The 115343-nt window shown below is 56.3% G+C and carries 105 protein-coding genes and 2 pseudogenes (2 of these 107 running past the window's edge); 45 read left to right on the top strand and 62 right to left on the bottom strand.

Going from position 1 to position 115343, the window contains the following annotated elements:
- Both fumA and fumC read left to right on the top strand, forming a co-directional pair.
- Positions 1-1161 carry the 3' portion of a class I fumarate hydratase FumA gene (gene fumA / locus IM303_RS02790; protein ID WP_049119886.1) on the top strand. 486 nt of this gene lie to the left of the window's left edge, so 1161 of the gene's 1647 nt are visible here — the last part of the coding sequence; its start codon lies off the left edge, out of view; it ends in the stop codon at positions 1159-1161.
- A gap of 137 nt (positions 1162-1298) precedes the next feature.
- Complete coding sequence (fumC, locus tag IM303_RS02795) at positions 1299-2693, top strand: class II fumarate hydratase (protein ID WP_193052099.1); 1395 nt, start codon at positions 1299-1301, stop codon at positions 2691-2693.
- Here fumC and tus read toward each other — a convergent pair whose 3' ends face one another.
- The 3 genes from tus to IM303_RS02810 form a co-directional block, all read right to left on the bottom strand.
- Complete coding sequence (tus, locus tag IM303_RS02800; protein WP_193359558.1) at positions 2694-3623, bottom strand: DNA replication terminus site-binding protein; 930 nt, start codon at positions 3621-3623, stop codon at positions 2694-2696.
- A gap of 73 nt (positions 3624-3696) precedes the next feature.
- Entirely contained in the window at positions 3697-4995 is a 1299-nt protein-coding gene (gene rstB, locus IM303_RS02805) for a two-component system sensor histidine kinase RstB (RefSeq protein WP_048999470.1), read from the bottom strand.
- 29 nt (positions 4996-5024) lie between these two features.
- Positions 5025-5315, bottom strand: a complete 291-nt coding sequence (locus IM303_RS02810) for a tyrosine-type recombinase/integrase (RefSeq protein ID WP_323307217.1) — start codon at positions 5313-5315, stop codon at positions 5025-5027.
- Between IM303_RS02810 and IM303_RS22145 the strand changes: the two are divergent.
- Positions 5309-5485: pseudogene (locus IM303_RS22145) on the top strand (KilA-N domain-containing protein); the annotation flags it as partial. The gene IM303_RS02810 and the pseudogene IM303_RS22145 overlap by 7 nt on opposite strands.
- 42 nt (positions 5486-5527) lie before the next feature.
- On the opposite strand, the gene IM303_RS02815 reads toward IM303_RS22145, so the two are convergent.
- A complete protein-coding gene (locus IM303_RS02815) occupies positions 5528-5914 on the bottom strand; it encodes a hypothetical protein (protein WP_045261479.1) in 387 nt (128 codons plus the stop codon).
- A gap of 576 nt (positions 5915-6490) precedes the next feature.
- The gene (locus tag IM303_RS02820) at positions 6491-7132 is read right to left on the bottom strand and encodes an HD domain-containing protein (RefSeq protein ID WP_048999474.1); all 642 of its coding nucleotides are present in this window, start codon (positions 7130-7132) and stop codon (positions 6491-6493) included.
- Positions 7133-7249: 117 nt separating this feature from the next.
- Here IM303_RS02820 and IM303_RS02825 point away from each other — a divergent pair, with 117 nt between their 5' ends.
- Positions 7250-8212, top strand: coding sequence for a GlxA family transcriptional regulator (locus IM303_RS02825; RefSeq protein WP_193359559.1), 963 nt, complete (start codon positions 7250-7252; stop codon positions 8210-8212).
- 158 nt (positions 8213-8370) lie between these two features.
- On the opposite strand, the gene IM303_RS02830 is transcribed toward IM303_RS02825, so the two are convergent.
- Both IM303_RS02830 and rstA read right to left on the bottom strand, forming a co-directional pair.
- The gene (locus tag IM303_RS02830; protein ID WP_048999468.1) at positions 8371-8631 is read right to left on the bottom strand and encodes a hypothetical protein; all 261 of its coding nucleotides are present in this window, start codon (positions 8629-8631) and stop codon (positions 8371-8373) included.
- Positions 8632-8875: 244 nt separating this feature from the next.
- A complete protein-coding gene (gene rstA / locus IM303_RS02835; protein WP_048999473.1) occupies positions 8876-9592 on the bottom strand; it encodes a two-component system response regulator RstA in 717 nt (238 codons plus the stop codon).
- A 128-nt stretch (positions 9593-9720) separates the two neighbouring features.
- On the opposite strand from rstA, the gene IM303_RS02840 reads away from it, so the two are divergent.
- A complete protein-coding gene (locus IM303_RS02840) occupies positions 9721-10056 on the top strand; it encodes a GlpM family protein (protein WP_014883596.1) in 336 nt (111 codons plus the stop codon).
- On the opposite strand, the gene folM is transcribed toward IM303_RS02840, so the two are convergent.
- The 3 genes from folM to ydgH all read right to left on the bottom strand — a co-directional run bounded on the left by folM (position 10053) and on the right by ydgH (position 13326).
- On the bottom strand, positions 10053-10775 hold the full coding sequence (gene folM, locus IM303_RS02845) for a dihydromonapterin reductase (RefSeq protein WP_028012939.1): 723 nt from the start codon (positions 10773-10775) through the stop codon (positions 10053-10055). The genes IM303_RS02840 and folM overlap by 4 nt on opposite strands.
- A gap of 39 nt (positions 10776-10814) precedes the next feature.
- A complete protein-coding gene (locus IM303_RS02850) occupies positions 10815-12197 on the bottom strand; it encodes an amino acid permease (RefSeq protein WP_048999467.1) in 1383 nt (460 codons plus the stop codon).
- A gap of 184 nt (positions 12198-12381) precedes the next feature.
- Complete coding sequence (gene ydgH / locus IM303_RS02855) at positions 12382-13326, bottom strand: DUF1471 family protein YdgH (RefSeq protein WP_028012941.1); 945 nt, start codon at positions 13324-13326, stop codon at positions 12382-12384.
- A gap of 535 nt (positions 13327-13861) precedes the next feature.
- Between ydgH and pntA the strand changes: the two genes are divergently transcribed.
- From pntA to IM303_RS02870, 3 genes are all read left to right on the top strand, one after another.
- A complete protein-coding gene (gene pntA / locus IM303_RS02860) occupies positions 13862-15391 on the top strand; it encodes a Re/Si-specific NAD(P)(+) transhydrogenase subunit alpha (protein WP_193359560.1) in 1530 nt (509 codons plus the stop codon).
- Between the two features lie 10 nt (positions 15392-15401).
- Positions 15402-16790 carry a Re/Si-specific NAD(P)(+) transhydrogenase subunit beta gene (pntB, locus tag IM303_RS02865; RefSeq protein WP_013096868.1) on the top strand — a complete coding sequence of 463 codons (1389 nt, stop codon included), beginning with the start codon at positions 15402-15404 and terminating at the stop codon, positions 16788-16790.
- Positions 16791-16896: 106 nt separating this feature from the next.
- Entirely contained in the window at positions 16897-18006 is a 1110-nt protein-coding gene (locus IM303_RS02870) for a mechanosensitive ion channel family protein (RefSeq protein ID WP_048999465.1), read from the top strand.
- A gap of 40 nt (positions 18007-18046) precedes the next feature.
- On the opposite strand, the gene uspE is transcribed toward IM303_RS02870, so the two are convergent.
- From uspE to IM303_RS02905, 7 genes are all read right to left on the bottom strand, one after another.
- On the bottom strand, positions 18047-18997 hold the full coding sequence (gene uspE, locus IM303_RS02875; RefSeq protein WP_028012944.1) for a universal stress protein UspE: 951 nt from the start codon (positions 18995-18997) through the stop codon (positions 18047-18049).
- A gap of 109 nt (positions 18998-19106) precedes the next feature.
- Positions 19107-19259, bottom strand: coding sequence for a hypothetical protein (locus tag IM303_RS02880; protein ID WP_223824746.1), 153 nt, complete (start codon positions 19257-19259; stop codon positions 19107-19109).
- A 176-nt stretch (positions 19260-19435) separates the two neighbouring features.
- Entirely contained in the window at positions 19436-20188 is a 753-nt protein-coding gene (gene fnr / locus IM303_RS02885; protein WP_006174991.1) for a fumarate/nitrate reduction transcriptional regulator Fnr, read from the bottom strand.
- A 183-nt stretch (positions 20189-20371) separates the two neighbouring features.
- Positions 20372-20887: a methylated-DNA--[protein]-cysteine S-methyltransferase gene (ogt, locus tag IM303_RS02890; RefSeq protein WP_028012946.1), complete on the bottom strand. Its 516-nt coding sequence runs from the start codon at positions 20885-20887 to the stop codon at positions 20372-20374.
- Positions 20888-20897: 10 nt separating this feature from the next.
- Complete coding sequence (gene abgT, locus IM303_RS02895; RefSeq protein ID WP_193359561.1) at positions 20898-22424, bottom strand: p-aminobenzoyl-glutamate transporter; 1527 nt, start codon at positions 22422-22424, stop codon at positions 20898-20900.
- 41 nt (positions 22425-22465) lie between these two features.
- Positions 22466-23911, bottom strand: coding sequence for a M20 family metallopeptidase (locus IM303_RS02900; protein ID WP_048999463.1), 1446 nt, complete (start codon positions 23909-23911; stop codon positions 22466-22468).
- Complete coding sequence (locus IM303_RS02905) at positions 23911-25221, bottom strand: M20 family metallo-hydrolase (protein ID WP_048999462.1); 1311 nt, start codon at positions 25219-25221, stop codon at positions 23911-23913. The genes IM303_RS02900 and IM303_RS02905 overlap by 1 nt, the downstream gene beginning before the upstream one ends.
- Before the next feature lie 175 nt (positions 25222-25396).
- Here IM303_RS02905 and IM303_RS02910 point away from each other — a divergent pair, with 175 nt between their 5' ends.
- Together IM303_RS02910 and smrA are read left to right on the top strand one after the other, a co-directional pair.
- On the top strand, positions 25397-26308 hold the full coding sequence (locus tag IM303_RS02910) for a LysR family transcriptional regulator (RefSeq protein ID WP_045261470.1): 912 nt from the start codon (positions 25397-25399) through the stop codon (positions 26306-26308).
- Between the two features lie 355 nt (positions 26309-26663).
- Positions 26664-27227, top strand: coding sequence for a DNA endonuclease SmrA (gene smrA, locus IM303_RS02915; protein ID WP_048999461.1), 564 nt, complete (start codon positions 26664-26666; stop codon positions 27225-27227).
- Between the two features lie 27 nt (positions 27228-27254).
- Here smrA and IM303_RS02920 read toward each other — a convergent pair whose 3' ends face one another.
- Complete coding sequence (locus IM303_RS02920; protein ID WP_193359562.1) at positions 27255-28916, bottom strand: methyl-accepting chemotaxis protein; 1662 nt, start codon at positions 28914-28916, stop codon at positions 27255-27257.
- 143 nt (positions 28917-29059) lie between these two features.
- Between IM303_RS02920 and IM303_RS02925 the strand changes: the two genes are divergently transcribed.
- On the top strand, positions 29060-29926 hold the full coding sequence (locus tag IM303_RS02925) for an aldo/keto reductase family oxidoreductase (RefSeq protein WP_193359563.1): 867 nt from the start codon (positions 29060-29062) through the stop codon (positions 29924-29926).
- A 46-nt stretch (positions 29927-29972) separates the two neighbouring features.
- Here IM303_RS02925 and IM303_RS02930 read toward each other — a convergent pair whose 3' ends face one another.
- A complete protein-coding gene (locus IM303_RS02930) occupies positions 29973-30173 on the bottom strand; it encodes a hypothetical protein (protein WP_028012954.1) in 201 nt (66 codons plus the stop codon).
- Between the two features lie 309 nt (positions 30174-30482).
- On the opposite strand from IM303_RS02930, the gene umuD reads away from it, so the two are divergent.
- Together umuD and umuC are read left to right on the top strand one after the other, a co-directional pair.
- The gene (gene umuD, locus IM303_RS02935) at positions 30483-30917 is read left to right on the top strand and encodes a translesion error-prone DNA polymerase V autoproteolytic subunit (RefSeq protein ID WP_028012955.1); all 435 of its coding nucleotides are present in this window, start codon (positions 30483-30485) and stop codon (positions 30915-30917) included.
- Positions 30901-32163, top strand: coding sequence for a translesion error-prone DNA polymerase V subunit UmuC (umuC, locus tag IM303_RS02940; protein WP_028012956.1), 1263 nt, complete (start codon positions 30901-30903; stop codon positions 32161-32163). Before umuD ends, umuC begins: the two co-directional genes overlap by 17 nt.
- 83 nt (positions 32164-32246) lie before the next feature.
- Here the strand turns inward: umuC and IM303_RS02945 are convergent, their stop codons facing one another.
- Complete coding sequence (locus IM303_RS02945) at positions 32247-33227, bottom strand: nitronate monooxygenase family protein (RefSeq protein WP_048999459.1); 981 nt, start codon at positions 33225-33227, stop codon at positions 32247-32249.
- Between the two features lie 136 nt (positions 33228-33363).
- On the opposite strand from IM303_RS02945, the gene IM303_RS02950 reads away from it, so the two are divergent.
- Positions 33364-34248 (top strand): LysR family transcriptional regulator, encoded by an 885-nt coding sequence (locus IM303_RS02950; protein WP_045261464.1) that lies wholly within the window; start codon positions 33364-33366, stop codon positions 34246-34248.
- Here the strand turns inward: IM303_RS02950 and IM303_RS22355 are convergent.
- The 5 genes and pseudogenes from IM303_RS22355 to IM303_RS02970 form a co-directional block, all read right to left on the bottom strand.
- Positions 34182-34364: pseudogene (locus IM303_RS22355) on the bottom strand (hypothetical protein); the annotation flags it as partial. The gene IM303_RS02950 and the pseudogene IM303_RS22355 sit on opposite strands and share 67 nt — an antisense overlap.
- 73 nt (positions 34365-34437) lie before the next feature.
- Positions 34438-37515 (bottom strand): efflux RND transporter permease subunit, encoded by a 3078-nt coding sequence (locus IM303_RS02955; protein ID WP_048999458.1) that lies wholly within the window; start codon positions 37513-37515, stop codon positions 34438-34440.
- A complete protein-coding gene (locus IM303_RS02960) occupies positions 37512-38660 on the bottom strand; it encodes an efflux RND transporter periplasmic adaptor subunit (RefSeq protein ID WP_048999457.1) in 1149 nt (382 codons plus the stop codon). The genes IM303_RS02955 and IM303_RS02960 overlap by 4 nt, the downstream gene beginning before the upstream one ends.
- A gap of 78 nt (positions 38661-38738) precedes the next feature.
- Positions 38739-39935, bottom strand: a complete 1197-nt coding sequence (locus IM303_RS02965) for a cell wall metabolism sensor histidine kinase WalK (RefSeq protein ID WP_047368442.1) — start codon at positions 39933-39935, stop codon at positions 38739-38741.
- Positions 39932-40627, bottom strand: a complete 696-nt coding sequence (locus IM303_RS02970) for a response regulator (protein ID WP_028012960.1) — start codon at positions 40625-40627, stop codon at positions 39932-39934. The genes IM303_RS02965 and IM303_RS02970 overlap by 4 nt, the downstream gene beginning before the upstream one ends.
- A 150-nt stretch (positions 40628-40777) precedes the next feature.
- Here IM303_RS02970 and IM303_RS02975 point away from each other — a divergent pair, with 150 nt between their 5' ends.
- Complete coding sequence (locus tag IM303_RS02975) at positions 40778-41536, top strand: MipA/OmpV family protein (protein WP_193359564.1); 759 nt, start codon at positions 40778-40780, stop codon at positions 41534-41536.
- Between the two features lie 28 nt (positions 41537-41564).
- Here the strand turns inward: IM303_RS02975 and yajD are convergent, their stop codons facing one another.
- Positions 41565-41912, bottom strand: a complete 348-nt coding sequence (yajD, locus tag IM303_RS02980; protein WP_003857471.1) for an HNH nuclease YajD — start codon at positions 41910-41912, stop codon at positions 41565-41567.
- A 177-nt stretch (positions 41913-42089) separates the two neighbouring features.
- Between yajD and IM303_RS02985 the strand changes: the two genes are divergently transcribed.
- Together IM303_RS02985 and IM303_RS02990 are read left to right on the top strand one after the other, a co-directional pair.
- The gene (locus IM303_RS02985) at positions 42090-43115 is read left to right on the top strand and encodes an LLM class flavin-dependent oxidoreductase (protein ID WP_041910262.1); all 1026 of its coding nucleotides are present in this window, start codon (positions 42090-42092) and stop codon (positions 43113-43115) included.
- Positions 43116-43143: 28 nt separating this feature from the next.
- A complete protein-coding gene (locus IM303_RS02990) occupies positions 43144-44091 on the top strand; it encodes a zinc-dependent alcohol dehydrogenase family protein (protein WP_048999456.1) in 948 nt (315 codons plus the stop codon).
- A gap of 3 nt (positions 44092-44094) precedes the next feature.
- Here IM303_RS02990 and IM303_RS02995 read toward each other — a convergent pair whose 3' ends face one another.
- A complete protein-coding gene (locus tag IM303_RS02995; protein WP_041910260.1) occupies positions 44095-45129 on the bottom strand; it encodes an AI-2E family transporter in 1035 nt (344 codons plus the stop codon).
- 422 nt (positions 45130-45551) lie between these two features.
- Here IM303_RS02995 and mdtJ point away from each other — a divergent pair, with 422 nt between their 5' ends.
- Positions 45552-45914: a multidrug/spermidine efflux SMR transporter subunit MdtJ gene (mdtJ, locus tag IM303_RS03000; protein WP_028012965.1), complete on the top strand. Its 363-nt coding sequence runs from the start codon at positions 45552-45554 to the stop codon at positions 45912-45914.
- On the top strand, positions 45901-46230 hold the full coding sequence (mdtI, locus tag IM303_RS03005; protein WP_028012966.1) for a multidrug/spermidine efflux SMR transporter subunit MdtI: 330 nt from the start codon (positions 45901-45903) through the stop codon (positions 46228-46230). Before mdtJ ends, mdtI begins: the two co-directional genes overlap by 14 nt.
- Before the next feature lie 38 nt (positions 46231-46268).
- Here mdtI and IM303_RS03010 read toward each other — a convergent pair whose 3' ends face one another.
- The 9 genes from IM303_RS03010 to puuD all read right to left on the bottom strand — a co-directional run bounded on the left by IM303_RS03010 (position 46269) and on the right by puuD (position 55103).
- Positions 46269-47090 (bottom strand): serine protease, encoded by an 822-nt coding sequence (locus IM303_RS03010; protein ID WP_028012967.1) that lies wholly within the window; start codon positions 47088-47090, stop codon positions 46269-46271.
- Between the two features lie 102 nt (positions 47091-47192).
- A complete protein-coding gene (locus IM303_RS22360; RefSeq protein WP_023617729.1) occupies positions 47193-47276 on the bottom strand; it encodes a hypothetical protein in 84 nt (27 codons plus the stop codon).
- Between the two features lie 93 nt (positions 47277-47369).
- Positions 47370-47744: an acid resistance repetitive basic protein Asr gene (asr, locus tag IM303_RS03015; protein ID WP_032642591.1), complete on the bottom strand. Its 375-nt coding sequence runs from the start codon at positions 47742-47744 to the stop codon at positions 47370-47372.
- A 148-nt stretch (positions 47745-47892) separates the two neighbouring features.
- Entirely contained in the window at positions 47893-49380 is a 1488-nt protein-coding gene (locus tag IM303_RS03020; RefSeq protein ID WP_048999455.1) for a carboxypeptidase M32, read from the bottom strand.
- Positions 49381-49530: 150 nt separating this feature from the next.
- Complete coding sequence (gene puuE / locus IM303_RS03025) at positions 49531-50802, bottom strand: 4-aminobutyrate transaminase (RefSeq protein ID WP_048999454.1); 1272 nt, start codon at positions 50800-50802, stop codon at positions 49531-49533.
- A 25-nt stretch (positions 50803-50827) separates the two neighbouring features.
- Positions 50828-52108, bottom strand: coding sequence for an FAD-binding oxidoreductase (locus IM303_RS03030; protein WP_048999453.1), 1281 nt, complete (start codon positions 52106-52108; stop codon positions 50828-50830).
- Positions 52105-53598, bottom strand: a complete 1494-nt coding sequence (puuC, locus tag IM303_RS03035; RefSeq protein WP_048999452.1) for an aldehyde dehydrogenase PuuC — start codon at positions 53596-53598, stop codon at positions 52105-52107. The genes IM303_RS03030 and puuC overlap by 4 nt, the downstream gene beginning before the upstream one ends.
- A 157-nt stretch (positions 53599-53755) precedes the next feature.
- Positions 53756-54313, bottom strand: coding sequence for an HTH-type transcriptional regulator PuuR (gene puuR / locus IM303_RS03040; RefSeq protein WP_013096835.1), 558 nt, complete (start codon positions 54311-54313; stop codon positions 53756-53758).
- A 25-nt stretch (positions 54314-54338) separates the two neighbouring features.
- Positions 54339-55103 carry a gamma-glutamyl-gamma-aminobutyrate hydrolase gene (puuD, locus tag IM303_RS03045; RefSeq protein ID WP_028012974.1) on the bottom strand — a complete coding sequence of 255 codons (765 nt, stop codon included), beginning with the start codon at positions 55101-55103 and terminating at the stop codon, positions 54339-54341.
- Between the two features lie 214 nt (positions 55104-55317).
- Here puuD and IM303_RS03050 point away from each other — a divergent pair, with 214 nt between their 5' ends.
- Both IM303_RS03050 and IM303_RS03055 read left to right on the top strand, forming a co-directional pair.
- Complete coding sequence (locus IM303_RS03050; protein WP_048999451.1) at positions 55318-56736, top strand: glutamine synthetase family protein; 1419 nt, start codon at positions 55318-55320, stop codon at positions 56734-56736.
- A 356-nt stretch (positions 56737-57092) separates the two neighbouring features.
- The gene (locus IM303_RS03055) at positions 57093-58484 is read left to right on the top strand and encodes an APC family permease (RefSeq protein WP_063942554.1); all 1392 of its coding nucleotides are present in this window, start codon (positions 57093-57095) and stop codon (positions 58482-58484) included.
- A gap of 64 nt (positions 58485-58548) precedes the next feature.
- Here the strand turns inward: IM303_RS03055 and IM303_RS03060 are convergent, their stop codons facing one another.
- Complete coding sequence (locus IM303_RS03060; protein WP_192971000.1) at positions 58549-59802, bottom strand: MFS transporter; 1254 nt, start codon at positions 59800-59802, stop codon at positions 58549-58551.
- Positions 59803-59923: 121 nt separating this feature from the next.
- On the opposite strand from IM303_RS03060, the gene IM303_RS03065 reads away from it, so the two are divergent.
- The 3 genes from IM303_RS03065 (at position 59924) to bioD (ending at position 62996) form a co-directional block, all read left to right on the top strand.
- A complete protein-coding gene (locus IM303_RS03065) occupies positions 59924-60820 on the top strand; it encodes a LysR family transcriptional regulator (RefSeq protein ID WP_028012978.1) in 897 nt (298 codons plus the stop codon).
- A gap of 129 nt (positions 60821-60949) precedes the next feature.
- Positions 60950-62170 carry a sugar metabolism global transcriptional regulator Mlc gene (mlc, locus tag IM303_RS03070; protein WP_048999448.1) on the top strand — a complete coding sequence of 407 codons (1221 nt, stop codon included), beginning with the start codon at positions 60950-60952 and terminating at the stop codon, positions 62168-62170.
- 130 nt (positions 62171-62300) lie between these two features.
- A complete protein-coding gene (gene bioD / locus IM303_RS03075) occupies positions 62301-62996 on the top strand; it encodes a dethiobiotin synthase (RefSeq protein ID WP_028012980.1) in 696 nt (231 codons plus the stop codon).
- Here the strand turns inward: bioD and clcB are convergent.
- From clcB to IM303_RS03110, 7 genes are all read right to left on the bottom strand, one after another.
- Positions 62931-64241 (bottom strand): voltage-gated ClC-type chloride channel ClcB, encoded by a 1311-nt coding sequence (gene clcB / locus IM303_RS03080; protein ID WP_065420200.1) that lies wholly within the window; start codon positions 64239-64241, stop codon positions 62931-62933. The two genes, bioD and clcB, sit on opposite strands and share 66 nt — an antisense overlap.
- 102 nt (positions 64242-64343) lie before the next feature.
- The gene (gene osmV / locus IM303_RS03085; RefSeq protein ID WP_048999446.1) at positions 64344-65492 is read right to left on the bottom strand and encodes an osmoprotectant ABC transporter ATP-binding protein OsmV; all 1149 of its coding nucleotides are present in this window, start codon (positions 65490-65492) and stop codon (positions 64344-64346) included.
- Positions 65492-66139, bottom strand: a complete 648-nt coding sequence (gene osmW / locus IM303_RS03090) for an osmoprotectant ABC transporter permease OsmW (RefSeq protein WP_028012983.1) — start codon at positions 66137-66139, stop codon at positions 65492-65494. The genes osmV and osmW overlap by 1 nt, the downstream gene beginning before the upstream one ends.
- Before the next feature lie 8 nt (positions 66140-66147).
- Positions 66148-67047: an osmoprotectant ABC transporter substrate-binding protein OsmX gene (gene osmX / locus IM303_RS03095; protein ID WP_041910236.1), complete on the bottom strand. Its 900-nt coding sequence runs from the start codon at positions 67045-67047 to the stop codon at positions 66148-66150.
- A gap of 18 nt (positions 67048-67065) precedes the next feature.
- Entirely contained in the window at positions 67066-67776 is a 711-nt protein-coding gene (gene osmY / locus IM303_RS03100; protein ID WP_048999445.1) for an osmoprotectant ABC transporter permease OsmY, read from the bottom strand.
- Positions 67777-68053: 277 nt separating this feature from the next.
- The gene (locus IM303_RS03105) at positions 68054-68791 is read right to left on the bottom strand and encodes a YoaK family protein (RefSeq protein WP_041912015.1); all 738 of its coding nucleotides are present in this window, start codon (positions 68789-68791) and stop codon (positions 68054-68056) included.
- Positions 68792-68946: 155 nt separating this feature from the next.
- A complete protein-coding gene (locus tag IM303_RS03110) occupies positions 68947-69570 on the bottom strand; it encodes a glutathione S-transferase family protein (protein ID WP_028012987.1) in 624 nt (207 codons plus the stop codon).
- Positions 69571-69821: 251 nt separating this feature from the next.
- Between IM303_RS03110 and catA the strand changes: the two genes are divergently transcribed.
- Entirely contained in the window at positions 69822-70487 is a 666-nt protein-coding gene (gene catA, locus IM303_RS03115) for a type A chloramphenicol O-acetyltransferase (RefSeq protein ID WP_048999444.1), read from the top strand.
- A gap of 64 nt (positions 70488-70551) precedes the next feature.
- Here catA and IM303_RS03120 read toward each other — a convergent pair whose 3' ends face one another.
- Positions 70552-70842 (bottom strand): YebG family protein, encoded by a 291-nt coding sequence (locus IM303_RS03120; RefSeq protein ID WP_028012989.1) that lies wholly within the window; start codon positions 70840-70842, stop codon positions 70552-70554.
- A 69-nt stretch (positions 70843-70911) separates the two neighbouring features.
- Entirely contained in the window at positions 70912-71265 is a 354-nt protein-coding gene (locus IM303_RS03125; protein ID WP_028012990.1) for a helix-turn-helix domain-containing protein, read from the bottom strand.
- A 333-nt stretch (positions 71266-71598) separates the two neighbouring features.
- Here IM303_RS03125 and IM303_RS03130 point away from each other — a divergent pair, with 333 nt between their 5' ends.
- Both IM303_RS03130 and oqxB read left to right on the top strand, forming a co-directional pair.
- Positions 71599-72774 (top strand): efflux RND transporter periplasmic adaptor subunit, encoded by a 1176-nt coding sequence (locus tag IM303_RS03130; protein WP_045261449.1) that lies wholly within the window; start codon positions 71599-71601, stop codon positions 72772-72774.
- Positions 72775-72798: 24 nt separating this feature from the next.
- Positions 72799-75951 carry a multidrug efflux RND transporter permease subunit OqxB gene (oqxB, locus tag IM303_RS03135; RefSeq protein ID WP_028012992.1) on the top strand — a complete coding sequence of 1051 codons (3153 nt, stop codon included), beginning with the start codon at positions 72799-72801 and terminating at the stop codon, positions 75949-75951.
- Between the two features lie 59 nt (positions 75952-76010).
- Here the strand turns inward: oqxB and IM303_RS03140 are convergent, their stop codons facing one another.
- The 3 genes from IM303_RS03140 to IM303_RS03150 all read right to left on the bottom strand — a co-directional run bounded on the left by IM303_RS03140 (position 76011) and on the right by IM303_RS03150 (position 78693).
- Positions 76011-76490, bottom strand: coding sequence for an Rrf2 family transcriptional regulator (locus tag IM303_RS03140; protein ID WP_028012993.1), 480 nt, complete (start codon positions 76488-76490; stop codon positions 76011-76013).
- Between the two features lie 137 nt (positions 76491-76627).
- Positions 76628-78016 carry a HAMP domain-containing sensor histidine kinase gene (locus tag IM303_RS03145; protein ID WP_193359565.1) on the bottom strand — a complete coding sequence of 463 codons (1389 nt, stop codon included), beginning with the start codon at positions 78014-78016 and terminating at the stop codon, positions 76628-76630.
- Positions 78016-78693 (bottom strand): response regulator, encoded by a 678-nt coding sequence (locus IM303_RS03150; protein ID WP_028012995.1) that lies wholly within the window; start codon positions 78691-78693, stop codon positions 78016-78018. Before IM303_RS03150 ends, IM303_RS03145 begins: the two co-directional genes overlap by 1 nt.
- 203 nt (positions 78694-78896) lie before the next feature.
- Here IM303_RS03150 and IM303_RS03155 point away from each other — a divergent pair, with 203 nt between their 5' ends.
- A complete protein-coding gene (locus tag IM303_RS03155) occupies positions 78897-79733 on the top strand; it encodes a MipA/OmpV family protein (RefSeq protein WP_193359566.1) in 837 nt (278 codons plus the stop codon).
- 233 nt (positions 79734-79966) lie between these two features.
- Positions 79967-81697 carry a SulP family inorganic anion transporter gene (locus IM303_RS03160; RefSeq protein WP_193359567.1) on the top strand — a complete coding sequence of 577 codons (1731 nt, stop codon included), beginning with the start codon at positions 79967-79969 and terminating at the stop codon, positions 81695-81697.
- Between the two features lie 35 nt (positions 81698-81732).
- Here IM303_RS03160 and dmsD read toward each other — a convergent pair whose 3' ends face one another.
- From dmsD to IM303_RS03175, 3 genes are all read right to left on the bottom strand, one after another.
- Complete coding sequence (dmsD, locus tag IM303_RS03165) at positions 81733-82347, bottom strand: Tat proofreading chaperone DmsD (protein ID WP_028012998.1); 615 nt, start codon at positions 82345-82347, stop codon at positions 81733-81735.
- 92 nt (positions 82348-82439) lie between these two features.
- Positions 82440-84878, bottom strand: a complete 2439-nt coding sequence (gene ynfE, locus IM303_RS03170; protein ID WP_193359568.1) for a selenate/tellurate reductase subunit YnfE — start codon at positions 84876-84878, stop codon at positions 82440-82442.
- Positions 84879-85009: 131 nt separating this feature from the next.
- Positions 85010-85303 carry a DUF1161 domain-containing protein gene (locus IM303_RS03175; protein ID WP_028013000.1) on the bottom strand — a complete coding sequence of 98 codons (294 nt, stop codon included), beginning with the start codon at positions 85301-85303 and terminating at the stop codon, positions 85010-85012.
- Positions 85304-85372: 69 nt separating this feature from the next.
- Here IM303_RS03175 and IM303_RS03180 point away from each other — a divergent pair, with 69 nt between their 5' ends.
- On the top strand, positions 85373-86119 hold the full coding sequence (locus IM303_RS03180; RefSeq protein ID WP_032644870.1) for a YnfC family lipoprotein: 747 nt from the start codon (positions 85373-85375) through the stop codon (positions 86117-86119).
- A 17-nt stretch (positions 86120-86136) separates the two neighbouring features.
- Here the strand turns inward: IM303_RS03180 and speG are convergent, their stop codons facing one another.
- Both speG and IM303_RS03190 read right to left on the bottom strand, forming a co-directional pair.
- Positions 86137-86697 carry a spermidine N1-acetyltransferase gene (gene speG, locus IM303_RS03185; RefSeq protein ID WP_041910220.1) on the bottom strand — a complete coding sequence of 187 codons (561 nt, stop codon included), beginning with the start codon at positions 86695-86697 and terminating at the stop codon, positions 86137-86139.
- On the bottom strand, positions 86697-87035 hold the full coding sequence (locus IM303_RS03190) for a DUF1283 family protein (protein ID WP_008502414.1): 339 nt from the start codon (positions 87033-87035) through the stop codon (positions 86697-86699). The genes speG and IM303_RS03190 overlap by 1 nt, the downstream gene beginning before the upstream one ends.
- 152 nt (positions 87036-87187) lie before the next feature.
- Between IM303_RS03190 and IM303_RS03195 the strand changes: the two genes are divergently transcribed.
- The 5 genes from IM303_RS03195 (at position 87188) to IM303_RS03215 (ending at position 93000) form a co-directional block, all read left to right on the top strand.
- On the top strand, positions 87188-87514 hold the full coding sequence (locus tag IM303_RS03195; protein ID WP_025757996.1) for a YnfA family protein: 327 nt from the start codon (positions 87188-87190) through the stop codon (positions 87512-87514).
- A 112-nt stretch (positions 87515-87626) separates the two neighbouring features.
- Positions 87627-88841 (top strand): D-mannonate dehydratase ManD, encoded by a 1215-nt coding sequence (gene manD, locus IM303_RS03200; RefSeq protein WP_028013004.1) that lies wholly within the window; start codon positions 87627-87629, stop codon positions 88839-88841.
- Positions 88842-88855: 14 nt separating this feature from the next.
- Positions 88856-89875 carry a Zn-dependent oxidoreductase gene (locus IM303_RS03205; protein WP_193359569.1) on the top strand — a complete coding sequence of 340 codons (1020 nt, stop codon included), beginning with the start codon at positions 88856-88858 and terminating at the stop codon, positions 89873-89875.
- 72 nt (positions 89876-89947) lie between these two features.
- Positions 89948-91315 carry an MFS transporter gene (locus tag IM303_RS03210; RefSeq protein ID WP_028013006.1) on the top strand — a complete coding sequence of 456 codons (1368 nt, stop codon included), beginning with the start codon at positions 89948-89950 and terminating at the stop codon, positions 91313-91315.
- Between the two features lie 221 nt (positions 91316-91536).
- Positions 91537-93000, top strand: coding sequence for a mannitol dehydrogenase family protein (locus tag IM303_RS03215; RefSeq protein WP_193359570.1), 1464 nt, complete (start codon positions 91537-91539; stop codon positions 92998-93000).
- Positions 93001-93043: 43 nt separating this feature from the next.
- Here the strand turns inward: IM303_RS03215 and ydfZ are convergent, their stop codons facing one another.
- A complete protein-coding gene (ydfZ, locus tag IM303_RS03220) occupies positions 93044-93247 on the bottom strand; it encodes a putative selenium delivery protein YdfZ (protein WP_028013008.1) in 204 nt (67 codons plus the stop codon).
- Between the two features lie 288 nt (positions 93248-93535).
- Between ydfZ and IM303_RS03225 the strand changes: the two genes are divergently transcribed.
- Positions 93536-93967 carry a universal stress protein gene (locus tag IM303_RS03225; RefSeq protein WP_059356996.1) on the top strand — a complete coding sequence of 144 codons (432 nt, stop codon included), beginning with the start codon at positions 93536-93538 and terminating at the stop codon, positions 93965-93967.
- A 33-nt stretch (positions 93968-94000) separates the two neighbouring features.
- Here IM303_RS03225 and IM303_RS03230 read toward each other — a convergent pair whose 3' ends face one another.
- Positions 94001-94687 (bottom strand): GntR family transcriptional regulator, encoded by a 687-nt coding sequence (locus tag IM303_RS03230; protein ID WP_193359571.1) that lies wholly within the window; start codon positions 94685-94687, stop codon positions 94001-94003.
- Between the two features lie 91 nt (positions 94688-94778).
- The gene (gene ydfG, locus IM303_RS03235; RefSeq protein ID WP_193359572.1) at positions 94779-95525 is read right to left on the bottom strand and encodes a bifunctional NADP-dependent 3-hydroxy acid dehydrogenase/3-hydroxypropionate dehydrogenase YdfG; all 747 of its coding nucleotides are present in this window, start codon (positions 95523-95525) and stop codon (positions 94779-94781) included.
- 142 nt (positions 95526-95667) lie between these two features.
- Between ydfG and dcp the strand changes: the two genes are divergently transcribed.
- The 3 genes from dcp (at position 95668) to IM303_RS03250 (ending at position 101289) form a co-directional block, all read left to right on the top strand.
- Positions 95668-97701, top strand: a complete 2034-nt coding sequence (gene dcp, locus IM303_RS03240) for a peptidyl-dipeptidase Dcp (protein ID WP_193359573.1) — start codon at positions 95668-95670, stop codon at positions 97699-97701.
- Positions 97702-98110: 409 nt separating this feature from the next.
- Complete coding sequence (locus IM303_RS03245) at positions 98111-99658, top strand: methyl-accepting chemotaxis protein (RefSeq protein WP_193359574.1); 1548 nt, start codon at positions 98111-98113, stop codon at positions 99656-99658.
- Positions 99659-100083: 425 nt separating this feature from the next.
- Positions 100084-101289, top strand: coding sequence for an MFS transporter (locus IM303_RS03250; protein WP_193359575.1), 1206 nt, complete (start codon positions 100084-100086; stop codon positions 101287-101289).
- A gap of 18 nt (positions 101290-101307) precedes the next feature.
- On the opposite strand, the gene IM303_RS03255 is transcribed toward IM303_RS03250, so the two are convergent.
- Positions 101308-102297, bottom strand: a complete 990-nt coding sequence (locus IM303_RS03255; protein ID WP_193359576.1) for a 2-hydroxyacid dehydrogenase — start codon at positions 102295-102297, stop codon at positions 101308-101310.
- Positions 102298-102619: 322 nt separating this feature from the next.
- On the opposite strand from IM303_RS03255, the gene IM303_RS03260 reads away from it, so the two are divergent.
- From IM303_RS03260 to IM303_RS03280, 5 genes are all read left to right on the top strand, one after another.
- Positions 102620-103375, top strand: a complete 756-nt coding sequence (locus tag IM303_RS03260) for a DUF4225 domain-containing protein (RefSeq protein ID WP_193359577.1) — start codon at positions 102620-102622, stop codon at positions 103373-103375.
- Between the two features lie 2 nt (positions 103376-103377).
- The gene (locus IM303_RS03265; protein WP_045261433.1) at positions 103378-103701 is read left to right on the top strand and encodes a hypothetical protein; all 324 of its coding nucleotides are present in this window, start codon (positions 103378-103380) and stop codon (positions 103699-103701) included.
- 215 nt (positions 103702-103916) lie between these two features.
- A complete protein-coding gene (locus IM303_RS03270; protein ID WP_193359578.1) occupies positions 103917-106556 on the top strand; it encodes a YdbH family protein in 2640 nt (879 codons plus the stop codon).
- Complete coding sequence (locus IM303_RS03275; protein WP_028013019.1) at positions 106553-106738, top strand: YnbE family lipoprotein; 186 nt, start codon at positions 106553-106555, stop codon at positions 106736-106738. The genes IM303_RS03270 and IM303_RS03275 overlap by 4 nt, the downstream gene beginning before the upstream one ends.
- Positions 106739-106745: 7 nt before the next feature.
- Positions 106746-107063 carry a YdbL family protein gene (locus tag IM303_RS03280; RefSeq protein WP_028013020.1) on the top strand — a complete coding sequence of 106 codons (318 nt, stop codon included), beginning with the start codon at positions 106746-106748 and terminating at the stop codon, positions 107061-107063.
- Here IM303_RS03280 and feaR read toward each other — a convergent pair whose 3' ends face one another.
- Entirely contained in the window at positions 107064-107972 is a 909-nt protein-coding gene (feaR, locus tag IM303_RS03285) for a transcriptional regulator FeaR (protein WP_047368759.1), read from the bottom strand.
- Positions 107973-108213: 241 nt separating this feature from the next.
- On the opposite strand from feaR, the gene IM303_RS03290 reads away from it, so the two are divergent.
- A complete protein-coding gene (locus IM303_RS03290; protein WP_193359579.1) occupies positions 108214-109713 on the top strand; it encodes an aldehyde dehydrogenase family protein in 1500 nt (499 codons plus the stop codon).
- A 40-nt stretch (positions 109714-109753) separates the two neighbouring features.
- Here the strand turns inward: IM303_RS03290 and IM303_RS03295 are convergent, their stop codons facing one another.
- From IM303_RS03295 to paaZ, 3 genes are all read right to left on the bottom strand, one after another.
- Complete coding sequence (locus IM303_RS03295; RefSeq protein ID WP_028013023.1) at positions 109754-110860, bottom strand: GGDEF domain-containing protein; 1107 nt, start codon at positions 110858-110860, stop codon at positions 109754-109756.
- Between the two features lie 118 nt (positions 110861-110978).
- Positions 110979-113252 carry a primary-amine oxidase gene (gene tynA / locus IM303_RS03300; protein ID WP_192971015.1) on the bottom strand — a complete coding sequence of 758 codons (2274 nt, stop codon included), beginning with the start codon at positions 113250-113252 and terminating at the stop codon, positions 110979-110981.
- Positions 113253-113455: 203 nt separating this feature from the next.
- On the bottom strand, positions 113456-115343 hold the 3' portion of the coding sequence (gene paaZ, locus IM303_RS03305; RefSeq protein ID WP_192971016.1) for a phenylacetic acid degradation bifunctional protein PaaZ. 155 nt of this gene lie beyond the right edge of the window; the window shows 1888 of its 2043 coding nt (coding positions 156-2043); its start codon lies off the right edge, out of view; the stop codon is at positions 113456-113458.

Consider the following 115343-nt stretch of genomic DNA (forward strand, 5'->3'; position numbering starts at 1 on the left):
AACCTGCCTGCACAGATTGACCTCTACAGCGTCGACGGTGACGAGTACAAATTCCTCTGCATCGCCAAAGGCGGCGGTTCAGCCAACAAAACCTATCTCTACCAGGAAACCAAAGCGCTGCTCACTCCGGGCAAGCTGAAAAATTACCTGGTTGAGAAGATGCGTACCCTCGGCACCGCGGCGTGCCCGCCGTACCATATCGCCTTCGTGATTGGCGGAACCTCGGCTGAAAGCACGCTGAAAACCGTCAAGCTGGCCTCAACCAAATACTACGACGGACTGCCTACTGAAGGTAACGAGCACGGTCAGGCGTTCCGCGACGTGCAGCTTGAGCAGGAGCTGCTGGAAGAGGCGCGTAATCTGGGACTCGGGGCGCAGTTTGGCGGTAAGTACTTCGCCCACGACGTGCGCGTGATCCGTCTTCCGCGCCACGGTGCCTCCTGTCCGGTCGGGATGGGCGTCTCCTGCTCTGCGGATCGCAACATCAAGGCCAAGATCAACCGCGAAGGCGTGTGGATCGAAAAGCTGGAAAATAACCCGGGCAAATACATCCCGGAAGCGCTGCGTAAAGCGGGTGAGGGGGAAGCGGTTCGCGTTGACCTGAACCGTCCGATGAAAGAGATTCTGGCGCAGCTTTCTCAGTATCCGGTCTCGACCCGTCTCTCCCTGAACGGCACGATCATCGTGGGCCGCGACATTGCGCACGCGAAGCTGAAAGAGCGTCTGGACAACGGCGAAGGGCTGCCGCAGTACATTAAAGATCACCCGATCTACTACGCGGGGCCGGCGAAAACGCCTGAAGGCTATGCCTCCGGCTCGTTAGGCCCAACCACGGCAGGGCGTATGGACTCGTACGTTGATCAGCTGCAGGCCAACGGCGGCAGCATGATCATGCTGGCGAAAGGCAACCGCAGCCAGCAGGTGACGGACGCGTGCCACAAGCACGGCGGCTTCTACCTCGGCAGCATCGGCGGCCCGGCGGCGGTTCTGGCGCAGGGCAGCATCAAGAGCCTGGAGTGCGTGGAATACCCGGAGCTGGGTATGGAAGCGATCTGGAAAATCGAAGTGGAAGACTTCCCGGCGTTTATCCTGGTGGATGACAAAGGCAACGACTTCTTCAAGCAGATCCAGTCGTCCCAGTGTTCGGCGTGCGTGAAGTAAATTGAAAAAAACGGGTGGCGCCGCCGCCACCCGACATCAAAAAGAGCGCACAAAGCGCCATACCGTTTCTCAGAAGTCATCAATACTTATCCCTTAAGCATGTGAGCAATCCCTCTTTTGTTATCAAGGAGAAAGTAATGACCACGGTACGCCATGAGAAAGACTCGATGGGCGCCATCGACGTCCCGGCCGACAAGCTATGGGGCGCGCAAACCCAGCGTTCGCTGGAGCACTTCCGTATTTCGACCGAAAAAATGCCCGTCTCGCTGATTCAGGCGCTGGCGCTGACCAAACGCGCCGCCGCGAAAGTGAACCAGGATTTGGGCCTGTTGGACAACGATAAAGCCACCGCCATTATCAACGCCGCAGACGAAGTGCTGGCGGGAAAGTATCCTGACGAATTTCCCCTTGCTATCTGGCAGACCGGTTCCGGTACCCAGAGCAACATGAACATGAACGAAGTGCTGGCGAACCGGGCGAGCGAGCTGCTGGGCGGCGTGCGCGGCATGGAACGTAAGGTCCACCCGAACGATGACGTCAACAAAAGCCAGAGCTCTAACGACGTCTTCCCGACGGCGATGCACGTGGCGGCGGTAATCGCCATTCGCGAGCAGCTTATCCCGCAGCTCAACGTGCTCAAATCCACGCTTAACGAGAAAGCGCAGGCCTTCCGCGACATCGTCAAGATTGGCCGTACGCACCTGCAGGACGCCACGCCTTTGACGCTCGGCCAGGAGATTTCCGGCTGGGTGGCGATGCTGGAACACAACCTGAAGCATATCGAGAACAGCCTGCCGCACCTGGCGGAGCTGGCGCTCGGTGGGACGGCGGTCGGTACCGGGTTAAACACCCATCCAGAATACGCGGTGCGCGTGGCGGAGGAGCTTGCTGCCATCACCGGACAGCCGTTCGTCACGGCACCCAATAAGTTCGAAGCGCTGGCGACCTGCGATGCGCTGGTCCACACCCACGGCGCGCTGAAGGGGCTGGCGGCCTCGCTGATGAAAATTGCTAACGATGTGCGCTGGCTGGCCTCGGGCCCGCGCTGCGGCATCGGTGAAATCAGCATCCCGGAAAACGAGCCGGGCAGCTCCATCATGCCGGGTAAAGTGAACCCGACCCAGTGCGAAGCCATGACCATGCTCTGCTGCCAGGTGATGGGCAACGACGTGGCCGTCAACATGGGCGGTGCGTCCGGCAACTTCGAGCTGAACGTCTATCGCCCGATGGTGATCCACAACGTGCTGCAATCTGTTCGTCTGCTGGCGGACGGGATGGAGAGCTTTAACGAGCATTGCGCGGTGGGGATTGAGCCCAATCGCGAACGCATCAGCCAACTGCTCAATGAATCTCTGATGCTGGTCACCGCGCTCAATACCCATATTGGCTACGACAAGGCCGCCGAGATCGCCAAAAAAGCGCATAAAGAGGGGCTGACGCTGAAAGCCTCCGCCCTGGCGCTGGGCTATCTCACGGAGGCGGAGTTTGACGCCTGGGTTCGCCCGGAAGCGATGGTCGGTAGCCTGAAATAATCATCCCGCCACGTACAGGTGCAGCCGAGGAATAATCAGCTTTAGCGGCTGCGCCTGAGGTCTGTAACGGTGCTGAACATTGTCAGCATCGTAATTCAGCAGTTCCCCGATATCGGGTACCACCGCGCCCTGATCGGCATCGTAAAGCGCAATCAGCGGCGTCGGGCAGGCATACTGCACCTGCTTTTGCTGACCGGAATACCAGACGCGAGCGATAGGCTGCACCTTCACCGGGCGCTTTATCTTCAGGCGCGCATCCACCGGCAGCGAGGCGATGCTGTGGTACTCCTGCTCCAGGCGCTCAATCCACTGCTCCCGCGACCACGGCGCGACGGTGCGCGGCGTCTTCAGGCTTTTTTCCAGCTGGGCCAGAATCTCATCCCGGGTGAAGTTTTTAATGATGTGCTTATTCGCCCAGCCGAAGCGCAGCGTAGCGGGGTGACGCAGTACCGTCAGCGTCCGATAGGCATTCAGGGTAATCAGCCCCGGAAGCTGGCGGTGCACCCACTCAAATCGCGCGACAGGGGCGAGGCCGGACTCTTCGGTGATGATCTTTTCAAAGGCCGCTTTCAGGGTGTTGATATGCGCAATCTGGCTTTCCAGCGCTTCGCGCGATGTCGCATCGGTTTGCAGGCAGATGACCCCCGGCAGGCGCACGGCGGCCTTGCTGCTGCGGTTTTCTGACTGCTGCTGGATAAACAGGCGACGATAGTGTTTTAGCGCCAGCTCAAGGGCCGCGCTGCCGATGTGCTGTTCGACCTCGATGGTGTCCAGCGGATCGTGCTCGGCTCCCTTAGCCACATCCGGCAGGGTAAAGACGCGCGCGGCCAGCAGGCGACAGGCCTGCAAACGCTCGGTCAGGTTCAGGAGTTCGTGTTCTATTTCCCGAAACGTGCCGTTAAGCCGTTCGATGAGATCGTAGTTCGCCATAAACACTCTCATTAGTTACAACATACTTATCATATAGCACAGCACGCCGGGTCAGGCCAGCGTGCGGTTGAGGTCAGGCAGGGACGGGAAGGGCGATGTTATGGTACACCGGCCAGCTAAAGCAGAAGCGCGCGCCGCCGAGCTCGCTCTCCTCGCAATGCACCGTGCCGCCCATCGCCTGCGCGATAGAGTAGACAATCGCCAGCCCCAGGCCGCATCCGCCGGTGGCGCGATCGCGGCTGGGATCGAGGCGGACAAACGGTTCAAACACGGTCTCTCGCGCTTCCGGGGCAATTCCCGGTCCGTCGTCCTCCACCGTCAGGCTGGCCCGGTTGCCCTGCAAATCCAGGCCAATCTGGAGCGTACTTTCGCTGTAGCGCATGGCGTTGTTCATCAGGTTGTCCAGCACGCGCTCCATCAGGCGCATATCGAGCGCGCCGTAGTCACCCGGCGTGACGCGCGTCAACAGCGTGCGCTGCGGGTTTACGCTCTGAACGTCATCAATGTGGGTTTGCAGCCAGGCGGGCAGATCCGGCGTGGTGAGGTTCAGCTCGTTTTGCGGGCGGTCGAGACGCGCGTAGGTCAGCAGCTCCTCAATCAGCGCTTCAAGCTGGCCAATGTCGCGGTTAAGCGCCTGATTCTCTGCCTCGGTCAGATTCTCGCTCATCTCCAGACGGTAGCGCAGGCGAACCAGCGGCGTGCGCAGCTCGTGCGCAATTCCGTCGATCAGCTGCTTCTTGCTGGCGATCAGGGCGTTGATGTTATCGGCCATCTGGTTAAAGGCCACGCCCAGACGCTCAAAGCTGGAACCGCTGTCGAAATGAATGCGTTCGGTAAAATGCCCCTCACCAAAACGCTGCGCGGCGGATTCCAGCTTCAGCATGTCCTGCCAGTGGGGCCGCATCCAGATAAAGACCGGAAATGCGAGCGAAATGGCGATAAAGGCCATCAGCGCCATGTCCAGCAGGCGCATCTGGTGCAGATAATAGAGATAGGGCACCGGCCCGACGGCCAGCACGTAATGGCTGCGCGGAATACGCTGAATAAACGTGTATTTCTCATCCAGCGCGACGATGTCCCCGTCGCGCAGACGCTGCATGGCGGGCGGATCCAGCTCAAAATCTTTCAACGGCTCAATGCGTAAATCGAATGACAGATTAAGATCCAGCTCTTTCAGGGTTTTCGCCCAGTCGTGTGGCGGGATCTCTCTCAGCTCGCTGCGCATCAAATAGAGCGAGCTTTTCATCAGATCGTCCAGCGACTGCCGGCCCGCACGTTCGGCGGTGAATTTATAAACCAGGCCGACCAGCATGGTCATCACCAGGAAGCAGACAAACAGTAAAAGATAAAACTGCACAAACAGCTTTTTCATTAAATATCACCGGGACATCAAGTAATTAACTACTTTGTTTTTACCTTAAGGGGCACTATAGGGGCATTTGCATATCCGCCAAAGCGCTGATTCAAAAATGGTACCTGATCGCTATCGAGAACATTTATCCACGCAGAGTATACATGGAAGACCATCTCTGCATTCTCATCACCCATCTGATTCGCTATAAAAGCAGGATTAGCACCTGCCGACAACATCCAGCACGCGTATGTATGACGCAGTTGATAGGGGCGTCTGCGGCGAATGCCCGATCGTTTTATCGTTCGGTAGGCCTGTCTTCTCTTTGAGTTTTGAAGCAATTTCTCGGCTGAACAAGCTTGATCATATTATTAATACCGAAACGAAAGAGGTTAGTCATTGCGCCAGCAAAATGGCCCGGTGGGAAGCTGGTGGTAGGAAACAATTTCTTCGTGTGGCTCGTGAGTGGATGATGAGCGAAGTTCAGATTTATTTGTCAGGCTTCAAATAAGTATTCACAGAGAGCCACTTTCACAACGGCTCCCAGATAAAATTACTTCCTGTAAAGGTCGCCTTGACCGGACCTTGCTCTTCCCCAGATTTCATCATCTGAGAGTGTAGTTTCTATGAGTTCAATCGGTGCGCCATTGTCATTAATCATGGCAACAAAGAAACCGTCAATGGGCTCATAGGGACCAAGAATTACTTCTTCATCTTCGATAGCTCTTAGCAGGTTGTCCACTTTGAAGGCGACGTGAGGCACAGTTTTTATCAGATTGTGGAGTGGAGAACTATCTTTAAATCTATGCCACTGCACACGAAACTGGCCTGGGTTATCAACTGTATACATCCCGGCTTTTTCGCTGTATGCACCTTCAAAAACGCCATCCTGTAACGGGATGCCGAAGTGATGAAAGGTATACTTTACATTTGATTTCATTCTTATCTCGCTAACTAATTAATGACAATGTAATTGAGCATAGGATGTAACTACTGTGGGCAATGTACTAAATATAAACAACTAAAGAATACCATACATGAAATTCTTCCAACACGAGCGCATTTGTAAGTGGATTTAAAAGGGATATCCCTACAGCGGAAAAATCATCTGCTATTCCCTTGAGTGGATAAATAGACGTTCATGGCTTACATCGACAGATGCATTAAACCTGTAAGGGAATCGATTTAACTGCTGGTAATTTTGAAATGATCAATCTGATGCGAGCGTTTGTTCTGAAGGTGTTGAATTTTTTACAAACTTATGCAATTCGCCGCTGATGCCGAAATTCTTAGCAAGTTGTACTTAAGCTGCGAAATCTAGATTTATATCTTCCCCGAATCCGGAGAAAAACTCTTTGGTACCGGATGGATAAGACGCAATGCGATGCAATGTGGCTTCACTGGCATACTGTCAGTTGACCGGAAGGAGACTTTCGCACTATTACTCTTATCCGAACATCCCCATGACTGAATAGTACCTGATGCCCCCATCAGGTACTATTCAGTCTGTCCGTTATCAGCCTTGCCAGCGAGACTGTCGGATAATGCTGCAGAAATTCATAGGCTTGAAGAGTGTGTCCTTGTCTGCAAGTACATCCGCTTTTACGTTACCAAATGTCGTGTGCGGCTTGTGTTTGATGCCGTCATAAAAGGCCTGAATAATGTCCTCCTTAAAATGCGGTGTACGTGGGAAACGCTGGGTAACTGCGCTGATTTCTTCCTGTGAGAATACTTCAAAATCAATTCCCAGCACGTCCATTTCTACTCCTGCCGTAAGTAGCGCTATTTCCGGTGCCATGAATTCCGGAATACCCGGCGTGGTGTGGAGGGCAATTGCTGTCCAGACCTTATCAATATCCTGAGTTCCGATGCCATATCTTTCCAGAAACTTCCGTGCTTCGTTTGCACCATCTACTTCAAAACGTTTATCGCAGCTACAGTATTCGCGAGTCAGGCCAATGTCATGGAACATACATCCAATGTACAAAAGCTCAGCATCGGCTTTAACCTCTCTTTTCTGACCGGCCAGAGCCGCCCATTGGTAAACGCGGCTTGAATGGTTAAAAAGCAGATCGGATTCCGTGTCACGAATGAACTCGGTGGCTTCACGGGCCATTTTGCTGTCCGGGATACTGATATCTTCGGTTGTGCGAATCATGAAATACTCCTCTTCTCTGTTGTAGGTATACAGCATAAGGTTTACCTTGAATGTCCCAAAATGTATTTTAAAGACTTTATGGGACATAGAGATGATTCAGGACTCCGGAGACTTAAAATGAGTCATAACGTTTTTATTCTGGCGGTGCCAGGCGTTCAGATGCTTGATGTCTGTGGCCCCATAGATGTGTTTGCTGAGGCTAACCGGGTTCTTAAGCGCAGCTTTTACTCGCTGCGCGTTGTTTCGGTTACCGATCCTGTGATTCGGTCTTCGTCAGGCGTAAAGATAACGGCAGATGTAACCCTGTCAGACTGCGGTGGGCTTACGGCAGATACATTCCTTGTTGCCGGCGCGCCGTATATTGCTTATTACCAGCCGGACCCCCGTGTGCTGGATGGAATTAACGCACTCTGCGAGTCAAGCAAGCGGTTTGGTTCAGTTTGTACGGGGGCATTACTCCTGGCGCTCACCGGAAAGCTAAATGGAAAAAGAGTGACCACGCATTGGGCATGTGCGAAAACCCTTTCCGCCAGGCATCCCCAAATAATCGTAGAGGCAGATGCGTTGTATGTTGACGATGGGCGAGTGAGAACGGCGGCGGGCGTTACTTCAGGCCTGGATTTGGCACTGCGACTTGTTGAAGAAGATCTCGGTAGGGAGGTTGCGGCAGAAGTCGCCGATCAAATGGTCATGTTTTTCCGGCGTCCAGTTAACCAGTCTCACTTTATGAGGAGCAATACGCTTTCGCTTGATGGCCGTACAGCTCTTCAGGAACTCCAGAGATGGGCAATCGCGAATATTAAAGACGTGACAACGGTTGCTGTGATGGCAGAGCATATTAACTTCAGCCAGAGGCACCTTACGCGGATATTTCGGCAGGAAATTGGCCTTACCCCGGCGCAGTGGCTCGAACGCGAGCGCGTATCTAGAGCAAAAGTACTGATTGAAAAGGAAAAAATGCCAGCGAAGAAACTTGCCGTTGAATGTGGCTTTTCTGGGCCGGATGTTATGAGGCGAGTATTTTATCGCCTGACAGGAATAACACCTAATGATTACCAGAAAATGACGAGCCGTGAATAGCTTTGCGAACGGGAGAGAAGCTATAGCCTTTCCAGTAAATTGCAGATTTTCTGCACACTAAACTGCACAAACAGCTTTTTCATTGGATCTCGCCGAAAAAACGCTATGTGCAGAATATACATGAAAACCTTTCGGTTTTTTCACGACTGTCGAGCGTGTTATATGGCTTTCGCGCTGTTTTTTACCTTGGCGATGAGTTTTTCGGTCACGGCCAGGCCTTCCGCAATGTGCGTATCAATCACATCCGCCCCGTATTCGCTGATGAGATCCAGCAGTATTTCGTAATACTGGATGAGTTCCAGCAGGTCAAAGAGCGCTTTTTGATCGGTGCGTGAGGGGGAGGTGTGGTTAAGGGTTGCCTGATTAACAATCCACTCAAGATTGGTTTTTATCGCTTCTACCTGATCGTAGCTATACATAATTCATGGGCTTAAATCCTCATTTCAAGATTTCTGGGAGCGATGTCGTGAAAGCTTCACGGCGAAAATGAGTAAAACGATCGCAAGAGCGGGATGAGCTGAAGAAAGGAGAGTCGAGAAGCTAATTATGGAATAGTTTGCGTGCTTAGCAAGTTAAATGTTGCGCAAACGTAAAAATAAATGCGCGAAAGGAGGGCGTTTTCGCGCAATGCCTTCAATTCGCGCAGATTATCTTATCCGACGATCAGGTTTCCCAGGCGTGTGGGGCAAACAGATAACCCTTGTTACGCACGGTTTTAATGCGGTAGGGCTCGGTGGCGTTATCCTGTAGTTTTTTGCGTAATCGCGAAATCGCCACGTCAACGCTGCGATCCATACCGTCATAGCTCACGCCACGGAGGTTTTTCAGAAGCGCGTCGCGGTCCATGATTTGCCCGGCATGCGTGGCCAGCTCCCACAACAGGTCAAAGTCTGCGGTAGAAAGGGCGATAAGCTCGCCGGAAAGCAGGACCTGGCGGTTAACCGGGTCAATAGACAGCGTACCGAAGCGCAACGCTTTGTGCGGCGTCAGGGACGGCGCGGACGCTTCGCGTTCGATGCTGGCGTGCTGGCGCAAATGCAGGCGCAGGCGGGCCAGCAGGACGGCAGGCGGTGTGGTTTTCAGAATGTAATCATTGGCGCCCATCTCCAGCGACAGAATATGGTTCATATCGCTGTCCAGTGAGGTCAGCAGAACGATAGGACCGTCCCAGCGGGCGCGCAGGTCCCGGCAGAGCGTCATGCCGTCTTTGCCTGGCAGCATGATGTCCAGCAGCACTAAATCCGGGTTTTCACGGACGACCACCTCTTCGGCACGATCGCCGCGAGGCTCAACAATGACGTCCATATCATGTTTACCCAGATAGGCGGCGATCAATTGCCCGACTTCGGGTTCGTCTTCAACATATACAATCTTATTCATACAGCGTCTGTTTTCGTGAAAAAAGCCAAAATACACCGCGGAACCTTAACCTTCCATTAATCTTTCAAAATTAACGCCGCTTCCGTTATTCTGACGTTTCTTGTTATTTGATTGTTATAGGAAAAAATATGGGGCTGGTGATCAAAGCCGCGCTGGGGGCGCTGGTGGTATTACTGATTGGCATTCTGGCAAAAACCAAAAACTACTATATTGCCGGGCTGATCCCGCTGTTCCCGACCTTTGCGCTGATTGCCCACTATATTGTGGCCTCTGAGCGGGGTACGGAAGCGCTACGCACGACCATTGTGTTTGGCATGTGGTCAATCATACCGTACTTTCTCTACCTGCTTTCCCTGTGGTATTTCACCGGTTTTCTGCGGCTCCCCCTGGCGCTGGGCGGGGCAGTGGTCTGCTGGGGGCTCAGCGCCTGGGTGTTAATCTTCTTCTGGAGCCGCTTTCACTAGCGCAGCGGGCGGCCGCCGTCCACGGCAAAGGTTCTGCCGGTGACGTAGCAGCTGGTGAGCAGGTAATCCACCAGGTCGATCACCTCTTTCTCACCGGGCGCTATTTTCATGAGCGACTTATTCAGCGCCTGCTGGCGGTATTCCGCATCATCGTGTTCGTTAAACAAAATCATCGCCGGGGCGATGGCGTTCACCTTCACCTCAGGCGCGAGCTTGCGGGCAAAGGAGCGCGTCATGTTATCCAGCGCGGCTTTGCTGGCCGCGTAGGCGATATGCTTGTCGCTGCCGCGCTCCACCACATAATCGGTAAAGTGAATAATGTCGCCCGCCGCATGCCCGTGGCCGCGCAGCAGATCCTGCAGCGCGTGGTTAAGCAGATAAGGGGCGTTAACGTGGATCTGCAGCATGGCGGAGAGCGTATCGCTGAGGGACGTGCCGGGCTTCTCGGCACACCATGCGCTGGCATTATGGATCACGGCACGCAACCCCGTCGCGGTGGATTTAACCTGTTCTGCAAAGGCCAGAATGCCTTCGTCGGTGGAAAAATCAGCCTGAATGCAGACCGCTCCGGCTTTGCGCAGCCCCTCAATCGACGGGTATTCCGTACGGTAGCTGACAATGACCGGATGCCGAAGGTTGAGAAAGTGATGGGCGAGGGCGAGGCCGATACGGCGGCCTCCACCGGTGATCAGTATTGGGCGAAGCGGTGCATTTCCCATCGTATTCTCCTTTACAGTTCAACAATGGGAAAGACAGTGCTATCCCATTAACATCCAGGTTGCCGGTACGGCAGCAACCAGTAACAGCCCGATTAAGGCCATTTCACGGCGTTTCAGCGCGTTCTCCAGCTGATGCGTGCGGCGGGCATAGACAAACACCAGCAGACCCGGCGCATACAGCACAACCGACAGCAGCAGATGCATCGGCCCGGAAGCATACAACAACCACAGGCCGTAAATACAGGCCCCTACGCCCACAACATAGTGCACCGGACGCGTGGCGATTTTTAACAAATACGCACCCACTAAGAAATAGGGTACCAGAATCATCTCCGAGGCGATGGTCAGCAGGGTGTTATAGTCTGAACCTGTGAGCCAGATCAGCACCAGACAGACCTGAACGCTGATGTTGGTCAGCCAGAGTGAGGCTGATGGTGCATTATTTTGGTTTTGACGGGCAAACAGGCGGGGAAACGCCTTGTGCGTCGCGGCCAGGAACGGTACTTCAGCCGCCATGATGGTCCAGCTCAGATAAGCGCCGCAGACGGAGACGATCAGTCCTGCGGCAATCACCACATCGCCCCACGGGCCGAGCATTTTCACCATCAGTCCTGCCATGGACGGGTTACGCATTTCGGCCAGTTCAGGACGCGCCACCACGCCCAGCGACAGCAGGGTCACCAGCAGATACACGCCCAGCGCCGCCAGGACGGCCAGCAGCGTGGCGCGGCCCACATCGCGCTTATTACGCGCGCGGGCAGAAACCACGACGGCACCCTCAACGCCGATAAATACCCACAGGGTAATCAGCATCGTGTTTTTCACCTGCTCCCAGACCGGAACGCCCAGCGCAATGCCGCTGAAATCAAGCGAAAACACGTCGAGACGGAACGCAATGAAGGCCAGCACGATAAACAGGCCAAGCGGCACCAGCTTCGCCAGCGTCGCCACCAGGTTGATGCTAGCGGCGGTCTGGACACCGCGCAAAATCAGCCAGTGAACAATCCACAGCAGCACCGAGGCGCCGACGATAGACTGCCAGGTATTACCGTCGCCAAACAGGCGCAGCTCAGGGGTATCGGTAAAGAAACTGAGCGCCGAGAAGACAATTACCAGATAAGAGACGTTGGCGATGACCGCGCACAGCCAGTAGCCCCAGGCGGAACAGAAGCCGATCAGCTCGCCGAAACCTTCACGTGCATAGGTGAAAATGCCGCCGTCCAGATCCGGGCGAATGCGCGTCAGCAACAGCATGGCAAACGCCAGCAGCAATATCCCGACACCGGTAATGCCCCAGCCAATGAGCAGGGCGGCAGGGCTTGCGACGGCCGCCATGTTCTGCGGTAAACTGAATACGCCCGCGCCCAGCATTGAGCTCAATACAAGTGCAGTTAAAGCACTCAGGCCAAGTTTCTTTTCCATTGGCTTCCTGTTATGAAAAGTCCCAATCCAGAATAATTATTTCGCTAAGGCGCATAAAAATGGTGGATCACACTAAGGCGCGGGATTTTACGGAGTGTAACGAAAGCATGCAATGATGTGTGGCAGATTTTCAAAAAAAGTAACAAAAAAGGCGGCATTGCGCCGCCTTTCATCAACGGTTTTGTTACTTGTACAGATCGGCGCTGATGGTCACGTTGTTACCACGTTCCTGCCACTGGCGGGTGATGTGGTAATACTTCGCCCCTTTCTTCGCCGCACGCTTCGCGACCTGATAAGAGACTTCCGTCATATTGCCGTAGTTGCCGGTAAACTTGATGCTGTCGAACGGCACCATCTGCGCGGCAGTGGCTTTGTTCAGCTCTTCAATTTTGGTGCCGTCCGGCAGCGTCACGGAGTAACGGCCACCTTTCGTGGACTGCGTTTCAAAGAAACGGCCCACTTCAGCGCTTGGCGCCGCAGAGGTCGCTACGCCCGGAATTTCAACTTTCTTCGCTTCTTCGCCGCCTTTGGCTATCGCCGCGCGACCCGCTTCAGAATCCGCAGGGATGGCATCCGGGCTCTGCAGAACGCGTTTTTTCGCATCTTCTTTGTAGATGAATGCGGTAATGCGCTGGTTGCCGCCCTGGTTAGCATCCACCTGACGCACGATATAGAAAGAGTAGGCACCTTTCTCTTTCGCGGCTTTGGTGATGGCATCGTTCACTTCTGGCTGGCTGCGATAGAAGCCCTGAACGGTAACGGTGTCGTAAGGTTCCAGCTCAATGGCCTGGTCTTTTGGCAGCTCAACGATACCGTTGATCACGCGGTTTTTCGGCGCGTCAGCCTTTGGTGCATTATCTTTATACAGCGCAATGGTCACGCGCTGATTACCGCTGTTGCCGTAATCGGACTGGTCAACTACGTAAAAGGAGGCCGCCCCGTTTTTATCCGCGGCTTTTGATGCGGCGGCGACGGCATCGCCAATAGAATTGTAACGACCCACAATGACCGTATGGTCAAAAGGTTTTAACGCTGCCGCTTGCTCTGGCGTTAACTCTGTTGCGGCATTCGCAGACAGGGCGGTCGCACAGAGAAGTGCGGACGCCAGGAGTGTGTTCTTAAGCTTCATAAAAATAATCCTTCGCCTTGCGCAAACCATGTACTGGTATTGTTGTTAATTTGAGACGGCCCCGATTATGGCATTTAAAACCCGTCGCTGTCTGCGCCATTTTTCACTGCCTGTGCTCACTCAATTACCGAATTCGATAACATTTAGTGATATGTTGAAAAAACAGGCGTTTGACAAGCAAAACTGATAAAGCATATGACTTTTACAAGTTAATTTAATGTTAATAACTTGTTCTCTTATGGCGCTATATCATGTTTTTACCGCTTCGCTTGCGCGATTTATCGGTTCTGGCGATGAATTTAAGGTAAATATCACTGTCAGTGACGCCGATCGCTTATTTTTCACAGATAAAGTAAGAAATAGTGTTTTCTGGCGGTAGATCACAAGCGCTATTTTCAGTAGGTTATAGACAGTTTGTTACTGTTTTATTTTGCGGGGTTACTCATTTCTCGTCGCTATCATGCTGGCGAAAATTGATACAAACCGCGGGCATTTATCGACAAACCATCATCAAAAACCGATGGAAGGGAAAACTATGCGTATTGGGGTACCAAAAGAACGGTTAGCCAATGAAACCCGCGTAGCGGCAACACCGAAAACGGTGGAGCAACTGCTTAAGCTGGGTTTTACCGTCGCGGTTGAAAGCGGCGCAGGCAAGCTGGCGAGTTTCGATGACGAAGCCTTTATTCAGGCTGGCGCGGAAGTGGTAGACGGTGCTGAAGTCTGGCAGTCGCCCGTGATTCTGAAGGTCAACGCGCCGGAAGAGAGTGAGATTGCGCTGCTGAATCCAGGCACCACGCTGGTGAGCTTCGTCTGGCCTGCACAAAATCCTGAACTGATGGAGAAGCTGGCGGCCCGTGGCGTGACCGTGATGGCGATGGACTCCGTGCCGCGTATTTCGCGCGCGCAGTCGCTGGATGCGCTGAGCTCCATGGCAAACATTGCCGGCTACCGCGCCATTGTTGAAGCCGCTCACGAATTTGGACGCTTCTTTACCGGCCAGATCACCGCGGCGGGGAAAGTCCCACCGGCGAAAGTGATGGTGATTGGCGCGGGCGTGGCGGGTCTTGCCGCAATCGGTGCGGCAAACAGCCTGGGCGCTATCGTGCGCGCGTTCGACACCCGTCCCGAAGTGAAGGAACAGGTCCAGAGCATGGGGGCCGAATTCCTTGAGCTGGACTTTAAGGAAGAAGCGGGCAGCGGTGATGGTTACGCGAAGGTGATGTCCGAAGCCTTTATCAAAGCCGAAATGGAACTCTTCGCCGCGCAGGCGAAAGACGTCGACATTATTGTTACCACCGCGCTTATTCCGGGTAAACCGGCGCCGAAGCTGATCACCCGTGAGATGGTCGACTCCATGAAGCCGGGCAGCGTGATTGTCGACCTGGCGGCGCAAAACGGCGGTAACTGCGAGTATACCGTTGCCAATCAGGTGACCACGACCGCGAACGGCGTGAAGGTGATCGGCTATACCGACCTGCCTGGCCGCCTGCCAACCCAGTCGTCTCAGCTGTACGGCACCAACCTCGTTAACCTGCTGAAGCTGCTCTGCAAAGAGAAAGACGGCAGCATCACCGTCGATTTTGACGATGTGGTGGTGCGCGGCGTCACCGTCGTTCGCGAAGGTGAAATTACCTGGCCTGCGCCGCCTATTCAGGTTTCAGCCCAGCCCCAGGCTGCGCCGAAAGCGGCACCCGAGCCAAAAGAACCGGCTAAACCGGCTTCTCCGTGGCGCAAATACGCCATCATGGCGCTGGTCATTATTCTGTTCGGCTGGCTGGCTGACGTCGCGCCGAAAGAGTTCCTCGGCCACTTTACCGTCTTCGCACTCTCGTGCGTTGTGGGTTACTACGTGGTGTGGAACGTCTCCCATGCGCTGCATACGCCGCTGATGTCGGTGACCAACGCTATCTCCGGGATCATCGTGGTAGGGGCGTTGCTGCAGATTGGACACGGCGGCTGGATCAGCTTCCTGAGCTTTATCGCGGTGCTGATCGCCAGTATCAATATTTTCGGTGGTTTCACCGTGACTCAGCGCATGCTGAAAATGTTTCGTAAAGGCTAAGGGGTAGCATATGTCTGGAGGATTAGTGACAGCCGCATACATTGTTGCTGCAATCCTGTTTATTTTCAGTCTGGCGGGGCTTTCCAAACACGAAACGTCTCAGCAGGGAAATAACTTTGGTATCGCCGGGATGGCGATTGCGCTGATTGCCACCATCTTCGGGCCGGATACCGGCAACGTGGCGTGGATCCTGGTGGCGATGATCATCGGCGGCGCGATTGGTATTCGCCTGGCGAAGCGCGTGGAAATGACCGAGATGCCGGAGCTGGTGGCGATTCTGCACAGCTTCGTGGGCCTGGCGGCGGTGCTGGTGGGCTTCAACAGCTACCTGTATCACGAACCGGGCATGGAGCCGATTCTGGTCAACATTCATCTGACCGAAGTGTTCCTCGGTATCTTCATCGGTGCAGTAACCTTCACCGGTTCTATCGTGGCGTTCGGCAAGCTGCGCGGTAAGATCTCTTCTAAACCGCTGATGCTGCCTAACCGTCACAAGCTGAACCTGGCGGCGCTGGTGGTGTCGTTTGTGCTCCTGGTGGTCTTCGTGCGTACCGAAAGCGTGGGCCTGCAGGTACTGGCGTTGCTGGTGATGACCATCATCGCGCTGGCGTTTGGCTGGCATCTGGTGGCGTCCATCGGCGGTGCGGATATGCCGGTGGTTGTCTCGATGCTGAACTCCTACTCCGGTTGGGCAGCGGCGGCTGCGGGCTTTATGCTGAGCAACGACCTGCTGATCGTCACCGGTGCGCTGGTCGGTTCTTCCGGTGCCATTCTGTCTTACATCATGTGTAAGGCGATGAACCGTTCGTTCATCAGCGTTATCGCCGGTGGCTTCGGTTCTGACGGTTCTTCTACCGGTTCTGACGAAGAAGTGGGTGAACACCGTGAGATCAGCGCGGAAGACACCGCGGAAATGCTGAAAAACTCGCATTCTGTGATCATCACCCCAGGCTACGGTATGGCGGTGGCGCAGGCGCAGTATCCGGTGGCGGAAATCACCGAGAAGCTGCGCGCGCGCGGTATCAAAGTTCGCTTTGGTATTCACCCGGTGGCCGGACGTCTGCCGGGCCACATGAACGTACTGCTGGCGGAAGCGAAGGTGCCATACGACATCGTGCTGGAGATGGATGAGATCAACGATGATTTCGCCGACACCGACACCGTGCTGGTTATTGGTGCTAACGACACCGTTAACCCGGCGGCACAGGACGATCCGCGTAGCCCAATCGCCGGGATGCCGGTTCTGGAAGTGTGGAAGGCGCAGAACGTCATTGTCTTCAAACGCTCGATGAACACCGGCTATGCTGGTGTGCAGAACCCGCTGTTCTTCAAAGAGAATACCCATATGCTGTTTGGCGACGCCAAAGCCAGCGTGGATGCGATTCTGAAAGCGCTGTAATTCGCTTTCTCCTGACAAACCGCCCTTCGGGGCGGTTTTCCTATTTCTGCGGCCAGCGTTTCTCCTCTGTCTATACTTTACCCTTTGTGTAATACGAGGAGGTGTAATGCAATTTCTGTCCCGCTTCGACATCATCGCGCTGATGATGACGCCGGCATTCTGGATAGGCGCCGCCACGGTTGTCTTTGTGACGCTGCTGGTGTACTGGCTGCTAACGCGCCTGATCGCGTTCGTTAAGAAAGGGATCACCACCTGGGGCGACAAGCACCCGACCACCAACCGGATGCGTTTTATCCTGACCGATATGCTTAACCGCACCAGCCGCTTCCTGCTGTTTGTGGTGGCGCTGCTCTTCAGCCTGCGTTTCGTTAACTTGCCGGATCATCTCTTTGGTACCGTGAGCCACGCCTGGTTCCTGGTTTTCGCCATCCAGGTGGCGCTGTGGATGGATCAGGGGGTGGTGTCGTGGCTTCGTCACGTCATGCTGGCGCCCGGAAGCCATAAAAACCCGGTCACGCTGGTGATCACGGGGCTTATTCTCCGTGCCATCGTCTGGTCAGTGATGCTGCTGTCTATCCTTGCTAACGCGGGCGTCAACATCACTGCTCTGGTTGCCAGCCTTGGGGTAGGGGGTATTGCCATCGCCCTCGCCGTACAAACGATCCTCAGCGACGTGTTTGCCTCGCTCTCTATCGGCTTTGATAAGCCGTTTGAAATTGGCGATTTTGTGGTGTTCAACGACGTGGCGGGGACGGTAGAGCACATTGGCCTGAAAACGACCCGTATCCGCAGCCTGAGCGGGGAGCAGATCGTCTGCGGTAACGCCATTTTGCTTCAGCAGACGCTTCACAACTACAAACGCATGCAGACGCGTCGCATCGTCTTTACCTTTGGCGTCGCCAGCGACACGCCGCCCGATAAGTTGCGCTACGTGGGGGATATGGTCAGGCAGATCATTACCGATGTCGGCGAGACAAAATTCGATCGTGCCCATTTTCTGGGATTTGACCGCGACCGCCTGACGTTTGAAGTCGTCCATATCGTTAATACCGCGGATTACAACAAATACATGGACATCCAGCAGGAGATCAATATCCGTATTCTTGAAGGGCTGAACGCCCAGGAGATTAAGCTGGCGCTGCCCAGCATGGTATTGCACGCGCCGTGGATGCAGGATGAGTCAGGTGAACAGCCGAAGCCGGTAATGGAGAGTTGATGAGAAAAGCCCGCCGGAGCGGCGGGCTTTGATGTTTACGTTAATCGTCTTCCGGGTCGTCCAGCTCAATCGGCGTCTGATACTCATCCGGCTTGATGACCAGCAGGTCGCAGCGCAGATGGTCGATCACCTGTTCGGCGGTATTGCCGAGGAAGGCAGCAGAGATACCGGTCCGGCCAATGGTGCCCAGCACCACAATCCCGGCCTGCAGATGTTCGGCTAAATCCGGGATCACCTCTTCAGGCAGCCCTTTTTCCACGTGCGTCATGTTCTCGTCAATGCTGAACTTCTGGCGCAGCGCTTTCATCGCCAGCAGGTGCTGACCGCGGATCGCGTCGTTATAGACGCTAGGGTCAAATTCCGGCAGCTCAATGGCGATATTGATCGGGGTAACCGGATAGGCGCCCACCAGATGCACTTCGGTATGGTTAACCTGATCGGCAAGCTGGATGGTCTCCTTCACCAGCTTCTCGTTGAGCGAATTGTGATAATCCTCTTCGCTCGCGAGATTCACCGCCACAACGGCTTTCCCGCCTTCAGGCCACGGCTGGTCTTTCACCATCCAGACCGGGCAAGGGCATTTACGCAACAGATGCCAGTCGGTCGGAGTGAAGATTACGGACTCCAGCTTGTCGTGCTGGTGCGCCATCTTCAGCAGCAGGTCGTGCCCACCGGCAACCACTTCCTGGATAATGGCCTCAAAAGGTCGGTTATGCCAGACCACTTTAATATCAATAGGCACTCCCGCTTCCAGGTAATACTTCGCCTGTTCACGGATCCACGCGGTACGCTGGCTGATGACGCCCTGACGCATAGCGGTGCGCTCGTCAGGCGACAGAAGGGTGGTCATCTCATACGAGAAGTCATAGATCGGCAAAAACGCTTTGATTTTGCCACCAATCCGTTGATGTAAATACACAGCACGTCGTAATGCCGGCTGATCGTCCTGATTCGGATCGATAGCTACCAGCATGTTTTGATACTTGGCCATACAGGTCTCCTTACTACTGTCACCACAGTCTGTAATTAAAAGAGTAACCTATATATCCTGAATGAAACAGAGGGGAGCTTTTGCCAGATCAATAATTCATGAAAATTTATCAAAGGAAAAGCACGGTGGATGTCACCGCGATAAACGCAATGAACAGCAGCACCATCACCGCTATCGCAAAGGTCGTGGAATCCTGAACGTAGGTTTTTTCCTCCCCCTTCATCGGACCGACAAGCATGATCCAGATGAATATAAAGGTCACTGAGGCGATCACGACTGAAACGAAAAACAAACTTTCTCTCAATTCATAACCTCAACGACAACCTTTCAGGCGCTGTGTGGGGACGTGCTACGGTGAAAATGTCTTAAAGCGGAAGCGATGATACCAGACCAATAAATCACGTGAATTTATCAGTCTGGTTATCAACAGGCGGAGAGTTACGCCACGTTGCGGGCGTGTCCGGCAAGAACGGCCAGCGCTTCGCCGTTTTCGATAGTGATGTATTTACCCTTAACGGCCAGCATTCCGCTCTTCTGGAAACGACCCAGCAGACGGCTGATGGTCTCAACGGTCAGGCCCAGGTAGTTACCGATATCGCCACGGGTCATGGTCAGACGGAACTCACGCGGCGAGAAACCGCGCTCGGCGAAGCGGCGGGAGAGGTTGTAGATAAACGCGGCCAGGCGCTCTTCTGCATTCTTTTTGGAAAGCAGCAGAATCATGTCCTGATCGCCTTTGATCTCACCGCTCATCAGACGCATCATCTGCTGACGCAGGTTAGGCATCTTACCGGACAGATCGTCCAGGGTTTCAAACGGAATTTCGCAAACCATTGAGGTTTCGAGTGCCTGAGCAAAGCTCGGGTGGTGACCAGTGCCGATGGCATCAAAGCCCACCAGATCGCCTGCCAGGTGGAAGCCGGTGATCTGCTCGTCACCCTGTTCGGTGATGGTGTAGCTCTTGATGGTGCCAGAGCGGATAGCATAGAGCGATTTCAGTTCGTCTCCCGCTTTAAACAGCGTCTGCCCTTTCTGAATCGGCTTTTTGCGCTCGATGATATTATCAAGCTGATCGAGTTCATGCTCATTCAGGGTAAACGGGATACAGAGCTGGCTGATGCTGCAATCCTGGCAATGGATAGCACAACCGCCAGACTGAATGCGTCGTATAATTCGCTTTTCCGGGATCATAGGTTTGCTCAAGCCTTAATTGATATTGGTCAATTTTAACATCTTTTTGGTAAGTACGTAAGCCTGACAAACCCGCAATAAGGACAAGAGACGGCAACGTGTTGCCATCTTCTTGAAATTCCACAGCTTGATTATGGATTTTTAGCCTAACCGGTAGAAAATTAAGCACAAAAAGCCTGGGATTTACAGCAAGAGATACCCTTCGTGACGCAGTAACCACTCCTTGCGCTGCACGCCGCCGGCATAGCCGGTCATGGTGCCGTTACGGCCAATGACCCGATGGCAGGGCACCACAATGCTGACCGGATTAGAGCCATTGGCGGCACCCACCGCGCGTGCGGCGCCTGCGCGGCCTAGCTGCTCCGCGAGCTGGCCGTAATGCATGACCTGCCCGCACGGAATCGACCGCAGCGCCTGCCACACTTCGCGCTGAAAAGGGGTACCTGCCGTGGCGGTTGGCAGAGTATCAATGATGCTGAGATCGCCTTCAAAATACGCCGCCAGCTTGTCGCTCAGCCCGCCCGGGTTGGTGGCGCTGATGCGTTCATAACCCTGTGCGCGGTAATGAATATCAAGCAGTTCCTCCATGCGGTCGCTGTGCTCTTCCCACTCAACGGCGCGCAGGCAGAACTGCTCGTCCGCGATCACCCACAGCGGCCCGAGCGGCGTCGCAATTTTATCTTCGAGTAATCTCAGCATTTTCAATCCTTTAATTTAGCCTCGGGTATATCCCCGGCCCAATCGGCAGGCCGACAAGATACCATGCCACCAGCATCACCAGCCATACCCCTAAAAAGATAAGCGGGTAGGGTAAAACCAGCGAATAGTAGGTACCCAGTCTGGCCTCGGGCTTATAGCGCTGCAGGAAGCCTAAAAACAGCGGAACGAAAGGTGAGACGGGCGCCAGCGGGATCACCGAGGAGTCCGCGATGCGGAACAGGATCTGGGCAAACGCCGGGTGGAACCCGAGCATCATAAACATCGGCACGAAGATCGGCGCCAGAATTGACCAGATGGCGGAGCCGCTGGCAATAAACATGCACAGCAGGGATGACAGCAGCGCCAGCCCGACAAACGCCGGTACGCCGCTTAATCCGGCAGCCTCCAGCGCGTCGGTCAGGCCCACGGCCATAAACTTGCCCATGTTGCTCCAGTTAAACATCGCCACAAACTGCGCCAGCGGGAATACCATCACGATAAAGCCCGCCATCTCTTTCATCGGCTCGATCATCAGCTGCGGCAGATCGCCCTGACGGCGGATTTTGCCGGTAGCGATACCGTAGGCGAGCGAAACGACAAAGAAGAAGAGAATAATCAGCGGCACGATGCCCTGAATAAACGGCGACGGCAGGACGGTATGCTTAACCGGATCGCGCAGTATGCCGTTTTCCGGCACCACCATCAGCGCCACCAGCGCGATAAACGCCAGCGAGACCAGCCCGGCTACGCGCAGGCCGAAGCGCTGCTCTTTGCTCAGCGTCTCCAGCTTTTCATCGCTACGGCCTTCCCATTTGCCCAGACGCGGCTCGACGATCTTATCGGTAATCAGCCCGCCGACAATCGTCAGGACAATCACCGAGCTTGCCATAAAGTACCAGTTGTCGATCACGCTGACGTGCATGGCCGCATCAATGGTTTTCGCTGCCTCCGTGCTGATGCCCGAGAGCAGCACGTCGGTGGTGACGATCAGCAGGTTGGCGGTAAAGCCGCAGCCCACGCCCGCAATGGCCGACAGCAGACCCGCCACGGGATGGCGCCCGACGGCGAGGAAGATCAGCGCCCCCATCGGCGGCATAATCACCAGCGCGGCATCGGATGAAATGTGGCTGAAGAAGGCGATAAACAGCACCATGTAGCTGGCATAGCGCGCGCTGACGTGGGATGCCATTTTTACCATCAGCGCGGGTAACAAGCCCACGCGTTCAGCCAGCCCGGCGCCCAGCACCAGCGCCAGAATGGCCCCCAGCGGAGCGAAACCGCTGAAGTTTTTGATCACGTTCGGTAAAAACCAGTGCAGCCCGTCAATGCTGAGCAGGTTTTTCACCGCCACCAGGCTGCCGTCTGCCGGGCTGCGCACGCTGACGTCAAAGGCCGAGAGCACGGCGGTGGCAACCATCAAAATCACAATCAGATAGATAAACAGCAGGAAAGGGTGCGGCACTTTATTGCCGATCCTTTCAACCCAGCCATAGAGATTACCGGATGGGGAATGCGAAGGTATGGATGACATACTCATGGGCGTTCCTCGGGAGTGTTGTGTTGTTGTGTTGTGTTTTTTTATTTTAAAGGTGACGGTGTCACGCCCGATGGGATCGGACACGCGTACGGTTTTTCTTCTATTTGTTGTTCGAACTCTTCACGGCATGTTTTCAGCAGGTCTGCATCCTGCAGCAGATTGAGCGCGGTTGCGCCCATCACTTTCCCGGCCAGCAGCATGCCTTTATGGGCGATGGAGGTTCGTCCCTGCGCCACCAGTTGCCAGGTGTGCAGCGGCGTGCCGACGGTAAAGCAGGGGCTGAAGCACTGGGCGACCGGCATTTTCCAGCTGACGTCACCCACGTCCGTTGAACCCGCCAGCACGTTATCGGTGATGGCATAGGGCGCGACTTCATCCACCAGCAGCGTCTCCTGATGGCGGCGGGCAAAGGCTTTGCCTGCTTCTCCCCCCGTGGCGGCAATGTTTTTCAGGCTGTTCTGCAGATCGTTTGGCGTCAGCGTGGCGCGGATTTCGCGGGCAAAGTCGCGCTCTTCATCGGTCCACTCCGGCGTGCCGTAGTGCTGCAACGCGCGGTACATCGCAGCCTCAAGCGTGCGGTTCGGCAGGTAGCTGGAGCAGGCCTTATCAAAGCGGCATTCCACGGTGGTTTCGGTCATCATTGCCGCGCCCTGGGCAATTTTTTCGATGCGTTGGTAGATCTGCTGCGCGTCGGCCATCTCCGGGGCGCGGATCAGGTACAGAACTTCAGCCTGCGCCTGCACCACGTTGGGCGAAATCCCGCCGGTGTCGGTGATGGCGTAATGGACGCGCGCTTTCTCTATGATGTGCTCGTTAAGGAAGTTGGTGCCGGTAGTCATCAGCGTCACGGCGTCCAGCGCGCTGCGCCCTAAATGGGGCGAGTTGGCTGCATGTGCCGCCACGCCGTGAAAACGCCAGGCCGCCTGAATGTTGGCGAGTGTGCTGACGTTAAACATCCCGGCAAAGGCCTCCGGGTGCCAGGTGACGGCGGCATCAACGTCATCAAACAGACCTTCACGTACCATAAAGGTTTTCCCGGAACCGCCTTCCTCACCGGGACAGCCGTAAAAACGCACCGTTCCGCTGCCGCCGTGCTGCTCCAGCCAGCTTTTTACCGCCACCGCGCCCGCAAGCGCCGCGGTGCCCAGCAGGTTATGCCCGCAGCCGTGGCCGCTCGCCCCCGGCGTGGCGGATTGCGCCGTCGCGCAGTGCGCCTGCTGGCTTAGCCCGGCCAGCGCGTCGTACTCGCCCAGCAGAGCGATAACCGGTTTTCCGCTGCCGAAGCTGGCGATAAACGCGTTTGGGATACCGCCTGCCTCGCGGGTCAGCGTAAAGCCCTCGGCTTCCAGCTCGTCAGCGAGCCGTCTGGAGGACCAGAACTCTTCAAAGCGGGTTTCGGGATGATCCCAAATTGCATCGGCAATATCGGTTAGCGTCTGACATCGCGTGTCGATGGCATCGGCAATAAAAGCGTAGTTCTCCTGCATTACACACCTCGCGTCCACGGGAAATTGAGCGCAGTTCGCGCCAGCGTTTCAATGGCGACAGCCATGACCTGCTCATCGAAGTCGAATTTTTCGTTGTGATGTCCGGCGCTCAAATCCGTGCCGAACACCATATACGATGCCATGCCGCCGTTCTGCTGCACGCGGGCCATCATCAGCGTGGCGTCTTCAGAGCCTGCTGGCGCTTTCACCTTATCGATTGCGTGCACAATTCCCGATACCTGGCTCGCCTGTTCACGCAGGTAATCAACCCAGGCCGGCGTCGGCGCGCTGGAGGTGGCGGCCCCCATCAGGCGCATCTCCGCGCTCACGCCATAGAGCGCGGCCGCGCCGGTAATGACAGCCTTCGCGCGTTCAAAGACATACTGGTTTATTGCTTCGCTTTCGCCGCGGGTTTCAACCTTAATCAGTGCATTTGCGGGCACCACGTTGCGGCCGCTACCCGCCTGCATCACGCCGACGTTGACGCGGGAAGCGCCTTCGCTGTGCGGGGCGATGCTGTGCAGGGCGAGGGCGGCCTGCGCGGCGGCAAGCAGGGCGTTACGTCCATCCTCCGGTTTGCCGCCCGCGTGTGCGGCAACGCCGGTAAAGTTCACGTCGAACTTGGTGGTAGCCATAAAGTTATCGCTGCCGCAGATCGCCGTTCCGGCGGGGACGCCGGTACCAATATGGATGGCGGTAAAATAGTCCACGCCGTCGAGCGCCCCGGCGGCGACCATGGCGCGCGCGCCGCGGGTGCCTTCTTCGGCAGGCTGGAAGATCAGCTTGACGGTACCGTTGAGCTGCGCTTCGTTCTGCTTAAGCACCTTTGCCAGCCCCAGGCCAATGGTGGTGTGGCCGTCGTGCGCGCAGGCGTGCATCATTCCCGCGTTGCAGGAGGCAAAACCGTCGCGGAACGGGCGATGGCTGTCGTCGAGCGCTTCGCTTAAATCAAGGGCATCCATGTCGACGCGAAACGCCAGCGTCGGGCCCGGTCGTCCGGTATTCAGGGTCGCCACAATGCCGGTAAATCCGCCTTCAAACGGTGCCAGCCATTTCTCAGGCGCGCCCTGTGACCGCGCACGGGCAAACTCTCGCGAAAGGGTAGCGTCATCGGGCAGCCCCATACGGCTTTCGGCATCGATCACGTCGCGACCCATCGCCAGTTCGTAGCCCAGGGAGTCAAGAATTTCCGCGACCTTTGCGGCGGTACGGAACTCTACCCAGCCGGATTCCGCAAAATGGTGAAAATCGCGACGCCATGCGATCAGCTGGGGGGCTAATGTCTGGATGTACTTCGCCAGTGTGTCCATATCTGTTCCTGTCATCATTAAAAAATGTGAACTGCTTCACGCTGTGATAGTTTTTACTTATCACTAACCGTTTTTTCACAGTTTTAACCGTTCAGGAATTACCCTCGCACATCCCTTTCCATTAAAGTAGATGACAGTTTCTTTACTCTGATAAACAACGGTTATCGGTTGGGCTATGTCATTTCAGATTAAATTCCATCAAATCCGGGCGTTTGTTGAAGTGGCGCGTCAGGGCAGCATTCGCGGTGCCAGCCGGACGCTGAATCTCTCGCAGCCGGCGCTGACCAAATCCATCAAAGAGCTGGAGGAGGGCATGGCGGCGCAGCTTTTTGTTCGCCGGAGTAAAGGCGTTGCGCTGACCGAGTGCGGGGAAGGGTTTTACCAGCGCGCCAGGCTGATTCTGGAAGAGCTGCGTGCGGCGCAGGATGACATTCGCCAGCGGCAGGGGGATCTGGCCGGGCAGATCAATATCGGGATGGGGGCCAGCGTGTCACGCAGCCTGATGCCCGCCGTCATCACCCGTTTTCACGCCCAGCACCCGCAGGTTAAAGTGCGAATTATGGAAGGGCAACTGGTGTCGATGATCAATGAATTACGCCAGGGCGAACTGGACTTCACCATCAACACCTATTATCAGGGGCCTTACGACCATGAGTTTACGTTTGAAAAACTCTTCGAAAAACCGTTTGCGGTATTTTGCCGGGAAGGGCATCCGGCGACAGGGGCAACATCCATTAACGATCTGCTGCATTATAACTGGACAATGCCAACGCCGCGGGGAAGTTATTATAAACAATTAGAAGATCTATTTAGCCACCGCTCGCAAATACCGCGGATTGGCGTAGTGTGCGAAACCTTTTCTTCCTGCATTAGCCTTGTTGCACAAAGTGATTTTTTAAGTATCCTTCCGCAGGAGTTAGGCTGTGATCCGCTGCTGGCGCACCGTCTGGTCATTTTGCCGGTTGCCGAGTCGCTTCCAAAAGCCGCATATTATTTAATTCAGCGCCGGGATTCTCGTCAAACTCCGCTTGCCGAATCATTAATTACGCAATTCAGAAGGGAAGCGAGAAAAATAATTTCAGGGTGAGTGTCGCATAATAAAAAAACAGAGTCTGCCCGACATCAGACAGACCCTATAGTACACACAGCAGTGCGTCCTTTCGCAAGTCCTGGGTATTATATCCATGAGGCAGGTAAATTTAGTTATAACACCTTTCCCGAAAAATGAAAGGAAGGTGAATGACTGATTTCACGAAAATTTAACGCAAATCACCTATTTTACCGTTGCTGGGGTTTTAGTTAAGTCAGGTTTAAGTACATTTTATAATGCCTATATATATTCATCGGGTTAATATTTATCTCGTGCCTCATCTTCTAAGGGTTATTGAGACACCTGTCTGGCGCAGGTATAGTACAAGCCCAGATGTAGCCGGAGGATTTCCATGAACCCTGACGACAAATCCCTTTTTCTTGACGCCATGGAGGATGTCCAGCCCCTGAAACGCTGCACCGATATCCACTGGCAGCAAAGCCGTAATACCCGGGCTCGCCAGGACATCGATACCGAACAGCTCGACAACTTTCTGACCCTGGGTTTCCTTGAGCTATTGCCGCTTGACGAGCCGCTGGCGTTCCAGCGCGAAGGCGTCCAGCAGGGCGTTATTGATAAGCTGCGTTCGGGTAAATACTCCCGACAGGCCAGCTTAAATCTGTTGCGTCAGCCCGCTGAACGCTGCCGCCAGATGCTGTATTCCTTTATTCGCCAGGCCAGTCGTGACGGATTACGTAACCTCATCATCATCCACGGGAAAGGGCGCGAGCAAAATTCGCATCCTAATGTGGTGCGTAGCTATCTGGCACGCTGGTTAAGCGAGTTCGAGGAAGTGCAGGCGTTCTGCGTGGCGCTGCCGCATCACGGCGGCAGCGGGGCTTGCTATGTTTCCCTGCGAAAATCCGACGACGCGAAGCAGGAGAACTGGGAACGGCACGCCAAGCGCAGCCGTTAGCGGGCGATATCTTCGCCCGCCTGAGGCTTAGAAGGTTTCCCAGTTACTGTCGGGGGGGGCGTTAGCCGTTGCCGGACGCAGCAGCTGCGGTGTTTTAACGTTGGCCGGGCGTGGGGCGGTGGCGTTTGCTTTACCGTTCAGACGAAACGCGGCCACGGCCTGACGTAGCTGTTCGGACTGATCTTCCAGCGCCGCTGCCGCCGTGGCCGACTGCTGCACCAGCGCGGCGTTTTGCTGCGTCACGCTGTCCATCTGCGACACGGCCAGGCTCACCTGCTCAATTCCGCGGCTCTGCTCATCCGATGCGGACGAAATCTCGCCCATGATATCGGTGACGCGGGTGACGGCGGCGACAATCTCCTTCATAGTCGCGCCCGCTTCGCTGACCTGCTCAGAACCGGTGTTCACCCGGCTGACGGAGTTCTCAATAAGCCCTTTGATCTCTTTCGCCGCCTGCGCGCTGCGGCTGGCCAGCGTACGAACTTCACCGGCGACAACCGCAAACCCGCGGCCTTGCTCGCCTGCGCGTGCGGCTTCCACCGCGGCGTTAAGCGCCAGAATGTTGGTCTGGAACGCAATGCTGTCAATCACGCCGGTAATATGAGCGATTTGCTGCGAACTGTCGGCAATTTCGTTCATGGTGCGCACCACGTTATCCACGACGTGGCCGCCGCGAGCCGCTGTTTCAGAGGCATTCTTCGCCAGCAGCGTCGCCTGACGGGCGTTATCGGAGTTCTGTTTAACCGTTGCGGTCAGCTCTTCCATGCTGGCGGCTGTCTCTTCGAGCGAGGAGGCCTGCTCTTCGGTGCGGGCGGAGAGATCGTTGCTCCCTGCGGCAATTTCACCCGCGCCGGTGTAGATGGAGTCGGTGCTGCCGCGTACGGCGCTGACGGTCGTCACCAGCGACTGCTGCATCTCGTGCAGGCCAGCCGCCAGCTGACCCATCTCATTTCGGCCAGAGAGGGTGATATCCTGCGTCAGATCGCCTCCCGCAATGGCGCGAATATGGTTCATGATGGCGTTGAGCGGTTTTAACAGCAGGTGCTGTAAACCCTGCCAGATCACCACCAGCACGGCGATAACGGCCAGGAAAATGGCTGCCAGCGTCCACTGCATCTGCGTGAAGCTGCTTTGGTTCTCTTCGGTTGCCGCCTTCAGCAGCGTGTTGTTCTCGGCGCGCCAGCGGTTATAGACCGCTTCCATGTCGTCCTGGGCCTGCTGAGCGTCCAGATCGCCATAGGCCTGGTAGTTGTCGGCACGCAGATACTCAATCGACAAACGCATCACCTCGTGCATCTGATTCCATGACTTCTGCATCTCGTCGGTTAACGCCGCATTCTGGCCGTTAACCTGCGGCATTTTCTGCCATTCTTTGTTATAGGCTTCAGCTTTAGCCAGCGAGTCGCCTGCGGTGCCGAGCAGTTTGTTAATCGCGGCAAGGGATGCCGGGTCGCGCTGGTTCTTCAGGTAGCGGATTGCCACGCGGGTTACGGTAACGCGCGTTTTCACCAGCGTGTTCACGCTGTCGCTCAGGCTTTCCTGCTGGGCATTCAGCACGCCGGAGTTCTGGAAGTTATGGCGATCGTTGCTGACGGCAGAGTAGAACAACCCTCCCGTGACAACTTGCAGCAGACAGAATATGGTGAGGGCAAAGATAATTCCGGTAATCACGTGCAGATTTTTCAGCATAGCGGTCGTCCGTTAGAAAAGATGCAGAGGTACACCCATACTATCGTCGTATAGAATTTAAACTTTAATTTAACTCGCGCTTAACTTAGGGCTTCGGTCAGGAACCTGTTGTAAATCCGGATCATTTTATGAGGAAGGTTAACATGAGCAGCATTGATAAAAGCGGGACGTACGCGCTCGGAACGCGAACGGTGAAACGACTGGGCTACGGGGCAATGCAGCTTGCCGGGCCGGGCGTATTTGGCCCGCCGAAGGATAAACAGGCCGCGCTGGACGTGCTGCGCGAAGCCGTGGCGGCGGGTGTGAATCATATCGATACCAGCGATTTTTACGGCCCGCATGTGACGAACCAGCTGATCCGCGAGGCGCTTCATCCTTACCGGGACGATCTCACCCTCGTCACCAAGATCGGTGCCCGTCGCGATGAGAAAGGGGCCTGGCTGCCAGCCTTTTCCGCGCAGGAGCTAACCCAGGCGGTGCATGACAACCTGCGCAACCTGAAGCTGGACGTGCTGGACGTGGTGAACCTGCGGATCATGTTTAGCGCACACGGCCCGGCAGAAGGATCGATTGCTGAACCGCTTTCCACCCTCGCAGAATTACAGCTGCAGGGGCTGGTACGCCACATTGGCCTGAGCAACGTCACGGCCACGCAGGTGGCGGAAGCGCGGAAGATGGTGCAGGTCGTCTGCGTGCAGAACATGTACAACATTGTGAACCGCGGCGACGATGCGCTGGTAGATTTACTGGCGCAGCAGGGGATTGCGTATGTGCCGTTCTTCCCGTTGGGAGGCTTCACGCCACTGCAGTCCACCGGCCTGCAGGCCGTCGCGGATTCCCTGGGCGCAACGGCGATGCAGGTTGCGCTGGCATGGCTGCTGCAACGGTCGCCGAACATCCTGCTGATCCCCGGCACGTCATCCGTGGCGCATCTGCGGCAAAACCTCGCGGCGGGAGAGGTGCAATTGCCGCCTGAAGCACTTGAAAAGCTGAATGCGCTGATGGGTTAATCACAGCATGGGCAAAGCCGGAAGGACACTTCCAGGCTTTGCCTGCTCAGACTCCGCATTGACTTTTTTGTCTGTGAAGCGCTAACGCTTCTGCCACAATTTCCTGCTTGCTTTTTCGCGTCTCAAAGGCGGTGATTCTGATGTATTCCATCAGGTCAGGCTCAATGCGGGCGCTCAACATCCTGAGATCGGCCTCCTTTGCTAAACCGCGGGCAACTCGCTTGTCGGGATAGTCACGGGCTGGCATAGAAAACGTCCTCCAAAAGTCTTGATAATTCGTGCCCTAAAATATGCGTAATTCTGATATGTAAGTCAATTGATAGTGTTTCTATAGTGATTTGATAATCTTTTTTATATGAAGTGATTTTAAAAGTGTTCGCTAATGACTTTTTTATGACTTTCGGTTGGCCCATCTGCGATCGCCAGCAGAAGAGGTTGCTAAATTAAATCCGCTCAAACTTCAACGCGTTTGCGGTCTTTGTCGGAAATGACCTTGATCCTGTGCCGTAATCCGTAATACTGTGTTTATATACAGTATCTGGCGGGAAAGGCATTTATGGACACTCTCTTTTCTTATCATCCAAAGCAACTTATTGAATTACCTTTATATCTTGAGCGTGTTGCCTGTGGCTTTCCAAGCCCTGCGCAGGATTATGTGGAGGATCGTCTCGATCTTAACCGGCTGGCGGTCAGGCACCCCAGTGCGACCTACTTTATCAAAGTGAGCGGGGACTCCATGATCGGCGCAGGGATTAGCGACGGCGATCTGCTGGTGGTAGACCGCTCGTTAAATGCCGAGCACGGGGACATTGTTGTGGCGTCGGTCGGCGGCGAATTTACGGTGAAAGAGCTACAGACCCGCCCGGTTCTGCGGCTGCTGCCGCGTAATGCCCGCTATCAGCCGATCGCCTTTCAGTCCGAAGAGGAGCTGCAAATCTTCGGTGTCGTCACTCATACGCTCAAAACGCATAAACATGTTCGCGCTGGTTGATGTGAATAGCTTCTATGCCTCCTGCGAGAGGGTGTTTCGCCCCGATCTGGTGGGTAAGCCCATCGTGGTGGTGTCCAATAACGACGGCTGTATTATTTCGCTGTCGCGGGAGGCAAAGCAGTTCGGCATAAAAATGGGGGAGCCCTATTTTAAATTCAAAGAGAAGGGGTATCCGTCGCGGGTTTACGTCTTTAGCTCCAACTATGCGCTGTATGCCGATCTCAGCAGCCGGGTGATGCAGACGCTGACCGATCTCGCGCCGGCCATTGAGATCTACTCCATCGATGAAGCATTTGTGAACGTTTCGGGTGTCAGCAACTGCATCTCGCTGGAAGCATTCGGTCATCAGATGCGTACGCAGGTCTTTAAAAACACAGGCTTAAGTGTGGGCGTCGGGATTGCGCCGACTAAAACGCTGGCGAAGCTGGCCAACTATGCGGCGAAGCGGTGGTCAGCCACCGGTGGCGTGGTCGATCTCTCGGATCGTGGACGGCAGCGTAAGCTGCTGGCAAAGGTTCCGGTGGAGGAGGTGTGGGGCGTAGGACGACGTATCACGAAAAAGCTTAACGCGATGGGGATAACCACGGCGCTGGAGCTGGCGGAAGCGTCATCCTGGGTCATCCGCAAACATTTTAACGTGGTAATGGAGCGCACGGCGCGCGAGCTTCGAGGTGAGACCTGCCTCGATCTGGAAGAGTTTACTCCCACGAAGCAGCAAATTATCTGTAGTCGTTCGTTTGGACACCGTATTACGCAGTACGAGGAGATGCATCAGGCCATTTGCGCCTATGCAGAACGTGCTGCGGAAAAACTGCGTGGCGAGCATCAGTATTGCCGCTTTATCAGCGTGTTTGTGCGCACCAGCCCGCATGCCGACAACGAAATTTATTACGGCAATCAGGCTTCCGTCACCCTGATGACGCCCACCAATGATTCGCGCGATATCATTCGTGCCGCCACTGAGGCGCTGGGTCGTATCTGGCTTGACGGATATCGCTATATGAAAGCGGGGGTGATGCTGGCAGACTTTTTCAGCAGCGGCGTTGCCCAGCTGAATTTGTTTGACGATAACCGCCCGAGCGCCAACAGCGCCGCGCTGATGGAAACCATCGACAGCTTAAATCATTCCGGCAAAGGGAAAATATGGTTTGCCGGGCAGGGGATTGAGAAAGCCTGGGCGATGAAGCGGGAGATGCTGTCACCGGCCTATACGACGCGGTACGCGGATTTACCGGTGGCGAGGTAAAAGGCGGCTATGTGTGACAAAGAGCCGAAGACGGTTTACGGACGCCGCTCCTGTGCAGCGTCCATAGCATCAGGGTTAAGGGCTTACTCAACCGTTAATGTATCGACAACCTCAGCCACGCTTCTCACGCTGCGGATACTTCCTATCCCCGTGCCGAGCGAGATATAACCTTCATCGGTGTTATCTTCTAGCATGCCCAGGCGCAGGCCCCGCAATCCTCCCATCGCCTTGCCCAGCGCTTCATTGCTTGCGCCAGCTTTATCCATCGCCGCCAGTTTTTCCGCCAGCTTGCCGGGGAGAGAACGATAGTAGTGAGGGACGGTGCGGAAAAGCAGCAGGTCCAGGCCGTTGGCGGCAACAATTTTCTCTTTGACCTCCTGCGGCACGCGGCTTTCTGCGGTACTGATAAAGACCGAACCGGCAAACACGCCTTCCGCACCTAACGCATGCGCCGCTCTGGCGGTGCGGCGATCGGTAATACCGCCCGCCGCCATCACCGGAACATGCTTCACGGCATCGGCAATCAGCGGCACGATGGAAAAGGTACCAAGCGCTGTTGCGGGTAGCGTCCCGCCCTCGTCAAAACCGGTGGCGACGATAATGTCTGCCCCCATTTCTTCAGCCAGAAGGGTGTTCTCCGGCGTGGGATTGATGTCGCGGTAGATAATGGCAATACCCGCCTCTTTTAATTCACTGAACAGCGCAGGAATAATGCTGCCTTCACCATAGCCCGTATACACCACGGCCCTGACGCCTTCCTCTTTTATCACCTTAAGAATTGGCCCGGTCCAGACGTCATTAACGGCGGTGGGGATCAGGTTCACGCCGAAGGGTTTTTCGGTCAGCCGTTTGGTTTTGCGAATTTCTTCCCGCATTTTTTCGGCGGTCTCTTCCGGCGTGGAGACCGCGGTGTCGGCGGTTAAACCGGCATTAGGCCCCAGCACGCCGAGCCCTCCTGCATTGCTGACCGCGGCCACTAAACGGGCATCAGTAAGCCAGGATAATGGTCCCTGAATAACAGGCTTTTCGATACCCAGGATCTGACAGATACGGTTATTTTTCATAGCAGAACATTCCTCACGTTTGAATGGAGGAGAGTGTAGGGCGGAAGATTGTTAGGAAAAATAGCCAAAAAGATTCATCACTGTTATAAAATAAGTAACAATCCTGACATTCCTGTGACGGCAAAAGAGACAACCAATGCAACTAAATCTCTTTGAATCAATTAGAGTTTTCATTGAAATTGTCGAGTCGGGCAGCCTGACCCAGGCGGCGGAAAATCTGCAGATCCACCGTCCGGCGGTCACCAAAGCGTTACAGCATCTGGAGCAGCACAGCGGCACGCGTTTGCTGCAGAGAACAACGCGGCGGATTAGCCTGACGCCGGACGGAGAGGCGTTTTATCGCCGAAGTAAACCCCTGCTGGCGCAGGCGGACGATTTACTGGAGTCGTTTGGCACTGGCCGGGCAATACACGGTCAGTTGCGGGTGGATATGCCCATCGCTTTTGCGGCGCTGAGGGTCATACCCAACCTGCCGGATTTTTATCGTCAGCATCCTGAGATCGACATCATTCTGAGCAGCTCTGACCGCCGTCGGGATATGCTGCGCGATGGCCTGGACTGCGTGCTGCGAGTGGGGGAGCTGGACGATGGTGACTATGTCGCGCGCAAAATCGGGAACATTAAAATCACGACCTGTGCCAGCCCGGCCTGGCTGGCAAAACACGGTACGCCAGAAACGCTGGATGATTTATACAAACATCAGGCCATCAACTGGATTAATAACAACAGCAGAAAAATTCAACCCTGGACGTTTACTACGCCAGAAGGCATTGCGGAAATAACGTTGCCCGGCAAGCTGGTCGTGGATAACTCCGAAGCCTACATCGCGGCGGGCCTGGCCGGGTTAGGGTTAATACAGGGGATGAATCTTTTTCTGCAGCCCTATATTGACCGCGGCCAACTGGTTGAAGTGTTACCGGAGCATCGCTCCCCGGATCGTAAATTGTCGCTTCTCTATCCACACCGCCATCTCTCCCGCAAGGTGCGGGCCTTCACCGAGTGGCTGGAAAGTTTAGTGTAAAACCGCCACCGGAGAAGAGCCGCCAGTTCATGACACCGCGCGCCAATCTGTTCCATGGCATTCAGCAGGCGAGGCGTGGGTTCGTTTGCGCAGTTTAGCCGCAGCAGCTGACGGAGGATGAGATCCCCCGGATCCTGAGGAACCGTTTTGCGCTGACGGCTGTGTAATCTGCCGGGGAACGATTGAGCCTCAGCTCACCTTTCTTCTGCGGCTTTGCGCTGAGTCCCCCCACTGTAACAGCAGGCTAAACGACGCGGGTAATACGGTCAGCGTTACCAGCGTCGCGACCAGCAGCCCGCCGATAATCGCATAGGCCATTGGCCCCCAGAATACCTGATGAGAGATCGGGATCATGCCCAGAATGGCGGCGCAGGCGGTCAGACAGATGGGTCTGGCCCGATGCTCCGCGGCCGCCACAATCGCGGCATCGTTTGCCATCCCCTGAGCAAGATTACTGTCTACCTCGCTAATCAGTATCACCGCGTTACGCACGATCATCCCCGCCAGGGCGATGACGCCCAGCAGCGCGACAAATCCCATCGGCGTGCCGCCGGGCAGCATAGCCAGCACGATCCCCGGTAAACCAAACGGGGCCATCAGAAGCGCCAGCAGCATCCGGGAATATCGGCGCAACTGAAGCATCAGCAGCATCAACATGATGACAAGCGTCACCGGAAGAACGCTAAAAACGGAGCTGTTCCCCTTATCTGATTCGGCAACCGCGCCGCCTTCTTCTATGCTGTAACCGGCAGGCAGCTCCGCGCGCAGCGTGTCGATCGCCGGACGCAGCGCCGCCGATACCGCTTCGGCCCTCAGCCCCGGCGCGAGGTCAGTTTGCACCGTAATAAAAGGCAACCGCTGTCGACGCCAGATGACCGGATCGTCCACGCTCCAGTCCAGCGTCGCGACGGCGCTGAGCGGAATTTTTTTACCGTCATTCCCCTGAACGGTCAGCGAGGAGAGAGTGGCGGTGCTGTGACGTTCATTGTCCGTGGCCCGCAGTACCACGTCGACAAGGCGATCGTTATCCCTGACTGAAGTGACAACGCTGCCGGACCAGAGGGTATTCAAGGTGCGGGCGAGAGCTTCTGACGATATTCCTGCCGCCCTGGCCGCCGTCTGATTCACCTTCAGAGTAATGATCCTCTCCGGCTCTCCGGCCGTCTGGTTAACCTCGCGCGACAGCGGCGATTGGCCAATCGCGTCGGCCAGACGGTTCGCAAGCGCCCGGACCTGCAGATAATCAGGCCCGCTCACCCGGTATTTGATTGGCCAGCCGACGGGCGGCCCAAGCTCCAGGGGCGACACGCGCGTGATGATGTCGCTAAACTGCGCCGCCAGCAGCCTGTTCAACTGCCCATGCAGACGATCCCGCGCCTGAAGATCCTTCGCCACCACCACAATCTGGGCGATGTTTTCATTTTCCAGCAGCACGTCCATCGGCAGGTAAAAACGGATGGCTCCTGACCCGACGTACGTCGAGTAGCGCTCGACATTGCTGTTGCCGGCCAGCGCGTGTTCCAGCTTTTCCACCTCTCTTAACGTTTCGGGCTGCGACGCGTTGGCCGGAAGCGTCAGGCCGACCAGCAGCTCAGGCCGGTCCGACGCGGGGAAGAACTCACCCTGCATAAACGTCGTGCCGTACACGGACAGCCCCAGCGCGGAAAGCGCAATCAGCACGGTGGCGAGCCGGTGACGTAGCGCCAGCCCTAAAAGCCGCCCGTACCCGCGCGCGATCCTTCCAGGGCCTGCCGCGCGATGTCTGACCTTCTCCGGCAGCAGCCACGTGCCCGTCAGCGGCGAAAACAGGATCGCGACAGCCCAGGAGCAGAGCAGGGCAATCAGCACTACCGCAAACAGGGAAAAACAATATTCACCGGCGCTGGAGGCCGCAAAACCAACGGGAATAAACCCGGCAATCATCACCAGGGTTCCGGTGAGCATCGGGAAGGCCGTCGTTTTGAATGCATGGGTGGCCGCATGCCGACGGGAATCCCCGGCTTCCAGTCGGGAGACCATCGTTTCGACGGCGATCATGGCGTCATCCACCAGCAGACCCAGCGCAATGATCAGCGCCCCAAGCGAGATACGCTGAAGCCCGATGCCGGCGAGCATCATGCCGGCAAACGTCATGGCGAGCACCAGCGGAATGGCCGCAGCCACCACCAGCCCCGCCCGCAAACCCAGCGAGACAAATGAAACCGCCAGCACGATCACAACAGCTTCAATAAGCACCCGGACAAAACCACTTACCGCGTCACTGACCACCTCCGACTGATCGGCAACTTTCACCATCTCAATACCGTGCGGCAGCCCGGCGCTGAGGACTGTCATTCTGGCGTTCAGCGCGGCGCCAAAACGCAGCATGTTGCCCGTTGGCGCCATTGACACCGCCAGCCCGATGGCCGGTTTGCCGTTTACCCGGTACGCGGGGGCCGGCGGCTCGGCGGCTTCCCGGGTGACGGTGGCGATATCGGTCAGCGGAATATAGCGATTGTTAATGTGCAGCGTGACGGCGCGTAAACTCTCTTCGGACGTGAGCGCCCCGCTGACCTTGATCGCGATGTTCTCCTGCCCGGTACGCATAACGCCAGCTGGGACAACCGCGTTTTGCGCCCGCAGCGCATCGGCGACCGCCTGAATATCCAGTCCCATACCCGCCAGACGGGCCGGAGAAAAGGCGAGAACCATCTGATCCTGATGTTCGCCCAGCAGGGTGGTTTTGCCGATATCTGGCAAGGAGGCGAGCTCACGACGTATTGTCTCAACGCGATCCCGCACTTCCCGTAAGGTGTAGCCGTCGGGAATAAAGCCGTAAATCGTGCCGAACGTATCGTCAAATTCGTCGTTCACGGCAGGGCCTTGAACGCCTTCCGGTAAAGACGGCGCGATGTCCTGCATTTTTTTGCGGATCTGATACCAGATGTCCTGCACCATTTGCGGCGGGGTATTGTCACGGAGATTCACATGGATAACCACGCTCCCGGCACGGGTTTCACTTTCGAGATAATCAAGCCAGGGCGTTTCCTGCAGCTTTTTTTCAAGCGTATCGGTCAGCAGACGGGTGGTGTCCGTTACGGACGCGCCCGGCCACTGCGCGGAGACGACCGCCGTTTTAATGGTAAAAACCGGATCTTCATTACGCGGCAGTTTTTCATAGCAGAACACGCCCATCGCCACGATCAGCAGCATGAAGAAACTGACCATCTGCTGATGGTTAAGCGCCCATGCGGACAGGTTAAATTTCGCTTGCGGTTTCGTGTTCATGGCTGAACCTCCCCGGGTACCACCGGCTCTCCGGAACGGAGTTTGCTCACGCCAGCCGTAATCACCCGGTCGCCTGGCTCAAGGCCGGAGGCGATAATCACCGAGGAGGCCGTATAGCAGGCAGGCACCACCGCGCGCAGCTGCGCCTGCGAATGCGGGTTAATCACGAACACCGCCGGTCTATCTCCTGTTCGGCTCAGTGCCGATGCGGGAATGACGTAACCTCGCGGGCCAGTCGAGGGCAGGGTGACGGTGACGTTGGCACCCAGCGCTATCGCCGCTGGCGGGTTTATCAGGGTGGCTCTGACACGCCAGGTGCGGGTCTGAGGATCGGCCTGCGGGGTGATATCCCGCAGCACGGCAGATGCCTGTACCGACGGGTCGCTGAGCAGGGAAACCCGCAATTCCGCCTTATCCAGCGGCGGTATCGCATCGGGCGTGGCGATATCAAACGCTACGTCGCGGGCTTCGCCGGTTGCCAGCGTAAGCACCGTCTGTCCCGCGCTGACAACCTGGCCCGCAGAGGTGCTCACCTCGGTGATCGTGCCGGTTTGTGGAGCGATAAGGCGCGTCCAGCCAAGGCTTTCGCGGGCGTTACGCAACGCGGCCTCGCTGCTTTTTAATCGCGCGCGGGCGACAAGCCAGTCCGCGCGGGCGCTGTCGAGTTGCGTGCGGGCTATTGCGCCCGTCGGCATGAGCTTTTGCATTCGGCTGACGTTAAGCGCGGCAACCTGCGCTGAGGCTTTGGCCCCTTCATAGTCGGCCGTTGCGCTGTCGAGCTGATTTTGTCCGGTGGTATTTTCAAGTGTGGCCAGCAGCTGTCCGGCATTAACCCGATCGCCAATATCAACGCTGCGCGTCAGTATTCGCCCCCCGGTTTGAAAGCTCAGCGTCGTTTCATCGCGGGCATGGATCTCACCGGTCCTTTCCAGCGCGGGGAGGGTTTGGGCTGTACGTACGACGACGTAGCGCACCGTACGCACTGGGGCAGGCTTATTTTCCTGTTTGTCACCGCAGCCGGTGAGCGGAAAAATCACCAGCGCGAGCAGGACCAGAGGGAGAAAATTTACCCAGGAAAGAGTGCGCGCCACGCCGTACAGATGGTGCAGGCAGTGGCGGAGGGAGAGAACAAATTCGTCTGACATAACGCCGCTCCATAAAGATGAGGGCGTTATTAAATGCGCGCTACGTCGAGAAAGATTCGATGTTCTGTCAAGGGTTTATCAAGAGTGGATATTTTCATTACCGGACGGCTGCCAGGGTAACAAAATACGCACAGCAAGGCCGCCCGTTTCCGGTAATGAGGCCTCGATCGTGCCCCCATGTGCCTGACAAATCGCCCGGGCGATAGACAAACCGAGGCCGCTGCCGCCGGAATGCCGCGCGCGGGACTGCTCCTCACGGCTAAAGCGCTTAAACATGTCCGGTAAGAACTGGGGGGATACGCCCGGTCCGTCATCGTGAAATTCAATGGCGTAATGCCCGCTGGCGTAGTGCAGCGCCACCTCGAGATGGCCGCCTTCGCGCCCGTAGCGTAGTGCATTTTCCATAAGGATAGTAAATACCTGCCCCATGCGGAACGCATCGCCTCTGAACGGGAACGTACGCGGGTTACGCAGCGTAATCGTAAAATGATGCGCTTCGGCCTGCGGCATGATCCAGGCCGCCCGCTCCTGAATAAGCTCATCCAGAGAAAAGGCCTGCTCTTCCAGCACCAGATTTCCCGCGTCCGCTAACGAGAGAAGGTGAAGCTCATCGGTCAGGCGATTAAGATGCTGAAGCTGTTTCATCACCATTTCCAGCTGCATCGGGCTGGCATCAAACACACCGTCCAACATGCCCTGCAGACGACCAATGGCGGCCGTCAGGGGCGAACGCAGCTCGTGCGCCATCGCGACGTGCGAGGCGCGGAGCTCTTTTTCATAGCGGGCGAGTTGCCCCGTCATGGAGTTAAAGTCGTTTGCAAAGCTGACCATTTCCGCTGGCGCATCCTTGACCAGTTCAGCCTGACGGCCAAACTGCCCGTCGGCGACATCTTTGGCGGCATCGCGAAGACGGCTGAACTGCAGCGCCAGCGGTCGGGCGTGTTTTAACCCCATTACCACAATAAACGGGATCATCACCAGCACCAGCAGGGCCACCGTAACCCAGTCCGCAGAGGCGATGGATGGCGTGGAATAACTCAGCCCCCACCAGGTATCCACAATGCTGTGGAAGCGGGCCGGATCGGCCTGTGGGTTCTGGCTGAGCGTCAGAAATTCCTGCCGGACCGCCGCTGGCATTCTGCCCATTATCCAGTAGTTCTGTACCGCATAACGTAGCCACATGCAGGTGGCAATGACGATCACGCTGCCGATGGCCAGTGCCAGGATACGCGCGCAAATCCAGCGCCAGAGAGAGGAGTGCCGGTTTTTTATCATGGTTGTCTGAACCTGTATCCCACGCCGCGAACGTTAATCAACACGCCGGAAATACCCGCCGCTTCGAGTTTTTTACGCAGGTTATAAATATGGGTGTCCACCACGCGCTCCAGCGCCTCGCTTTCCGGCAGACAGTGTTCCAGCAGGTACTGACGGGAAAAGGGGCGTGCGGGAGAACGCAGCAGCGTTGCCAGAAGCGAGAATTCCGTTGGCGTAAGATCGAGCATCACGGGCGCGTCGCCACCGTTATCCACGCTCGCCACAATGGCGGCCACATCCACCTCCAGCGTTTGCCAGCGAAGGATCTCGTCGTCTGTCTCTTTTTTACTGCTGCGTCGCAGCACCGCCTGTACGCGAGCCACGACTTCTCCCGGATGATAGGGTTTCACAACATAATCATCGGCACCGTACCGCAGGGCACCAATGCGATCGGGGGTGTCGCCCATGGCGGTGACCATGATCACCGGTACATCGCTTTTACGACGCAGTCCGGCCAGCACTTCGGTGCCGTTAAGCCCGGGCAGCATCACGTCCAGCAGGATGAGGTCGGGTTTCCACCGCTGCGCCATATCCAGCCCGGAAAGACCGTCTCCGGTAATGGTGACATCGTAATTTTCACGACGTAAATAGGCTTCAAGCACGCCAGCCGCATCGGCGTCATCTTCAATAATCAGCACTCTTCTGGACAACATCCGTTCACCTTGACCGTTTCTTAACACTATCCCGACGATTCATTGATTTAGCCAAACCATACTGCGCCAACATTGTGTGGCAGACCCTGAATCAGCAGACGCCAGCGTCTGCGTGGAGAACAGTATGATAGCGATAAAAAAGGCCTGTATATGACCGTTCCGCTTCTGATGGCCGTTGCCTCAGGTGTGCAGGCGGATGATGACGCCGCTTCCGGCTCTTTAACCGTCGGGCTGGGCGGTCACTATGCCCCCCGTTATTCAGGCTCAGACAAGCAGGTGTGGCAGGTGGTTCCTGTGCTGCAGGGGCGCAAGGGTGCTTTCTTTATTGATGCACAAAAAGGAGTGGGATATGACCTGCAAAACGACAGCGGTTGGTACCTGGAACATACGCTGGGTTACGACCTCGGGAGGGCAGAGAAAAATTCTGGCTGGCGTGAGGGCGCAAACAATCTGAAAGGGATGGGGGACATTGATGCCACCCTGAATACCGGCCTTGCCGTCGGCTGGCAGGCTGCGTCCTGGCTAAGCGTTGAGGGTAAGGCGACGCTACCGTTAACGGACAGCCAGGGCGTAAGTTATCAGGCGTCCGTTACGTTGATTCCCCTACAAAACAGCGAGGACACGATCGCCCTTCAGTCTGCGGCTCTGTTTGGCGACAGCCGTTATCTGAATACCTGGTATGGGGTCAGCGAGCAGCAGAGCCGCCGCACCGGCTATCGCCGCTATTCAGCGCCGGGGGGATTTTATGGCGTCGACACCAGCCTGACCTGGAGCCATCAGTTCGATGCTCACTGGGGAACGGTCCTGAGCGCGGACTATACCTGGCTTGGCGACCATGCGAATGAAAGCCCAATAGTGATGCGGCGCAATGAGGGGTCTGCAACCGCCGCTATCACCTGGACATTTTAAAATCGCGGAGCACGAGCGGACGAGAAGATTATTTCTTCTTATCCATCATCGCTTTTAAATCGGCAAACGGGTTAAACGTAGCGACACCCACGTCTTTTTGCGCGTCTTCACCGGCGACCACGGTGGTGCCGTACTGATCCGCTTCGGTGTATTTCGAATGCTCGTGATCGTGACAAAACAGGCACAACAGCTCCCAGTTGCTGCCATCTTCCGGGTTGTTAGTATGGTCATGATCGATATGGTGAACCGTCAATTCACGCAGGTTGGAATAGACGAACTCCCGCGAGCAGCGTCCGCAGACCCACGGATAGATTTTTAATGCTTTCTCGCGATAGCCGCTTTCCAGTCGCGCGTAGTTTTTGGGGATCAGAGCCATTGCCGGTTTTACCTGCCATGAAAAAAGTGGGGGATATTATATCCATTATGGAGCGGAATGACGAACCCCTCTATTCCGTCAATTTATTTGATGCTTTCCGTTAAATAAACGGCATTTATTCTTACCGGGTAATGCGTAAAGTGGACAGAACGCAACGCATTATCAGGACACAGGGTTATGAAAAAGATCGGGTTTTTATCGTTTGGTCACTGGACGCCTTCTCCGCAGTCCGGCACGCGCTCGGCGGCAGACACGCTGCTGCAGTCCATCGACCTGGCCGTGGCCGCTGAAGAGCTGGGCGCGGACGGCGCCTATTTCCGCGTGCACCACTTCGCCCGTCAGCTTAGCTCGCCGTTCCCTCTGCTGGCGGCAATAGGCGCGAAAACGAAAACCATTGAAATCGGTACGGGCGTGATTGATATGCGCTATGAAAACCCGATGTATATGGCCGAGGATGCGGGCGCGGCAGATCTGATCTCCGGCGGCCGTTTGCAGCTTGGCATCAGCCGCGGCTCCCCGGAGCAGGTCATTGATGGCTGGCGTCATTTCGGCTATGTCCCGCAGGAAGGGGAAAACGAATCGGATATGGCGCGCCGTCATACCGAGGTGCTGCTTGAGGTGCTGCGCGGCGAAGGGTTTGCAAAGCCGAATCCACAGCCGATGTTCCCCAATCCGCCTGGGCTGCTGCGCCTGGAACCGTATTCTGAAGGGCTGCGGGAGCGTATCTGGTGGGGCGCCGGTTCAAATGCGACGGCGGTATGGGCCGCTAAGCTCGGCATGAACCTGCAAAGCTCAACCCTGAAAGACGACGAAACCGGCGAACCGTTCCATATTCAGCAGGCAAAACAGATCCGCGCGTACCGTCAGGCGTGGAAAGAGGCAGGGCATGCGCGCGAGCCGCGCGTCTCGGTCAGCCGCAGTATTTTTGCCCTGATGGACGACCGCGACCGGATGTACTTCGGCGCCAGCCGCAACGACAGCGATAGCGTGGGGTATCTTGATGAAAAAACGCGCGCGATCTTCGGGCGCAGCTATGCCGCGGAGCCTGACAGGCTGATTGAACAGCTGAAGAAGGACGAGGCGATTGCCGAGGCTGATACGTTATTACTGACCGTACCGAACCAGCTCGGTGTGGATTACAATGCGCACGTGATTGAGTCCATTCTCAAACATGTCGCACCGGCAATGGGCTGGCGCGATTAAGTATTCCGCCGTCAGCCGTGAGATCGTAATGGAAAATCTGGCCCTCTGGTATCGCCGTTTTGGCGAGCCAGAATCTGTTCTGCAACCTGAAACCGCGCCGCCGGGCGCGCTTGCGCCGGGCTACCTCCGCGTGCAAATGCTGTATGCGCCGGTGAACGCGTCCGATCTCATTCCCATTACCGGCGCTTACCGCCACAGAACCCCGCTGCCCGCCGTCGCGGGGTATGAAGGCGTCGGCGTTGTCATTCAGGCGCCCGCGTCTTTTGCATATCTGCAGGGTAAACGCGTTCTGCCGCTGCGCGGGCAGGGCACCTGGCAGCGCTATGCGGATTGCCCGGCAGAGTATGCGATACCCGTGCCGGATGATGTCGATTCACGCCTGGCCGCGCGGGCCTATATCAACCCGCTGGCGGCGCAGATGATGTTGAGCCACTATCCACCGCGGGGAAAGCGGGTGCTGCTCACGGCCGCCGGTTCGGATTGCGCTATTATGCTCGGGCAGTGGGCGCGTCTGGCGGAGGCAGAGGCGGTGTACGGTATTCATCGTTCGCCCGTTCACGCTGAACGGCTGGCGGCGATGGGGATCGTTCCTGTCGCACAGCATGACATGCAGCGGATTCTCTCCGTTGCCGCGCGTGCCGACGTCGTTTACGATGCAACCGGCGGGGCGCTGGCGGAAGCGATCCTGAGCGTGCTGCCGGAGCAGGGCATATTTGTCTGCTACGGGCTGCTCTCCGGGCAGACCTTCCGCCAGCAGCGGCCCCTGCCGCGCGTGGCGTGGTTCCATATTCGTAACTATCTGGATGGGCTCAGCGCAGAGGCGTGGCGCGCGGCGTTCGATCAAATCTGGCCCCGGATGCGCGCCAGTGAATACAGCCCCGGAACGGTGTACCCTCTGACGGACTGGCAGAGGGCACTCAGGGCTTACCGTGAAGGAGGAAGGGCAAGCAAGCCCCTCATGTCGATGGCGGAATGACGGCTATTGATGGCTCATATCGCTCAGCAGCACGGCGATGCTTTGCCCGCCCGCCGTCTGTTCCAGACCAATCTTTACGATGATGGTCAGCGGAACGGAGAGCAGCATGCCTACGGGACCGAGCAGCCAGCCCCAGAAAATCAGGGACAAAAAGACGACCAGCGTCGAAAGCCCCAGCCCACGCCCCATCATTCGTGGTTCAAGAATATTCCCGAATACCAGGTTAATCGCCAGATAGCCGGCCAGCAGAATCAGCGCATCATAAAATCCGCTGAACACCAGCACCTGAAGAATAGGGGGGATTGCCGCCAGCACGGAGCCGATGTTAGGAATGTAGTTGAGCGCAAATGCCAGTAACCCCCAGACGAACGCAAAGCGGACGTCCAGCGCCACCAGCATTCCCCAGACCACCACCCCGGTGACCAGGCTGATGACGGTTTTCAGTACCAGATAGCGTGAAACGCTGTCCAGCGCGCGCTGAATAGCGCCCATTCCTTCAACCGGACGAACCATGATTTGCTGTAACTTTGCGGGTAGCTGTGGCACCTCCAGCAGCATGAACACCACCGTTAAAAACAGCAGGAAAATGGAGGTCATGGCATTGGAAAGCTGCGTCAGCAGGCCTGTGACGATGGTCATGGCCGCATTAGGGTCGATATATTTAAGAAGCTCCTCAACCGAAACTTCTATTCCCGCGCGCTGAAGCCAGGGCTCAAGCTGCAGCAGCGGTATCGCCAGCGAGGAACGGTATTTCGGCAGCGTTCGCGCCAGTTCGTTCAGCGAGGTACCCAGATACGCAACCAGTAACACCATGGCGAAAATAATGACGCTAATTAGCAGGGTAATTGCCAGCACGCGCGGGATGCGCAGCCGCGTCATGCGCCGGACCAGTGGGTTAAGGATCACCGCAACAAACAGGGCCAGAATAAAGGGCACAATGATGTCGGCGGCAAAACGAACGCCCGTGAGTATGATCACCAGCATGCCCAGCATGATGACAATTTTTAACCCGTTCAGGGTAATAATGGGTTTAGCCATGGTGACTCCAAAAAACGCTTTTTATTTATAATAGAGGGTAAACGTCCTGCAATAAACTAACCAAAATCAAACGGGATGGGTAAAGAATTGAAAAGACTTTGAGTAAAATCTTCAGTTATGGTACAAATTTGGCGTGTTCAACTACCGAGGACAATTTTCATCCGCACAGACGAGAAGCAACAACGCGGATAATTGTAATTTTATGGACAATTTGTTCAGTACCTATTCTTCAAACAACGCTGCTCTATTTTCTACCTCCTTCTGCCTGATTGCTGGTGAGCAACACTGGCGCACCGCACTATAGTCACCTCTTCTGCCTGAGCTGGCGCTACGCGCTTAGCTGTCTGATTTAATTTCATATTTTTTTGGTTTGCTGCATGCGGCGGGCCACGATGGATTATATTCTCAAGCAGGAGAAAAACATGTTTTACTGGATCTTATTAGCCCTGGCTATCCTCGCTGAAATTACCGGCACGCTGTCAATGAAATGGGCAAGCGTCAGCGAGGGCAATACCGGTTTTATTTTAATGCTGGTGATGATATCCCTTTCCTATATTTTCCTCTCATTTGCGGTGAAGAAAATTGCGCTGGGTGTGGCCTATGCGCTGTGGGAAGGGATCGGTATTTTATTGATTACGCTGTTCAGCGTTCTGATATTCGACGAAACATTAACAACAATGAAGGTCGCCGGGTTAACGACGCTGGTCGCGGGTATCGTGCTGATTAAATCAGGTACCCGTAAACCGACAAAACAGCAGAAGGAGCAGAACCATGCAACAGTTTGAATGGGTTCATGCGGCCTGGCTGGGCTTCGCCATCGTGCTGGAAATTCTGGCGAACGTTCTGCTGAAATTCTCTGACGGTTTTCGCCGTAAGGTTTATGGCCTGATGTCGATTGCCGCAGTGCTGGGGGCGTTCAGCGCCCTGTCACAGGCGGTCAAAGGTATCGATCTGTCCGTGGCCTATGCGCTGTGGGGCGGTTTTGGTATCGCCGCCACCCTGGCCGCAGGGTGGGTGCTTTTCGGGCAGCGTTTAAATAATAAAGGCTGGATAGGACTGATCTTGCTGCTGGCGGGCATGATCATGATAAAACTCGCCTGATCAATCGGTAACCCTGATTCACAGACAGCCGCGCTGGCTTACTCTTTAGCCAGCGCTTCCAGCTTATCGCGAAAACCGGTGACGGATAAGGCCCGGTTATCGGCTCGCCAGCGGTCTTTCGCCGCCGGGGCGGAGCTTTGAACCCCAATCAACTGCCAGCCGTTATCGGTTTTCAGCATCAGCGGTGAACCGCTGTCGCCCGGCAACGTATCGCACTGATGGGAAAGCACGCTGGTCTGCGCCCAGCCCGTCACGATACAGTCCGTGTGGGTGTAAAGCGCATCCAGATGATCGACCGGGTAGCCTGACTGCGTTACCTTGCGGTCGGCAGCTTTCAGCGCGGCGGTGAGCGCCGCTTTATCGCCGTCAAATAACGGCAGCGGCGTAATGCCCGAAGGCGGGTAGCGCAAAATAATCAGGCCAAAATCCCACGAGGCTGCCGCGGGCGGCACAATCCAGCCGTCTCCATCCGGTTTAAGACGCTTCCCAAGAGAAGCATCAACCCGGCCTTCAATGCCGTGGATTTCATAGCGCCAGATCCCTTTTTGCGACACAAATCGTAAGACAACCGCTTTGTCTGGCTTACCGTTGGGTGGCGTCAACAGGCAGTGGCCCGCCGTCAGCGCTAATTGCGGGGTGATTAACGTCGCGGTACACAGGTTGCCGCTGGCGGTTTCCAGTTGGCCTATAGCGTCCCAGGGAGCCTGGGTAGGATCGGTGACGCGAGTACGATCGTCATGACCGAAAAAAAGCGTCTTTAGCTCTTTCGCGCTAATGGCGTTATCACCGCCATCATCCGCCTGTGAAAATCCAGAAAAAAGGCCAAACGTTCCCAGCAACAACACAACAGATTTACGCATATCACACTCTGGTGGGGGTAATTATGATTATTAAAAGTGAACCCTATGAAAATACTATAGACGGGACGGCGCTAAAGTGGGAGTAAAATCAGCGTGCTACAGTCAGGAAAGATAAAAGCGGCTTGCGATGAGCGCGCATAAAATAAGCAGGATAAGAATCAGCTCAAACCGATAGCGTCGCAGCATACGCCCTCCGGATAAAAAAAACGGCGCAGAACCTTTTCCGGTTCAGCGCCGGTTTACCAACGTGCCCCGCAGGGCACGGTTAAGCTTGTACGCTTACGCAGCTGGCTGTGCAGCTGGTTTAGCAGCTTCGTGTTTTACTGCTTTTTTGTGATGCTTTTTCGCAGCCTGGGCTTTCTGCTCTACGGCTGGTTTAGCGGCTTTCTTGTGGTGCTTTTTCGCAGCCTGAGCTTTCTGCTCTACGGCTGGTTTAGCGGCTTTTTTGTGGTGCTTTTTAGCTGCCTGTGCTTTTTGCTCTGCAGCCGGTTTAGCGGCTTTGTGGTGTTTCTTGTGATGTACGGTTTTTGCTGGCGCCGCGGTGGTCGTTGCAGCAGGCGCAGCAGCAGCTGGTGCAGCAGTGGTTTCAGCAGCAAACGCAGCAGAAGACAGACCCATAGCAGCGGCAACAACCAGAGCTAATACTTTTTTCATGTTCATACCCTCGAATTTGGTTTTTCATTTAACCCCACTGCGGGGCCGTTGAAATAACTATATCCCTGTAAATTCGGGGTTTCCGTGAGTGATTGGTATCGGCGTGTAACCATATGTACAAGGCCGGGGAAGAACCCCGGCCTTATCATTACAGGTAGCGTGAGGTCAGGTGTTCGCGGAAGTAGCGGATATTCAGATCTTCACCCGTCGCCTGGGTGATTAACTGCGACGTGCTAAAGCGGCTACCGTGCTGCCAGATGTTCTGACGCAGCCACTCAAAGAGGGCGGAAAAATCCCCTTCAGCGATGGAGGACGCCAGTCCCGGAAGCGCGGTCTTTGCAGCATGGAACAGCTGCGCGGCATACATTGCGCCCAGCGTGTACGACGGGAAGTAACCAAAACCGCCGTCGGTCCAGTGGATATCCTGCATGCAGCCGTTGCGGTAGTTATCTTTGGTGGATAATCCGAGCCAGGCCTGCATTTTCTCATCCCACAGGGCGGGGATATCGTCCACCTCGATCTCGCCGTTGATCAGCGCGCGCTCAATCTCATAGCGCAGCACCACGTGTGCCGGGTAGCTCACTTCGTCGGCATCGACGCGGATATAGCCCGGCTTCACGCGCTGGTTCCAGGCGATAAAGTTCTCTTCGCTGAACGCCGCCTGGCTGCCAAAGCGGGCGTGAACGGCTGGGAGGAGGTGCTTAAGGAAGGCTTCGCTGCGTCCCAGCTGCATCTCAAAGAACAGGCTCTGGGATTCATGGATCGCGGTTGAGCGTGCCAGGGCAATCGGCTGGCCTGCCCACGCGCGCGGCAGGTTTTGTTCGTAGCGCGCGTGTCCGGTTTCGTGGATCACGCCAAACAGCGCGCTGAGCAGCTCGTCCTCATCATAGCGCGTGGTAATGCGCACGTCTTCCGGCACGCCGCCGCAGAACGGGTGCGCACTTACGTCGAGGCGACCGCCGTTAAAATCGAAGCCGAGCATCTTCATGGCTTCCAGACCCAGTTCGCGCTGGGTTGCCGTCGGGAAGGGGCCCTGCGGCGGAACGAATGACCGCTGAGCCTGTTTCTCCACCGCGCTTGCCAGCAGGTCCGGCAGCCAGGTTTTCATATCACCAAACAGCACGTCCAGGCGCGCGCTGGTCATGTCCGGTTCAAAAATATCCAGCAGCGCGTCGTACGACGTACAGCCTTTGGCTTCTGCGCGCAGGCGGGCTTCTTCACGGCTGAGTTTCACCACTTCTTTCAGGTTGGCGGAAAAGCCCTGCCAGTCGTTCGCGGGACGCTGCGTACGCCAGGCATGCTCGCATCTGCTGCCCGCCAGGGATTTGGCTTCCACCAGCGATTCCGGCAGCAGGGTAGCCTGCTGATACTGTCGCGTCATTTCCCGCAGGTTGGCCTGTTCGACGTCATTCAGATCTTCCCCTGCTGCGGCCGCTAACAGGTCGCCGACTTTTTTATCGGTCAGGATCTGATGTTGCAGGACGCTCATCTCTGCCAGCGCTTCACCGCGTGCGGCGCTGCCGCCTGGCGGCATCATGGTGAACATGTCCCAGCTGGCGATGGAGGAGAGATGCGAGAAGCGTGAGAGGCGCTGGAAGGTTTTCACAAGTGACTGATAGGCGGATGTTTTTTGCAATTCTTATTTCCTCTTGCCAGGGATGTGTTTCAGGGAGCATACAATGAAACAGACCAAATTCCCCAACATTTCCCACACGGAGGAAATCTATGCCGATCTCCTCCGTTGAAACCGTCTCCGGAATGCCGGGAGACGGTTTTCGGTGGGCACTCAGGACTTATCACGCATAACCTGTTGCAGGATCGCCAGCGCCTGGTTGAACTGAGCATCCGGAATGGTCAGCGGATAAAGGAAGCGGATCACGTTGCCGTACTGGCCGCAGATCAATAACAGCAGGCCCTGGGCGAGCGCCTTTTGCTGGATCGCCTGCGCGATGGCGGCCGACGGTTCACGGCTCTCGGGATCAAAAAACTCCGCCGCAATCATCGATCCTCTTCCCCTTATCGCCACGAGCGCAGGGAAGGTGCCCTGAATCTCCTCCAGCGTGGCTTTCAGTCGATCCCCCAGATGGCAGGCGCGGGCGCACAGTGACTCGTTGTCGATAATATTCAGCACCGCGTGCGCGGCGGCCACCGCAAGCGGGTTGCCTGCATAGGTCCCCCCCAGACCGCCGGGAGCCGGCGCGTCCATGATTTCGGCGCGACCCACCACGCCAGACAGCGGCATTCCGCCTGCCAGGCTTTTCGCCATCGTCATCAGGTCTGGCTTGTCCACGTAGTGTTCCATGGCAAACAGTTTACCCGTACGGGCGAAGCCGCTCTGCACTTCGTCGGCAATCATCACGATCCCGTGCTCATCACAGATTCGGCGGATGGCGGCCACCAGCTCTGGCGGGGCGACGTTGAATCCGCCTTCACCCTGAATGGGTTCAAAAATAATCGCCGCCACCTGTTTCGCCTCAATATCCGCTTTGAACAGGCGTTCTATCGCCGTGATGGCATCCTGCGTCGTGATGCCGTGCAGCTCGGATGGATACGGTACGTGATAAACCGACCCCGGGAAGGGGCCAAATCCCAGCTTATAAGGCGCGACCTTGCCGGTTAAGGCCATGGTCATATAGGTTCGGCCGTGAAAGCCTCCCCCGAAGGCAATCACGCCCGGTCTGCCGGTGTGGGCCCGGGCGATTTTAATGGCGTTTTCCACCGCTTCCGCGCCCGTGGTGAAGAACGCCGTTTTGGCCGGGCCCTGTACCGGGGCCAGCTCGTTAAGCTTTTCGGCTAATGAAACGTAGCTTTCATACGGCACAATCTGGTAGGCCGTGTGGGTGAACTGGTGAAGCTGTTTTTCCACTGCGGCCACCAGTTCAGGATGGCGATGGCCGGTGTTCAGTACCGCGATCCCGGCGGCGAAATCAATATAGTCGTTGCCTTCCACGTCGGTAAGCGTGGCATTCTCCGCCGTGCGGGCAAAGAAATTACACATTACGCCTACGCCGCGCGGGGTGGCAGAAAGTCTGCGCTGATGAAATTCCTGGTTACTCATGTCAGATACCCTTTTGTCGAAACGATCATACGCCAAGACGATCGCGCAGGCTGTAGTACGCCGCGCCCATCGCCGTGAATGGAATCCGCAGGCTGCGACCGCCCGGGAAGGGGTAGTGCGGGAGGTTGGCAAACGCATCAAAGCGCTCAGCGTCACCGCGCAACAGTTCCGAGATCAGCCGCCCGGCCAGATGGGTGCAGGTCACGCCGTGGCCGCTGTAGCCCTGCATGTAATAGATGTTTTTATCCAGACGACCAAACTGCGGCATCCGCGACAGGGTCAGCAGGAAATTGCCCGTCCAGCGGTAGTCGATTTTGACGCCTGCCAGCTGAGGAAAGGTTTTCAGCAGCTTTGGCATCACCAGGCGCTCGACATCGTCCGGATCGCGCGCGCCATAGACGACGCCACCGCCGTACAGCAGGCGGTTGTCGGCGGTGAGGCGGTAGTAATCCAGCAGATAATTGCAATCTTCCACGCAGTAGTTATTGGGGATCAGCGTGCGGGCGACCTCTTCCGACAGCGGGGCGGTGGTCACCACCTGGGTGCCGCAGGGCATGCTGCGTTTTGCCAGCTCCGGTTCTATCTTATCGCCCAGATAGGCATTCCCGGCGACGATCACGTAGCGGGCCGTGACCTGGCCATGCTGCGTGCTTACTACTGCCGGGCTGGTGTGCTGAATGGCGGTCACCGGAGACTGTTCATATACACGCCCACCGTTCAGGCGAATGGCGTCCGCTTCGCCGATCGCCAGGTTCAGCGGATGAATGTGCCCCCCGCTGCGGTCCAGCAGCGCGCCGGTATAGCGGTCGCTGTCGACTTCCCGGCGGATGGCGCTGGCGTCCAGCAGCTCCAGCTGCGTGTTGCCGTAGCGTTCCCAGTTGGCCTTTTGCTCCTCCAGCGTCTCCAGCTGCTTATGGTTTAGCGCCACAAACAGCCCGCCGGGACGATAGTCGCACTGGATCTGATAGCGCTGGATACGCTCCCGAATAATTTCCCCGCCTTCAAACATCATGCTCCCGAGCACTTTGGCGGCATCGGGCCCGTAGTTTTTCTCGATCACGTCGATATCGCGGCTGTAGGAGTTAACCAGCTGGCCGCCGTTGCGTCCGCTGGCGCCGAAGCCGATGCGCGCACCTTCAAGGAGTACCACGTCGTAGCCCATTTCGGCGAGATGTAGCGCGGAGGAGAGGCCGGTATAGCCGCCGCCCACCACGCACACGTCACAGCTGATCGACTCGTTAAGCGTCGGGAAAGGTTCATAAGCATTCGCGCTGGCCGCGTAGTAGCTGGTGGTATGTTCGGTCATGATTGAGGCTCCAGGGCAATCCAGATGGTTTTCAGTTCGGTAAATTTTTCCAGCGCGTGCAGGGACTTATCGCGACCGTTGCCGCTCTGCTTATAGCCGCCAAAGGGGACGGTCATATCACCGTCGTTGTAGTTATTGACGAAGACCGAGCCGGCTTTCAGGCGGCGGCTCATGCGGTGCGCCCGGGAGAGATCGCGGGTCCATACCGCCGCGCCAAGCCCGTATTCACTGTCGTTGGCCAGCGTTAAGGCTTCCTCTTCGGTTTTAAAACGGGTGACGACCAGCACCGGCCCGAAAATCTCTTCCCGGCACAGCGGGGAGACAGGGGCGATGTCGACAAAAATGGTGGGACCGACTGCGGAAGGCCATGATTGTTCCCGCCCGTCCAGCAGCAGCGTACCTTTCCGGGCTCCCTCGCGAATAAACGTGTGGACGGTATCGGCGTGCGCAGCGTCGATGAGCATGCCCATCGTGCTGTCCGGGTCGAGCGGATCGCCCGGCTGCCAGTGACGGGCCTGCGCTTTCAGCCTTGCCAGGAAGTCATCGGCGATGCTGTCTTCGAGCAGCAGGCGGGTACCGGCGATACAGACTTGCCCCTGGTTGTAAAAAATCCCGGCGGCGGTCGCGCTCACGGCCTTGTCCATGTCCGGACAGTCGGCAAAGATAATGTTGGCGCTCTTGCCGCCTGCCTCCAGCCAGACGCGCTTCATATTGCTTTCTCCCGCGTCCTTCAACAGCTGCTTGCCGGTACGGGTAGAGCCGGTAAACGTCAGCACTTCGACCTCCGGGTGCAGTGCCAGCGCCTGGCCCGCTTCGTGGCCGTAACCGCTTATCACATTCAGCACGCCGTCCGGCAGGCCCGCCTCTTTCGCCAGCCCGGCCAGGCGCAGGGCGGTGAGCGGTGATTTCTCCGACGGTTTTAATACCACGCTATTGCCTGCGATCAGCGCCGGGCCCAGCTTCCAGCAGGCCAGCAGCAGCGGGAAGTTCCAGGGGACGATGGCCGCGACAACCCCGATCGGCTCGCGCACGATCATCGCCAGCTCGCCCGGACCCGTAGGCGCCACTTCGCCGTAGACTTTATCCGCCGCTTCGGCGTACCAGCGAATGGCGCGCGCCGCGCCGGGAATATCGTCGCGCAGGCTGTGGCGGATGGGTTTACCGGTGTCAAGCGTTTCCAGTAAGGCCAGCTCTTCGCCGTGGCGTTCCATTAAATCGGCGAGCTTATTGAGCACGGCCTTGCGCTGCGCCGGAGACGCCTGTGACCAGTCGCCGCGCTCAAATACCTCACGTGCGGCCTGAACCGCGCGGTCCACGTCAGCCTGCTTACCCCGGGCCACGTTCGCCAGCGTCTGTTGGGTAGCGGGATTGACGGTTTCAAACGTGGCATTATCGGCGGCGTCACAATAGGCACCGTTAATAAATAACCGGGTCTCAATGGCGCTGTTTTTTGCTTTATCCTGCCAGTAAGTCAGGTGCTGAAAATGCATATTCACTCCTTTCTTTCGCAATCAGATAAATAAAGGCATGGCCGTTTCAGGCAATACGAAGCCGTGGGGCATCCCGGGAATTAACCCGTTGAATGCCGACATTGATCGTTTTTATTTGTCCCGGCGTAAGCGCGCTTACGCCGGGACTGAGTGGTAATTAGAACGTGGTGGGGGTGTGGGCACTGATAATGCGGCAGATGCCTGCCGAGGTATTGCTGAAGCTGTGCGGTATGCCGGTATTGATGGCATAGCTCTGCCCTGCAACCAGGTGATAAGGCTGGCCATTAATGGTCAGCACTATTTCACCTTCCAGTATCGTACCGATCTCCTCACCCTGATGTTTGATCCTCTCTCCGGTCGTGGTTCCAGGCTGGTAAGTTTCAAAAATCATCGCCAGCGTACGGTTCGGATTTCCGTTATGAACCAGCTTCATCGAAACCCCCTGACTGCCTATTTCGATAAGGTCTTCCTGATTAATAACCACCTGCGGTTCATCAGGTTTTTCCGGTTCCGAAAAGAATTCCGAGAGCGACAGCCCATAGACTTTCAGCAGCTTTTGCAGCGTACTGATGGCAGGACTGACTTTGTCCTGCTCAATGGTGCTGATGGCACTGTGTGTTAACCCAGACAGTTCGGCGGCACGCCGCTGCGAGAGACCCAATTGCTGGCGGATCTCAGACAGACGTTTCCCTGGCGCCAGTCCGTCATCGCTCATAGTTGCATTTCCTTTACGGTAGTGGTCAAAGCCGTTGCTTCTCGGCAATGTGGCTTTGACAGGCGGTGATAAAACCATCAAACAACATACGTGAGAGGGCGTACTCGCTGCTGTTCCATTCGGGGTGCCATTGCACGCCGAGGGCAAAAGGGTGGTCATGAACGCTGACCGCTTCGACCAGCCCATCCGTCGAACGGGCCTCCACGCGAAGCCGTGGTCCTAACGTTCGTGCACCTTGCCCGTGTAACGAGTTTACCCAAAATGTGTTACAGCCTGGTATTAATTGAGACAGCAGTCCTCCCTCCTGAACCTGAACCTCATGAGAAGGGGCGTATTGTAGCTCAACCGGCAGTTCAGGATCTTCCCGGTGTTCAAGCAGGTCGTTCTGCTCAAACAGGCGGCGATACAGCGTTCCTCCCGTCGCAACAACCAGTTCCTGCAGCCCCCGGCAGATGGCGAAAATGGGGATGCGCCTTTCGAGCGCGGCGGCAATCAGCGCCATACTCAGAAGATCTCGCCCGGGATCGGCGTCAGGCTCATCGCCGTTTTCACCATAAAGGTGCGGCTGCACGTTACTTGGGCTGCCCGGCAGGTAAATCCCGTCCAGGGTTGGCAGCAGAGCGGTAAGTAGCTCTGGCTCTGCCAGCGCATGGGGTAAGGCAATCGGTAAGCCCCCCGCGTTAATAATGGCATTCAGGTACTTTTCTTGCAGGGTCTGGGTCTCATGACCCTTAAGCCTGTTTCTGCACATCACTACGCCAATAACTGGCTTGTTCATTATATTTTCCATGATCGCCCTCACAAAGTGGACTAAATTTAGGCCATTCTCGCCTGTGAAACGGCCTTTTCGTTCAATATTTTCTCAATCTAGCAACGGGATCTGCCTTTTGCAAACTTAATTTAACATTTGACAAACAATTTGTTTGCATACAGATTCGATAGGGTGGACATTATATTTGACAGTCCAGAGCAGCGAACGCAAATCCCAAAAACGGTGGTAAATCATGGAAACCAATATCGTAGAAGTTGAGAACTTTGTGCAGCACACGGATGAGAGGCGGGGCAGCGCCTTTACGCAGGAAGTGAAGCGCTATTTAGAAAAGTATCCTGACACCCAGTTTATTGATGTCCTCCTGACCGACCTGAACGGCTGTTTTCGCGGCAAGCGCATCCCGGTTGCCGGACTGAGCAAGCTTGAAAAAGGCTGCTATTTCCCGGCATCGGTTTTCGCCATGGACATTTTGGGTAACGTCGTGGAAGAGGCGGGCCTGGGGCAGGAGCTCGGCGAGCCGGACTGTATCTGCGTGCCGGTACCGGGTACCCTGACGCCGTCCGCCGCCGACCCGGAATACATTGGTCAGGTGCAGCTCACCATGGTCGATGAAGATGGCGCTCCCTTTGACGTTGAGCCGCGGAACGTACTCAACCGACTCTGGCAGCAGCTGCGCCAGCGCGGTCTGTTCCCCGTGGTAGCGGTAGAGCTGGAGTTCTATTTACTTGACCGTAAGCGCGATGCCGACGGCTATCTGCAGCCACCCTGCGCGCCGGGCACCGACGTACGCAACACGCAGAGCCAGGTCTACTCGGTTGATAACCTGAACCACTTTGCTGACGTGCTGAACGACATTGACGAACTGGCGCAGCTGCAGCTGATCCCCGCCGACGGGGCCGTGGCTGAGGCCTCCCCGGGCCAGTTTGAAATTAACCTGCATCATACGGAAAACGTGCTCGACGCCTGCGATGATGCGCTGGCGCTAAAACGTCTCGTCAGGCAGATGGCGGAAAAACATAAGATGCACGCCACGTTTATGGCAAAGCCGTATGAAGAGCATGCGGGCAGCGGGATGCATATCCACATCAGCATGCAAAACAACCGAGGCGAAAACGTGCTCGCAGACGCCAGCGGCGAGGATTCCGCGCTGCTGAAACGCGCGCTGGCCGGGATGATCGATCTGATGCCTGCGTCCATGGCGCTGCTGGCGCCGAACGTCAACTCCTACCGCCGCTTCCAGCCGGGAATGTACGTGCCGACGCAGGCGTCATGGGGACACAATAATCGCACCGTTGCCCTGCGTATCCCCTGCGGCGATCGCCATAACCATCGGGTCGAGTACCGCGTGGCGGGAGCAGACGCGAACCCGTATCTGGTGATGGCGGCGATTTTTGCCGGCATTCTGCACGGGCTGGATAACGATTTACCCCTGCAGGAAGAAGTGGAAGGCAATGGTCTGGAGCAGGACGGACTGCCGTTCCCGATTCGTCAGAGCGATGCGCTGTGGGAATTTATGCAAAACGATCATCTTCGCGAGCGGCTGGGCGAACGTTTCTGCCACGTCTATCACGCCTGCAAACATGATGAATTACTGCAGTTTGAACGCCTGATTACCGAAACAGAAATTGAGTGGATGCTGAAAAACGCCTGATGACGTGCCCCGGTTAGGGGCCGCTTTGTTTCATCGCATACGTATCACCAAACGGCCTGCGCGGAGCCTGGCCGAAACGTTCGCTGGCACGCCAGCTATCTCCCGGGAGTCGCGTTATGGAGCGCAGGCGGCACAGGGACTTTCTTAACGACACTGTGTGACGAGGTAGGAAATGATGCAGATGTTCAACTATCCGCAGGGCGAAGGGGGCCAGTCAGGCGCCTGCTATGAGTGCGAGCGAGAGACGCTGCGCTGGTACGATCGCGTATGTTCTTTACAACTTCCCCCTTTGCTAAGCAGGTTTGCGTTACGGTCAACGCGATTGCAAACCACGGTAAGCATGGGGGGGATGGTTTATGGCGACTAACACCTCTCTTGATTCGCCGGGCATGGCCGGAAGAACCCGGCTGCGCAGTTCCCTCAAGCTCTGGCAGGTGGTCATGATGGGGCTGGCTTACCTCACTCCCATGACCGTGTTTGATACCTTCGGCATTGTGTCCGGTATCAGCAACGGCCACGTGCCCGCCTCGTATCTCCTGGCGCTGGCGGGCGTCATGTTTACCGCCATCAGCTACGGCAAACTGGTACGACAGTTCCCGGAAGCGGGCTCTGCTTATACCTACACGCAGAAATCGATCGGCCCCCACTTAGGCTTTATGGTCGGCTGGTCATCCCTGCTGGACTATCTCTTCCTGCCGATGATCAACGTGCTGCTGGCGAAGATCTACCTTTCCGCGTTGTTCCCTGAAGTCCCGCCCTGGGTCTGGGTGGTGGGGTTTGTGACGATCCTGACGCTGGCGAACCTGAAAAGCGTTAACCTGGTCGCCAACTTTAACACTCTGTTTGTGCTGGTGCAGGTCGCCATCATGGTGGTCTTTGTCATACTGGTAGTGCATGGACTGCACAAGGGGGAGGGGGTTGGCACCGTCTGGTCGCTCCAGCCGTTTATCAGCGAGAACGCACACCTGATCCCGATTATTACCGGCGCGACTATCGTCTGCTTCTCTTTCCTCGGCTTTGACGCGGTCACCACGCTCTCGGAGGAGACGCCAAACGCGGCGCGGGTGATCCCCAAAGCCATTTTCCTGACCGCACTGTATGGCGGGCTGATATTTATTGTTGCCTCGTTTTTCATGCAGCTCTTTTTCCCGACGATCGCGCGCTTCAAGAACCCGGACGCCGCGCTGCCGGAAATTGCACTGTACGTGGGCGGCAAGCTCTTCCAGTCGGTGTTTCTGTGCACCACGTTTGTGAATACGCTCGCTTCAGGCCTGGCCTCGCACGCCAGCGTCTCACGCTTATTGTATGTGATGGGGCGTGACAACGTCTTTCCGGAGCGGGTGTTTGGCTACGTGCATCCGAAGTGGCGCACTCCGGCCCTGAACGTGATTATGGTAGGGATAGTGGCGCTGTCGGCCCTGTACTTTGATCTGGTGACCGCGACGGCGCTGATCAACTTTGGCGCGCTGGTGGCGTTTACGTTTGTTAATCTCTCGGTGTACAACCATTTCTGGCGGCGTAAGGGGCTGAACAAAACGTGGAAAGATCGGCTCCACTATTTCCTGCTGCCACTCATTGGTGCCGCAACGGTCGGCGTGCTGTGGATCAACCTCGAAGCGACGTCCCTGACGCTTGGCCTCATCTGGGCGGCACTGGGTGTCCTTTACCTGACCTGGCTCACGCGCCGCTTCCGAAAACCGCCTCCGCAGTTTGAAGCCGGTAAGATAGAACAGGCCTGGGATTCCTGAACGAACAACGGCACCAGTACGCTGGTGCCGTTTTTCGGGAAACGGATATCAGCCCGCAAGCCTATTATTTCAGACGTTTATGAAGGCTTGCGCCCACCAGCAGTGCGGCACAGAGCATCAGCGCAATAAACCCGCCCACGCCGTTCCAGCCGTAGTTATGCCAGAACACGCCGCCCAGCGTCCCGGCGATGCTTGAGCCCAGATAATAGCTAAACAGATACAGCGACGATGCCTGGCCTTTGGCGCGACGCGCGCGCGGGCCAATCCAGCTGCTGGCGACGGAGTGAGCGGCGAAGAAGCCTGCGGAGAAGAGCAGCATCCCGGCAAAGATAAGCCACAGGGAAGAGAAAAGCGTCAGCAGCAGGCCGAGCAGCATCACTGCGGTAAACACCAGCATCACCGGCCCGCGGCCAAAGCGTGCCGTCATCGCCCCGGCTTTCGGCGAACTCCACGTACCGGTGAGATAGGCCACGGAAAGCAAACCCACAACGGCCTGATTCAGATGCCACGGCGAGAGCATCAGGCGGTAGCCAATATAGTTAAACAGCGTCACGAAGGAACCCATCAGCAGGAATCCCATCAGAAACAGTCTCGGTAAACCTTTGTCACGCCAGTGCAGGCGGAAGTTGATAAACAGCGTTTTCGGGCGCAGAGACGTCGGGCGAAAATGGCGCGATTCTGGCAGGATTTTCCAGAACATCAGGGCCGATGCCAGCGCAAAACACCCGATCACCGCCAGCGCAATGCGCCAGCTAAAGAAGTCCGTGAATACCCCGCTCAGCAGACGCCCGCTCATGCCGCCAATCGAGTTCCCGCTGATGTACAGCCCCATCGAAAAGGCGACGAAGCTCGGGTGGATCTCTTCGCTGAGATAGGTCATCCCGACTGCCGCCACGCCGCTGAGCGAGAGCCCGATCAGCGCGCGCATCATCAAAATGCCGTGCCAGCTGGTCATCATCGTCGAGAGTAACGTACAGACCGAGGCCAGCATCAGGGCGGTTACCATCACCTGTTTACGGCCGATGGCGTCGGAGAGCGGGCCGGTAAAAAGCAGGCCAATTGCCAGCATCCCGGTTGAAATGGAAAGCGAAACGCTGCTGCTGGCGGGGGAAACCCCAAACTCGTGGGAGAGAACGGGCAGGATCGGCTGAACGCAGTAGAGCAGGGCAAACGTTGCCAGACCGGCGGAAAAGAGCGCCAGCGTGACGCGCATAAACTGGGGGGTACCACGTTTGATGAACTGAACCGGCTGCGATGCTACAGGCAAATCATTAATATCTCTGGCCGGCTCGATATCAATGGTAGATGTACGACTCACACAGTTTCCTTGCTTAAACATCCCCGTGATTTTTGGTGACGGGTATGACCACACGTTTAGAGTAGGAAAATGTAAATATTCTGTCTAATATATTAATAATCTCAAATGATACTTTAAAAATATGAATATCGAGCTGCGTCATCTTCGCTACTTTGTCGCCGTCGCCGAAGAGCTGCATTTTGGCCGCGCGGCGGCACGGCTGAACATTTCTCAGCCGCCCTTAAGCCAGCAGATTCAAATCCTCGAACAGCAGGTCGGGGCGCGTCTACTGGCCCGCACCAACCGCAGCGTGAGCCTGACGGCAGCGGGTAAGCAGTTTCTGATCGACAGCCGACAAATTCTGAGCATGGTCGACGACGCCGCTGCCCGGGCGGAACGGCTCTATCTTGGGGAAGCCGGGGAGCTGCGGATCGGGTTTACCTCGTCCGCGCCGTTTATCAGCGCCGTCTCGCAGACGCTTTCGTCATTCCGCCGTCATTTTCCGGACGTGCATATTCAGACGCGCGAAATTAATACCCGCGAGCAGATTGCGCCGCTTAACGAAGGTGCGCTCGATCTGGGGCTGATGCGTAATACCCAGCTGCCGGACACGCTGGCATGGGAGGTTATCCTGCGCGAACCGCTGATGGCCATGATCCCGAACGATCACCCGCTGGCGTCGCGTCCGGCGGTTTCGCTGGCAGAGCTGGCAAAAGAGCCGTTTGTCTTTTTTGACCCGCAGGTCGGGACGGGCCTGTATGACGATATTCTGGGGCTGATGCGCCGCTACGATCTGGCGCCGGTCATTACCCAGGAAGTGGGAGAGGCGATGACCATTATCGGCCTGGTCGCCGCCGGGCTGGGCGTGTCGATACTCCCGGCCTCCTTTAAGCGGGTACAGCTACGCGAGATGCGCTGGGTTGCTATCGCCGAGGAGGATGCCGTTTCGGAGATGTGGCTGGTGTGGTCAAAACATCGCGAACAGAGTCATGCTGCCCAGCGCTTCAAACAGCGGTTAATCCAGGCTTCCGCGGTCTGATATTTCCCGGGAAAACGGGTAAAAATGTGCGGTAAATCACAAGGCTAAGTAAATATTTGACGACACCCATGGAAGTGCTTCACCATAGCCAATAGTTTATTTCGAAGCTCGAAAATAAGGGAGTACGAGGTGGTTGCTGATAGTCAGCCAGGGCATATTGATCAGATTAAGCAGACCAACGCTGGCGCGGTGTATCGCCTGATTGATCAGCTTGGTCCGGTTTCGCGTATCGATCTGTCGCGCCTGGCACAGCTGGCACCTGCCAGTATCACCAAAATTGTCCGCGAAATGCTGGAAGCGCACCTGGTCCAGGAGACGGAAATTCAGGAGCCGGGCAGCCGTGGTCGTCCGGCGGTCGGCCTGGTGGTCGAGACGGAAGCCTGGCACTACCTCTCGCTGCGCATCAGCCGCGGAGAGATCTTCCTTGCACTGCGCGATCTCAGCAGCAAGCTGGTGGTGGAAGACCGGCTTGAGCTGCCGCTCAACGCCGAGGAACCGCTTCTCGATGCGATTGTCTCCCATATCGATCGCTTCTTTATTCGCCATCAGCAGCGGCTTGAACGCTTAACGGCGATTGCCATCACCATGCCCGGCATTATTGATACCGAAAATGGTATTGTTCACCGCATGCCGTTTTACGACGATGTTAAAGAGATGCCGCTGGGCGAAGTGCTGGAAAACCATACCGGCGTCCCGGTCTATATTCAGCACGACATTAGCGCCTGGACGATGGCGGAAGCGCTGTTTGGCGCGTCGCGCGGTGCGCGGGATGTCATTCAGGTGGTCATCGACCATAACGTCGGGGCGGGGGTGATCACCGACGGACGGCTTCTCCACGCCGGGAGCAGCAGCCTGGTGGAAATTGGCCATACCCAGGTCGACCCGTACGGTAAACGCTGCTACTGCGGGAACCATGGCTGTCTGGAGACGATCGCCAGCGTGGAAAGCGTGCTCGAACTGGCGCAGGTGAGGCTCAGTCAGTCCATGAGCTCCTCGCTTCACGGCCAACCCTTAACGGTGGATTCCCTCTGCGTCGCCGCGCGTGAGGGGGATCTGCTGGCGAAGGACATTATTACCGGGGTGGGTAATAACGTAGGCCGCATTCTGGCGATTATGGTGAACCTCTTCAATCCGCAAAAAATCCTGATCGGCTCACCGCTCAGCCAGGCGGCGGAGATCCTTTTTCCGGCGATTACGGCCTGTATTCAGCAGCAGTCGCTTCCTGCCTACAGCAGAAATATTGCGGTAGAAAGTACCCAGTTTTCCAACCAGGGCACAATGGCCGGCGCGGCGCTGGTCAAAGATGCCATGTACAACGGCTCGCTGCTTATCCGCCTGTTACAGGGTTAACTCTTTTCCGCAGATGTAAGAAAAATTGCGCTATCTCAAGCCGGGTAGCGCACGCATCCCGTAGACTTCCTCCACTGAATTATTTACCTGGTTGATATTTTCGAAGCATACCCAAGAGGTGGAGTGAGTCATGCTTAAGCGTTTCTTTGTTACTGGTACAGATACCTCTGTCGGCAAGACCGTTGTATCCCGCGCATTGCTGCAGGCTCTGACAGCAAGCGGTAAACGCGTCGCTGGGTACAAACCGGTCGCAAAAGGGAGTAAAGAGACGCCAGAGGGATTGCGAAATAAAGACGCCCTGGTGCTGCAAAGCGTCTCGTCGCTGGAACTGCCTTACCACGCGGTCAATCCTATTGCGTTAAGCGAAGATGAAAGCAGCGTGGCGCACAGCGGCCCGATCAATTATTCCCTGTTATCCGACGGGCTGGCGAACCTGAGTGAGCAGGTCGATCACGTAGTCGTCGAAGGAACGGGCGGCTGGCGCAGCCTGATGAATGATTTACGCCCGCTGTCTGAATGGGTCGTGCAGGAGCAGCTGCCGGTAGTGATGGTAGTGGGGATCCAGGAAGGGTGTATCAACCACGCGCTGCTGACGGCGCAGGCGATTGCCAATGACGGCCTGCCGCTGGCTGGCTGGGTGGCAAACCGTATTAATCCAGGCCTCGCGCACTACGCGGAGATCATCGACGTACTGAGCACCAAACTGCCTGGCCCGCTGGTGGGGGAGCTGCCTTATCTGCCTCGCGCCGAGCAGCGCGAGCTAGCGCAGTACATCGATCTCTCTGCCCTCGGTGGCGTGTTGACCGTAGATCGAGTCGTGGCGTAACGTCCGCGACAGTACGGACGCTATCACGCAGGCGACCAGTAAACCGGGCAGTAAAAAATACTGCCCGGTCATTTCACAGACCATCAGCGCCGACATAATCGGCGCATGCGTGGTCGCAGCGAGCAGCGTTGCCATCCCGGCCAGCCCCAGCAACATGGCCGTCTCAGAACCCGGCAGCCACAGCGCGAAAAGCTGCGCGAACAGCATCCCCGTAGCCATACCGACAAACAGGGTAGGCGTAAATACCCCGCCCGGCGCACCCGAACCGCTGCTTGCCAGCACCGCCAGCAATTTACAGATGAACACGCCGGCAATTACCGACAGCAGCGGCGGGGCGAGCAGAAAAGCCTGAACCACGCTGTAGCCGTTCCCCCAAACCTTCGGCGTCAAAAGAGAAAGCAGCCCGACAATCAAGCCGCCGAGCGCCAGCTGCCACGGCGGCGAAAGCCTGAGACGCAGGAAAAGCCCGTGGCTGAACGCCATTAGCCACATCAGCAGCGGTCCGCAGAGACCTGCCAGCAGCCCCATCGCGACCAGCAGGGCATAATCTGCCGCGGTGAGAATGCCGCTCAGATGGACCTCGTAGAGCGTACCGGCATTCGGTGCCAGGAGTTGCGTCGTAAGAAGCGCCACCACCGCCGCAATCACCACGGGGCCGAGCGAGGCCAGCATCAGCGTGCCAAACAGAATCTCTGCAATGAACAGGCTTCCCGCTAACGGAGCATGGTAGGCGCTGGCCATCCCGGCGGCGGCGCCACAGGCGATCCAAAGCTTCCATTCCGATTTGGGCGTAAAGCGCCGGGCAAAAAAGGAGGCGGCGAGGGCGGCAAGCAGGATCATGGCCCCTTCGCGGCCGATGGCGCTTCCGCTGGCAACGACCAGCAGCGAAGCAAGAGATTTAACGAGGCTCGCGCCGTAGTCAAACTGACCGTCGCCGGTCTCCAGCGCTTCCATATAATCGGTCGGCGCGTGGGGACGCTGGGCGTTCAGGCGCTGCCATCCCCAGAGCAACAGCCCGGCAGCCAGCCCGCCCAACGCGGGTGTCAGCGCGCGCCTCCAGGGGGAGAGCGACGCGGCGGCATTCACCAGGCTGCCGCTGTCATTGCTCAGAAGCAGCCACTCCAGCAGGTACATGCTGTGGCGGAACACCGCAACGGCCAGCGCGGCCAGCACGCCGGTGACGGTGGCAATCAGGAGTCGGCGAAACATTGCGCGGATGTCGGGGTACGTATGAAGACGTTGCATGGGTCGCGATTAAACGGGGACGATACAATATTGTGGCGGGAAATCGTGAGGTTAGCAAAAGGTATGCGTGCGAAAAAGCCGGGCGATGCCCGGCCGGAAAAATTAGCTCTCGCTATGAATATTCAGCGCCCGGCGCGTACGCCCTGAACTCAGATACTCGGCAATATAATCCTGCGAAATCTCGCCGTTGTAGCGCCCGTCCTCATCCACGATCGGCATCCAACTGGTGTTGCTCTCATACAGGCGTGATAGCACCACGCGCAGGTTGTCTTCGGCTTTGCCGGTCATGCGGAACGGATGCAGGATGTCGGCGCAGGTCCCGCTGGCGTTACGCGCTTCGCGACGCTTCACAAAGCCCAGCGGCTTGCCGTGCTCGTCAACCACGGTAATCGCGCGAATATCATTATCGTCCATGGTGGCAAACGCGTCAGTAAGCGGGGTAGAGCCTCGCACCGTAATAGTAGGCTGCTGGTCGGTGACGTCGCCGGCGGAGACCAGCAGAAGGCGCTTCAGCGTGCGGTCCTGACCGACAAACGAGCCGACAAATTCGTTCGCCGGTTTCGCCAGCAGTTCGTCCGGGCTGGCACACTGGACGATTTTTCCCTGACGGAAGACCGCGATGCGGTCCCCGAGCTTAAGGGCTTCGTCGATATCGTGGCTGACCAGCATGACGGTTTTTTTCAGCTTGCGCTGCATCTCCAGGAACTGATTCTGGATCACCTCACGGTTGATCGGGTCCACCGCGCCGAAGGGTTCATCCATCAGCAGTACCGGAGGATCCGCCGCCAGGGCGCGAATAACGCCAATACGCTGCTGCTGGCCGCCGGACATCTCGCGCGGATAACGGTGGAGGAAGTTGTGCGGATCCATTGCCACCATATCCATCAACTCTTCAGCGCGGGCTTTGCAGCGCGCTTTATCCCAGCCCAGCATGCGCGGCACGACGGTGATGTTCTCTTCAATGGTCATGTTCGGGAACAGGCCAATCTGCTGGATCACGTAGCCGATGTTGCGGCGCAGGGTGACGGTGTCCATCCCGTTGGTGTCCTCGCCGTTAATCAGGATGTTTCCGCTGCTTGGGGTGATGAGGCGGTTAATCATCTTCAGGGTGGTGGTCTTTCCGCAGCCAGACGGGCCGAGCAGGACGCACATTTCCCCTTCTGGCACGTTCAGGTTGACGTTATCGACGGCCTTAAAGATCTGGCCGTGCTTCTGTGAAAATTGTTTGGTGAGGTTTTCCAGTTTTATCATTATCGAATCCCCTTTGGAGTCAGAACCACCTGCAGACGGTGCAGCAGCCAGTCGAGCACAATCGCTAAAAGACAGATCATCAGCGCGCCCGCAATCAACATACGAATATCGCTTCCGCCGATGCCGTTAAGCAGCAGCAGGCCAAGTCCGCCCGCGCCAATCACGGCGGCAATCGCCATCACGCCGATGTTCATCACCACGGCGGTGCGGATCCCGCCGAAAATCACCGGCAGCGCCATCGGAATTTCCACCCAGCGCAGACGCTGCCAGAACGTCATACCGATGCCGCGTCCGGCTTCGCGCAGGCCCGGCGGCAGGCTGTCGAGCGCCGTGTGGGTGTTACGCACGATCGGCAGCAGCGAGTAGAGAAACACCGCCGTGATTGCGGGCAGGGCGCCAATCCCCTGACCGATCAGCGAAAACAGCGGGATCATCAGGCCAAACAGGGCAATGGACGGGATGGTCAACACGATGGTGGCAATCCCCAGCACCGGCGTCGCCAGCCACTTGTGGCGCACAATCAAAATACCCAGCGGGACGCCGATGATAATCGCTAAGCCCACGGCCAGCGCCACCAGCCACAGATGCTGCAGCGTGAGGGTTAACAGATAGTCCCAGTTGTCAAGAATGTAGTGAACGGTATCCATAGCGCCTCCTACAGCAGCTGTTTGCTACGCAGGAAATCGCGGGCGACCTGCTGCGGTGACTGATGGTCAATATCCACCTTCTTGTTCAGCTCGGTGATAACGTCATTGTTGAGCTGGGCCGAGAGGGTATTGAGCGCCTCTTCCAGACCGGGATTGGCCTCCAGGGTGTCCTTGCGCACCACCGGGGTGACCGCGTAGCTCGGGAAGAAGCCTTTATCATCTTCCAGCACTTTGAGATCAAAGCCCTTCACGCGCCCGTCGGTGGTGTAAACCAGCCCGGCGTCGACGAAGCCGTCGCGCACGGCGTTATAGACCAGACCCGGGTCCATCTGGCGGATTTGCGGACGGTCCAGATCCATCTTATAGGCCTCCTGCAGTGGCTTCATGCCGTCGCTGCGCCCGGCAAATTCAAGGTCTAAGCCCAGCAGCCAGTTTTTGTCCGGGTTGGTTTTGCGAACCTGTTCAATTTTCGCCACCATCTCCGACATGGTGTTGATATGCTCCGCCTCGGCGCGCTTGCGCTGCATGGCGAAGGCGTAGGTGTTGTTCATGTCGGCGGGTTTGAGCCACACCAGACCGTGCTTCGCATCCAGGCGCTTCACCGTCTCCCAGGACTCCTGCGGCGACATGCGCTTGTTGATGTGGTTGAAGATGATCAGCGACGTGCCGGTGTACTCCCAGGTCATATCAATCTGCTTGTTGATCATCGCGTTGCGGGAGATCACCGTGGCGATATTGGTTTTTGGCTGAACCTGGAAACCTTTCTTTTGCAGGTACTGTACGGTCATCGCCGAGAGAATGTGCTGCTCGGTAAAGCTCTTGGTCGCCAGAATCAGCGGGGCCGCCATCGCCTGGCCGGTGAACAGCGCCGCGGCACACAGCGCCGCCAGGCTGGATATCAGTCTCATAAAAGCTCCTTGTTATTGTTATCGAGCGAGATGGGGACTCATCACGCGACCCAGCGCCGCCAGCAGGGTGTCGAGGATCAGGGCGAACAGGGCGGTGGCCGCCGCGCCGAGGATCAGGGTTGGGAAATCGTTCAGGTAAATGCCCGGGAAAATCAGCTCGCCGTAGCTGCTGGCGCCAATCAGAAACGCCAGCGGCGCGGTACCGACGTTAATGGCGGTGGCGATGCGGATCCCCGAGAGCATAACCGGCCAGGCGTTGGGCAGCTCAACCTGGCACAGGCGCTGCCATTTGGTCATCCCAATCCCGTTTGCCGCTTCCAGCAGCGACGACGGGACCGAGCACAGCCCGGCGTAGGTATTGCGCACAATCGGCAGCAGCGAGGCGAGGAACAGGGCGATGATGGCGGGCGTATCGCCGATACCAATCACCACCATTGCCAGCGCCAGCACGGCCAGCGGCGGCAGGGTGTTACCGACATTAAAGATTTGCATCACGTATTCGGCGACGCCCCGCGCGGCCGGACGGCTCAGCAGAATACCGGCCGGAATGCCCACCAGCAGGGCAAAAAACATCGACGAGAAAACCAGAATCATGTGCTGTTGCCCGAGGTAGACCAGGTCAACCTGGCGCGCCTTGATTGTCTCAAGCCCGACTCCCCAGACGAGGAGGGCGAGGACCACGAGAATGGCGCCGACAAACAGCAGCGAGCGTTTGAGTAATGGGTGCATTGCGGTGTGTCTCCCTGTGCGCATGCGTTATAGCAACCACCGGTTGCCTGTTGTTATGCCATGTTTCGGCAGGGGTAATTGACCTATAGCAAGCGTTTGGGAAGGGTTCCAGCGAAGGGGGGAAATCAGTAACCCTATGAAATTAGTGACAACCTTAATTAAAGCCTTATGGCGTAAGGGCTGGTTGCGTGCCGGGCAGAATAGTCCTAAAGCGAATTTTAGATAGTGACAGTGTCACATATCAAAGGGCGCCCTTACGCCGAGAGTCGTTCGTTATTTAGATAGAGGCACGAACCCGGCGAACGCGGACTGAGATGCTAATGATAGAAAAAATGGCAACAATCGCGAGCAGCAGCCCAAGCGCCAGCATGGCGTTAAACCCAATCCATCTGAACAGCAGCAGCCCAGCAATCCCTCCGCTCATAAACGAGAAAATGGTGGTTAAGTGAGTTTTCAGCTGACTTTTTTGTGCCGCGGTATCCTTCGAGTAATCCCTGCGAAGCATCGCCACCAGCACGGAGGCCAGTGATATGCCTGCATCCGTTAGCGTGCCGGTAATGTGCGTCGATCTCACCCGCCCTCCGGAGAGCTGCGTGGAGGTTGAATTATGAATGCCCATCAGGCCGCACAGAAAAATAATAATCTCGCGGTTGCTCGTGAGGGCGTGGAAATACATCTCGTAGAGAGAGATGCCGGTCAATAGTACCCCCTCGACAAAAAGGATTTGGCAAAAAACCAGCCTGATATTGTGGATAATGCCCCAGAGTACAATAAGACGGGCAAGGATGGCGCCGGTGACAAAAGAGAGAATAATCGAGCCAAAGAAAATCATATCGCTCAGATCGGTGGAGGAGACTTCGCTGGATAATTGTGAGGTATTGCCGGTCATGTGAGAGGGGAAAAAGCCAAATGCCCCAAGGGCGATGGCGTTAAGCAAACCTGCCGAGGTCGCCAGCCAGAGGGCAAGCCGACGATCCTCCTTATGCGTTCGTTCTTTCTTGAGTCTAATCAGCAAGAATACCTCCGGGTTGAGCTTTGCCTGAATAGTCAGGCTAGCAAAGCGGTGCAACGGGCTGTCCAGGATATGGCTTAATTATTATTCCCTCTGACGCCATTCAGGGTTTAGTAATTAAATAAAATATCCTTGCTCAAGGTGGGGGCGTAAATAATTTATATCATGCCGTTATTGCCGTGACGCAAAAACGCGGGGCGCTGGTTGAGGCGCTCATACCAGGCCTCAATCGCCGGCACGTCGGGCTTGTCAAACGGCGTCATCTTCCAGCGATTCACCGACAGCCCAAGCACCACGTCCGCAAGGGTAAACGTCTCGCCCGCCGCAAAGGCCCCGGTGCGCTGCAGCTGGTTTTCCAGAATGGTGATGCAGTGGTTCCACTCTTTTATTCCCGCCGCAATGCGCGCAGGGTCGTTAAAGTCTGGGTTTTTTCGTCCCAGCGCCGGGAAGACATAGCGCCAGGCGTTATTGAATTCAGTTGCCTGCCAGTCCATCCAGCGCTCAACGTTGGCGCAGGCCTGCGGCTCTGCAGGCAGCAGATCGTGACGTCCGGCCTTGCGCACCAGATAGCGGCAGATGGCGTTGGACTCCCACAGCACGAAATCGTCATCCATCAGCACCGGCACCATGGCGTTGGGGTTCAGCGCGCGGAAGTCATCCGTTTCTGTTGAGGCAAAACCGCTGCCGTAGTCTTCCTGCAGGTAAGGGATGCCCGCTTCTTCACAGGTCCAGAGCACTTTACGAACGTTGATGGAGGTGGTTTTACCGAGGATGTTAATCATAACGCCGTTTCTCTTCAGAGGGATTAATCATTTAAAAACAATACACCCTTTGCGCGAAGAGGGAGGGATAATATTGAGTGAGGAGTGCTCTGTACGGGCAGGTCAGCGCGTTTTAAGCGGAAACGTTACGTCTTCAGGGGGCGTAATGGCGGTTATTCCGCGCCGTTTTCTCCAGAGGCGCCTGCTTGCTTAATGCATGGAAAAAATTTAGGCTAACATCAGAGATATGCTTGCTCATTAAAGGCTTAGAAATGGAAAAAATAACCCCTGAATATACGTCCGTTGACTTATCTCGTTGGGCAAGGAAGGAACATTTTGAGATTTTTCAGGGGTTCGCTCAGTCGACGTTTAACCAGACGGTTTTAATCGATATTACTGCGCTGTTAAAACATATCAAAGCGGTCGGCTGGAAATTTTACCCGACTATTATTTTTCTCATTTCTAAGATCGTCAACAGTCATCCGGAGTTCCGTATGGCTATGAAGGACAATGAGCTTATTATATGGAACGAAATTCATCCAAACTATACCATTTTCCATAATGAAACAGAGACCTTTTCATCATTATGGAGCCATTATGATGGCAATATTCAGCACTTCCAGAAGACCTATGCTGAAGACATTGCGCGCTACGGTAATAATTTTTCTTATTGGCCTAAAGAAGAATTCCGGGAAAATATCTTTTTCATATCGGGTATTCCCTGGGTGAGTTTTACCAGCTTTAACGTCAACGTTGCGCACATGAAGAACTTTTTTGCCCCTATGTTTACGCTTGGAAAATACTATGAACAAGATGGCAAAGTATTATTGCCCCTTGCCGTTCAGGTTCATCATTCCGTGTGCGATGGTTTCCATGTGGCAAGACTGTACAATGAATTACAAGAGATGATTGATGCCTTGCCGCAATCCGGCGCGTGACGTTAATAAAAAAGCCGCAAGCAGCATGCTGCTTGCGGCGTCAGGCTCGGTGACGATGTGGCAATCAGGCAGCTTTTACCGCTCTGATTTTTTTACTGTCAGCCGCAGGAGCATCGAGAGCAGGGAGCTTGCTGGTGCGCAGAATATGCTGCACGGTCTCTTTCTGCTCGGCGAGATACAGACCAAGATTTTCAGCCTGCGTTTCATCCATCTGCATTCCGCTTTGCAACAGCCAGTCGGTGAACGCGTCTGCCATATCGAGCAGCTTGTCGTGAGCGTCAGCCTCTTTCTTACTGGCAAATGTCATTTTCTCTTCACCTTTTCTTACGACAACATATTTTATTTCAACAGCCATCACGCACCTCTCATACTGTATTTACATACAGTATAACAGCTTCGGGATGATGTTGCAGTAAAAAGTGAGCTACTGGTGCATCGGCTGCGTTTCACGGCCGCCGATACTGCGTCGCCATGCGCCAGGTGCCTGACCGAATTGGCGCTTAAAGCTGCGGTTGAACGATTGCTGAGAGTCAAACCCGAGCGCGATTGCCACGTTCAGGATGGGCTCATCGCTGTGGGCTAAGCGCTCAACCGATTTTTGCAGCTTTTGCGCGCGAATATAGCCGGCGAGGGGATAGCCCGTGTGCTCTTTAAACAGGCGCTGGAGGTGCCATTTCGAGTAGCCGGAGCGCCTGGAGACGGTCTCAATGTCCAGGCGACTGTCGAGGTTGTTATCAATCCAGTCGAGTAAATCATGCATAAATGCGCCAGTGTTCATCAGGTTTCCCCCACGCAGCGATAGAAAGGTATCTTTATCTGTTGCATTTTAAGGTGGCCTGGTTTCTCGATAATTGCAAGTTTTATTGTTGCATTTAAATCCTTGCCCGAAACGGGCCTTTTAACGCCGCCTCAAATAGCACATAAAGTGCAACAATTATTCTTGCACTTAGTTAGGCGCATTCCTACAATCGCCGCGATAGTGTATTCGAAACTGTTACAGTTTTGTGGCGATGAACGACACAAATGGCCTTAAGCCAGCCCGGACAAAGGAAGTGGCGCGGCACCTCCCGCTGCGTCTTGCCCGGCGGCTACAATTACCGGAATAAAAATAATGAGCCTGCAAAAAACCTGGGGAAACTATCATCTGAATGCGCTGGGAGCGATGATGCTCTCCGTGCTGCTCGTCGGATGTGATGACAGCGTCGCGCAAAACGCCGCGCCGCCCGCGCCCGCCGTTAATGCTGCAGACGTGGTTGTGAAATCCATTAGCCAGTGGGATAGCTTTAACGGCCGGATTGAAGCCGTGGAAAGCGTGCAGCTTCGTCCCCGTGTCTCTGGCTACATCGACAAAGTGAATTTCACCGACGGCCAGGAGGTGAAAAAGGGTGAGGTGCTGTTCACGATTGATGACCGAACCTATCGCGCCGCGCTGGAGCAGGCGCAGGCGACGCTGGAGAGAGCCAAAACGCAGGCCGGCCTGGCGCGAAGCGAGGCTAACCGTACCGATAAACTCATTAATACCAACCTGGTATCCCGTGAAGAGTGGGAGCAGCGCCGTTCGGCCGCCATTCAGGCGCAGGCCGATATTCGCGCAGCCCAGGCTGCGGTAGACGCCGCGCAACTGAATCTCGACTTCACCAAAGTGACGGCTCCTATTGATGGTCGCGCCAGCCGGGCGTTAATCACCAGCGGCAATCTGGTCTCCGCGGGCGACAGCGCCAGCGTGCTCACCACCCTGGTCTCGCAGAAGACGGTTTACGTCTACTTTGACGTGGATGAGTCAACCTATCTTCACTATCAAAATCTCGCCCGCAACGGGCAGGGGGCGTCCAGCCACCATACGGCGCTACCGGTTGAGATCGGCCTTGCCGGCGAGGAGGGTTACCCCCATCAGGGTAAAGTGGATTTCCTTGATAATCAGCTCACGCCGAGTACCGGTACGATCCGCATGCGCGCGCTGCTGGATAACGCGCAGCGTCAGTTCACGCCGGGACTCTTTGCCCGCGTGCGCCTGCCGGGCAGCGCGGAATTCCAGGCCATGCTTATTGACGACAAAGCGGTACTGACTGACCAGGATCGCAAGTATGTCTATATCGTGGATAAAGAGGGTAAAGCGCAGCGTCGCGATATTACGCCGGGGCGTCTGGCCGACGGTTTACGCATCGTGCAGCAGGGGCTGAAACCTGGCGATAAGGTCATCGTTGACGGTCTACAGAAAGTGTTCATGCCGGGTATGCCGGTGAACGCGAAAACCGTCGCCATGACCGCCAGCACCGCCCTCAACTGATCACTTGACCTGAGAATCCTTCCCATGGACTTTTCCCGCTTTTTCATCGACAGGCCGATTTTCGCTGCCGTACTGTCGATTCTGATTTTTATCACAGGATTAATCGCCATCCCGCTTCTGCCGGTGAGTGAATATCCTGACGTCGTACCGCCAAGCGTGCAGGTGCGCGCGGAGTATCCGGGCGCCAACCCGAAAGTGATTGCCGAGACCGTGGCGACGCCGCTGGAAGAGGCGATCAACGGCGTCGAGAACATGATGTACATGAAATCCGTTGCCGGCTCGGACGGCGTGCTGGTTACTACCGTCACGTTCCGTCCGGGTACCGATCCGGATCAGGCGCAGGTGCAGGTGCAAAACCGCGTAGCGCAGGCTGAGGCGCGTCTGCCGGAAGACGTGCGGCGCCTGGGCATCACGACGCAGAAGCAGTCGCCAACGCTGACGCTGGTGGTTCATCTGTTCTCGCCCAACGGCAAGTACGATTCACTGTACATGCGCAACTACGCCACGCTGAAGGTGAAGGACGAGCTGGCGCGTCTGCCCGGCGTCGGCCAGATTCAGATTTTCGGCTCCGGTGAATACGCGATGCGCATCTGGCTGGATCCGAACAAGGTCGCGGCCCGCGGGCTGACCGCCTCGGACGTGGTCACGGCAATGCAGGAGCAGAACGTGCAGGTCTCCGCGGGCCAGCTTGGCGCCGAGCCGCTGCCGAAAGAGAGCGATTTCCTGATCTCCATTAACGCCCAGGGTCGTCTGCATACCGAAGAAGAGTTTGGCAACATTGTCCTGAAAACGTCGGAGGACGGTTCGGTCGTCCGCCTGCGCGACGTGGCGCGTATCGAAATGGGTTCCGGCAGCTATGCGCTGCGTTCCCAGCTTAACAATAAAGACGCGGTCGGGATTGGTATCTTCCAGTCACCGGGGGCGAACGCCATCGATTTGTCTAACGCGGTGCGCGCCAAAATGGACGAGCTGTCTACCCGTTTCCCGGAAGATATGAAGTGGGCGGCACCTTACGATCCGACGGTTTTCGTGCGCGACTCCATCCGTGCGGTGGTGCAAACCCTGCTGGAAGCGGTGGTGCTGGTTGTACTGGTGGTGATCCTGTTCCTGCAAACCTGGCGCGCGTCGATCATTCCGCTGATCGCGGTGCCGGTGTCGGTGGTGGGGACGTTCAGCATTCTCTATCTGCTGGGCTTTTCGCTTAACACCCTGAGTTTATTCGGGCTGGTGCTGGCGATTGGTATCGTGGTGGACGATGCCATCGTGGTGGTGGAAAACGTCGAGCGAAACATTGAAGAGGGGCTTGCGCCGCTTGCGGCGGCGCATCAGGCGATGCGTGAAGTTTCCGGGCCCATTATCGCGATTGCGCTGGTGCTGTGCGCGGTGTTCGTGCCGATGGCGTTCCTCTCCGGCGTAACCGGTCAGTTCTACAAGCAGTTTGCGGTGACGATAGCGATTTCCACGGTGATCTCCGCCATCAACTCGCTAACGCTCTCTCCGGCGCTGGCCGCGCTGCTGTTAAAACCGCACGGCGCGCCGAAAGACTTCCCGACCCGGCTTATCGATCGCCTGTTTGGCTGGATTTTCCGTCCGTTTAACCGCTTTTTCCATCGTAGCTCTAACGGCTATCAGGGGCTGGTGGGCAAAACGCTTGGCCGACGCGGCGCGGTGTTTGTGGTGTATCTGCTGCTGCTGTGTGCCGCGGGCGTCATGTTTAAAGCGGTACCCGGCGGGTTTATTCCGACACAGGATAAGCTCTACCTGATTGGCGGCGTGAAGATGCCGGAAGGCTCGTCGCTGGCGCGCACCGACGCGGTGATCCGCAAAATGAGCGAAATCGGCATGAATACCGAAGGCGTGGACTACGCGGTGGCTTTCCCGGGGCTGAACGCGCTGCAGTTTACCAACACGCCGAATACCGGGACGGTGTTTTTTGGCCTGAAGCCGTTTGACCAGCGCAAGCACTCTGCGGCGGAAATTAACGCGGAGATCAACGCGAAAATCGCGCAAATCCAGCAGGGCTTTGGTTTCTCCATTCTGCCGCCGCCGATTCTGGGGCTGGGTCAGGGGTCTGGCTACTCGCTGTATATTCAGGATCGCGCGGGTCTGGGCTATGGCGCGCTGCAAAACGCGGTGAACACCATGTCCGGTGCGATTATGCAGACGCCGGGAATGCACTTCCCGATCTCAACCTATCAGGCTAACGTTCCGCAGCTGGACGTGCAGGTTGACCGCGATAAGGCGAAAGCGCAGGGCGTGTCGCTGACCGATCTGTTCGGTACGCTGCAAACCTATCTGGGCTCGTCGTACGTGAACGACTTCAACCAGTTCGGGCGCACCTGGCGCGTGATGGCGCAGGCAGACGGGCAATTCCGCGACAGCGTGGAAGATATTGCGAATTTACGCACCCGGAATAGCCAGGGCGAAATGGTGCCGATTGGCAGTATGGTGAAAATCACGACCACCTACGGACCGGATCCGGTGATCCGCTACAATGGCTACCCGGCGGCGGATCTGATTGGCGATGCCGACCCGCGCGTGCTCTCGTCCGCGCAGGCGATGACGCAGCTGGACGCGATGTCTAAGCAGATCCTGCCGAACGGAATGAACATTGAATGGACGGATCTGAGCTTCCAGCAGGCCACGCAGGGCAATACGGCGCTGATCGTCTTCCCGGTCGCGGTACTGCTGGCGTTCCTGGTGCTGGCGGCGCTGTATGAAAGCTGGACGCTGCCGCTGGCGGTGATCCTCATCGTTCCGATGACCATGCTTTCCGCGCTGTTTGGCGTCTGGCTGACCGGGGGCGATAACAACGTCTTCGTGCAGGTGGGGCTGGTGGTGCTGATGGGGCTGGCCTGTAAAAACGCGATTCTTATCGTGGAGTTTGCCCGCGAGCTGGAAATTCAGGGGAAAGGCATCATGGAAGCAGCGCTGGAAGCGTGCCGCCTGCGTTTACGTCCGATTGTGATGACATCCATCGCCTTTATCGCCGGGACCATTCCGCTGATCCTCGGCCATGGCGCGGGCGCAGAAGTGCGCGGCGTCACCGGGATTACGGTCTTCTCCGGGATGCTGGGCGTGACGCTGTTTGGTCTGTTCCTGACGCCGGTCTTTTACGTGACGCTGCGTAAGTTCGTGACGCGCGGCAAAGTGGAAAGAGAGGTTCTGCCTGCGTAGGGATATCGCAGATAACAAAAAACCGCACTCACTATGAGGGCGGTTTTTTTTTGCGTAAATTACTGGGCTTTTTTGTACTGGGCAATCAGTTCAGGTAAAGGATCGCACCCGCTGGTATCGGCTTTTTTGACCTCGTCCAGCGCGCTTGCCACGGTGTGGCGCGCTAATACCGCGAGCGAAGCCTGCTCTGCTTCTTCGGAAATAGATTTGAAGTACCAGCAGGCGTTCGCGCTGACCACGCAGCGGGCCGGCACGTCCGGGCGCGACGCCCAGAGTTTTTTATCTTCGGTAACTGAAAGGTAGATATCGCGCAGGGTAATCTCTTCCGGCGGACGTCCAAGATGAATTGAGCCGTTGCGGCCAAGCGTTGAGACGATAATGCCGTCACGCGTGAGTGGAACCATCAATTTGCGGATAAAGCTCGGGTTGGCTTCCAGGCCGTAGGCCAGAATCGCACTCGTCGAACGTTCACCTAGTTGCTCCGCCATCGCTACGCTGAGAACCATCTGCAAAGCTGTCGGGAAGCGGTAATCTAACATTTCTCTTTCCTGGGTTGCGGTGAATCTTGTTCTTTTTGGCACCGCAGAGGTGAATAAGCAATAAACAACAATATAACAAATACGGTAATTTTTTTGAAGCAATCTGCGGCATTTGCGATCAAACACCCTGTTCTGGTTTAGCTATACGTGCGGTTCGGGAAGTCAACCGTCACCAGGAGGCCACCTTCTGCGGAAGTACTCAGGTTTACGCTGCTGCCGTGCTGCTGTGCAACGGCTTTGACAATGGCAAGCCCCAGTCCGCTCCCGCTTTGCAGCTGATTGGGATCGCGGAAAAACCGGTCGAATACGCGCTCGCGCAATTCAACCGGGATACCCGGCCCCCGATCGGAGACGCGTAGCTGGGCTGATGTATCTGCTGAGCGTACCTCCACCTGAATCCGCCCGCCCTCAGGACTGTACTTCACGGCGTTTTCAATGAGATTGTCGATCAGCGACATCAGACGCTCCCTGACGCCAGCGATCCAGATTTCATCCTCAGCGAAGAATTCCAGCTCAATCTTGCGCCCGGACGCTAGCGGCTCCAGCGCAGCCATCCGCTCTTGTATGAGCGAGGTTAGCGGCACGGGCTCCATCGCGGTGTCAATGCGCGCTTCACTATGCATCATCAGCAGCAGCTGGTTGACAAGACGGGCCGCCCGGCTATTGCTGCGCACAATCCCTGCAAGCAGCTGCCGCTGGCTCTCGCTGCTCACCCAGGACTGCAGCGCCTCCACGTTGATGCGCATCGCGGCCAGCGGCGTACGCAGCTCGTGCGCGGCGTCCGCAATGAAAACCCGTTCGCGTTCAGCGCTTTCCCGCACTCTGGCAAGAAAATCATTTATCGCGTCCACCATCTGGCGGAGTTCCTTATGCCCGGGAACAGCCTTTAAAGGGGAGAGATCGTCAGGCGAACGTAATGAGATCTCATTAACCACCTTGCTCCAGGGGCGCATCGCAATGCGGATTGACAGCCACGCAGGAAACAGAAGAAAAGGAATACATACCAGCAGCGGCATAATGTAGTAGCCCCGCGAGTTCAGGTAGATAAAGAAGTTCCAGCTTCCGGCAGGGGTGAAAAGGGTAACCTCCACGTCGGAGTGGGGGGATTTAAGCGTGCGGCTCGTCCAGGCGTGGCCTTCACTCTGAACGCGCTGCAATTCGCCCAGTCTGGTGTTTTTTACCCCCGTAGGTGCACCATCAGAAGAGAAAATAACCTCGTTGTTTTTGCGAACGATCAGGTTAATCGAAAGCTCCGGATCTTCACCGCCGCCATAGCCTTCCCGCAACGCTTTGCTGAATGCTTCCAGGACATCATTACGATCCTGCGGGCGCTCGTCACTGAGATCAACCAGAGTAAAAATGGTTTCGTAAGTCTTACTTCCCGTGAGTATCGGAGGGCTACGCAGGTCTTCCAATAAAATAAAGGTTAAAAAAAGACACCACAGCAGGGTAAGCAGCAGCATCTGGGCGATGATAATTCGCCGTACCAGCGTTGGGCGCCTCAGTTGGTGCCAGACATTTCGCATTAATCTGTCACCTTCTGGATAGCGACGGTATCAATGACATACCCGACGCCCCGCACCGTTCGTACATAGCCGTCACCAATTTTTCGCCGCAAATTCCCCATATGCACGTCGAGCGCATTGCTGAGATTTTCCTTCGCGCCAAATATCCTCTCTTCCAGGAACCGCCGCGTGATCACCCGGTCAGCGCGCAGCATCAACGTTTCAAGCAGCGCATATTCACTGGCCGTCAACTCAACGTGACGCGCGTTCACCGTTACGCGACGCGTCGGGATATGAAGCGATAAGCTCCTGATTTCTATCGCTTCATTTTCAAAACCGTAGCTGCGTCGCGCAAGGGCTCTGACTCGCGCCAGCAGTTCGGCGAGAACGAAGGGTTTGACAAGATAGTCGTCTGCGCCAGCATCCAGCCCGCACAGGCGATCCTGCAGGGTGCCTCGCGCCGTCAGGATAATGACGGGGATCCCCTTAAGCTGCTGGCGCAAACGCGTCATCAGGCTCATGCCGTCGCCGTCGGGCAGCCCCAGGTCGAGCAGAATAAGTTCCGGCACGCCGACCTCAAGCTGATGCAGCGCATCCTCTTTACGGCGAACCCATATGACATCAAATCCTTGATCTGAAAGGGCGATACGTACGCCATTGCCGAGATCCAGGTCGTCTTCGATTAGTAAGATTTTCACATTGGTAACTGTATCAACAGTGAATGAAGAACAACTTAAGAAAAAAACGGTAGCAGGAAATCCGTCCGGTTGACAGCGCCCGCACGCGCTTCAGCGTTTCTTCATTTTCGGCTCATAAGAACCTCAGGGTGAGTATTCAGAATGAGTGCTCTGGCGTGTAAACCGCTTGCATTGCAATCATTTGAATCCAAAGGACTTCTTCAATGAGTAACATCGAACTGCGTCATACTTTCCCCTATTTACTTCCGAGCCGCAGACTGAAAAACATCGTGCCGGGCGTTATTCTGGCGTTACTGGCTACCCCGGTACTGGCGGCAGAGCAGAAACAGGGCAATGTCTTAACCCTGGGGGGAGGCGTGGAGGTCGCGCCACGCTACTCGGGTTCGGATAAAAGCCGGGTCTCGGCAGCTCAGGTAGTAGATTATTCCATGGCAAATGGTTTCTTTATCAGCACCACGCGGGGTATCGGTTACGGAAACAACATTGGCAACCTGGATTACAACGCCGCAGTGAGCTACCGAACAGGCCGTAAAGATAAAGACGTGAGCAGTGATTCGATCAGCTCCGGCAGCGACTATCTGCGGGGGATGGGCGATATCAAAGGTTCCGCTATCGTGGTGCCGGGGCTGGGGTATAAGGTGACCGACTGGCTCAATCTGCAGCTGCAGGCTGAGATCCCGGTTTCTGAGAGAGACAACGGTGAGGCGGTGCATTTCGGAATTTCCAGCCCGCTCTACACATCGTCGAAAAATGCGGTGACGCTGGGGCTGACGGGCAGCTGGGGTTCCGGCAAGTACATGCAAACGTACTACGGGGTTAATGCTGCCCAGTCCGCCGCATCGGGATTTGCCCGACATGACGCCGGAGCGGGGATTTACGCCTGGTCGATGAACCTTGACTGGACCTACAGGCTCACCTCGCGCTGGAGCGTTCTCACCTCCGCGGGCGTAACGCAGCTGACGGGGGATGCGGGTGATAGCCCGATCGTGCAACGTAAAACGTCGCCAACGGGAAGCCTGAAGGTGACGTACAGTTTCTGATTGCAGGTTGCTTATAAATATGAGCGCACAATAGCGACGAATTTGAACCGCCCCGGAAAGATGATGGGGCGGTAGTTTTTAAATGATGTTTAACAGCAGTCAGAATAATGAGTTGACTGACGCTTTATCAAAAACTGAGAGGCATCGACCTGACTCCGGAGCATTTGGAAACCATAACCTCACTGAGAAGTGTGCCAATATGACGTGGCTATCATCCCTGTCCGGAGAATAAAGTGCTCGGAAAATTATTGTTAAAGTACATGCCAGGGTTACAAAATTTGTTAGCCTACGATAAAAGCTGGCTAAAACATGATGTTAAAGCTGGATTATCCGTTGCGGCTGTAGCGCTACCCGTTGCTATTGCTTATGCTGAATTGGCGGGTGTTGGGGCAATAGTGGGGCTCTATTCCTGCGTTTTACCGATGATAACTTATGCACTGTTTGGTTCTTCACGTCAGCTTATTGTTGGCCCTGATGCAACGACCTGCGCCGTGATTGCAGCCGTCGTGTTTCCTCTTTCTGCAGGCAATCCTGAACTGCACTGGCAACTGACGATCGTCATGACATTGATGATGGGCGGGTGGTGCCTGCTTGCCAGTAAATTTCACCTGGGTGCACTTGCCGATCTCCTTTCTCATCCCATTCTTACAGGGTTGCTTAATGGCGTAGCCGTGACGATTATTGTCGGGCAATTAGGCAAGGTTTTAGGGATCAAGCTCGATGAAGCGCAGGTTATTGAGAAAATACTGGCCTTGCCAGGCCGACTTTTAGATAGCCATGTATTAACAATAGGGATATCACTTTTAACGTTAATTATTTTAATGGTTATCAAAACGTATCGCAGCCACTGGCCAGCACCTCTGATTGCCATTGTGATAACAACGATACTGGTATGGGGAATATCTGCGCAACAGTATGGTATTGCCACGATTGGGGGGGATGGCTTCCAGCCTGGTTTACCCGTCGTTAACTGGGGGGCGTTCCAGCCCGGTCCGATGCGAGAATTAGTGATCCCGGCGCTGAACCTGGCTTTAGTGAGTTTTGTCAGTCTGATGCTGACCGCCCGCAGTTTCGCCGCGAAAAATGACTATGAAATTAATGCTGATGCAGAGTTCCGGGCACTGGGTATTGCGAACATTATGTCTGGGCTATCTCAGGGATTTGCCATCAGTGGAGCCGATTCCCGGACCGCGGTTAATGATTCCGTTGGGGGGAAAAGTCAGCTGGTTTCCATAGTCGCAGCCTTACTGATAGGTTTAGTGGTGGTATTTTTCACGCAGCCATTACAATTTATTCCGGTATCTGCATTAGGTATTGTTCTAATGTATGCATCGTGGTCATTAATTGATTTACGTGGGTTATGGAACCTGAGGCGAAGAAATAAACAGGCATTTCGCCTGGCCTTTTTCACGTTTGGCTGTGTTTTAATCATCGGTGTAATTCAGGGGATCGGCCTTGCGGTGTTGCTTGGCCTGTTACAGTTCCTGCGTACGGTATTTCGTCCCTCTGAGCACTTACTGGGGACTGACGAAAATGGAATGATCCACTCATTAGGGAATACAACCGATATTAAAATGGTCCCGGGCGTGCTGATGTATCGATTTAACTCACCGTTGACCTATTTTAATGTGGCTTATTTTAAACGTCGGGTATTGAACCTGGTTGATGGTGCAGCATTACAACCTAAATGGGTGGTTATTGATGCCGTGGCTTGCTTCACCTATTCAGATATCAGTGTCCTGGCAACCATTAATGAGTTAAAGCGTGACCTGAAAGCCCGACAGATTATGTTAATCCTTGCGGGCAGGAAAACGGAATTAACACGTTGGTTTAAAGAAAGTCGGCCAACGATGAATGATGATGACATGATTCTGGCGCCAGACCTCTATTTGGCACTCCGGTTCATTCAAAGCAAAGAAAGTGTGAGTGAATCAGGTGGTGATGCACAACCAAACCCTGGTTAAAGGCTTGCTCGCCACCCGCGAGCAAGCCATATCCCTTAGCGGTACAGCGTCTTTTCCGCAACCGGAACAACCAACGCCGATCGCCAGTCCGCCAGCGTCAGCTGCGCAAGCCTGCCGAGCGCGATATAGAACGGATGCCCGGCGTTGTCGACAAACACCGACAGAAAGCGGGTGCTCCACGGCAGCAGATGCCACGCCAGAAGCCGATCGCACTCCGACTCGCGGCCATTCTCGGCCAGCCATGCCGCCAGCAGCAGCAGGGTGCCGAAATGATCTTCCGGTTCATTTTGCTGCATCTGAAACGCGATATTGTTTTCCCGCATCCACTGGCGCAGCGCGAGGGTCGAATCGCCAAACAGCACGGATTCACGGTCCAGCCAGACGGAACCCCACGGCGGAGCGGGCAGGGCATAAGGACCAATAAACAGCCGTTGCCAGGCATCCGTCAGCGGCTCATCGGAAGATGAGGCAAAGGTTTCGGCAACGGGCAGCAGCGTTTCCGGCGGCAGGGGCCAGTCCTCTATCCATTCGCCAGCGGTAAGTGCCTGCACCAGCGGGGCTGTCTGCTCGCTGTCAGGCGCGAAGTAAAACAGCGCGCCCAGTACGCGGGCGCTGAACGCGAACGAGTCACGGTGTGAGACGTCTTTCATTAAACCTTCCTTGTTCGCGCGGTTATGTCCGCGCGACGTGATTAACCATTAATACAGACCAAAGCATAAACCAGGGTCATAGAATTCACCCCTTACACCTTCTCAATCTGCACCAGATTGGTGTGCTGCGGGTTACCTTTTGCCAGCGGTGACGGGCGGTGCGTGGTCAGGGTGTTGATACACGAGCCGTGGTCGATACGATCGCCATTCATATTGGCATCGTGCCAGGCTCCCTGGCCCATGGCGCTTACGCCTGGCATGATGCGCGGCGTGACTTTGGCTTCTATTCTCACCTCACCGCGATCATTAAAGACGCGCACCGTATCGCCGTTCTTAATGCCACGTTTCGCGGCATCAACGGGATTCAGCCAGACCTCCTGGCGGCAGGCCGCTTGCAGCACGTCGACGTTACCGTAGCTCGAGTGGGTGCGGGCTTTAAAATGGAAGCCAAACAGCTGCAGCGGGAACTGCGCGCGCTCGGGCGCATCCCAGCCGTCAAAGGTAGATGTGTAGACGGGCAGCGGGCTGATGGTCTCATCTTTTGCCAGCTCCCAGGTCGCCGCAATATCCGCCAGCTTGCTGGAATAAATTTCAATCTTGCCTGAGGGCGTTTTCAGCGGGTTGGCTTCCGGGTTCTCGCGGAATTTTTTATAGGCCACAAAGTGTCCGTTCGGATCTTTGCGCTTATAGATGCCCATTTTTTTCAGCTCGTCATAGGACGGCAGCGTGGGATCTTTTGCGAGCATTTTGGCATACAGATACTGCAGCCACTCTTCCTGCGTTCGCCCTTCGGTAAATTTCTGATGGATATCCGGTCCGAGGCGTTTCGCCACTTCGCTCATGATCCAGTAGATAGGCTTGCGCTCGAACTTCGGCGCGGTCACGGGCTGGAGAAAAATCAGGTAACCCATGTTCCCGGCGTAATCGTTAGGGATAATGTCTTCCTGCTCGACGGTCATTAAATCTGGCAGCAGGATATCGGCGTATTTCGCCGATGAGGTCATAAAGTTGTCGATCACCACGATGGTTTCGCACTTGCTTTCGTCCTGCAGAATATCGTGGGTTTTATTGATATCGGAGTGCTGGTTAATAATGGTGTTGCCCGCGTAGTTCCAGATGAACTTAATTGGCACGTCCAGCTTATCTTTACCGCGTACCCCGTCGCGCAGAGCGGTCATTTCCGGGCCACGGGCGATGGCGTCCGTCCAGCTGAAGCAGGAAATTTGCGTTTTGACCGGGTTTTCCGGCAGCGGCATACGTTCGATAGTGATGGTGTAGGTCGACTCACGGGCGCCGCTGTTGCCGCCGTTGATCCCCACGTTGCCGGTCAGAATCGGCAGCATCGCGATGGCGCGGGAGGTCAGTTCACCGTTCGCCTGACGCTGTGGTCCCCAGCCCTGGCAGATATAGGCCGGCTTCGCGGATCCAATCTCGCGGGCCAGTTTAATGATGCGGTCTGCAGGAATGCCGGTGATGCGCGAGGCCCACTCCGGCGTTTTCGCCGTGTTGTCCTCACCCTGGCCGAGAATGTACGCTTTGTAGTGACCGTTAGCGGGGGCACCTTCCGGCAGCGTTTTTTCGTCGTAGCCAACGCAGTATTTGTCCAGGAACGGCTGGTCAACCAGGTTTTCGTCGATCAATACCCAGGCAATCCCCGCCACCAGGGCGGCATCGGTACCCGGACGGATTGGGATCCACTCGTCTTCGCGTCCGGCTGCCGTATCGGTGTAGCGCGGGTCGATGACAATCATACGTGCGTTAGAACGCTCGCGGGCCTGCTCCAGATAGTAAGTAATCCCGCCGCCGCTCATGCGCGTTTCCGCCGGGTTATTGCCGAACATCACCACCAGTTTGGTATTTTCGATATCCGAGGTGCTGTTACCGTCGTTGCTGCCGTAGGTATAAGGCATCGCGCAGGCGATTTGCGCCGTGCTGTAGGTGCCGTAGTGGCTCAGGAAACCGCCGTAGCAGTTCATCAGGCGCGCCACCAGCGAAGCGTAAGGGGAGGAGCGGGTGATATTGCCGCCGACAATCCCGGAGGAGTAATTAATATACACCGCTTCGTTGCCGTACTTGCTGACCACGTCTTTCAGGCTGGTGGTGATGACGTTCAGCGCTTCGTCCCAGCTGATGCGCTCGAACTTGCCTTCACCCCGCTTACCCACGCGTTTCATCGGGTAGTTCAGACGGTCAGGGTGGTTGATGCGGCGGCGAATGGAGCGCCCGCGCAGGCAGGCCCGGACCTGGTGATTGCCGTAGATATCCTCACCGGTGTTATCCGTTTCGACCCAGTACACTTCGTCATCGCGGACGTGCAGACGCAGCGCACAGCGACTGCCGCAGTTGACCGAACAAGCGCCCCAGACCACTTTATCTTCTGCCGGTTTCATTGCATTTTGTACCGCGGCTGCGGCGCTTTTCAGTCCAAAAGGCAACGAAATTCCGCCAGCGGCAAGCGCCAGAGAACCTATCGCCGTAGATTTCACGAGTGTTCGACGGCTAATCCCGCCGTGATGTTCGATATCGGACATGGCTCACCCCACCATTGTGATTACATATTATTTTTCCCGAAATGATAACCGGGCTAATGATGGGGTGAGTGTTACTTATTTGGAGGTATTAAATATTAATCCTTGTCAAATCAAAGGGGATTGACGGTGATTTACTGAGGTTCAGCCGGCGCATTATCCTGATTGCCGGACGCCGCCCCGCTGCCCGTACGGGTGTACAAAATTTTAAAGGTGTCGTTGGCACAGTGGCCCACCACCTGAGCGTCCGGCTGGTCAGCCTGATCGTTCGGCACAATGTTCAGCGTAAAACCTGACTCCGGCACGCCGTTGTTGATGATCTTCTGCTGAATGTCGCTTTTCACGCGCTCGCAGGAGTCCGGTGCCGCCAGCGCGGCCGTTGAGGCACTCATTAACAGCAGGGCGGTAATCCAGGGTAACCGTTTCATCTGTAGCTCCTTTTCTCTGTGTAGAGATTAATTTTAGCAGGCTTCGTGTAAACAACTGTATTTGCTAATATGATTGGGAATAATCTCTCTGTATTGGTAAAGAATGTGAAGAAATATGCAGCGATAACGCTCCTGGCAGCTACTCTCGCAGGGTGTGATAACAACTCCGCGCCGCTGTCGTTTACGCCCGAGATGGCGAGTTTTTCGAACGAATTTGATTTCGACCCTCTTCGCGGCCCGGTCAAGGATTTTACCCAGACGCTGTTCAACGAGAAGGGTGAAGTGTCCAAACGGGTCACCGGCACCGTGTCGGCGGAAGGGTGTTTCGATACGCTGGAGCTGCACGACCTGGAGGCTAACACGGGCGTAGCGCTGGTGCTGGATGCAAACTACTACATCGATGCAGAAACCCAGCAGCGTAAGGTGAAGCTGCAGGGCAAATGCCAGCTGGCCGAACTGCCGTCAGCTGGGGTGACGTGGGATACCGACGACAACGGCTTCGTGGTGGCCGCACATGGTAAAGAGATGGAGGTGAAGTACCGCTACGATGCGGATGGCTACCCGCTGGGCAAAACCACCGTCTCCGGGGATCAGCATCTATCGGTACAGTCGACGCCGTCTAAGGATCTGCGCAAAAGAATGGATTACTCGGCCGTGAGCCTGTTAAACGATAAGCCGCTGGGCAACGTGACGCAGAGCTGCGACTACGATCGCCACAATAACCCGGTGAGCTGCGATCTGACGATCACGGACGACAGCGTCAAACCCGCCGTTGAGCGCAAGTACACCATCAAAAACACGATTGAGTATTACTGAGAATGAAACCGCGCAGGCTACTGCGCGGTTGGTTTCAGCAGGCTGGCACCTGACGGCTTGTGACCGGCCAGATGCTGATGCTGGAAAATGCACATGCGGATGGTATTCCGGTATTCACCGTTGATAAAGAACTCATGAATCAGCTCGCCTTCTACCATAAAGCCCAGCTTGCGGTAGATATGGATCGCTTTTTCGTTCTCTTTATCCACGATCAGATAAAGCTTGTAGAGATTCAGTACGTTGAATCCGTAATCCATCGCCAGCTTCGCCGCCCGGGAGGCCAGGCCTTTCCCCTGGTGCTCCGGCGAAATAATGATCTGGAACTCCGCCCGGCGGTGAACGTGGTTGATCTCAACCAGCTCCACCAGCCCGGCTTTGTCGCCTTCACACTCCACCACAAAACGACGCTCGCTCTGATCGTGAATGTGCTTGTCGTAAAGATCCGACAGCTCGACAAAGGCTTCGTACGGCTCTTCGAACCAGTAGCGCATCACGCTGGCGTTATTGTCGAGCTGGTGGACAAAGCGCAGGTCTTCACGCTCCAGCGGCCGGAGTTTTACGTCACAGGGCGCCGACATTATGGGGCTACCGTACGACCAGTGCGGCGATCCAGGCAGCGCAGGGTGTTCGGCTCCCAGTAGGCATTGACGTTCGCACTTTGCTGACACTTATCGCGTGCGTCAAAGGCGACATCTTCTTTGTCCCACTCTTTTTCAGCACGTTTGTTGACCTTCTGACGAAGGCTGCGGGTGTCATTCCATTGTTCTTTGTCCATCGCGGCGTTCTGGCGGCTTTGCGCGCTGTCACCAGACTCAATAATGAGCTTGCTGGTTTCCGCTGTCGCAGAGGCGGCAAAGGCGAACGATGACAGCGCCAGCAGGGCTGTCAGACAAAGGCGTTTGCTTAATGTAGTCATAGCGTTTCCTTTTAAATGGGTGCAGATGAGCAAGTTTCCCCGTTCAGATTCTACACCAAAGAGCAATAACGGCATACCCGCGGAGCAAGTATGGAAAAGTAAAGGGCATCATCAGGTATGATGGTTAAATAAATCCTCACCTGACGTGAAATATGCTCAAAACGACGCTGCTTTTTTTTGCCACCGCGCTATGCGAAATCATCGGTTGCTTCCTGCCCTGGCTCTGGCTGAAGAAGGGGGGAAGCGCACTGCTGCTGATCCCGGCGGGCGTCGCGCTGGCTCTGTTTGTCTGGCTGTTAACGCTGCATCCGGCGGCCAGTGGGCGCGTTTACGCGGCTTACGGCGGCGTCTATGTCTGCACGGCGCTGCTGTGGCTGCGCGTGGTGGACGGCGTCAAACTCAGCGCATATGACTGGGCCGGGGCGCTGATTGCCCTGTGCGGTATGCTGATTATTGTGGCGGGATGGGGCCGTGCTTGAGCCCCCCGGGTTTTGTGATCGTTAGCTGATTTTATGATCATTATGCTTGTATGGTAGTAGGTTTGATGGGTAAATTTCCAGCATCACAACGAACGATGTAAGGAAAGGAATTATGAAGATTGTCGCGGCTGACGTGTTTGTTACCTGCCCGGGGCGGAACTTTGTCACCCTTAAAATCACTACCGATGAAGGGATCGTTGGCCTCGGTGACGCCACGCTGAACGGGCGTGAGCTCTCCGTTGCTTCCTACCTGAAAGATCACCTCTGCCCGCAGCTGATTGGCCGCGACGCGCACCGTATCGAAGATATCTGGCAATTCTTCTATAAGGGCGCCTACTGGCGCCGCGGGCCGGTCACCATGTCGGCAATTTCCGCCGTGGATATGGCGCTCTGGGACATCAAAGCCAAAGCGGCCAATATGCCGCTCTACCAGCTGCTGGGCGGCGCATCCCGTGAGGGCGTAATGGTCTACTGCCACACCACCGGGCACACCATTGACGACGTGCTGGAAGATTACGCCCGCCATAAGGAGATGGGCTTTAAGGCGATCCGCGTCCAGTGCGGCGTGCCGGGTATGAAAACCACCTACGGCATGGCTAAAGGGAAGGGGTTGGCCTACGAGCCCGCCACCAAAGGCGACTGGCCGGAAGAGCAGCTTTGGTCCACCGAGAAATACCTCGATTTCACGCCAAAACTGTTTGACGCGGTGCGCAGTAAATTTGGCTTCAATGAGCATCTCCTGCACGACATGCACCACCGTCTGACGCCCATCGAAGCGGCGCGCTTCGGCAAGAGTATCGAAGCGTTCCGCATGTTCTGGATGGAAGACCCAACGCCTGCGGAAAACCAGGAGTGCTTCCGCCTGATCCGCCAGCATACCGTCACGCCAATTGCGGTGGGCGAGGTGTTTAACAGCATCTGGGACTGCAAGCAGCTTATTGAAGAGCAGCTTATCGACTATATCCGCACCACTATTACCCATGCAGGGGGGATCACCGGGATGCGCCGCATCGCGGACTTCGCGTCGCTCTATCAGGTGCGTACCGGCTCGCACGGCCCGTCCGACCTGTCGCCGATCTGCCACGCAGCCGCGCTGCATTTCGACCTGTGGGTGCCGAACTTCGGCGTGCAGGAATATATGGGATACTCCGAACAGATGCTGGAAGTCTTCCCGCACAGCTGGCGCTTTGATAACGGCTATATGCACCCGGGCGAGAAGCCGGGGCTGGGCATTGAGTTTGATGAAAAGCTGGCGGCGAAATACCCGTACGATCCGGCCTATCTGCCGGTGGCCCGTCTCGAAGACGGCACGCTGTGGAACTGGTAACCGAGGAGCGAACGATGAAAAGCGTAGTGATTCAACAGCCGAACCAGCTGGTGATTGAAGAGCGTCCGCGCCCGGAGCCAGGCGCAGGGGAAGTCCGCGTCAAAATCAAGCTGGCCGGGATCTGCGGGTCAGACAGCCACATCTACCGCGGGCATAATCCGTTTGCAAAATATCCGCGCGTGATTGGCCACGAGTTTTTTGGCACGATCGACGCCGTGGGCGAGGGCGTAGAACCGTCCCGGTTAGGGGAGCGCGTTTCGGTGGATCCGGTGATCAACTGCGGGCACTGCTACCCGTGTTCCGTCGGCAAGCCTAACGTCTGCACCTCGCTGGTGGTGCTGGGCGTCCACCGCGACGGCGGATTCAGCGAATATGCCGCCGTGCCCGCTAAAAATGCCTGGCGCATCCCGGATGCGATCCCGGATAAACACGCCGTGATGGTTGAACCTTTCACCATTGCCGCCAACGTGACGGGGCAGGCTAGCCCTACCGAACAGGACGTTGCGCTTATCTACGGCGCAGGGCCGATGGGACTGGTCACCGTACAGGCGCTAAAGGGCGTCTACAACGTGAAGCAGGTTATCGTCGTCGACAGAATCAATGAGCGTCTGGCCATGGCCCAGCGCAGCGGCGCGGACTGGGTCTTTAATAACGGCGAAAAGTCGCTGCAGGCCGCGCTGGACGAAAAAGGTATCAAGCCGACGCTGATTATTGATGCCGCCTGTCATCCGTCGATTTTGCAGGAGGCGGTCACCCTGGCTTCCCCGGCGGCGCGCATCGTGCTGATGGGCTTCTCCAGCGAGCCGAGCCAGATAGTCCAGCAGTGGATTACCGGTAAAGAGCTGGCGATCTTCTCCTCGCGCCTCAATGCCAATAAATTCCCGGTCGTCATCGACTGGCTTGAAAAAGGGCTGATCGACCCGGAAAAACTGATCACCCATACCTTTGACTATCACCATGTAACAGACGCCATCGAACTGTTTGAAAAAGACCAGCGGCAGTGCTGCAAGGTTTTACTGACGTTCGGGCAATAACCCTACACGCGGTTAAGAGCCCGCGAAGACGGGCTCTCAGTGGTACGCATCTTACCTTTAGAGATAGCCATTATGACGCAAGCACAACCTCAAAGAACCACCTCAGATCTGGTGAAAGCCGCCGTCTCCGGCTGGCTGGGCACCGCGCTGGAGTTTATGGATTTCCAGCTCTACTCGCTGGGGGCGGCGCTGGTATTTCATGAAATCTTCTTCCCGGAACAGTCGGCCGCGATGGCGCTGATTCTGGCGATGGGAACCTACGGCGCGGGCTACATCGCGCGTATCGTCGGGGCATTTATCTTCGGCAGAATGGGTGACAGCATTGGTCGTAAAAAGGTGCTGTTTATCACCATCACCATGATGGGGATCTGCACCACGCTGATTGGCGTGCTGCCGACCTACGCGCAGATCGGCATTTTTGCGCCCGTACTGCTGGTGACGCTGCGTATCATTCAGGGGCTGGGCGCCGGGGCGGAGATCTCCGGGGCCGGGACCATGCTGGCGGAGTACGCCCCGAAAGGGAAACGCGGCATCATCTCCTCGCTGGTGGCGATGGGGACTAACTGCGGGACGCTGAGCGCCACGGCGATCTGGGCCATTATGTTCTTCGCCCTCGATCGTGAACAGCTGCTCGCCTGGGGCTGGCGCGTGCCGTTCCTTGCCAGCGTCGTGGTGATGATCTTTGCCATCTGGCTGCGAATGAACCTCAAGGAGAGCCCGGTCTTTGAGAAAGTAAACGATGCAGAAACCGTGCAGCCGGACACCTCGCTGGGTTCAATGGTGAAAAGTAAATCCTTCTGGCTGGCGACCGGCCTGCGCTTCGGTCAGGCGGGCAACTCGGGGCTGATCCAGACCTTCCTCGCGGGCTATCTGGTCCAGACGCTGCTGTTCGATAAAGCGATTCCCACCGACGCGCTGATGATAAGTTCTATTCTCGGGTTTATCTCCATCCCGCTGCTGGGCTGGCTTTCCGACAAAGTGGGGCGCAGGCTGCCGTACATTATCCTCAATATCTCCGCCATTATTCTGGCGTACCCGATGCTGTCGATTATCGTCGATAAGAGCTATGCGCCGGGGACAATCATGCTCTCGATCATCGTTATCCATAACTTCGCCGTGCTGGGGCTGTTTGCGCTGGAAAATATCACCATGGCGGAGATGTTTGGCTCGCGAAATCGCTTTACCCGTATGGCTATCTCCAAGGAGGCGGGCGGTCTGGTGGCGGTGGGCTTTGGCCCGGTACTGGCGGGGATTTTCTGCAATATGACGGGTTCCTGGTGGCCGATTGTAGCCATGCTGGTGGCCTATTCCGTAATTGGGCTGGTTTCGGCGTTCCTGATGCCGGAAGTCCGCGACCGCGACCTCAGCGCGGCTGAAGATGCCGCCGAGGCCGCGCCGAAAGAGCGCGTGGGTTACGGCGCGGTCTCCACGCGACGCTAGCGGTTTACATCTTTCGTGACTTATCACACAACTTTTTGTTTATGTCACACCACCTGAGCAAAAGTTAATATAAATCAAAAACTCAAACGGCAGTATCAGTATGGTTGATGGCAGTAATTTTTTACCCATACTGCCATTCTAGTTGGTGTAGTCAGCAGGCGCTGCCGCTCTGGACTGGGGGCGGCAGCGATCCACAGCTTTCTAATTAGCGAGTCTTAATCATGGAAAACACCTTATTACAGGCCAACGCGACGCTGCCTAAGTACGATCGCGACAGCCTTAAAGCACGCATTGTACATTTAGGCTTCGGCGCATTTCACCGCGCGCATCAGGCGGTGTATGCGGACATCCTCGCGGCTGAACACGGCAGCGACTGGGGCTACTGTGAGGTTAACCTGATTGGCGGCGAGCAGCAGATTGCCGACCTGAAGGCGCAGGATAACCTCTACACCGTAGCGGAAATGTCTGCCGATGCCTGGACGTCCCGCGTGGTTGGCGTAGTCAAAAAGGCCCTGCACGCGCAGGTCGACGGGCTGGAAAGCGTGCTGGCGGCAATGTGTGAACCGCAGGTGGCGATTGTCTCGCTGACCATCACCGAAAAAGGCTACTGCCACTCTCCGGCAACCGGGCAACTGATGCTCGATCATCCTTTCATCGTTGCCGACCTGCAAAACCCGCATCAGCCTAAATCCGCGCCGGGCGTGGTGGTGGAAGCGCTGGCGCGCCGTAAAGCGGCGGGGCTGCCCGCGTTTAGCGTGATGTCCTGCGACAACATGCCGGAGAACGGTCACGTGATGCGCAACGTAACCTGCGCGTACGCCCGGGCGGTAGACGGCGAGCTGGCGGACTGGATCGAGGCTAACGTTACCTTCCCGTCAACCATGGTGGACCGCATCGTACCGGCGGTCACACCCGATACGCTGGATAAAATCGCGCAGCTGACCGGCGTACGCGATCCGGCGGCGGTGGCCTGCGAGCCGTTCCGCCAGTGGGTTATCGAGGATAACTTTGTGGCCGGGCGTCCGGAATGGGAAAAAGCCGGAGCCGAACTGGTTTCAGACGTGATCCCGTTTGAAGAGATGAAGCTGCGCATGCTCAACGGCAGCCACTCTTTCCTGGCCTACCTGGGCTATCTGGCCGGTTATCAGCACATCAATGAGTGTATGGAAGACGAACACTATCGCGTCGCCGCGCACGCGCTGATGCTCAACGAGCAGGCGCCGACCCTGAAAGTGAAGGGCGTCGATTTAGAACGCTACGCTGACCTGCTGATCGCCCGTTACAGTAACCCGGCCCTGCGCCACCGTACCTGGCAAATTGCGATGGACGGCAGCCAGAAGCTTCCGCAGCGGATGCTGGATCCCGCGCGCTGGCACCTGGTGCACCAGACGCCTTTCCCACTGCTGGCGCTGGGCGTGGCTGGGTGGATGCGCTATGTCGGCGGCGTGGACGAGCAGGGTAACGCCATCGACGTGAGCGATCCGCAGCTGGCGGTGATTCAGGCGGCGGTGAAGGGAAGTGCCGAAGGCGAAAGCCGGGTTAACGCGCTGCTCGGCATTGAGGCCATTTTTGGGAAAGAGTTGCCGCGAGAAAAAACCTTCACAGATGCCGTGATGAGCGCGTATCAGACGCTGCTGCAGAAGGGGGCTAAGACCACGGTGGCGGAGTACGTGTCGCATTTGTAATTCAACACATGCCGCCGTTCGCGGCGGCATGTCGGCGCACAATTTAGTGCATGCCCAGACGAATCAGTTCAATTGGTTCGAACTTACCTTCGCATCCTTCCACTTCCACCGTTTTGCCACGGCGCACCTGCGCGGCATCCAGCCCGTCGCTGTGGATCGCCTTAATCACGCCGGTTTTGCCGGTGCCGCTAATCATGACGCGGCTGCCGGTGGTGATTGCATTGCGGTTACGGTCGTATGTCATCATGGTATTTTCTCCTCTCTAAACTATCCGTTACGGCGCTATTTCAGGTTTTGCCGTTCACGGGGCACTATAAATACGCCTGTCTGCCAGTCATGTTTTTGTTTTTGATCAAACTCACACTTTTTTCTTTATTACATGGGGCGTTGACGCTTCACGACGGCAATTTACAAAGCAGACCGTTATTTTCACTCATTGATAGTTTCTACGGGGAAGCGTTGAGGATTGGTTTATATTCCCGATGCCATTCTGGTTGCAGGAAATAACCCTTCATCGGAATAAGGAGTCAGGCTTATGTATAAGAAGATTTTGATGCCTGTTGACGTGTTTGAAATGGATTTAAGCGACAAAGCGGTTCGCCATGCGGCTAACCTCGCGAAGGCCGAGGGCGCGTCGATTACCCTGGTCAATATTCTGCCTGCCAGCAGCCGGTCTCTGCTGCGCGGATTCAACGCCGATATTAAAAAGTTTGAAGAGTATATGAGCGCAGAATCCGGGAAGAAAATGAACGAGTTAAAACGACTGTTCGATATCTCCCTGGAGAATATTCACACTCTGGTTCGTTTTGGCAGCGTCCGCGATGAAATTATCAAGCTGAGCAAAGAAGGGGAATATGACGTGATTGTCATCGGGTCAAAAAATCCGGGCATCACCACCCATCTGTTGGGGTCAAATGCGGAGTCTATTCTGCGCTACGCCACAATTCCGGTGTTAGTCGTTCGTTAATTACGGCGCCGCCCGCGAAAAGGGCGGCAAATATCACTCTTCGCTAAACCACTCGCTATTTTCCTGACGAATAAGCTGCACGGATTCACCAATCTCCTGCAGATGCAGGGTCATCGCTTTTTCCACGCCGTCCGGGTCGCGTTTTTCCAGCGCGCTGAAAATATCGTGATGCTGGCGGAGCAGCATTTCCGGCGGGGAGACGTGATCGAGGCTCATGTAGCGCACCCGGTCAATGGTGGCCTTGATGTTCTCAATGGTATCCCAGGCCAGCTGGCAGTCTGCAATTTGCGCCAGCTTCTGGTGAAACTCATCATCAAGCTGGAAGAAATCGTTGAGCTGTTTACGGTCAATCGCAATGCGCTGCTGATGCAGGTTTTGCTCCAGCAGGTAACACTGGTTGTCATTAATGAGCGTCGCGGCACGGCGCGCCACCGCGCATTCAATTGCCTGGCGTACGAAACAGCCGTTGCGCACCTGTGAGAGTGAAATTTTGTTCACGTAGCTGCCGCGCTGCGGGCGGATCTGAATCAGGCCGTTCTCCGCAAGCTTAATAAACGCTTCACGCACCGGCTGACGGGACACGTCAAAACGCACGGAGACCTCTTTTTCAGAAAGCGGCGTTCCCGGTGGGATCAGGCAATGGACAATATCACGTCGCAAAATGCGATAGATTTGCTGGTTTACAGGCTGGGTGGGATTGAGTTGCGATTCAGCGGCCATGAGTTGTCATTTCTCAGAGAGTTAGCCCGAACATACTACCATTCTTTTATGACCCGAAACAGACCCGGCCCGCGGGCCGGGAAGGGCTTATTTAGCCACGATGGACGCTAAGTCCGGCAAAACTCTGGCTGACCGGCATCATTTCCACGGTATTGATGTTGACGTGTTTTGGCAGCGTTGCGACCCACCAGACCGTTTCGGTGACGTCTTCCGGCGTCAGGGCGTTGGCGTTTTCGTAGGTTTTATCCGCTTTCGCGTCATCGCCCTTGAAGCGCACGTTGGAGAATTCGGTGCCGCCTACCAGCCCCGGCTCGATATCGGTGACGCGAATGGCGGTGCCGTGCAGGTCGGTGCGCAGGTTCAGGCTGAACTGGCGCACAAACGCTTTGGTCGCGCCGTAGACATTACCGCCCGCGTAAGGCCAGCTCCCGGCGGTAGAACCGATGTTGATAATGTGGCCGCGGTTGCGATCGACCATGCCCGGCAGCACCGCGCGGGTCATGTACACCAGCCCTTTGTTGTTGGTGTCGATCATGTTTTCCCAGTCTTCAACGCTGGCTTTGTGGGCAGGCTCCATGCCCAGCGCCAGACCGGCGTTGTTGACCAGCACGTCGATGGCGCGCCACTCTGCCGGCAGGCTGGCAATCATCTCTTCAATGGCCGCACGGTTACGCACGTCCAACTGCGCGGTCAGGATGCTGTCACCTAAATCGTCCTTCAGCTCCTGCAGGCGCTCCTGACGACGGCCCGTTGCAATCACCTTATGCCCGTTGGCGACGAAGCGACGCGTGATGCTTTCACCAAAACCTGCCGTTGCCCCGGTAACTAAAATAATCATCTCACTGTTCCTCAACGCTTTTTGTGTGGTACTAACATAGCACGCCCGCAGAGGGTGCGTTAAGGCAACATTTGTATGACGGCGTTGCAGGCGATAGCGGCCTGGCCTACTCTGGGAAGATATTCGTTCGGAGGAGTGAAAGATGACGGCCACCAACCCCTTTTTTGACATTAGCCTGCTGCCTTACCAGGCCCCCCATTTTGATACCATCAAAGACGAGCATTATCGTCCGGCCTTCGATGAAGCGCTTCGCCAGAAGCGGGCGGACATAGAGGCGATAGTCTCTCACACCGCTGCGCCAGACTTCACTAACACCGTGCTGGCGCTGGAGAAAAGCGGCGTCATGCTTGCGCGCGTCAGCAGTGTTTTCTTCGCCATGACCTCCGCGCACACCAATGCGTACCTGCAGGAACTGGAGGAGCAGCTCTCCACCGAACTTGCCGCGCTGGCGAACGACATCTGGCTGAACGACACTCTTTTCGCCCGCGTCGAGAGCGTCTGGCAGGACCGCGCCGCGCTGGATGCCGAATCCCGTCGGCTGGTCGAGGAGACGTACCAGCGCTTTATTCTGGCCGGCGCGCGCCTGAATGAAGCGGAAAAAGCCGAGCTGAAGGCGCTGAATACCGAGGCCGCGTCCCTGACCAGCCAGTTTAACCAGCGCCTGCTGGCCGCTAACAACGCGGGCGGGCTGGTGGTGGATTACGCGCACCAGCTTGAAGGCCTGAGCGCCGAAGAGATTGCCGCTGCGGCGCAGGCTGCCGCGGAAAAAGGGCTTAACGACCGCTGGCTGATCCCGCTCCTGAATACGACACAGCAGCCTGCGCTAGCCGCGCTGCGCAATCGGCAGACGCGCGAAAACCTGTTCAACGCCGGCTGGACGCGCACCCAGAAAGGGGATGAAAACGACACCCGCACGCTGATCCTGCGCCTTACGGCGCTGCGGGCGCGCCAGGCCCGTCTGCTCGGCTTTGAGGATTACGCCAGCTGGAGCATTGCCGACCAGATGGCGAAAACCCCGGCCGCCGCGCTGGAATTTATGCGCGGCATTGTGCCTGCCGCCCGCGCCCGCGCGGAACGCGAGCAGGCCGATATTCAGAAGGTCATCGACGACGAGCAGGGTGGCTTCACCGTGCAGGCCTGGGACTGGGCCTTTTATGCCGAGCGCGTGCGCCAGGCGAAATATGCCCTCGATGAATCGCAGATTCGACCCTATTTTGCGCTCAATACCGTATTGCAGGATGGCGTATTCTGGGCGGCCAGCCAGCTGTTTGGCATTCGTTTTGTGGAGCGTTTCGACATTCCGGTTTATCACCCTGACGTCCGCGTATGGGAAATTTTTGACCATACCGGTGAGGGCATGGCGCTGTTTTACGGCGACTTCTTCGCCCGCGATTCCAAGCAGGGCGGGGCCTGGATGGGCAATTTCATCGAGCAGTCCTTTGAGTTTGCTGCCCGCCCGGTGATCTACAACGTCTGCAACTACCAAAAGCCGGGTAACGGCGGCGTCGCGCTTCTCTCCTGGGATGACGTGATAACCCTGTTCCACGAGTTTGGCCATACCCTGCACGGTCTGTTTGCCAGCCAGCGCTTCGCCACGCTGTCCGGTACCAATACGCCGCGTGATTTCGTTGAATTCCCGTCGCAAATCAATGAGCACTGGGCCAGCCATCCTGAGGTGTTTAGCCACTATGCCCGTCATTACGAAACCGGTGACCCCATGCCGGACGCGCTGCGGGAAAGCATGCTCAACGCGACCCACTTCAACAAGGGCTATGACATGACGGAGCTGCTGAGTGCGGCGCTGCTGGACATGAACTGGCACGGCATCAGCGAGGCCGTGTCGAGCGTTGAAGAGTTTGAAGCCGCGGCGTTGAAAAAAGAGGGGCTGGATCTGCCCGCTGTACCGCCGCGCTATCGCAGCAGCTACTTTGCCCATATCTTCGGCGGTGGCTACGCGGCGGGATATTACGCCTACCTGTGGACGCAAATGCTGGCGGACGATGGCTATCAGTGGTTCGTGGAACAGGGTGGATTGACGCGTGAAAACGGACAGAAATTCCGTGAGGCGATTTTGTCTCGCGGCAACAGCGCTGACTTAGCCGAACTTTATCGAAACTGGCGCGGACACGATCCGAAGATTGAACCGATGCTGGAGAATCGCGGGTTGAGCGCATAAAGCCACTTTTAGCTAAGAAGATAACCGGGCCCCGCGCCCGGTTTTTTTATAGGTCTGAAAGCTCGAAAATGGTCAAAAAAAGAACTGAAATTTACATTTATTAATAGTTTGAAATATATTTATATTAAATGTGCTTAAATTTAGGCGCTTTTACCAATCTCAATTTTATAATGCTCGCAAGTTTATTTAATTATTTATGCTGACTGGTACATGGCCGTTTATTGCATATAAGAATCATCGCAAAAAGATGATTATTATATTTTTACCTTAGCCTAAAGTATTAATTTTCTCTGCCGATTAGCATGGGTGTGGTCGTGGTGGAAACCCATTTCCATTAACCACAAAAAATAAGCCGTTATTAAAATTCATCTCCAGAAGATGAACCTATGCTAATTATTAAGGAAGAGTCATGTTTAAAAATCTCAACATCGGCACCCGGCTTACCATAGCATTTGGCGCAATTGTGGTTTTAATGTCAGTCGTCTGCGGGCTGCTCTATTTGAGCTTTGACAGAGTGACTGCCGTCAGCAAGCTCAACGTTCATAGCTATAAAGTGGTCGATAACCTTCGCTCCGTAACCGAAAACCTGATCAACATGGAAACCGGCATTCGCGGTTTTGCGCTCACCGGCAATCAGGACGTTCTTCAACCCTTCACGCAGGGGGATGAGAGGTTTAAAAGCAAAGTTGACGAAATTGCAGGGCTTACGCGTGATAACCCGTCGCAGCAGCAAAAATTAACCACCCTCTCCAGGCTTGAAGAAGAATGGAAAAGGTCATTTGCGCTGCCGTTAATCCAGCGAAGAGAGAGTGTATCCCGCGGGGGCGAAGAGATGGATGCGTTCATCAGTAGCCTGGAGCGTAATACCGGAAAAGAGCAAATGGACGCCATGCGGGGCGTTATTCAGCAAGCGCTGAACGACGAATACCGCATTATGGCTGAACGTCAAACCCGACTGGCTGAAGAACGCTTCCGTACGCGCATGATGATAATCCTGGGAATGATTGCGGCGGTTGTCACCGCGCTGCTGACGGGCATTTTGCTGTCGCGCAGTATTCTCCGACCGCTAAAGCAGGCCGTGAATACGGCGAACACCATTGCCGCCGGCGATCTCACCTCAACCATACGTATTACCCGGATGGATGAAACCGGCACGCTGCTTGCGGCTCTGGACAACATGCAGACCCAGTTGAAAACCCTTGTCACTGAAATCAAAGAGGCCGCGACGTCGGTGGATCTGGCTGCCGGTGAGATCGAGCAGGGCAATATGGAGTTATCGTCTCGTACCGAGGAGCAGGCGGCGGCGTTGCAGCAGACTGCCGCCAGCATGGAACAGCTGACGATGACCGTTCGGAACAATACCGAGGTCGCGGAGCATACGGCAACGTCAGCAAGAAAGACGGAAGCACTGGCACGTGAAGGTGAGTCTGCCGTGGGCGAAATGAGCGAAACGATGCAGAATATCTCGGCTAACGCCCTGAAGATAAAGGAAATCACCAGCGTTATAGAAGGGATTGCTTTCCAGACTAATATTCTGGCGCTGAATGCGGCGGTCGAGGCGGCACGTGCCGGTGAGCATGGTCGTGGCTTCGCCGTGGTGGCGACGGAAGTCAGAAATCTCGCTCAGCGCAGCGCAAAGGCGTCCAAAGAAATTGGGGCGCTGATTGAGCATGCCGTTGAGGATGTCGATAACGGTGTGTCGGTGGCATCCAGAACGGCAGAGACGATTTTGCGGGCTGCGAGCAACGTGGCTACGCTTGCTGAAACTATGGACAGTCTTTCAATGGCCTCGGTTGAGCAAATGCAGGGCATCATGCAAATCAGCGCTGCTGTCACCCAGATGGATGGCGTGACGCAGGGTAATGCGGCGCTCGTTGAGCAGTCCGCAGCGGCATCGCAGGCGCTGACCGAGCAGTCCAGGGCACTGAAGCAGATGACGGAAAACTTTGCTATTTGAGCAGCAAAAGCATAATCAAAAGGTAAGGCTCCGGCGTTTTAAACGCGAATTTTAATCAAACCAGCAACGGGGACGCTAATAAAAAGGGGCGTCCCCGTGAATAATGAAGAAAATAGCCGAGCGTCAGTGACAATTTAAAAATACTGACTACGATTTCGTAAAACGAAAATTTAAAAGGAGTTTCTGATGGCGATTGCTGTGGTGACAGTTTTACTCTTCCTGTTGATGTTTCCGGCGGCTATTCACATTTTGCTACAGCTCGTTGGAGGCTGGTGTGACGAGTAGCCTCCCCGGTTAATCCGGTCTTTTGGGCCGTCATCTGATTTTCAGTAAGCAGCGCTACGCTACATTTTTAATTTTATTGTACGATCGTCTGGACGCGGGTCATCGCGAAACGCGAGCCGGATAATTTACAGGCAGGAAGTATGTCTCTTCGTTCGCTGCGGGCGTTATGCCTGACAAGTTTTTTCATTGCGGATGTCCGTGATGGCCTTGGTCCTTTTCTCGGTATCTTTCTGACAGAACGCCACTGGAGCCCCGATGATATCGGCATCCTGATGACTGCCGGTGGGCTGGCGGGATTGCTGGCTACGCTCCCGGCGGGGGTAATTACTGACACTTCGCGGAACAAACGCGCCGTACTGGCGCTGCTCTGCACTTTGATCACATTCAGCACGCTGCTGCTCTGGTTTAGCCAGCAGACCAGCGTTGTTGCCGTCTCACAAATGGTCACCGGCATCTGCGCGGCGTTTGTCGGACCGCTCATCGCCGGGATTACGCTGGGCCTGACCGGCCAGCGCGGGTTCAGCGCGCAGATGGGCAAAAATGAGGCGTTCAATCACGGCGGCAATTTTGTCACCGCAGTGATGGCAGGCGGCATTGCCTGGTACTGGGGCGTCGGGGGGATTTTCCTGCTGATGACCTGCACGACGCTGCTGACGCTCTGCGCGCTGCTTGCCATCCGCAATGGGGACATTGATAACGATGCGGCGCGAGGGCTTTCATCCTCAGGTAGCGTTCCTGTCCCCGGCTTCGCGGTGCTGATTAAAAACCGGGCGCTGTTTGTGACCGGGCTGACGCTACTGCTGTTCCACCTGGCGAATGCCGCACTGCTGCCGATGCTGAGCATGAGGGTGGCCGCGGCACCCGCCTCGATCAATCCTGGCCTGTACGCGGCAGGCACCGTCATCATCTCGCAGGCGGTGATGATCCCCGTTGCCATCTGGGTTGCAGGCCGAATAGAACGCTACGGCTACTGGCGCTTGATTATGCTGGCGCTGCTGGTTATGCCGGTGCGTGCGGCGCTGGCGGCATCGACAGACGCGCCGTTAATGATGATCCCGGTACAAATTCTCGACGGTCTCGCCGCCGGGATCCTGGGTGTCGTCGTACCGTCGTTTATTGTGGTGCTGCTGCGCGGAAGCGGGCACGTTAATGCCGGGCAGAGTGTGGTGATGCTGATGCAGGGAGTGGGGGCAGCCGTGAGCCCTGCGTTAACCGGGACGATCGCCGGTCATTACTCGTTTGCGACGGCATTCAGTGTCCTGAGCGCGATTGCGCTGGCCGCCGTCCTGCTCTGGTGGCGCGTTGCTCACCGAAGCTGGGAAACAAACGCGCCGGATGAAGCTTAGCCTCACCCGGCGTAGCATTTAAGCCAGTTCGTTAGGGCACGGTTCACCCTTTTCTAACTGCTGAAGATTCCCCAGCGTGGTTTCCGAAATGCTGATCAGCGCTTCGGCAGTCAAAAACGCCTGGTGGCCGGTAAACAGGACGTTATGGCAGGCAGACAGACGGCGGAACACGTCGTCCTGGATCACATCGTTGGACTTGTCTTCAAAGAACAGATCGCGCTCGTTCTCATACACGTCCATCCCCAGCGCGCCAATTTTCTGGGTTTTCAGCGCTTCGATAGCAGCCTGAGAGTCAACCAGACCGCCGCGGCTGGTGTTGATGATCATCACGCCGTCTTTCATCTGGTCAAACGCCGCCTGGTTAAGCAGGTGGTAGTTTTCCGGCGTCAGCGGGCAGTGCAGGGAGATCACGTCGGACTGCGAGAATAGCGTCGGCAGGTCGACGTACTCCACGCCCAGATCCAGCGCTGCGGCGCTCGGGTACGGATCGAATGCCAGCAGACGCATGCCGAAGCCTTTCAGAATGCGCAGGGCAGCCACGCCAATTTTACCGGTGCCGATCACGCCCGCGGTTTTGCCGTACATGGTAAAGCCGGTCAGCCCTTCCAGCGAGAAGTTGGCGTCACGCGTACGCTGATAAGCGCGGTGAATACGACGGTTGAGCGACATCATCATGCCAATAGCATGTTCTGCTACCGCTTCCGGGGAGTACGCCGGGACGCGAACCACCTTCAGACCCAGCTCTTTTGCCGCGTCGAGATCCACGTTGTTAAAGCCGGCGCAGCGCAGGGCGATATACTTCACTCCCTGCTTTTTCAACTCTTCCAGCACCGGACGACTGCCGTCATCGTTAACAAAAATGCAGACGCATTCACAGCGGTGCGCCGTTTTGGCGGTTTTTTCGGACAGCAGAAAGTCGAAAAATTCAAGCTCAAACCCGTAAGCTTCGTTAACATGTTGCAGATACTTTTTGTCGTACTGCTTTGTGCTATATACCGCGAGTTTCATAAGACTTTCTCCAGTGATTTTGCATTCACGTTAGCATGATTAAAATTATCTTACAATTTCTAAAATATTATTGAATTCAATAAGTTCTATCAATTATTCTAGAGCATATATACACCCTAACTCCATGATATTCATATCCAACGCTTTCTTAAGTGCGAGTTATACAAAAGACATGCCTGTTAGTTTCAATTTTCAGGAACGCAAGGGTTACCAAAGCCTGAAAAAGTGGCTAAGCTTAGTTGTTGATATGACGTAGCTCTTTGAATGTATTAACATCAAAGGTAGTATTAGCATTATCGTTTAAAAATGACAGGGAGACCGAATGTACAACCATAATCGGGATAAAAGTCATTTCGAAGGGAAAGTAGTTGAGATTGAAAATCTCGCGCAACGTATTGCCACAAAGCATTTGCTTTATGGTACTTCAGGCATGTTTTTTGAAACTCAACAACTTGTTGATCATCTGAAACGAGAGATCGAATTGCATTGCCTGACGTGGTCAGGTGGGATTCAAATACTTGATGAACAGATTCATCATCTCAAGGATCAGGATGATTTACTTACCTTCAACAAGGCTAAGCTCTACATCGTTGTTGAAAAAAATCGGACCACAACGACGACCTTAGCCCTCAAACAAATTGGTTTCGTTGCGGGTGGGGCGCAAGTGTATGGCGGCGCTAGTTTATGCGTCGGATCGCTGGGACTGGCCTGCGCCGCATATGGTGCACCTATGATTACTCATGGGTTAAACAATATGTATGAGAATGGATACTATCTTCTTTATCGGGAAGATCGGTCAGGCACGCTAAGAGATGCTTATCGTTTCGCGGCAGCGAAGCTCGGCTATGGGAATAACGAAGCTGATATTGTTTATGGCGTTGTTGATATATCATTATCAGCCTACGGTGCTGGCAGGAGAGTTCTGGCTCCCAGAGAAAAATCATGGAGTTTGTTTCGCAACATTGAATCTGATTATATCAGAGGATGGCAGGAAGCGTCTAAAACAGCGATGGCTCTGGATTTGACCAGTGGGAGCGTCACAGGTTGGCAGATGTACCAGATAGCTAAAGAGAATTAATTATGTCGCAACAGTTTGAGTTGTCATTAACTCCCCCCATTCTACCTGCTTTATGCTATTTCATTGTTTCTATTTTAATTTTTTTCTTGTTGTACGTTGGAAAACTCAAGGTCAATAGGCTCCGTAAATATCCATTGTTCATTGCCTATACGCTGTTTGTGATAGCGATTGCAGCCATCCAGATTAATGTTTTTGCCAACGGCTATGAGTTTGTTCGCGGTTTTTTACATATCGATTTTGATCCATGGCGGTACGATTCAGTGTATTGGGGGTCGTTGATATTCGCCATGCTCTACCTATTGGCAATGCCCAGGAACAAGTATTAGTTACGCAGTGTTTTCCCGTTTTTACGTCTGAGATAATGCGTAACCCACTGAATCTACAATGTGTTCTGTAGGTTACGCATAGCAAAAAGTTTTCTCATACTCTTTACAGCATCTATCCTTTATCTTGGGGTCAACTTCAACTCAACCGCCAAATATGCGACAATATTCGGCATTGCCGGCTTAATTCTTTCGAAAAATCAGGACATTAACTGCCCATGAAGGGTAAATACAAAGCCGCCATTGCGGTTTTACTGCTGTTGATTTTGGTGCCGCTGACGCTGCTGATGACGCTCGCCCAGTGGGTGCCGACGCTCGCCGGGATCTGGCTCCCCGTCGGGACGCGCATTGCTTTCGAAGAAAGCCCAAAACTGACTCGCCACGCGCTGGTGATCCCCGTTCTTCGCTATCTGGTGGAAGAGTGCGAAATTGCCCGTATCGAAAACGTGACGCTGTCACATCCCAGCCGCTGGAAGCTCGATATCGGCGCGCTGGATCTTAATTCCATCTGCCTGAGCAAAATCCCCGAGTCTGCGCCCTCAACGGTCGCCCCGAAAACGCTGGCCCAGTGGCAGGCGGTGTTACCCAATACCTGGCTCACAATCCACCGTCTGACGCTCTCGCCGTGGCAGCAGTGGCAGGGGGAGCTTCACGCGTCGCTGACCCCGTCCAGCCAGGAGATCGCCTATAAAGGCGAGCAGATCAGCATTAAAGGCACGCTTCGCGGCCAGACACTCTCCGTCAGCCAGTTCGATGTTCAGCTCCCTGACCAGGCGCAGCCGATTAAGCTGGTGGGCGAGTTCACTTTGCCGCTGGTGCCGGACGGCGTGCCGGTGAAAGGCCATGCGGTCGCGACCTTTAACGTGCCACAGTTAACGTCTCTGGTCGATGCCGATCTCGACTGGGAAGACAATCAGGGACAGCTGGTGGTGATGGTGCGGGATAACCCCGATCCGCTTCTCGACCTGCCGTGGCAGATCACGGCGGAACAGCTGAACATCAGCGACGGGCGTTGGAACTGGGATCTTTCGGGTATGCCGTTGAGCGGACGTGTGTCCCTTCGCGCCGACAACTGGCAGCAGGGGCTGGAGAAAGCCACCCTGACCGGACGACTGAACGTATTGACGCAAGGCGATGCGGGTAAAGGTAACGCGGTACTGAACATTGGGCCCGGCAGGCTCAGCATGGAAAACAGCAACATGCCGCTGCATCTGAGCGGCGAGGCGAAGCAAAACGATCTCATTCTTTACGCCAAATTGCCCGCCACACTGACCGGCAGCCTGTATGAACCGCAGCTTGCTTTTGAGCCCGGCGCGCTGCTCCGCTCGCGCGGGCGCATTATTGACTCACTCGATATCGATGAAATCCGCTGGCCGCTGGCGGGCGTGAAGCTCACCCAGAAGGGCGTGGACGGGCGTCTGCAGGCTATTCTGCGTGCCCATGAAAACGAGATGGGCGGTTTTGAACTCCACCTGGACGGTCAGGCCAACGACTTTTTACCTGATAACGGCCTGTGGCAGTGGCGCTACTGGGGAAAAGGCGGCTTTACGCCGATGCATGCCCGCTGGGATGTCGCCGGGAAAGGCGAGTGGCGCGACAACCTTATTGAACTGACGGCGCTCTCCACCGGTTTTGACAAGCTTCAGTACGGCACCATGGAGGTCAGCAAGCCGCGTCTGGTGCTGGATCGGCCTGTACGCTGGCTGCGCGATGCCGAAAAACCCGCATTCAGCGGCGCGCTGTCGCTGAATGCCGGGCAAACCCGGTTCTCCGGCGGCAGCGTATTGCCGCCCTCGGTCCTGACCTTCAGCGTCGACGGTACCGACCCGACTGTTTTTCAGTTTAAGGGCGACCTCCATGCGGACAACATCGGCCCGGTACAGGTGAACGGACGCTGGGATGGCGTGCGCCTTCGCGGGCAGGCCTGGTGGCCGAAACAGTCGCTCACCGTCTTCCAGCCGCTGGTCCCGCCGGACTGGAAAATGACGCTGCGTGACGGTGAACTCTATGCGCAGGTTGCCTTCTCGGCGGCCCCCGATCAGGGCTTTGAGGCGGGCGGACACGGCGTGCTGAAATCCGGCAGCGCCTGGATGCCGGACAACCAGATCAACGGCGTCGATTTTGTGCTGCCGTTCCGCTTCAGCGAGGGGACCTGGTCCCTGGGCACGCGCGGCCCGGTCACGTTGCGGATTGGCGAAGTGGAAAATCTGGTGACCGCGCGCAACATTACCGCGGACCTGCAGGGGAATTACCCCTGGACGGAGGACAACCCGCTGCTGCTCACCAACGTTAAGGTAGAAACGCTCGGCGGGAAGATCACCATGCAGCAACTGCGGATGCCGCAGCACGATCCGGCCCTGCTGCGCGTGGACAATATCTCCTCAAGCGAGCTGATCAGCGCCGTCAACCCGAAGCAGTTTACCCTGTCGGGCCCGGTGAGCGGGGCGCTGCCGTTCTGGCTGGACAATGAAAAATGGATCATTAAAGATGGCTGGCTGACCAACCCGGGGCCAATGACGCTGCGCATCGACAAAGATACGGCAGACGCCATCGTGAAGGATAATATGGTCGCGGGCGCAGCGATTAACTGGCTCCGCTACATGGAAATTTCGCAGTCGTGGACGAGAATCAATTTAGATAACCTGGGTGAATTAACCATGCAGGCGACCATCAAGGGGACCAGCCGCGTGGACGGCAAAAGCAGCTCCGTCAATCTGAACTACACCCATGACGAGAATGTCTTTACCCTGTGGCGCAGCCTGCGTTTTGGCGACAACCTGCAAACCTGGTTTGAGCAACACGCGGCGATTCCCGGTCTCCGCAGTTCGACTGGCAAGGAAAGTGAGGAACAACAATGAAAAAGATGGCTGGTGCGCTCACCGTTGCCGCGCTACTGACCGGCTGTACGCCGCGCATTGAAGTCGCTGCGCCAAAGGAGCCGATTACCATCAATATGAATGTCAAAATCGAACACGAGATCCACATCAAGGTCGATAAAGACGTTGAAGCCCTGCTGAAATCGCGCAGCGATCTGTTCTGAGGATGCCATGAAACGATTAGCGTTGATTTTACTGGCCCTGAGTATAAACGTGCAGGCGGCTGCGCTGACCTTAAACGATGCCCGCGCGCAGGGGCGCGTGGGGGAAACCCTGAGCGGCTATCTTGCTCCGATCCAACAGGATGCCGAAACGCTGGAGCTGGTGAATCGCATTAACGCAGCGCGCACGGAGAGCTATCAGAAGCTGGCCGACAGCAATAATTTGCCGGTTGATGAAGTGGCGAAAATGGCGGGGCAAAAGCTGGTGGCCCGCGCGCAGCCGGGCGAGTACGTGAAGGGCATTAACGGTAAGTGGCTGAAAAAATAGCTAACGGTAGCGCTTGCGGTATTCACCCGGCGAGACGCCAAAACGCTGCTTAAAGGCCGTTGAAAAGTGGCTATGGTCGGTGAATCCCCAGCTGTAGCCAATGCCTGCCAGCTTTTCATCGTCGCCGGTTGACTGCAATTCCTGAGCGCAGAGATCCAGACGACGGTTTTTAATGTACTGCGCCACCACCAGCCCCTTCTCGGCAAACATGCGGTAGAGGCTGCGCACGGACATTCCGCTCTCAGCGGCAATCCATTCCGGACGCAGCGATTCAGACTGAATATGGTTGTCAATCAGCGCCACAACGTGCTGGAACTGGCGCTCCTTGCGCGGCTGAATCACGTCGCGCTGCTGGAACGCGGGGCGCAGCAGGCAGACCATCGCCTCAAGCGCCGCTTCACTCTCCCGGTCACTCAGGTCGCGGTTGTTCATACTTTCCATCAGCAGGCGATGGCTCAGCTGTACCGTGGGTAAGGTGCGGGAAAGGGCGAGCGCGCAGCTTATCTCCTGAAAGCGGCACTGCTGCTCGATAATCTGACGGGGAACCAGGAGCGAAATCTGGCGGGACTTTTCCTGCCAGTTGATCGAGCACGGGCGTGAGGCATCAATCAGCGTAATATCACCGGTTCTGAGTACCGCGCGATGGTCATCCTGCTCAATTTCCGCACTCCCTTCGAGCTGAAACACGGTATAGAACCAGGCATCGTTACTCTGCTTAATCTCATGACGGGAGCGGAACAGGTTAACGCCGCCTGCGGTGACGGTACTGAGCTTCAGGCTGCGCGCATAGCTGGTCTCCAGCTCGCCGTAGAACTTTCCCTCGGTGGGCTGCGCGTTAAAACGCCCGCAAACCTGGTTAATCTGCGCCAGCCACTGCTGATACTGTTCCTGCTCGCTTGCACACGCCATCGTTTCTCTCGCTGCACCGTCAACGTTTTCGCATTGTTGCATTTGTGTTGCATTTTGTCAGAGCTATGAGGCTGACTATAGGAAAGAACACTCACCGGTAACAGCGATATAAGCGGCGATTATCGCGATTTGCGGCACCTGTCACAGGTGGCAAAGCGAATGTCACAGAGACAAAAGCGAGAATGCAAAACCCCACATAGACTGGATGAACACCCTGCGAAGAATAACGAAGGAGTATCCTATGTCTGAATCACTGGTGGCTATTCAGCCTGCCGTGCAGCAATTTTTAGACCGACAACATGGCCTGTGGATTGAAGGGCGTCAGGCCGCGTCGGACAGTGAAAAGCGGCTGAACGTCTACAACCCGGCCACGGGCGAGGTGATTGCCTCGACCGCCGATGCCAGCGTCGATGACGTTGACCGGGCCGTTATGTCCGGCTGGCGCGCGTTTGTCGCCCGTAGCTGGGCCGGAAAATTACCGGCGGAGCGCGAGCGGATCCTGCTCCATTTCGCCGATCTGGTGGAACAGCACGGCGAGGAGCTGGCCCAGCTTGAAACGCTGGAGCAGGGCAAATCAATTAACATCTCCCGGGCTTTTGAAGTGGGCTGCACCCTCAACTGGATGCGCTATACCGCCGGGCTGACCACCAAAATTGCGGGCAAAACACTCGATCTTTCCATCCCGCTGCCGCAGGGTGCGCGCTACCAGGCGTGGACGCGTAAGGAGCCGGTTGGTGTGGTGGCCGGGATTGTGCCCTGGAACTTCCCGCTGATGATCGGGATGTGGAAAGTGATGCCAGCGCTGGCCGCGGGCTGCTCTATCGTCATTAAGCCGTCTGAAACCACGCCGCTAACCATGCTGCGCGTGGCGGAGCTGGCCAGCGAAGCGGGCATCCCTGACGGGGTGTTCAACGTGGTAACCGGGAGCGGCGCGGTGTGTGGCGCAGCGCTGACCTCGCACCCGCATATTGCAAAGGTGAGCTTTACCGGCTCGACGGCAACGGGTAAGCAAATTGCCCGCGCGGCGGCGGACACGCTAACCGGAGTGACCCTGGAGCTGGGCGGGAAAAACCCGGCAATTGTACTCAAGGATGCGGACCCGGCGTGGGTGATCGAAGGACTGATGACCGGCAGCTTCCTGAACCAGGGGCAGGTGTGCGCGGCGAGCTCGCGCATCTACATTGAAGCGCCGCTGTTTGACACGCTGGTGAGCGGGTTCGAACAGGCGGTGAAATCCCTGAGCGTCGGGCCGGGCATGTCGCCGGAGGCGTTTATCAACCCGCTGGTGTCGCGCGCCCACTGCGATAAGGTGCAGACGTTCCTCGACGAGGCGACGTCGCGCAATGCGGAGCTGATCGTCGGTAACCGCGGTCCGGAGGGCAAAGGCTATTACGTGTCGCCTACGCTGGTGGTGAACCCGGATGCCGCGCTGCGGTTAACCCGAGAAGAGGTGTTTGGTCCGGTGGTCAACCTGGTGCGAGTATCCGACGGAGAAGAGGCGCTCCAGCTGTCAAACGACACCGAATATGGCCTGACGGCCAGCGTCTGGACGCAGAATATCAGCAAGGCGCTGGAGTACACCGATCGGCTGCAGGCGGGCACCGTGTGGGTGAACAGCCATACGCTGATTGACGCCAACCTGCCGTTCGGTGGCATGAAGCAGTCCGGCACCGGACGTGATTTTGGCCCGGACTGGCTGGACGGCTGGTGCGAAACCAAGTCGGTTTGCGTGCGGTATTAAAAAACAAGCCGGGTAAAGCGTAGCCGCCACCCGGCTTTATTTACAGCGACCACCGATCCCGCCCGGCCTCTTTCGCCCGGTACAGCGCCGCATCGGCGCGGGCAATAATCTCGGTACCCGCAAGCCCCTCGACCATGCCCGCAATCCCCATACTCACGGTGACACGATCGCTGACGGATGACGCGCTGTGCGGTATCGACTCCGCGCGCAGGCCGTCCTGAATGCGTACCGCAACTTTTTCCGCGATATTTTCCGGGCAGTTAAACAGGATCACCACAAACTCCTCGCCGCCGTAACGTGACACCACATCGTCGGGCGTTCGCACTGACTGCTTCAGCACCCGCGCCACGCGCGTCAGACAGTCGTCACCCGCCTGGTGACCGTAGGTGTCGTTGTAGCGTTTGAAATAGTCAATATCCAGCATAATCAGCGAGAACGGTTTCTTCTGCTCAACCGCGTTCTCCAGCACCACTTCCATCTTCCGGCGGTTGGCGGTTGTGGTTAACGGATCCTGATGCGCCAGCGCATCCAGTCGTGAGATCAGCAGCTGGTTTTGCTGGTTACGTCGCCAGGCCTCATCAAACCAGCTTAAGAGGATGAATCGCCCGCAGATCAGGATCAGCGAAAAGACGCTCCAGATGATAACGAAGTGAAGATTAAGGCCATCATTCAGTACCCAGCTTGCAATCGGCAAGGTTATCCAGAGCGGGAGCACGAAGGCGAGCAACCCCACAGGGTAAAAGTAGAGGGCCGTTAACCCAGCGAGTAATAAAATAACGCACAGCGGCCAGACGTGGGGCAGCAGTAAATCAGTGATGAACCAGAAGCATGATATCGACCAGATAGCACTACAGATACACAGCACTACGCTGATACCGGCGATGCGCCGCCAGCCCATAAGGATCAGTGCAGCCGAGAGGATAATAATGCCGAGCATCGAAGCGTCGACCATTTTCATCATATGCGGCAAGTGGGGATAAAGGGGATCGCTGGCGTTAAGCAGAACATGGCGCAGCAGAATCATCACGGCGAAGCTGATGTTGACGAAAGCCAGCCAGGGCAGGTTCATCGCCAGCCCGTGCATGACCATGGCGTGGCGCGTCGGCCAGGTTGCTCGTTCCAGCGTCGGTTTTTTTCTTTTTTCCATAAAGCCCTTTCCCGTCCGGGGGAAAAATCATGCAGGTGATATATCAGTAACTATAAGCAAGCGAGGGCGATCATCAAACGTCAGGGTAAAAAAAACCGGGCAATTGCCCGGCGGGTGGTTATTTTTCGTCTTTTTTCTTCCCGAGCGTCGGCGTCTCGTCGAAGAAGTTCCACGGTTTAAGCAGGGTATGCACCCATTCCGTCGGCATGATCGGCCACTCTTCCGCGCGCGCCACGTGGGTGGTGCCGGTGGTCATCCAGACCACGTCATCCTGATCGTTGAGCGACTCGTTATCCTTGCTGTACTGGCCCAGACCCGTATCGTGGATGGAGCGGTTCGGGAATTTCCCTTCCGGATACAGCTCGTCCGGGTGGTAACGCGTCACCCACAGCTGTTTATCCATAAAGCTCAGACGATGGTAGATCCACTCGTCCGGCGCAAATTTCGCGCCGGTCGCCACCGGATGGGTACCGCCCGCGTAAGGGATAATCTGGTACGAGACCGGGTTGCCCATGCGGTTCTCCTTGCTGGTGTTGCTCAGCAATCGGATGGTGCCCGGGTCAAACTTCTGTGCCGCCTGCTGTTCGGTATCAATGTCATACTGGTTCACCTGCATGGTGCTGGTGCGCGGGCCGCCGGCGGTATTCGGCTTCACTTCCGGGTCCATCGCCACCAGCTTGTTGTTGATGCCGTCCACGTCCATATCAAGACGGAAGTTATAGATGTGCTGGTGCGTGGTGCCCACGATATTATGATCGATCAGCGTGCCGTACTTTGTGTCGTCTTTGGCGGTGGCATCATGCATGGTTTTTGCCTGAACGCCTTTCACCGCCTCGATACCCGTAGCACCGGCGTCAATGCCGATAGTGCCGTTTTCGTGGAACACCCAGTCGAAGATGTAATCGTAGTTGCCCACGGTACTCACCCAGCGCACCACCAGCTCGCGGCGTTCGGCGCTGACGTTCGGCTTGCCCATCTCCTGATGTTTATATTCTGGCCCCGCGTAGCGTTCGAAAATGGCGATCGCGCGCGGGATCTCCATCGGCGTGCCGGTGTAGTCCGGGATGGTTTCGTTGAGCATCACGGCGTTGGACGGCACGTCTTTACCGCGCACCAGCGGCGAGGTCAGGGTGCCCATGCCGTAGTCGCCGGAGTCGAGATAGGCCTTGAAGTACCAGCCCACGTCCGGATCGCCGTAAGGGACAATCATGCCGCCGAGCGATCCCTGATACATCACCTGACGCTTTTTCCCGTTGTCGTTGTAAGTGACGGTCGAAATCATCGGGCCGACGCGGGAATCCAGGCTCAGGTGGAAATCCCAGTTCTGCCAGTGCACCATGTCGCCGGTAATGGTGTAGTTCTTGCCTTCCGGCTCAATGATGTCGAGCGGCTTTTTCGGCGTCTCGACACGGTCGCGGCCGTCATAGGGGCGCGGAGTCATCGGAACCGGCACAACGGCACCTTCTTCGATCTTCTGAATTTTTTTCTGCTCAAGATCGACCACGGCCACGAGGTTCTCGATCGGGTGGGCCCAGTAGTTGCCGTCGCCGACGTCCAGATAGCTCACCACCTTAAGCAGGCGGTCTTCCTGCTTCAGGCCGTCTTTACCGTCGAAGTAGCCGACGGTAAGCGGCGTGGTGATCACTTTTTTCGGGTCGGTGATGCCGTGTTTTTTAAGCACCTCGGCAAACTCCGGGCTCTCGTTAATGATCTGCTGAACCGCGGTGAAATCATCCAGCAGCACCATGCCGTGCGCGTCCTTCACCGGCTCCCAGCGCAGGATTTTTTTATCCTTCAGGTCCACTACGCTTTCGATAACGTGCTTGCCGTCGAGCATGACGATCTTCGCCTGGCGAGGGGCGTCCACTGCCGTACCGTTGAGCACAAAGTCCCACACTTTGGCTTTCTCTGGTTGCGCAAGGGCGATCTGGGTAAAGCGGGTATTGGGTTTAAAATCCGCCGAGGCTTTCACAATCCCGACAGCCTGCTTAATTTCGTCCGCCGTGAGCGCGTTTAGCGGGTGAGGACGTTTTTCAACCTGGAAGGTCTGGTCAAGACCAGACTGGAAAACATCGTTGATGAAGGTCTCTGAGATAAAGGCTTTTTTGTCCTTCATCACTACCGGCACTTCAAGATTGAGGGGGTGACCGTTGACGATGGCCGTCTTTGCGCCCGGTTTGACCTTCACGAAGGCGCCGTCTTTCGCAATGGTGAACATCTGTGCGTAATCATCCCACTGAACGTCCGCGCCAAAATCCTGCAGTGTTTTGTCCATCGGGACCATATGCGCCTCGCTGCCGTGGGCGAATGCAGGGGATTGCCAGGCGCAACACAGCGCAACGGCCATGGCCAGTGCCGTTCTACGGGCAGAAAAAGAAGAATTGCTTCCCATCGTAGACCTCATCTTGTTGTGTTTTTAGGGTTTATTGTGTTGTGACAGCCTTATCCTGACAGGCGCCTGAGAAAAGCGTTTGCCTGCATCTGCCAGGTTATTTGTTGGTCTTGCCAGGTTAAAAAAGGCGCTGAGATAAATCACAGGTCGTGCAGAGCAATCTCCTCTCCCCGTTGGGGAGAGGGGCAGGATGAGGGCGAACGTTAGCTGAAATCACCCCGCTGGCGCGCCACCAGCGTCAGAATGGAGTAGAGCGCCACGGCCTGCTGGTGCTGGTTGAAAATCTCTACCGCCCATTCCACCACGCCGGTCGGTTTTTCCTCGGCGGTACGCTGTTTCTTCAGCGTTTTGCGCTTGCAGGTCAGACGCACCTGGATGGTGTCGCCCGGCTTGACCGGCTCGATAAAGCGCAGGTTTTCCATGCCGTAGTTGGCAATCACCGGCCCGACGCCTGCATCAACGAACAGTCCCGCCGCGGCGGAGATCAGGAAGTAGCCGTGAACCACGCGCTCGCCAAAGATCGACTCTGCCGCCCCGATCTTGTCCATATGGGCGTAGAAGTGGTCACCGCTCAGGCAGGCAAAATTGACGATGTCCGCCTCCGTCAGCGTGCGGCGCGGCGTCAGCAGGCTGTCGCCCGGCTGCAGTTCCTCAAAGTATTTACGGAACGGATGGACGCGATCTTCCTGCACCGCTGCGCCACGCACCCACTGCTTGCCGATGGCGGCCAGCATCGTCGGGCTGCCCTGAATCGCGGTGCGCTGCAGGTAGTGCTTCACCGCGCGCAGGCCGCCCAGCTCTTCGCCGCCGCCCGCGCGGCCAGGGCCGCCGTGCATTAGCTGAGGAAGCGGGGAGCCGTGGCCGGTAGACTCTTTTGATGATTCTTCGTTAAGGATCTGAATACGCCCGTGGGCGCGCGCCGCGCCGGCAATAAACTGGCGGGCAATGTTCAGGTCTGCGGTGACAAGCGTCCCCGCCAGGCTGCCGCCGCCCGCGCGGGCAAGCTGCATGGCGTGCTCTGCACTGCGATACGGCATCAGCGTGGCGACCGGGCCGAAGGCTTCGGTATCGTGCACCGCCGGGGTTTCATCCGGCTGCGGGCAGAACAGCAGGGTCGGCGGGAAGAACGCCCCCGCGGCCTGCAAATCCGCTTTGCCACCCAGACGGATCTGGCAGCCTGAGGCGACCAGCCGATCCACTTTCTCCTGCACGTCTGCGCGCTGTTCAGCGTTGACCAGTGCTCCCATCTTCACCCCTTCCTGCGCCGGGTCGCCCATCACCACCTTTTCCAGACGGGCAATCAGCGCCTGGCTGACGGCATCAACCTGGCTTTGCGGGACGATAATCCGGCGAATGGCGGTACATTTCTGCCCGGCCTTGGCGGTCATTTCGCGGACCACCTCCCGAATGAACAGGGCAAACTCCGGCTGCTCCGGCGTGACGTCTTCACCCAACACGCAGCAGTTCAGGGAGTCGGCTTCCATGGTGAACGGAATCGAATTCGCCACAATATTCGGGTGCACGCGCAGGCTTTGCCCGGTGCTGGCGGAGCCGGTAAAGGTCACCACGTCCTGGCTGTCGAGCTGGTCGAGCAGATCGCCCGCGCCGCCGCAAATCAGGCTGATGGCGCCGTCCGGCACCAGTCCGCTGTCCACGATGGATTTGACCATCGCCTGCGTCACCTGCGCGGTAGCGGTGGCGGGCTTGATGATGGCGGGCATCCCGGCAAGCCAGGTCGGCGCGAGTTTTTCCAGCATTCCCCAGCAGGGGAAGTTGAAGGCGTTGATGTGTACCGCCACGCCGGATTTCGAGGTCAGAACGTGGCGTGCCGCAAAGCCGCCTTCTTTCGACAGGGTGATTAGCTCATCTTCCGGCCACAGCGTGTCGTCCGGCAGCTCGCGGCTGCCCAGGCTGGCGTAAGTGAAGAGGGTGCCGATGCCGCCTTCAATATCGACCCAGCTGTCCGCCTTCGTCGCGCCCGTCTGGGCGGACAGGGCATAAAACGCCTCTTTTTCGCCGAGCAGGTGTTTCGCCACCGCTTTCAGCATGACGGCACGTTCAATAAAGGTCATGGCGCGCAATGCCTCGCCC

Origin of the sequence: Enterobacter cloacae complex sp. P38RS, assembly GCF_014930775.1 — a bacterium.
In the GTDB taxonomy this organism is placed as follows: domain Bacteria; phylum Pseudomonadota; class Gammaproteobacteria; order Enterobacterales; family Enterobacteriaceae; genus Enterobacter; species Enterobacter bugandensis.

Coding starts and splice junctions, on each gene's coding strand:
- fumC (WP_193052099.1), top strand. CDS start 1,299: ATGACCACGGTACGCCATGAGAAAGACTCGATGGGCGCCATCGACGTC.
- tus (WP_193359558.1), bottom strand. CDS start 3,623: ATGGCGAACTACGATCTCATCGAACGGCTTAACGGCACGTTTCGGGAA.
- rstB (WP_048999470.1), bottom strand. CDS start 4,995: ATGAAAAAGCTGTTTGTGCAGTTTTATCTTTTACTGTTTGTCTGCTTC.
- IM303_RS02815 (WP_045261479.1), bottom strand. CDS start 5,914: ATGAAATCAAATGTAAAGTATACCTTTCATCACTTCGGCATCCCGTTA.
- IM303_RS02820 (WP_048999474.1), bottom strand. CDS start 7,132: ATGATTCGCACAACCGAAGATATCAGTATCCCGGACAGCAAAATGGCC.
- IM303_RS02825 (WP_193359559.1), top strand. CDS start 7,250: ATGAGTCATAACGTTTTTATTCTGGCGGTGCCAGGCGTTCAGATGCTT.
- IM303_RS02830 (WP_048999468.1), bottom strand. CDS start 8,631: ATGTATAGCTACGATCAGGTAGAAGCGATAAAAACCAATCTTGAGTGG.
- rstA (WP_048999473.1), bottom strand. CDS start 9,592: ATGAATAAGATTGTATATGTTGAAGACGAACCCGAAGTCGGGCAATTG.
- IM303_RS02840 (WP_014883596.1), top strand. CDS start 9,721: ATGGGGCTGGTGATCAAAGCCGCGCTGGGGGCGCTGGTGGTATTACTG.
- folM (WP_028012939.1), bottom strand. CDS start 10,775: ATGGGAAATGCACCGCTTCGCCCAATACTGATCACCGGTGGAGGCCGC.
- IM303_RS02850 (WP_048999467.1), bottom strand. CDS start 12,197: ATGGAAAAGAAACTTGGCCTGAGTGCTTTAACTGCACTTGTATTGAGC.
- ydgH (WP_028012941.1), bottom strand. CDS start 13,326: ATGAAGCTTAAGAACACACTCCTGGCGTCCGCACTTCTCTGTGCGACC.
- pntA (WP_193359560.1), top strand. CDS start 13,862: ATGCGTATTGGGGTACCAAAAGAACGGTTAGCCAATGAAACCCGCGTA.
- pntB (WP_013096868.1), top strand. CDS start 15,402: ATGTCTGGAGGATTAGTGACAGCCGCATACATTGTTGCTGCAATCCTG.
- IM303_RS02870 (WP_048999465.1), top strand. CDS start 16,897: ATGCAATTTCTGTCCCGCTTCGACATCATCGCGCTGATGATGACGCCG.
- uspE (WP_028012944.1), bottom strand. CDS start 18,997: ATGGCCAAGTATCAAAACATGCTGGTAGCTATCGATCCGAATCAGGAC.
- fnr (WP_006174991.1), bottom strand. CDS start 20,188: ATGATCCCGGAAAAGCGAATTATACGACGCATTCAGTCTGGCGGTTGT.
- ogt (WP_028012946.1), bottom strand. CDS start 20,887: ATGCTGAGATTACTCGAAGATAAAATTGCGACGCCGCTCGGGCCGCTG.
- abgT (WP_193359561.1), bottom strand. CDS start 22,424: ATGAGTATGTCATCCATACCTTCGCATTCCCCATCCGGTAATCTCTAT.
- IM303_RS02900 (WP_048999463.1), bottom strand. CDS start 23,911: ATGCAGGAGAACTACGCTTTTATTGCCGATGCCATCGACACGCGATGT.
- IM303_RS02905 (WP_048999462.1), bottom strand. CDS start 25,221: ATGGACACACTGGCGAAGTACATCCAGACATTAGCCCCCCAGCTGATC.
- IM303_RS02910 (WP_045261470.1), top strand. CDS start 25,397: ATGTCATTTCAGATTAAATTCCATCAAATCCGGGCGTTTGTTGAAGTG.
- smrA (WP_048999461.1), top strand. CDS start 26,664: ATGAACCCTGACGACAAATCCCTTTTTCTTGACGCCATGGAGGATGTC.
- IM303_RS02920 (WP_193359562.1), bottom strand. CDS start 28,916: ATGCTGAAAAATCTGCACGTGATTACCGGAATTATCTTTGCCCTCACC.
- IM303_RS02925 (WP_193359563.1), top strand. CDS start 29,060: ATGAGCAGCATTGATAAAAGCGGGACGTACGCGCTCGGAACGCGAACG.
- IM303_RS02930 (WP_028012954.1), bottom strand. CDS start 30,173: ATGCCAGCCCGTGACTATCCCGACAAGCGAGTTGCCCGCGGTTTAGCA.
- umuD (WP_028012955.1), top strand. CDS start 30,483: ATGGACACTCTCTTTTCTTATCATCCAAAGCAACTTATTGAATTACCT.
- umuC (WP_028012956.1), top strand. CDS start 30,901: ATGTTCGCGCTGGTTGATGTGAATAGCTTCTATGCCTCCTGCGAGAGG.
- IM303_RS02945 (WP_048999459.1), bottom strand. CDS start 33,227: ATGAAAAATAACCGTATCTGTCAGATCCTGGGTATCGAAAAGCCTGTT.
- IM303_RS02950 (WP_045261464.1), top strand. CDS start 33,364: ATGCAACTAAATCTCTTTGAATCAATTAGAGTTTTCATTGAAATTGTC.
- IM303_RS02955 (WP_048999458.1), bottom strand. CDS start 37,515: ATGAACACGAAACCGCAAGCGAAATTTAACCTGTCCGCATGGGCGCTT.
- IM303_RS02960 (WP_048999457.1), bottom strand. CDS start 38,660: ATGTCAGACGAATTTGTTCTCTCCCTCCGCCACTGCCTGCACCATCTG.
- IM303_RS02965 (WP_047368442.1), bottom strand. CDS start 39,935: ATGATAAAAAACCGGCACTCCTCTCTCTGGCGCTGGATTTGCGCGCGT.
- IM303_RS02970 (WP_028012960.1), bottom strand. CDS start 40,627: ATGTTGTCCAGAAGAGTGCTGATTATTGAAGATGACGCCGATGCGGCT.
- IM303_RS02975 (WP_193359564.1), top strand. CDS start 40,778: ATGACCGTTCCGCTTCTGATGGCCGTTGCCTCAGGTGTGCAGGCGGAT.
- yajD (WP_003857471.1), bottom strand. CDS start 41,912: ATGGCTCTGATCCCCAAAAACTACGCGCGACTGGAAAGCGGCTATCGC.
- IM303_RS02985 (WP_041910262.1), top strand. CDS start 42,090: ATGAAAAAGATCGGGTTTTTATCGTTTGGTCACTGGACGCCTTCTCCG.
- IM303_RS02990 (WP_048999456.1), top strand. CDS start 43,144: ATGGAAAATCTGGCCCTCTGGTATCGCCGTTTTGGCGAGCCAGAATCT.
- IM303_RS02995 (WP_041910260.1), bottom strand. CDS start 45,129: ATGGCTAAACCCATTATTACCCTGAACGGGTTAAAAATTGTCATCATG.
- mdtJ (WP_028012965.1), top strand. CDS start 45,552: ATGTTTTACTGGATCTTATTAGCCCTGGCTATCCTCGCTGAAATTACC.
- mdtI (WP_028012966.1), top strand. CDS start 45,901: ATGCAACAGTTTGAATGGGTTCATGCGGCCTGGCTGGGCTTCGCCATC.
- IM303_RS03010 (WP_028012967.1), bottom strand. CDS start 47,090: ATGCGTAAATCTGTTGTGTTGTTGCTGGGAACGTTTGGCCTTTTTTCT.
- IM303_RS22360 (WP_023617729.1), bottom strand. CDS start 47,276: ATGCTGCGACGCTATCGGTTTGAGCTGATTCTTATCCTGCTTATTTTA.
- asr (WP_032642591.1), bottom strand. CDS start 47,744: ATGAAAAAAGTATTAGCTCTGGTTGTTGCCGCTGCTATGGGTCTGTCT.
- puuE (WP_048999454.1), bottom strand. CDS start 50,802: ATGAGTAACCAGGAATTTCATCAGCGCAGACTTTCTGCCACCCCGCGC.
- IM303_RS03030 (WP_048999453.1), bottom strand. CDS start 52,108: ATGACCGAACATACCACCAGCTACTACGCGGCCAGCGCGAATGCTTAT.
- puuC (WP_048999452.1), bottom strand. CDS start 53,598: ATGCATTTTCAGCACCTGACTTACTGGCAGGATAAAGCAAAAAACAGC.
- puuR (WP_013096835.1), bottom strand. CDS start 54,313: ATGAGCGATGACGGACTGGCGCCAGGGAAACGTCTGTCTGAGATCCGC.
- puuD (WP_028012974.1), bottom strand. CDS start 55,103: ATGGAAAATATAATGAACAAGCCAGTTATTGGCGTAGTGATGTGCAGA.
- IM303_RS03050 (WP_048999451.1), top strand. CDS start 55,318: ATGGAAACCAATATCGTAGAAGTTGAGAACTTTGTGCAGCACACGGAT.
- IM303_RS03055 (WP_063942554.1), top strand. CDS start 57,093: ATGGCGACTAACACCTCTCTTGATTCGCCGGGCATGGCCGGAAGAACC.
- IM303_RS03065 (WP_028012978.1), top strand. CDS start 59,924: ATGAATATCGAGCTGCGTCATCTTCGCTACTTTGTCGCCGTCGCCGAA.
- bioD (WP_028012980.1), top strand. CDS start 62,301: ATGCTTAAGCGTTTCTTTGTTACTGGTACAGATACCTCTGTCGGCAAG.
- clcB (WP_065420200.1), bottom strand. CDS start 64,241: ATGCAACGTCTTCATACGTACCCCGACATCCGCGCAATGTTTCGCCGA.
- osmV (WP_048999446.1), bottom strand. CDS start 65,492: ATGATAAAACTGGAAAACCTCACCAAACAATTTTCACAGAAGCACGGC.
- osmW (WP_028012983.1), bottom strand. CDS start 66,139: ATGGATACCGTTCACTACATTCTTGACAACTGGGACTATCTGTTAACC.
- osmX (WP_041910236.1), bottom strand. CDS start 67,047: ATGAGACTGATATCCAGCCTGGCGGCGCTGTGTGCCGCGGCGCTGTTC.
- osmY (WP_048999445.1), bottom strand. CDS start 67,776: ATGCACCCATTACTCAAACGCTCGCTGCTGTTTGTCGGCGCCATTCTC.
- IM303_RS03110 (WP_028012987.1), bottom strand. CDS start 69,570: ATGATTAACATCCTCGGTAAAACCACCTCCATCAACGTTCGTAAAGTG.
- catA (WP_048999444.1), top strand. CDS start 69,822: ATGGAAAAAATAACCCCTGAATATACGTCCGTTGACTTATCTCGTTGG.
- IM303_RS03120 (WP_028012989.1), bottom strand. CDS start 70,842: ATGGCTGTTGAAATAAAATATGTTGTCGTAAGAAAAGGTGAAGAGAAA.
- IM303_RS03125 (WP_028012990.1), bottom strand. CDS start 71,265: ATGAACACTGGCGCATTTATGCATGATTTACTCGACTGGATTGATAAC.
- IM303_RS03130 (WP_045261449.1), top strand. CDS start 71,599: ATGAGCCTGCAAAAAACCTGGGGAAACTATCATCTGAATGCGCTGGGA.
- oqxB (WP_028012992.1), top strand. CDS start 72,799: ATGGACTTTTCCCGCTTTTTCATCGACAGGCCGATTTTCGCTGCCGTA.
- IM303_RS03140 (WP_028012993.1), bottom strand. CDS start 76,490: ATGTTAGATTACCGCTTCCCGACAGCTTTGCAGATGGTTCTCAGCGTA.
- IM303_RS03145 (WP_193359565.1), bottom strand. CDS start 78,016: ATGCGAAATGTCTGGCACCAACTGAGGCGCCCAACGCTGGTACGGCGA.
- IM303_RS03155 (WP_193359566.1), top strand. CDS start 78,897: ATGAGTAACATCGAACTGCGTCATACTTTCCCCTATTTACTTCCGAGC.
- dmsD (WP_028012998.1), bottom strand. CDS start 82,347: ATGAAAGACGTCTCACACCGTGACTCGTTCGCGTTCAGCGCCCGCGTA.
- ynfE (WP_193359568.1), bottom strand. CDS start 84,878: ATGTCCGATATCGAACATCACGGCGGGATTAGCCGTCGAACACTCGTG.
- IM303_RS03175 (WP_028013000.1), bottom strand. CDS start 85,303: ATGAAACGGTTACCCTGGATTACCGCCCTGCTGTTAATGAGTGCCTCA.
- IM303_RS03180 (WP_032644870.1), top strand. CDS start 85,373: ATGATTGGGAATAATCTCTCTGTATTGGTAAAGAATGTGAAGAAATAT.
- speG (WP_041910220.1), bottom strand. CDS start 86,697: ATGTCGGCGCCCTGTGACGTAAAACTCCGGCCGCTGGAGCGTGAAGAC.
- IM303_RS03190 (WP_008502414.1), bottom strand. CDS start 87,035: ATGACTACATTAAGCAAACGCCTTTGTCTGACAGCCCTGCTGGCGCTG.
- IM303_RS03195 (WP_025757996.1), top strand. CDS start 87,188: ATGCTCAAAACGACGCTGCTTTTTTTTGCCACCGCGCTATGCGAAATC.
- manD (WP_028013004.1), top strand. CDS start 87,627: ATGAAGATTGTCGCGGCTGACGTGTTTGTTACCTGCCCGGGGCGGAAC.
- IM303_RS03205 (WP_193359569.1), top strand. CDS start 88,856: ATGAAAAGCGTAGTGATTCAACAGCCGAACCAGCTGGTGATTGAAGAG.
- IM303_RS03210 (WP_028013006.1), top strand. CDS start 89,948: ATGACGCAAGCACAACCTCAAAGAACCACCTCAGATCTGGTGAAAGCC.
- IM303_RS03215 (WP_193359570.1), top strand. CDS start 91,537: ATGGAAAACACCTTATTACAGGCCAACGCGACGCTGCCTAAGTACGAT.
- ydfZ (WP_028013008.1), bottom strand. CDS start 93,247: ATGATGACATACGACCGTAACCGCAATGCAATCACCACCGGCAGCCGC.
- IM303_RS03225 (WP_059356996.1), top strand. CDS start 93,536: ATGTATAAGAAGATTTTGATGCCTGTTGACGTGTTTGAAATGGATTTA.
- IM303_RS03230 (WP_193359571.1), bottom strand. CDS start 94,687: ATGGCCGCTGAATCGCAACTCAATCCCACCCAGCCTGTAAACCAGCAA.
- ydfG (WP_193359572.1), bottom strand. CDS start 95,525: ATGATTATTTTAGTTACCGGGGCAACGGCAGGTTTTGGTGAAAGCATC.
- dcp (WP_193359573.1), top strand. CDS start 95,668: ATGACGGCCACCAACCCCTTTTTTGACATTAGCCTGCTGCCTTACCAG.
- IM303_RS03245 (WP_193359574.1), top strand. CDS start 98,111: ATGTTTAAAAATCTCAACATCGGCACCCGGCTTACCATAGCATTTGGC.
- IM303_RS03250 (WP_193359575.1), top strand. CDS start 100,084: ATGTCTCTTCGTTCGCTGCGGGCGTTATGCCTGACAAGTTTTTTCATT.
- IM303_RS03255 (WP_193359576.1), bottom strand. CDS start 102,297: ATGAAACTCGCGGTATATAGCACAAAGCAGTACGACAAAAAGTATCTG.
- IM303_RS03260 (WP_193359577.1), top strand. CDS start 102,620: ATGTACAACCATAATCGGGATAAAAGTCATTTCGAAGGGAAAGTAGTT.
- IM303_RS03265 (WP_045261433.1), top strand. CDS start 103,378: ATGTCGCAACAGTTTGAGTTGTCATTAACTCCCCCCATTCTACCTGCT.
- IM303_RS03270 (WP_193359578.1), top strand. CDS start 103,917: ATGAAGGGTAAATACAAAGCCGCCATTGCGGTTTTACTGCTGTTGATT.
- IM303_RS03275 (WP_028013019.1), top strand. CDS start 106,553: ATGAAAAAGATGGCTGGTGCGCTCACCGTTGCCGCGCTACTGACCGGC.
- IM303_RS03280 (WP_028013020.1), top strand. CDS start 106,746: ATGAAACGATTAGCGTTGATTTTACTGGCCCTGAGTATAAACGTGCAG.
- feaR (WP_047368759.1), bottom strand. CDS start 107,972: ATGGCGTGTGCAAGCGAGCAGGAACAGTATCAGCAGTGGCTGGCGCAG.
- IM303_RS03290 (WP_193359579.1), top strand. CDS start 108,214: ATGTCTGAATCACTGGTGGCTATTCAGCCTGCCGTGCAGCAATTTTTA.
- IM303_RS03295 (WP_028013023.1), bottom strand. CDS start 110,860: ATGGAAAAAAGAAAAAAACCGACGCTGGAACGAGCAACCTGGCCGACG.
- tynA (WP_192971015.1), bottom strand. CDS start 113,252: ATGGGAAGCAATTCTTCTTTTTCTGCCCGTAGAACGGCACTGGCCATG.